The 87,633-nt window shown below is 69.0% G+C and carries 90 protein-coding genes (1 of these 90 cut by a window edge); 65 read left to right on the forward strand and 25 right to left on the reverse strand.

The window, feature by feature from the left end:
• Together ACAG26_RS13470 and ACAG26_RS13475 are read right to left on the reverse strand one after the other, a co-directional pair.
• Positions 1-1,189, reverse strand: the 5' portion of a protein-coding gene (locus ACAG26_RS13470) for a CocE/NonD family hydrolase (RefSeq protein ID WP_370482946.1). Its footprint begins 464 nt before the window's first position; 1,189 of the gene's 1,653 nt are visible here — the first part of the coding sequence; the start codon lies at positions 1,187-1,189; the stop codon falls past the left edge of the window.
• Positions 1,190-1,192: 3 nt separating this feature from the next.
• Complete coding sequence (locus ACAG26_RS13475) at positions 1,193-1,765, reverse strand: DUF3558 domain-containing protein (protein WP_370482949.1); 573 nt, start codon at positions 1,763-1,765, stop codon at positions 1,193-1,195.
• Positions 1,766-1,886: 121 nt separating this feature from the next.
• Between ACAG26_RS13475 and ACAG26_RS13480 the strand changes: the two genes are divergently transcribed.
• The 13 genes from ACAG26_RS13480 (at position 1,887) to ACAG26_RS13540 (ending at position 14,580) form a co-directional block, all read left to right on the forward strand.
• Positions 1,887-2,852 carry a metallophosphoesterase gene (locus tag ACAG26_RS13480; protein WP_370482951.1) on the forward strand — a complete coding sequence of 322 codons (966 nt, stop codon included), beginning with the start codon at positions 1,887-1,889 and terminating at the stop codon, positions 2,850-2,852.
• Positions 2,849-3,604 carry a 4'-phosphopantetheinyl transferase gene (locus ACAG26_RS13485; RefSeq protein WP_370482952.1) on the forward strand — a complete coding sequence of 252 codons (756 nt, stop codon included), beginning with the start codon at positions 2,849-2,851 and terminating at the stop codon, positions 3,602-3,604. The genes ACAG26_RS13480 and ACAG26_RS13485 overlap by 4 nt, the downstream gene beginning before the upstream one ends.
• The gene (gene truB / locus ACAG26_RS13490) at positions 3,601-4,494 is read left to right on the forward strand and encodes a tRNA pseudouridine(55) synthase TruB (protein WP_370482953.1); all 894 of its coding nucleotides are present in this window, start codon (positions 3,601-3,603) and stop codon (positions 4,492-4,494) included. Before ACAG26_RS13485 ends, truB begins: the two co-directional genes overlap by 4 nt.
• 31 nt (positions 4,495-4,525) lie before the next feature.
• Positions 4,526-5,716, forward strand: a complete 1,191-nt coding sequence (locus ACAG26_RS13495; protein ID WP_370482955.1) for a lipid-transfer protein — start codon at positions 4,526-4,528, stop codon at positions 5,714-5,716.
• A 136-nt stretch (positions 5,717-5,852) separates the two neighbouring features.
• The gene (locus tag ACAG26_RS13500; RefSeq protein WP_370482957.1) at positions 5,853-6,434 is read left to right on the forward strand and encodes a TetR/AcrR family transcriptional regulator; all 582 of its coding nucleotides are present in this window, start codon (positions 5,853-5,855) and stop codon (positions 6,432-6,434) included.
• Between the two features lie 144 nt (positions 6,435-6,578).
• Entirely contained in the window at positions 6,579-7,784 is a 1,206-nt protein-coding gene (locus tag ACAG26_RS13505; protein ID WP_370482959.1) for a lipid-transfer protein, read from the forward strand.
• A 23-nt stretch (positions 7,785-7,807) separates the two neighbouring features.
• The gene (locus ACAG26_RS13510; protein ID WP_370482961.1) at positions 7,808-8,248 is read left to right on the forward strand and encodes an SRPBCC family protein; all 441 of its coding nucleotides are present in this window, start codon (positions 7,808-7,810) and stop codon (positions 8,246-8,248) included.
• 2 nt (positions 8,249-8,250) lie between these two features.
• Complete coding sequence (locus tag ACAG26_RS13515) at positions 8,251-9,120, forward strand: MaoC/PaaZ C-terminal domain-containing protein (RefSeq protein ID WP_370482962.1); 870 nt, start codon at positions 8,251-8,253, stop codon at positions 9,118-9,120.
• Positions 9,121-9,142: 22 nt separating this feature from the next.
• The gene (locus ACAG26_RS13520; protein WP_370482964.1) at positions 9,143-10,012 is read left to right on the forward strand and encodes an SDR family oxidoreductase; all 870 of its coding nucleotides are present in this window, start codon (positions 9,143-9,145) and stop codon (positions 10,010-10,012) included.
• 25 nt (positions 10,013-10,037) lie between these two features.
• The gene (locus ACAG26_RS13525; protein WP_370482966.1) at positions 10,038-11,288 is read left to right on the forward strand and encodes an acyl-CoA dehydrogenase family protein; all 1,251 of its coding nucleotides are present in this window, start codon (positions 10,038-10,040) and stop codon (positions 11,286-11,288) included.
• Positions 11,285-12,136 carry an alpha/beta fold hydrolase gene (locus tag ACAG26_RS13530; RefSeq protein WP_370482968.1) on the forward strand — a complete coding sequence of 284 codons (852 nt, stop codon included), beginning with the start codon at positions 11,285-11,287 and terminating at the stop codon, positions 12,134-12,136. Before ACAG26_RS13525 ends, ACAG26_RS13530 begins: the two co-directional genes overlap by 4 nt.
• Positions 12,137-13,702, forward strand: coding sequence for an AMP-binding protein (locus ACAG26_RS13535; RefSeq protein WP_370482969.1), 1,566 nt, complete (start codon positions 12,137-12,139; stop codon positions 13,700-13,702).
• Positions 13,703-13,719: 17 nt separating this feature from the next.
• Complete coding sequence (locus ACAG26_RS13540) at positions 13,720-14,580, forward strand: SDR family NAD(P)-dependent oxidoreductase (RefSeq protein WP_370482971.1); 861 nt, start codon at positions 13,720-13,722, stop codon at positions 14,578-14,580.
• Between the two features lie 29 nt (positions 14,581-14,609).
• On the opposite strand, the gene ACAG26_RS13545 is transcribed toward ACAG26_RS13540, so the two are convergent.
• A complete protein-coding gene (locus ACAG26_RS13545) occupies positions 14,610-15,041 on the reverse strand; it encodes an SRPBCC family protein (protein ID WP_370482973.1) in 432 nt (143 codons plus the stop codon).
• A gap of 4 nt (positions 15,042-15,045) precedes the next feature.
• The gene (gene mntR, locus ACAG26_RS13550) at positions 15,046-15,747 is read right to left on the reverse strand and encodes a manganese-binding transcriptional regulator MntR (protein ID WP_370482975.1); all 702 of its coding nucleotides are present in this window, start codon (positions 15,745-15,747) and stop codon (positions 15,046-15,048) included.
• 88 nt (positions 15,748-15,835) lie between these two features.
• On the opposite strand from mntR, the gene ACAG26_RS13555 reads away from it, so the two are divergent.
• The 6 genes from ACAG26_RS13555 to ACAG26_RS13580 all read left to right on the forward strand — a co-directional run bounded on the left by ACAG26_RS13555 (position 15,836) and on the right by ACAG26_RS13580 (position 22,638).
• Positions 15,836-16,810 (forward strand): bifunctional riboflavin kinase/FAD synthetase, encoded by a 975-nt coding sequence (locus tag ACAG26_RS13555; protein WP_370482977.1) that lies wholly within the window; start codon positions 15,836-15,838, stop codon positions 16,808-16,810.
• Between the two features lie 121 nt (positions 16,811-16,931).
• Positions 16,932-17,201, forward strand: coding sequence for a 30S ribosomal protein S15 (gene rpsO, locus ACAG26_RS13560; protein WP_071028521.1), 270 nt, complete (start codon positions 16,932-16,934; stop codon positions 17,199-17,201).
• Positions 17,202-17,215: 14 nt separating this feature from the next.
• On the forward strand, positions 17,216-17,722 hold the full coding sequence (locus ACAG26_RS13565) for a hypothetical protein (protein ID WP_370482979.1): 507 nt from the start codon (positions 17,216-17,218) through the stop codon (positions 17,720-17,722).
• Positions 17,723-18,073: 351 nt separating this feature from the next.
• Positions 18,074-20,335 carry a polyribonucleotide nucleotidyltransferase gene (locus ACAG26_RS13570; protein WP_370482981.1) on the forward strand — a complete coding sequence of 754 codons (2,262 nt, stop codon included), beginning with the start codon at positions 18,074-18,076 and terminating at the stop codon, positions 20,333-20,335.
• On the forward strand, positions 20,313-21,620 hold the full coding sequence (locus ACAG26_RS13575; RefSeq protein WP_370482982.1) for a M16 family metallopeptidase: 1,308 nt from the start codon (positions 20,313-20,315) through the stop codon (positions 21,618-21,620). The genes ACAG26_RS13570 and ACAG26_RS13575 overlap by 23 nt, the downstream gene beginning before the upstream one ends.
• A gap of 4 nt (positions 21,621-21,624) precedes the next feature.
• Positions 21,625-22,638, forward strand: a complete 1,014-nt coding sequence (locus tag ACAG26_RS13580; RefSeq protein WP_370482983.1) for a nitronate monooxygenase — start codon at positions 21,625-21,627, stop codon at positions 22,636-22,638.
• A gap of 86 nt (positions 22,639-22,724) precedes the next feature.
• Here ACAG26_RS13580 and ald read toward each other — a convergent pair whose 3' ends face one another.
• The gene (gene ald, locus ACAG26_RS13585; RefSeq protein WP_370482985.1) at positions 22,725-23,840 is read right to left on the reverse strand and encodes an alanine dehydrogenase; all 1,116 of its coding nucleotides are present in this window, start codon (positions 23,838-23,840) and stop codon (positions 22,725-22,727) included.
• A gap of 86 nt (positions 23,841-23,926) precedes the next feature.
• On the opposite strand from ald, the gene ACAG26_RS13590 reads away from it, so the two are divergent.
• The 4 genes from ACAG26_RS13590 (at position 23,927) to ACAG26_RS13605 (ending at position 28,308) form a co-directional block, all read left to right on the forward strand.
• A complete protein-coding gene (locus ACAG26_RS13590) occupies positions 23,927-24,403 on the forward strand; it encodes an SRPBCC family protein (RefSeq protein WP_370482986.1) in 477 nt (158 codons plus the stop codon).
• 158 nt (positions 24,404-24,561) lie between these two features.
• Positions 24,562-25,470 (forward strand): metal-dependent hydrolase, encoded by a 909-nt coding sequence (locus ACAG26_RS13595; protein WP_370482987.1) that lies wholly within the window; start codon positions 24,562-24,564, stop codon positions 25,468-25,470.
• A 10-nt stretch (positions 25,471-25,480) separates the two neighbouring features.
• Positions 25,481-27,223 carry an SDR family oxidoreductase gene (locus tag ACAG26_RS13600; protein WP_370482989.1) on the forward strand — a complete coding sequence of 581 codons (1,743 nt, stop codon included), beginning with the start codon at positions 25,481-25,483 and terminating at the stop codon, positions 27,221-27,223.
• An 8-nt stretch (positions 27,224-27,231) separates the two neighbouring features.
• Positions 27,232-28,308 carry a 2Fe-2S iron-sulfur cluster-binding protein gene (locus tag ACAG26_RS13605; RefSeq protein ID WP_370482991.1) on the forward strand — a complete coding sequence of 359 codons (1,077 nt, stop codon included), beginning with the start codon at positions 27,232-27,234 and terminating at the stop codon, positions 28,306-28,308.
• Positions 28,309-28,400: 92 nt separating this feature from the next.
• Here ACAG26_RS13605 and asnB read toward each other — a convergent pair whose 3' ends face one another.
• Both asnB and ACAG26_RS13615 read right to left on the reverse strand, forming a co-directional pair.
• Positions 28,401-30,299, reverse strand: coding sequence for an asparagine synthase (glutamine-hydrolyzing) (gene asnB / locus ACAG26_RS13610; protein ID WP_370482993.1), 1,899 nt, complete (start codon positions 30,297-30,299; stop codon positions 28,401-28,403).
• Between the two features lie 4 nt (positions 30,300-30,303).
• Positions 30,304-31,344, reverse strand: a complete 1,041-nt coding sequence (locus ACAG26_RS13615) for an aspartate carbamoyltransferase (RefSeq protein ID WP_370482994.1) — start codon at positions 31,342-31,344, stop codon at positions 30,304-30,306.
• A 277-nt stretch (positions 31,345-31,621) separates the two neighbouring features.
• Here ACAG26_RS13615 and dapB point away from each other — a divergent pair, with 277 nt between their 5' ends.
• The 3 genes from dapB to ACAG26_RS13630 are packed head-to-tail and all read left to right on the forward strand — an operon-like array spanning position 31,622 to position 33,257.
• Positions 31,622-32,359: a 4-hydroxy-tetrahydrodipicolinate reductase gene (gene dapB, locus ACAG26_RS13620; RefSeq protein ID WP_370482996.1), complete on the forward strand. Its 738-nt coding sequence runs from the start codon at positions 31,622-31,624 to the stop codon at positions 32,357-32,359.
• Entirely contained in the window at positions 32,356-32,805 is a 450-nt protein-coding gene (locus ACAG26_RS13625) for a hypothetical protein (protein ID WP_370482998.1), read from the forward strand. The genes dapB and ACAG26_RS13625 overlap by 4 nt, the downstream gene beginning before the upstream one ends.
• A complete protein-coding gene (locus ACAG26_RS13630; protein ID WP_370482999.1) occupies positions 32,802-33,257 on the forward strand; it encodes a flavodoxin family protein in 456 nt (151 codons plus the stop codon). The genes ACAG26_RS13625 and ACAG26_RS13630 overlap by 4 nt, the downstream gene beginning before the upstream one ends.
• 9 nt (positions 33,258-33,266) lie before the next feature.
• Here ACAG26_RS13630 and ACAG26_RS13635 read toward each other — a convergent pair whose 3' ends face one another.
• From ACAG26_RS13635 to ACAG26_RS13645, 3 genes are all read right to left on the reverse strand, one after another.
• Entirely contained in the window at positions 33,267-33,554 is a 288-nt protein-coding gene (locus tag ACAG26_RS13635; RefSeq protein WP_370483001.1) for a hypothetical protein, read from the reverse strand.
• Between the two features lie 103 nt (positions 33,555-33,657).
• On the reverse strand, positions 33,658-33,978 hold the full coding sequence (locus ACAG26_RS13640; protein ID WP_370483003.1) for a hypothetical protein: 321 nt from the start codon (positions 33,976-33,978) through the stop codon (positions 33,658-33,660).
• 175 nt (positions 33,979-34,153) lie between these two features.
• Positions 34,154-34,831 carry a Crp/Fnr family transcriptional regulator gene (locus tag ACAG26_RS13645; RefSeq protein ID WP_370483005.1) on the reverse strand — a complete coding sequence of 226 codons (678 nt, stop codon included), beginning with the start codon at positions 34,829-34,831 and terminating at the stop codon, positions 34,154-34,156.
• Between the two features lie 326 nt (positions 34,832-35,157).
• On the opposite strand from ACAG26_RS13645, the gene ACAG26_RS13650 reads away from it, so the two are divergent.
• From ACAG26_RS13650 to ACAG26_RS13660, 3 genes are read left to right on the forward strand one after another with little or no spacing between them, the layout of a single operon-like run.
• Positions 35,158-35,601, forward strand: coding sequence for a hypothetical protein (locus tag ACAG26_RS13650; protein ID WP_370483007.1), 444 nt, complete (start codon positions 35,158-35,160; stop codon positions 35,599-35,601).
• Positions 35,602-35,615: 14 nt separating this feature from the next.
• Positions 35,616-37,139 (forward strand): class I adenylate-forming enzyme family protein, encoded by a 1,524-nt coding sequence (locus ACAG26_RS13655; RefSeq protein WP_370483100.1) that lies wholly within the window; start codon positions 35,616-35,618, stop codon positions 37,137-37,139.
• Positions 37,136-40,348 carry a carboxyl transferase domain-containing protein gene (locus tag ACAG26_RS13660; protein ID WP_370483009.1) on the forward strand — a complete coding sequence of 1,071 codons (3,213 nt, stop codon included), beginning with the start codon at positions 37,136-37,138 and terminating at the stop codon, positions 40,346-40,348. Before ACAG26_RS13655 ends, ACAG26_RS13660 begins: the two co-directional genes overlap by 4 nt.
• A 10-nt stretch (positions 40,349-40,358) precedes the next feature.
• On the opposite strand, the gene ACAG26_RS13665 is transcribed toward ACAG26_RS13660, so the two are convergent.
• A complete protein-coding gene (locus ACAG26_RS13665) occupies positions 40,359-41,066 on the reverse strand; it encodes a sensor domain-containing protein (RefSeq protein WP_370483011.1) in 708 nt (235 codons plus the stop codon).
• Between the two features lie 231 nt (positions 41,067-41,297).
• Between ACAG26_RS13665 and ACAG26_RS13670 the strand changes: the two genes are divergently transcribed.
• The 4 genes from ACAG26_RS13670 (at position 41,298) to ACAG26_RS13685 (ending at position 44,967) form a co-directional block, all read left to right on the forward strand.
• Entirely contained in the window at positions 41,298-41,951 is a 654-nt protein-coding gene (locus tag ACAG26_RS13670; RefSeq protein WP_370483013.1) for a TetR/AcrR family transcriptional regulator, read from the forward strand.
• 196 nt (positions 41,952-42,147) lie between these two features.
• Complete coding sequence (locus tag ACAG26_RS13675; RefSeq protein ID WP_370483014.1) at positions 42,148-42,963, forward strand: SDR family oxidoreductase; 816 nt, start codon at positions 42,148-42,150, stop codon at positions 42,961-42,963.
• Between the two features lie 19 nt (positions 42,964-42,982).
• Positions 42,983-44,197 carry an acyl-CoA dehydrogenase family protein gene (locus ACAG26_RS13680; protein WP_370483016.1) on the forward strand — a complete coding sequence of 405 codons (1,215 nt, stop codon included), beginning with the start codon at positions 42,983-42,985 and terminating at the stop codon, positions 44,195-44,197.
• Positions 44,197-44,967: an SDR family oxidoreductase gene (locus ACAG26_RS13685; RefSeq protein ID WP_370483018.1), complete on the forward strand. Its 771-nt coding sequence runs from the start codon at positions 44,197-44,199 to the stop codon at positions 44,965-44,967. Before ACAG26_RS13680 ends, ACAG26_RS13685 begins: the two co-directional genes overlap by 1 nt.
• 10 nt (positions 44,968-44,977) lie before the next feature.
• On the opposite strand, the gene ACAG26_RS13690 is transcribed toward ACAG26_RS13685, so the two are convergent.
• Positions 44,978-45,712, reverse strand: coding sequence for a dienelactone hydrolase family protein (locus ACAG26_RS13690; RefSeq protein WP_370483019.1), 735 nt, complete (start codon positions 45,710-45,712; stop codon positions 44,978-44,980).
• A gap of 98 nt (positions 45,713-45,810) precedes the next feature.
• Here ACAG26_RS13690 and ACAG26_RS13695 point away from each other — a divergent pair, with 98 nt between their 5' ends.
• The 6 genes from ACAG26_RS13695 to ACAG26_RS13720 all read left to right on the forward strand — a co-directional run bounded on the left by ACAG26_RS13695 (position 45,811) and on the right by ACAG26_RS13720 (position 51,187).
• A complete protein-coding gene (locus ACAG26_RS13695) occupies positions 45,811-46,611 on the forward strand; it encodes a thymidylate synthase (protein WP_370483021.1) in 801 nt (266 codons plus the stop codon).
• Positions 46,608-47,090 carry a dihydrofolate reductase gene (locus ACAG26_RS13700; RefSeq protein WP_370483023.1) on the forward strand — a complete coding sequence of 161 codons (483 nt, stop codon included), beginning with the start codon at positions 46,608-46,610 and terminating at the stop codon, positions 47,088-47,090. The genes ACAG26_RS13695 and ACAG26_RS13700 overlap by 4 nt, the downstream gene beginning before the upstream one ends.
• 99 nt (positions 47,091-47,189) lie before the next feature.
• Positions 47,190-47,924 (forward strand): DivIVA domain-containing protein, encoded by a 735-nt coding sequence (locus ACAG26_RS13705; RefSeq protein ID WP_370483024.1) that lies wholly within the window; start codon positions 47,190-47,192, stop codon positions 47,922-47,924.
• Between the two features lie 41 nt (positions 47,925-47,965).
• Positions 47,966-49,183, forward strand: coding sequence for a winged helix-turn-helix domain-containing protein (locus tag ACAG26_RS13710; RefSeq protein ID WP_370483026.1), 1,218 nt, complete (start codon positions 47,966-47,968; stop codon positions 49,181-49,183).
• Positions 49,184-49,511: 328 nt separating this feature from the next.
• Entirely contained in the window at positions 49,512-50,093 is a 582-nt protein-coding gene (locus ACAG26_RS13715; protein ID WP_370483028.1) for a GNAT family N-acetyltransferase, read from the forward strand.
• A 50-nt stretch (positions 50,094-50,143) separates the two neighbouring features.
• Complete coding sequence (locus ACAG26_RS13720; RefSeq protein ID WP_370483030.1) at positions 50,144-51,187, forward strand: GNAT family N-acetyltransferase; 1,044 nt, start codon at positions 50,144-50,146, stop codon at positions 51,185-51,187.
• A gap of 75 nt (positions 51,188-51,262) precedes the next feature.
• Here ACAG26_RS13720 and ACAG26_RS13725 read toward each other — a convergent pair whose 3' ends face one another.
• Both ACAG26_RS13725 and ACAG26_RS13730 read right to left on the reverse strand, forming a co-directional pair.
• Positions 51,263-51,829, reverse strand: a complete 567-nt coding sequence (locus tag ACAG26_RS13725; RefSeq protein ID WP_370483032.1) for a TetR family transcriptional regulator — start codon at positions 51,827-51,829, stop codon at positions 51,263-51,265.
• Positions 51,826-53,304 (reverse strand): FAD-dependent monooxygenase, encoded by a 1,479-nt coding sequence (locus ACAG26_RS13730; protein ID WP_370483034.1) that lies wholly within the window; start codon positions 53,302-53,304, stop codon positions 51,826-51,828. Before ACAG26_RS13730 ends, ACAG26_RS13725 begins: the two co-directional genes overlap by 4 nt.
• A gap of 82 nt (positions 53,305-53,386) precedes the next feature.
• Between ACAG26_RS13730 and thyX the strand changes: the two genes are divergently transcribed.
• The 3 genes from thyX (at position 53,387) to ACAG26_RS13745 (ending at position 56,839) form a co-directional block, all read left to right on the forward strand.
• Entirely contained in the window at positions 53,387-54,139 is a 753-nt protein-coding gene (gene thyX, locus ACAG26_RS13735) for an FAD-dependent thymidylate synthase (RefSeq protein ID WP_370483037.1), read from the forward strand.
• Between the two features lie 114 nt (positions 54,140-54,253).
• Positions 54,254-55,156 carry a 4-hydroxy-tetrahydrodipicolinate synthase gene (gene dapA, locus ACAG26_RS13740; protein WP_370483039.1) on the forward strand — a complete coding sequence of 301 codons (903 nt, stop codon included), beginning with the start codon at positions 54,254-54,256 and terminating at the stop codon, positions 55,154-55,156.
• 6 nt (positions 55,157-55,162) lie between these two features.
• Positions 55,163-56,839 (forward strand): ribonuclease J, encoded by a 1,677-nt coding sequence (locus ACAG26_RS13745; protein WP_370483042.1) that lies wholly within the window; start codon positions 55,163-55,165, stop codon positions 56,837-56,839.
• 102 nt (positions 56,840-56,941) lie between these two features.
• Here the strand turns inward: ACAG26_RS13745 and ACAG26_RS13750 are convergent, their stop codons facing one another.
• Genes ACAG26_RS13750 through ACAG26_RS13760 form a run of 3 tightly spaced genes read right to left on the reverse strand, consistent with a single transcriptional unit; the run spans position 56,942 to position 58,954 of the window.
• Positions 56,942-57,817 carry an SAM-dependent methyltransferase gene (locus ACAG26_RS13750; protein ID WP_370483044.1) on the reverse strand — a complete coding sequence of 292 codons (876 nt, stop codon included), beginning with the start codon at positions 57,815-57,817 and terminating at the stop codon, positions 56,942-56,944.
• A 4-nt stretch (positions 57,818-57,821) separates the two neighbouring features.
• Positions 57,822-58,640 (reverse strand): mycofactocin-coupled SDR family oxidoreductase, encoded by an 819-nt coding sequence (locus ACAG26_RS13755; RefSeq protein ID WP_370483045.1) that lies wholly within the window; start codon positions 58,638-58,640, stop codon positions 57,822-57,824.
• Positions 58,640-58,954 carry a putative quinol monooxygenase gene (locus tag ACAG26_RS13760; RefSeq protein ID WP_370483047.1) on the reverse strand — a complete coding sequence of 105 codons (315 nt, stop codon included), beginning with the start codon at positions 58,952-58,954 and terminating at the stop codon, positions 58,640-58,642. The genes ACAG26_RS13755 and ACAG26_RS13760 overlap by 1 nt, the downstream gene beginning before the upstream one ends.
• A 197-nt stretch (positions 58,955-59,151) precedes the next feature.
• On the opposite strand from ACAG26_RS13760, the gene ACAG26_RS13765 reads away from it, so the two are divergent.
• A complete protein-coding gene (locus ACAG26_RS13765) occupies positions 59,152-61,647 on the forward strand; it encodes a DNA translocase FtsK (protein ID WP_370483048.1) in 2,496 nt (831 codons plus the stop codon).
• An 82-nt stretch (positions 61,648-61,729) separates the two neighbouring features.
• Here ACAG26_RS13765 and ACAG26_RS13770 read toward each other — a convergent pair whose 3' ends face one another.
• Entirely contained in the window at positions 61,730-62,722 is a 993-nt protein-coding gene (locus ACAG26_RS13770; protein ID WP_370483050.1) for a hypothetical protein, read from the reverse strand.
• A 137-nt stretch (positions 62,723-62,859) separates the two neighbouring features.
• Here ACAG26_RS13770 and ACAG26_RS13775 point away from each other — a divergent pair, with 137 nt between their 5' ends.
• From ACAG26_RS13775 to ACAG26_RS13805, 7 genes are all read left to right on the forward strand, one after another.
• Positions 62,860-63,516, forward strand: coding sequence for a hypothetical protein (locus tag ACAG26_RS13775; RefSeq protein ID WP_370483051.1), 657 nt, complete (start codon positions 62,860-62,862; stop codon positions 63,514-63,516).
• Positions 63,513-64,175, forward strand: a complete 663-nt coding sequence (locus ACAG26_RS13780; protein ID WP_370483053.1) for a hypothetical protein — start codon at positions 63,513-63,515, stop codon at positions 64,173-64,175. The genes ACAG26_RS13775 and ACAG26_RS13780 overlap by 4 nt, the downstream gene beginning before the upstream one ends.
• Positions 64,172-64,783, forward strand: coding sequence for a hypothetical protein (locus ACAG26_RS13785; protein ID WP_370483055.1), 612 nt, complete (start codon positions 64,172-64,174; stop codon positions 64,781-64,783). Before ACAG26_RS13780 ends, ACAG26_RS13785 begins: the two co-directional genes overlap by 4 nt.
• Positions 64,771-65,454, forward strand: coding sequence for a hypothetical protein (locus tag ACAG26_RS13790; protein WP_370483056.1), 684 nt, complete (start codon positions 64,771-64,773; stop codon positions 65,452-65,454). The genes ACAG26_RS13785 and ACAG26_RS13790 overlap by 13 nt, the downstream gene beginning before the upstream one ends.
• Before the next feature lie 13 nt (positions 65,455-65,467).
• Positions 65,468-66,103, forward strand: a complete 636-nt coding sequence (locus tag ACAG26_RS13795; RefSeq protein ID WP_370483057.1) for a hypothetical protein — start codon at positions 65,468-65,470, stop codon at positions 66,101-66,103.
• A 119-nt stretch (positions 66,104-66,222) separates the two neighbouring features.
• A complete protein-coding gene (locus tag ACAG26_RS13800; protein WP_370483058.1) occupies positions 66,223-67,215 on the forward strand; it encodes a hypothetical protein in 993 nt (330 codons plus the stop codon).
• Between the two features lie 105 nt (positions 67,216-67,320).
• On the forward strand, positions 67,321-68,307 hold the full coding sequence (locus ACAG26_RS13805; RefSeq protein ID WP_370483059.1) for an NAD(P)H nitroreductase: 987 nt from the start codon (positions 67,321-67,323) through the stop codon (positions 68,305-68,307).
• Here ACAG26_RS13805 and ACAG26_RS13810 read toward each other — a convergent pair.
• Both ACAG26_RS13810 and ACAG26_RS13815 read right to left on the reverse strand, forming a co-directional pair.
• Positions 68,304-70,013 (reverse strand): GAF domain-containing sensor histidine kinase, encoded by a 1,710-nt coding sequence (locus ACAG26_RS13810; RefSeq protein ID WP_370483060.1) that lies wholly within the window; start codon positions 70,011-70,013, stop codon positions 68,304-68,306. The two genes, ACAG26_RS13805 and ACAG26_RS13810, sit on opposite strands and share 4 nt — an antisense overlap.
• A complete protein-coding gene (locus ACAG26_RS13815; protein ID WP_370483061.1) occupies positions 70,006-70,644 on the reverse strand; it encodes a response regulator in 639 nt (212 codons plus the stop codon). Before ACAG26_RS13815 ends, ACAG26_RS13810 begins: the two co-directional genes overlap by 8 nt.
• A gap of 302 nt (positions 70,645-70,946) precedes the next feature.
• On the opposite strand from ACAG26_RS13815, the gene ACAG26_RS13820 reads away from it, so the two are divergent.
• From ACAG26_RS13820 to ACAG26_RS13830, 3 genes are read left to right on the forward strand one after another with little or no spacing between them, the layout of a single operon-like run.
• The gene (locus ACAG26_RS13820; RefSeq protein WP_370483102.1) at positions 70,947-73,214 is read left to right on the forward strand and encodes a nitric-oxide reductase large subunit; all 2,268 of its coding nucleotides are present in this window, start codon (positions 70,947-70,949) and stop codon (positions 73,212-73,214) included.
• A 2-nt stretch (positions 73,215-73,216) separates the two neighbouring features.
• A complete protein-coding gene (locus ACAG26_RS13825) occupies positions 73,217-73,852 on the forward strand; it encodes a hypothetical protein (RefSeq protein WP_370483062.1) in 636 nt (211 codons plus the stop codon).
• A complete protein-coding gene (locus ACAG26_RS13830) occupies positions 73,849-74,613 on the forward strand; it encodes a slipin family protein (protein ID WP_370483063.1) in 765 nt (254 codons plus the stop codon). Before ACAG26_RS13825 ends, ACAG26_RS13830 begins: the two co-directional genes overlap by 4 nt.
• A 118-nt stretch (positions 74,614-74,731) precedes the next feature.
• Here the strand turns inward: ACAG26_RS13830 and ACAG26_RS13835 are convergent, their stop codons facing one another.
• Positions 74,732-75,253 (reverse strand): amino-acid N-acetyltransferase, encoded by a 522-nt coding sequence (locus ACAG26_RS13835; protein WP_370483064.1) that lies wholly within the window; start codon positions 75,251-75,253, stop codon positions 74,732-74,734.
• Between the two features lie 55 nt (positions 75,254-75,308).
• Here ACAG26_RS13835 and pgsA point away from each other — a divergent pair, with 55 nt between their 5' ends.
• The 5 genes from pgsA (at position 75,309) to ACAG26_RS13860 (ending at position 78,531) form a co-directional block, all read left to right on the forward strand.
• Entirely contained in the window at positions 75,309-75,905 is a 597-nt protein-coding gene (pgsA, locus tag ACAG26_RS13840) for a CDP-diacylglycerol--glycerol-3-phosphate 3-phosphatidyltransferase (RefSeq protein ID WP_071021645.1), read from the forward strand.
• Positions 75,883-76,371, forward strand: coding sequence for a CinA family protein (locus ACAG26_RS13845; RefSeq protein ID WP_370483066.1), 489 nt, complete (start codon positions 75,883-75,885; stop codon positions 76,369-76,371). Before pgsA ends, ACAG26_RS13845 begins: the two co-directional genes overlap by 23 nt.
• Positions 76,372-76,446: 75 nt before the next feature.
• Positions 76,447-76,770: a transcriptional regulator ClgR gene (gene clgR / locus ACAG26_RS13850; RefSeq protein ID WP_370483068.1), complete on the forward strand. Its 324-nt coding sequence runs from the start codon at positions 76,447-76,449 to the stop codon at positions 76,768-76,770.
• Between the two features lie 93 nt (positions 76,771-76,863).
• Entirely contained in the window at positions 76,864-77,685 is an 822-nt protein-coding gene (gene pspA, locus ACAG26_RS13855) for a phage shock protein PspA (RefSeq protein ID WP_370483069.1), read from the forward strand.
• Positions 77,686-77,703: 18 nt separating this feature from the next.
• A complete protein-coding gene (locus tag ACAG26_RS13860; RefSeq protein WP_370483070.1) occupies positions 77,704-78,531 on the forward strand; it encodes a hypothetical protein in 828 nt (275 codons plus the stop codon).
• Between the two features lie 6 nt (positions 78,532-78,537).
• On the opposite strand, the gene ACAG26_RS13865 is transcribed toward ACAG26_RS13860, so the two are convergent.
• Both ACAG26_RS13865 and ACAG26_RS13870 read right to left on the reverse strand, forming a co-directional pair.
• Positions 78,538-78,936 carry a DUF5313 domain-containing protein gene (locus ACAG26_RS13865; protein ID WP_370483071.1) on the reverse strand — a complete coding sequence of 133 codons (399 nt, stop codon included), beginning with the start codon at positions 78,934-78,936 and terminating at the stop codon, positions 78,538-78,540.
• Positions 78,937-78,949: 13 nt separating this feature from the next.
• On the reverse strand, positions 78,950-79,387 hold the full coding sequence (locus ACAG26_RS13870; RefSeq protein WP_370483072.1) for a limonene-1,2-epoxide hydrolase family protein: 438 nt from the start codon (positions 79,385-79,387) through the stop codon (positions 78,950-78,952).
• Between the two features lie 42 nt (positions 79,388-79,429).
• Here ACAG26_RS13870 and ACAG26_RS13875 point away from each other — a divergent pair, with 42 nt between their 5' ends.
• From ACAG26_RS13875 to recX, 5 genes are all read left to right on the forward strand, one after another.
• On the forward strand, positions 79,430-80,602 hold the full coding sequence (locus ACAG26_RS13875; protein ID WP_370483074.1) for a glycosyltransferase: 1,173 nt from the start codon (positions 79,430-79,432) through the stop codon (positions 80,600-80,602).
• 9 nt (positions 80,603-80,611) lie between these two features.
• Positions 80,612-80,806, forward strand: coding sequence for a DUF3046 domain-containing protein (locus ACAG26_RS13880; protein ID WP_370483075.1), 195 nt, complete (start codon positions 80,612-80,614; stop codon positions 80,804-80,806).
• An 83-nt stretch (positions 80,807-80,889) separates the two neighbouring features.
• Positions 80,890-81,600, forward strand: a complete 711-nt coding sequence (locus ACAG26_RS13885) for a Clp protease N-terminal domain-containing protein (protein ID WP_370483076.1) — start codon at positions 80,890-80,892, stop codon at positions 81,598-81,600.
• Positions 81,601-81,779: 179 nt separating this feature from the next.
• On the forward strand, positions 81,780-83,936 hold the full coding sequence (recA, locus tag ACAG26_RS13890) for an intein-containing recombinase RecA (protein WP_370483078.1): 2,157 nt from the start codon (positions 81,780-81,782) through the stop codon (positions 83,934-83,936).
• Positions 83,902-84,423, forward strand: a complete 522-nt coding sequence (gene recX / locus ACAG26_RS13895) for a recombination regulator RecX (RefSeq protein WP_370483080.1) — start codon at positions 83,902-83,904, stop codon at positions 84,421-84,423. The genes recA and recX overlap by 35 nt, the downstream gene beginning before the upstream one ends.
• 55 nt (positions 84,424-84,478) lie before the next feature.
• On the opposite strand, the gene ACAG26_RS13900 is transcribed toward recX, so the two are convergent.
• On the reverse strand, positions 84,479-84,946 hold the full coding sequence (locus ACAG26_RS13900) for an OsmC family protein (protein ID WP_370483081.1): 468 nt from the start codon (positions 84,944-84,946) through the stop codon (positions 84,479-84,481).
• 48 nt (positions 84,947-84,994) lie between these two features.
• Entirely contained in the window at positions 84,995-85,231 is a 237-nt protein-coding gene (locus tag ACAG26_RS13905; RefSeq protein WP_370483084.1) for a hypothetical protein, read from the reverse strand.
• A 210-nt stretch (positions 85,232-85,441) separates the two neighbouring features.
• On the opposite strand from ACAG26_RS13905, the gene miaB reads away from it, so the two are divergent.
• Positions 85,442-86,932: a tRNA (N6-isopentenyl adenosine(37)-C2)-methylthiotransferase MiaB gene (miaB, locus tag ACAG26_RS13910; RefSeq protein WP_370483086.1), complete on the forward strand. Its 1,491-nt coding sequence runs from the start codon at positions 85,442-85,444 to the stop codon at positions 86,930-86,932.
• Positions 86,929-87,516 carry a hypothetical protein gene (locus ACAG26_RS13915; RefSeq protein WP_370483088.1) on the forward strand — a complete coding sequence of 196 codons (588 nt, stop codon included), beginning with the start codon at positions 86,929-86,931 and terminating at the stop codon, positions 87,514-87,516. Before miaB ends, ACAG26_RS13915 begins: the two co-directional genes overlap by 4 nt.
• Positions 87,517-87,633: the final 117 nt, after the last annotated feature.

Consider the following 87,633-nt stretch of genomic DNA (forward strand, 5'->3'; position numbering starts at 1 on the left):
TAGTGGGGGTGGGGTCGGCCGGGTCATAGCGGAAGGACGCCGTTGCGGTCCCGTCCGGTGCCGCGCCGGTCAGCCGGCTGGCGGGATGCAGGTACCAGGTGTGCGCCGTGCTGGCCGGCGGCCAGTCCGACAGGTCACGCCAGCCCCGACCGGTCAGGCAGATGCGGACCCGATCGGGCCGGGGTGCACGATCCAGGCCGCCCAGGTGGGTGTCGAGCCAGTTCAGCGATTCCCGGCTGACGGTGCCCAGTCCGGCGGTGAGCATCGAGGTGTGGGTCCAGGGGCCGATGGTCAGCGCCACGTCGACGCCGCGGTCGCGCAGCCGGGCGTACTGGGCCAGCGTTTGCTCCAAAAACAGGTCCTGCCAGCCGCTGAGCAGCAGCACCGGAACGTCCACCCGCTCCAGCGCGGCACCGAGCCGCATCGACTCCCAGAACGGATCGTCGGGGTCGGGGTGCTCGATCCACGACTCGTACCAGCGCGCCCCGTCGCCGAGCAGCGCCCGACCGGCCGCCCCCAACGGCAGACCGGCCGCCGCCCGGCCCACCCGGCGTCGGGCGGTCAGCTGGCGGATGCCGGCCCGCAGCCGCGGGCGGTCCTCCTGGTGGGCCATCATGTCGCTCCAGCCCAAAAAGTCGTTGAGGGTGAATGACCCGGTGCCCCACGACGACGCGCTGAAATCGTGCGGGCCCACGGTGATGACGGCCGCGGCCAGCTCCGGCGGCGGATCGGCCAGCAGCGCCCACTGGGTGAAGCCCAGGTAGGACAGCCCGATGGTGCCGAACGTCCCGGTGAACCACGGCTGGCGGCGCAGCCAGGCCACCGTGTCGGCGCCGTCGGCGACCTCGTTGACCATCGGCACGAATACCCCGCCGGAGCCGAAGGTGCCGCGCACACTCTGCAGGATCACGTGGTAGCCCCGCGCGGCATAGATCCGGGCGAACACCAGCGAAAACGGAAACCCGCGACCGTAGGGGCACCGGACCAGCAAGGTGCCGACGGCGTCGGCGGTCGGCGCGTAGTGATCGGCGACCAGCGAGACCCCGTCACGCATCGGGACGGCAACCCGGTGCACCGTGTAGCCGGTGCTCGGCGCGGGCAGTTGCAGCACCCGCCCCAGGGCGCGGTCGGTGAGCCCGTGCAGCCGGCCCGGGCTGCCCCGGCGGGCGGTGTCGGCGGTGGCGGTCATCGCTCAGTAAATGTAGTGCGGGGACAGTTGCTGGGCGCGCATCATGTTCTCGGCCGGGCAGTCGACGTCGGGCTCGGAGTAGACCGGCGAGTAGTACAGCGACTGCTGGATGACCCCGTAGCTGGTCTTGAACGTCACCATGCAGGAAAACCACCACCGGTTGTTCCAGTCGGTGGGCTTCATCACCCAGTACTGGGCGGCGCGGTGGCCGTTGATCGTGGTTTCGACGGCGTCGGCCGGCAACGACTGTTCGTAGCTGCGCCAGATGATCGGTTCGACGGCCATCTGGTAGTTGCCCGCGTCGAACTCGCAGCGTTTGCCCTCCACCGGTTTGGGTGGCGTGTAGGCCAGACCGAGCCCGGCGATGACGTCGTAGGGGATGTCCTCGCAGGCATCGAACGGACGGGGGTTGGTGGTGTTGACCGGCGGTTTCGTCGGGGTGGTCATCGGTGCGGTGGTGGATCGCAGCTGCACCGTCGCGCCGTCACCGCGGGGGGAGTCGGTGCCCTGAGCGACGACGAGGACCGCCATGACCAGCGCGCCCAGCGTCGCGATCAACCGCACTTTGGTGAGCATGAGACCCCTCGCAGTCGCCGACTTCCTGCCGGGGAGTGTACAAGTCGCGGTCACGCCGCTACAGCCGGAATGAGAACCTGTTTCAGTTCGGCGCGGGGCGCACCGGCTAGGCTGGGCGACTGTGGCAGCCACGGAGTCGACGCGCGAGCACCGCCCGACGCTGTGGGCGATCTCGGATCTGCACACCGGCCACAGCGGCAACAAGCCGGTCACCGAATCGCTGTATCCGTCGTCGCCGGACGACTGGCTGATCGTCGCCGGGGACGTCGCCGAACGCACCGACGAGATCCGCTGGTCGCTGGACCTGCTGCGGCGCCGCTTCGCCAAGGTGATCTGGGTGCCGGGCAACCACGAGCTGTGGACCACCGGCCGGGACCCGGTGCAGATCTTCGGCCGGGCCCGCTACGACTATCTGGTCAACATGTGCGACGAGATGGGGATCCTCACCCCCGAGCACCCGTTCCCGGTGTGGACCGACGAGGGCGGCCCGGCCACCATCGTGCCGATGTTTTTGCTGTACGACTACACCTTTCTGCCGGCGGGGGCGACCAGCAAGGCCGAGGGCCTGGCGATCGCCAAGGACCGCAACGTGGTGGCCACCGACGAGTTCCTGCTCTCACCCGAGCCGTACGCCACCCGCGACGCCTGGTGTCGCGACCGGCTCGCCACCACCCGTACGCGGCTGGAGGAGCTGGACTGGATGACGCCGACGGTGCTGGTCAACCACTTCCCGCTGGTGCGTGACCCCTGCGAGGTGCTGTTTTACCCGGAGTTCTCGCTGTGGTGTGGCACCACCGAAACCGCGGACTGGCACACCCGCTACAACGCGGTCTGCTCGGTGTACGGGCACCTGCACATTCCGCGCACCACCTGGTACGACGGGGTGCGCTTCGAGGAGGTGTCGGTGGGCTACCCGCGGGAATGGCGGCGGCGCAAACCCTACCGCTGGCTGCGTCAGATCCTGCCCGACCCGCAGTACGCGCCGGGCTACCTCAACGACTTCGGCGGCCATTTCGTCATCACCCCGGAGATGCGGGCGGCGAGCGAGCAGTTCCGGGAACGGCTGCGCCAACGGCAGGCCCGATGAGCGCCCTGCTGGACGCGGTGCTGCCACCCGGTGCGGCAGACCTGGCGTTCGCCGAGCGCTACGACGACCCGCCGGATGCGCATCCGCTGCCCGAAGAGGTGCCGCTGATCGCCAAGGCGGTGGCCAAGCGGCGCCATGAGTTCATCACCGTCCGGTACTGCGCCCGGCTGGCGCTGCAGCAGCTGGGGGAGCCGCCGGTGCCGATCCTCAAGGGGGAGAAGGGCGAGCCGCGCTGGCCCGACGGGGTGGTGGGCAGCCTGACCCACACCGCAGGGTTCCGCGGCGCCGTGGTGGGGCGCCAGCCCGCGGTGCGTTCGGTGGGCATCGACGCCGAACCGCACGACGTGCTGCCGCACGGCGTGCTCGACGCGGTGAGCCTGCCGGTCGAACGCACCGAGCTGGCGGCGCTGCCGTCGGACCTGCACTGGGACCGGATCCTGTTCTGCGCCAAGGAGGCCACCTACAAGGCGTGGTTTCCGCTGACCCAGCGCTGGCTGGGTTTCGAGGACGCCCACATCACGTTTTCCCTTTCCCGCGAGGCCTCTTCCCCCGAGGCCTCTTCCCCCGAGCGTGCGTGTCCCCGGCCCGACACGCCGTCCGATGACCCGGACCTGCGCACGCTCGCCGCCGGCGGCGAGTTCGTGTCGCAGATCCTCATCGACCCCGCCGCGCGGTCCGGTCCGCCGCTGACCACGCTGCGCGGCCGCTGGGCGGTGGCCGACGGACTGGTGCTGACGGCGATTGTGCTGTGAGCGGTAGCCCGACCGGGCCCGGCATCGTCATCGTCGACAAACCGGGCGGCATGACCAGCCACGATGTGGTGGCCCGGTGTCGACGGATCTTTGCCACCCGCAAGGTCGGCCACGCCGGAACCCTGGACCCGATGGCCACCGGCGTGCTGGTGATCGGGGTGGACCGCGCCACCAAGATCCTGGGCCTGCTGACCACCGACACCAAGGGGTATGCCGCCACCATCCGGCTGGGGCAGACCACCTCCACCGAGGACGCCGAAGGCGAACTGCTGCATCAAGTTTCGGCTGAGCACTTGACCGAGGCGGCGATCAGCGCGGCGATCGCCGGGCTGCGCGGCGACATCGCGCAGGTGCCCTCGGCGGTCAGCGCGATCAAAGTCGACGGCAAACGCGCCTACCGGCTGGCGCGGGAAGGGCAGCCCGTGGAACTGGCCGCCCGGCCGGTGCGCATCGACCGCTTCGAGCTGCGGGCGCTGCGCCGCCCCGCTGGGCTGGTCGATCTTGACGTCGAGGTGGACTGCTCGGCGGGCACCTACATCCGCGCCCTGGCCCGCGACCTGGGTGCCGCGTTGGGCGTCGGCGGCCACCTGACCGCGCTGCGGCGCACCCGGTCCGGCCAATTCGGCCTGGATCAGGCCCGCACGCTGGACGACCTGGCCGAACACCCACGGCTGAGCTACCCCCTGGATGCGGCCTGCCTGCAAGCCTTCCCGCGGCGCGGCCTGGGGACCGACGAAGCCGAGGCCGCCCGCCACGGCAGGCCGCTGAAACCGGCGGGCATCGACGGCATTTACGCCGCCACCGCGGCCGACGGGACGGTGATCGCCCTGCTGCAGGACGCCGGCAACCGCACCAAGTCGGTGGTGGTGCTGCGACCGGCCACCCTCTAAGGGCGCTGGTGGGCGCCGGTACCCTAATGCGATGACAAACAAGGTCTACGTGGTCGGCGTCGGGATGACGAAGTTCGAGAAACCGGGCCGGCGCGAGGACTGGGACTATCCGGATATGGCCCGCGAGTCCGGCACCAAGGCGCTGGCCGACGCCGGCATCGCCTACTCCCAGGTCGAGCAGGGCTACGTCGGCTATGTCGCGGGCGATTCGACCTCCGGGCAGCGGGCGCTCTACGAGTTGGGCATGACCGGCCTCCCGATCGTCAACGTCAACAACAACTGTTCGACCGGGTCCACGGCGCTGTACCTGGCGGCGCAGGCCATCCGCGGCGGGCTGGCCGACTGCACCATCGCGCTGGGCTTCGAGAAGATGCAGCCCGGCTCGCTGGGGGGCGGCGCCCAGGACCGCGAATCGCCGATGGCCCGCCACGTCAAGGCCATGGCCGAGCTCGACGAGTTCGCGATGCCGGTGGCGCCGTGGATGTTTGGTGCGGCCGGGCGCGAGCACATGCAGCAATACGGGTCCACCGCCGAGCATTTCGCCAAGATCGGCTACAAGAACCACAAGCATTCGGTCAATAACCCGTATGCGCAGTTCCAGGAGTCCTACACCCTCGAGGACATCCTGGCGGCGCGGATGATCTCCGATCCGCTGACCAAACTGCAGTGCTCGCCGACCTCGGACGGATCGGGGGCGGCGATCCTGGCATCGGAGGCCTTCGTGGACCGGCACGGGCTGGCCGGGCAGGCGGTGGAGATCGTCGGTCAGGCGATGACGACCGATTTTTCGTCGACGTTCGACGGCACCGCTAAGGCGTTGATCGGCTATGACATGAATGTGCAAGCCGCCCAGCGGGTTTACGACCAATCTGGCCTGGGCCCGGAGGATTTCCAGGTGATCGAGTTGCACGACTGCTTCTCGGCGAACGAGCTGCTGCTCTACGAGGCGCTCGGGTTGTGCGGTGTCGGCGAGGCGCCCAAGCTGATCGACAACGGCGACACCAGCTACGGCGGGCGGTGGGTGGTCAACCCGTCCGGCGGGTTGATCTCCAAGGGGCATCCGCTCGGGGCGACCGGGTTGGCGCAGTGCGCCGAGCTGACCTGGCAGCTGCGCGGCACCGCCGACAAGCGCCAGGTCGACAACGTCACCGCCGCACTGCAGCACAACATCGGCCTCGGCGGTGCCGCCGTGGTCACCGCCTACCAGCGCGCCGAGCGCTGACTTAGCGCCGCTGGCCACAGCCGCGCAGTAACATACCTGCAGAACTGTTTGTAGTGGAAGGCAGGCGCGATCAGCGGTGGCGACGAGTGTCGGTGGCCGGGCGGGGCGGCGCACCCAAGCCGAGCGCAGCGCCGCCATGCGCACGCGTCTGCTCGACGCGACCATCGAGTGCCTGGTCTCCTACGGCTACTCCGGCGCGACCACACCGCGCATCGCCGAACTGGCCGGGGTTACCCGCGGCGCCCAGATCCACCACTTCCGCTCCAAAGAAGACCTCGTGGTCGCGGCGATCGAGCACCTGGCCCAGCAGCGCGCTCAGGCCGCGATCCGCGAACTAGGCCGGGTGCAATCCAGCCCGGATCCGGTATCGACGGTGCTCGACTTCCTGTGGGAAGCCCACCAGGGGCCGATGTTCGTTGCCACCATGGAACTTTGGGTGGCCGCTCGCACCGACCGGGTGTTGGCGCAGCACATCGAGCGGGTGGAGCCAGTGGTCAACAGCACGTTGATCACGGCGATCGCCCAGATGCTGCCGGAACACCCGGCGCAAAAAGAGATCCGCAACATCGTCTACACCGCGATGGATGCGCTGCGCGGCATCTTGGTCGCCAGCTTCGTCGACAACGATCCCGAACGCGCGCGGCGCCGCTGGGAGCGTGCCTCGGTGCATCTGCGCGCCATCGCGGCCGGGGTATTGCCACCGGCTTTGTCGGATTAGCCGCAACTTTCTCGGACTAACCGCGGCTGTCGCCGCCGCCCGCCATGAGGCCACACCGTCGGCGTCCGGAGCCAGCCCTTGTAAAGATGCAATCAGGTATGTATGTTTCTGACGCGGGGGCTGGACGGTTCGGGAAGGGGCGCGATGGCCAACAAGGTGTACGTGATCGGCGTGGGGATGACGAAGTTTGAGAAGCCGGGGCGGCGGCTCAACGACGACGGCTCGGCGTGGGACTACCCGGATATGGCCCGCGAGTCCGGCACCAAGGCGCTGACCGACGCCGGTATCGCCTACTCCCAGGTCGAGCAGGGCTATGTCGGCTACGTCTACGGCGAGTCGACCTCCGGGCAGCGCGCTCTGTACGAACTGGGATTGACCGGTATCCCGATCGTCAACGTCAACAACAACTGTTCGACCGGGTCCACCGCGCTGTACCTTGCCGCGCAAGCGATCCGCGGCGGGCTGGCCGACTGCACGATCGCGCTGGGTTTCGAGAAGATGAAGCCGGGATCGCTGGCCGCGTCCTACGACGACCGCGCGCAGCCGATGGACAAACACATCCTGGCGATGGCCGAGATCTCCGAGGTGCTGTTCCCGCCGGCGCCGTGGATGTTTGGCGCGGCCGGCCGCGAGCACATGCAGCAATACGGGTCCACCGCCGAGCATTTCGCCAAGATCGGCTACAAAAACCACAAGCATTCGGTGAACAACCCGTACGCGCAGTTCCAGGACGAATACTCGCTGGACGACATCCTGGCGGCGCGGATGATCTACGACCCGCTGACCAAACTGCAGTGCTCACCGACCTCGGATGGCTCCGGCGCTGCGATCCTGGCCAGCGAGTCGTTCGTCGACAAACATGGGTTGGCCGGGCAGGCGGTGCAGATCGTCGGCCAGGCGATGACCACGGACTTCGCATCGACGTTCGACGGCACCTGTAAAAACCTGATCGGCTACGACATGAATGTGCAAGCCGCCCAGCGGGTTTACCAGCAATCCGGTCTGGGCCCGGAGGACTTCCAGGTGATCGAGTTGCACGACTGTTTCTCGGCGAACGAACTGCTGTTGTACGAAGCTCTGGGGCTCTGTGGTGAAGGCGAAGCGCCCAAGTTGATCGACAACGGTGACACCAGCTACGGCGGACGCTGGGTGATCAACCCGTCCGGCGGGCTGATCTCGAAGGGACATCCACTGGGGGCAACCGGGCTGGCGCAGTGCGCCGAGCTGACCTGGCAGCTGCGCGGCACCGCCGACAAACGCCAAGTCGACAACGTCACCGCGGCGCTGCAGCACAACATCGGCCTCGGCGGCGCCGCCGTGGTCACCGCCTACCAGCGCGCCGAGCGCTAAACCATACCGGAGGAGAAAACAGCATGGGACACATTGAAGCCACCAAGAACCTGTCGGTGACCCCGGACGCGTTGTGGACGACGATCAGCGATCTGTCCAGTTGGGACAAGTGGTTCACCATTCACGAGAAGTGGCTGCAGGAGCCACCGGCGACCCTCGCCGAGGGATCGGCGCTGACCGCCAAGATCGTCATGCTCGGGATGGCAAACAAAATCGAATGGACGATCGACAAGGTCGGGGCCCCCACCAGCCTGACGCTGTCGGGGACCGGTATGGCCGGGGTGAAGTGCTGCTTCGAGTTCTCGGTGGCTCCGGATGGTGACGGCTCGCTGTTCAGTGTGTCCGGTGACTTCGAGGGCGCACTGATCAAGGGCGCGTTGGGCAAGGCGGTGGAGAAGGACGGCGCCAAGCAACTGGACAAGACGCTTGCGCAACTCGAAGCCTTGGCGTCGGCGGCGGCCTAGGCATGCCCGACGACGAACTGGCCTTTGACGACAGTGGCTTGAACACGTGGTCCGAGGAGGACCACTTCGAGGTGACGCGGGACCGGATCAGCGCCTACGCCCAGGCGACCAACGACCCGATCCCCGCGCATCGGGCCGGTGAGGTCGCCCCGCCGGTGTTCGCGATCGTGCCGGTGTTCGAGTCGCTGCTCACCCCGGCCGTCGAGGTGGCTCCGGTGGAGTTGATCCCGCGGGTGGTGCACGGCGAGCAGGACTTCCTGTTTCACCGGCCCATTCGGCCGGGGGACACGCTGGTCTCACGCGGCAAGATGATCGGCTACGAGGGGCTGGAGAAGGGGACTCGGGCGGCGATCTACCTGGACTGCCGCACCGAGGACGGCGAGCTGGTCAACGAGCAGTACGTGACCTGCTTTTTCCGTGGCCACAATGCGGGCAAAAAAGTCGGTGAGCTCAGCCCCGAGCACAAATTCGATGCGGCCCTGCAGGATCGGGCGCCGATCGCCAAGGTGGTGCAGCACGTCGATCGCGATCAGACGTTCCGGTACGGGCCCGCCGCAGGGGATCCGATGCCGATCCACCTTGACGAGGAGGTCGCCCGGGATGCCGGCCTGCCCGGCATCATCGCCCACGGGCTGTGCACCATGGCGTTCACCTCATGGGCGGTGCTGACCGAGGTCGGCGGGTCGGATGTGCACCGGCTCAAGCGGTTGGCGGTGCGGTTCTCGAAGATGGTGCTGCCCGGCGACGATCTGGAGACCAGGATCTGGAAAACCAACTCGGTATCCAACGCGACCAGCTACGCCTTCGAAACGACGCGGGTGGGCACCGACGAGCTCGCCATCACCGACGGTCTAGCCGTCATCGCCGATTAGCCGGGATCAAAGGAGCAGACACATGGGAGCTTTAGCGGGACGGGTAGCCGTCATCACCGGCGCCGGCCGGGGCATCGGACGCGAGCACGCACTGCTGTTCGCCAAGGAGGGCGCCAGCGTCGTGGTGAACGACCTGGGCGGCAGCAACGCCGGCGAGGGGGCCGACGCCGGTCCGGCCCAGCAGGTGGTCGATGAGATCGTCGCGGCCGGTGGGCGAGCGGTGGCCAACACCGACAACATCGCCGACTGGGATGCGGCCAACGGCGTGGTGCAGCAGGCCATCGACGAGTTCGGTCGGCTGGACGTGCTGGTGAACAACGCGGGTATCCTGCGGGACTCGTTCATCGCCGGGATGGCGGAGTCGCAATGGGACGCGGTGATCGCCGTTCACCTCAAGGGCCACTTCGCGATGCTGCGGCACGCCGCCGAATACTGGAAGACCCAGTCCAAGGCCGGGGATCAGCCCAACGCCGCGGTCATCAACACCGCATCCGGTTCCGGGGTGACCCTGCCCAACGCCGGGCAAGCCAATTACGGTGCGGCCAAGGCCGGTATCGCCGCGCTGACGTTGATCGCCGCCGAGGAACTGGAACGCTACGGGGTGCGGGTCAACGCCATCGCCCCGATCGCCCGCACCCGGCTCACCCTGGCCACCCCCGGGATGGGCGCCTTGATGAGTGAACCGGCGGACGGCGAGCTGGATCTGTTCAGCCCCGCCAACATCTCCCCGCTGGTCGCCTACCTGGCCACCGAGAAGTGCCCTGTCACCGGTGCGGTCTACGCGGTGCAGGGGGGTGCGATTTCGCGGCTGGCGGGCTGGCATGACACCGACACCATCGAAACCGACGGTGTCTGGCAGATCGACGACATCGCCGCGCGGTTGCCGCAGTAGCCACCCACGACAGCAGGAGAACACCATGTTCGAGTGGTCTGACACCGACATCATCATGCGGGACACGGTGCGGGAGTTCATCGACAAAGAGATCCGCCCCCATCAGGACGCGTTGGAAACCGGCGACCTGTCGCCGTATCCGATCGCGCGCAAACTGTTCAGCGAGTTCGGCCTGGACGTGATGGCCGGCGAGGCGGTCAAAACCATGCTGGACAAACAACGCGCCAAGGTCGAGGCGGGCGCGGCGCAGCCCGACCGGGGCGCCTCGGGCGGGCTGGGGGAGATGGGTGGCCAGCTTTCAGCGGCCGCGGTGCTGGTGTCCGAGCTGTCCGGGGTCAGCATCGGGCTGCTGAGCACGATCGGGGTCAGCCTCGGCCTGGGCGCGGCCACCATCATGAGCCGGGGCACCCTGGCACAGAAGGAGCGCTGGCTGCCGGATCTGATGACGTTGGACAAGATCGCGTGCTGGGCGATCACCGAGCCCGACGCCGGCTCGGATGCCTTCGGCGGCATGAAGACTTACGTCAGGCGCGACGGCGACGACTACCTCCTCAATGGGCAGAAGACGTTCATCACCAACGGCCCAGAAGCCGATGTGCTGATCGTCTACGCCAAGCTGGATGACGGTTCGGCTGTCGACCGGCGCAGCCGGCCGGTGCTGACCTTCGTGCTCGACGCCGGCATGCCGGGGCTCACCCAGGGCAAGCCGTTCAAGAAGATGGGCATGATGTCCTCGCCGACCGGCGAGTTGTTCTTCGACAACGTGCGGCTGACGCCGGATCGACTGCTCGGAGAGACCGAACAGCACACCGGCGGGGACGGCCGGGACAGCGCCCGGGCCAATTTCGTCGCCGAACGGGCCGGGGTGGCGTTGATGGCGTTGGGCATCATCAACGAATGCCACCGGCTGTGCGTGGACTACGCCAAGACCCGCACGCTGTGGGGCCAGAACATCGGCGGATTCCAGTTGATTCAGCTGAAGTTGGCCCAGATGGAGGTGGCCCGAATCAACGTGCAGAACATGGTGTTCCAGACGGTGGAGAAAATCCAGGCCGGGAAGATCCCGTCGCTGGCCGAGGCCTCGGCGATGAAGCTGTACTCCTCGCAAGCCGCCACCGAGGTGGCGATGGATGCCGTGCAATTGTTCGGCGGCAACGGCTATATGGCCGAATACCGGGTGGAACAACTGGCGCGTGACGCCAAATCGCTGATGATCTACGCGGGCAGCAACGAGGTGCAGGTCACCCACATCGCCAAAGGCCTGCTGGGCGGATGATCAGCGAATCCCGTGCCTGCTACGGCGGCGTGGGCACCCGGGTCCTTTCGGTCGCTGGCGACGGGACACCGATCGTTCTGCTGCACGGGTACGCCGACAGCGCCGACACCTGGCGAGGGGTGCTCACCCGGCTGGCGGCGGCGCGGCGACCCGCGTTCGCCGTCGACCTGCCCGGCTTTGGGCAGGCCGGCCCGCGCCGCCCTGGACCGTTGGTGCCGCAGTTCGACGCCTTCGTCGACGCGCTCCTCGCCGATACCGGTCCGGCGGTGTTGGTCGGCAATTCGCTGGGCGCGGCGACCGCGGTGCGCGCCGCCGACCGCCAGGGTTCGGTGAAAGCGCTGATCGCCCTGGATGATCCGCTGAACGCCCACCATTGGCTGGCCCGGCTGGCCCGTAGGCGCCCGGTGTCCGCCCGGCTCTGGTCACGGGTGGGCCGCGCCCCGATCCCACCGCGGGTGCTTCGGGGCGCCACCCGGCGTCTGGTGCCCAAGGTGCTGTACGGACCGGGGGTGGCCGCCGACGCTGAGGTGGTCGCCTACTGGACCGGCATCGCGTCCCGGACCGCCGATGTCGCCGAACTGGGGCGCTACGCGTTCCAGTACGCCTACGAAACCGCTGGTGGACACCGCGATGTGCGGGTCAGTTGCCCGACGGTGATCGTGCACGGCGCGCGGGACCGCATCATCCCGGTGCATTCCAGCGGGCTGCTGCACCAGCAGATCCCCGGCAGCGAGTTGGTGGTGCTTCCGAGGTCGGGGCACTGCCCGCAACTGGACAATCCGTCCGAGGTGGTCCGGATCATCCTGGCGGTGCTGGAGCGCACCGACAACCGCGAGGAGGCTAGCTAGATGCGTGACCGCTTGCGCGCGTTGCGGGTATTGGCCCGGCGCGGCATGGTCGAGCCACTGCGGCCGGACCGCGCGCTGCACGCGCATCTAGCCGTCCGCCGTTACGGAATGGTCGGAGGCCTGATCGGACACGCCGCAGCCCGCTACGGCGCCGCGCCCGCGGTGACCGACGAACGGGGCACAATGAGCTTCGCCGACCTCGAGGCGGCGTCCAACGCGCTGGCCCGCGGACTGGTGGAGCGCGGCCTTGGCCCGGGCTCGGTGCTCGCTCTGATGTACCGCAACCACCGCGGCGTCCTGCTGGCGCTCGGCGCTGCCAACAAAATCGGCGTGCGGGTGGTGCTGATGAACACCGGCTTCGCCGGACCGCAACTGGCCGACGTGTGCATCGGCGAACACGTCGACGCGATGTTGGCCGACGACGAGTTCACCGAACTGCTCACCGCCCTGCCCGCCCCGCTGCCGTGGCTGTCGGCCGATGCACTGTCCGGCGGACAGTCATCCGCGCCGTTACCGGCGCCCGCTAAGCCCGGTGGCATGGTCTTGCTCACCAGCGGAACCACTGGAACACCGAAAGGAGCTCCCCGCAACAAGATCGACCCGCTGCAATCGGCGCAACTGCTCGATCGGATTCCCCGGCCGGCCAACAGTGCCTACATCGTGGCCGCCCCGTTGTTTCACGCAACCGGGCTGGCAACCTGCGCGCTCGGGCTGGCGTTAGGTAACCGGATCGTGCTGGCTCGTCGTTTCGACGCCGGGTCGACGCTGCGGGCCATCGGCGCGCACCGGGCCGGCGCGCTGGTCGTGGTGCCGACCATGCTGCAGCGCATCCTCGACCCGGGTCCCGACGTGGTCGGCAGGTCCGACACGTCGTCGCTGCGGGTAGTTTTCGCGGCGGGGTCGGCGCTGTCCCCGGAGCTGTGCCGGCGCACCGCGGCGACGTTCGGCGACGTGCTGTACAACCTGTACGGGTCCACCGAGGTGGCGGCCGCCGCTATCGCGACCCCGCAGGAGCTGCGCCGCGCGCCGGGTACCGTCGGCCGGCCACCGTTGGGTGTCCGGCTGGCCTGCTACGACGCCGACCGCCGCCGCATCACCCAGCCGGGCCAGGCCGGAACGCTGTTCGTGGCGAGCGGGTTATCGTTTTCCGGCTACACCGACGGCAACCACAAGGAGATCGTCGACGGGCTGTTGTCCACCGGGGACACCGGACATTTCGACGGATCCGGCCTGTGGTTCGTCGACGGCCGCGGGGACGACATGATTGTCTCGGGTGGGGAGAACGTCTTTCCACTCGAAATCGAGAACCTGCTCGCCGGACACCCCGACATCGTGGAAGCGGCAGTCATCGGTGTTGACGACGCCGAGTTCGGCAAACGGCTGCGCGCCGTCGTGGTTCTCCGCGCGGACGCCATCCTGGGCCCCGACGACGTCAAGTCGTTCGTGCGGTCCCACCTGGCGCGGCACAAGGTGCCCCGGGACGTGATGTTCGTCGACGCGCTGCCGCGCAACGAAACCGGCAAGCTGCTGAAGACCGTGCTGGCCGCCGATCCGGCCTGGGACTGACTGGCGAAGGGCAGAGCATGGCGAAAACGCACACCGCAGTTCGAGACAAAGTCGTCGCCATCACCGGCGGCGCCCGCGGTATCGGCCGGGCCACCGGCACAGCGTTCCTGCGCGCCGGCGCGCGGGTCGCGCTCGGCGACATCGACGTTGCACTCGTCGAAAAGACCGCCGCCGAGCTTGCCGAGTCGACCGGCGGCGCGGTGATCGGGCTCGGACTCGATGTCACCGACCGGGCCGGATTCGCAACATTTCTCGATGACACCAGCGTCTGGCTCGGACCGCTAGACGTGCTGGTGAACAACGCCGGCATCATGCCCACCGGCCTGTTCAGCGACGAGGACGACGCGATGACCGACCGGATGCTGGGGGTCAACCTCGTCGGTGTGCTGCACGGCTCGAAGCTGGCCGTGCAGCGGCTTTCCGGTCGCGGCGGCCACATCATCAACATTGCGTCGCTGGCGGGGACGGGCGCGTTTCCCGGGTTGGCAACCTACTGCGCCACCAAGCACGCGGTCGTCGGCTTCTCCGAAACCCTGCACTTGGAACTGGCCGACGCGGGTATTGGTGTCACCGCGGTGCTGCCGGCGATTGTCCGCACCGAGCTGTCCGCCGGGAACAGCACCCCGGATTGGCTGCGGCCGGTCGCCGAGGTCGATGCGGAGGAGGTCGCGGCCGCGGTCGTGGCCGCCGTGGGTGCCCGGCGCGCCACGGTGGTGATCCCAAAGGCTATGGGCGCCATGGTGAAAGCGATGTCGTTGTTGCCCGCCCGGGCCCGGTACCGGATCGCGCATGCAGCTCATCTGGACACGGTGTTCACCACGGTCGATCCGCGGGTCCGCCAGCGCTACCACCACCGGATCACCGAGGCCGGGCGTTGAGGGCCGCTCCGCGCTCGACCTATTGCTGCCTACGCGTACAGTGCCTCGAATTGCTTGATGGAGCGTTCGATATCGCCCTTGACGGCGCGAGCGGCGGTGGCCCCGATCGGGCCGAACAGCGGCCGGCCGCCCATGTCGATCCGCAGCGCGAACTTGCAGCCCGCTGCTGTCGGCTTGACGGTCATCGCCAACGCGTATTTGGTGCCACCCACGCCGTCGCCGGTGATCTCCAGCTGCGCCGGCGGCTCGATTTTGCGGATCGTCCAGGTGACCCGATTGCGCAGGCCTTTGGCGCCGGCCACCCCGACCAACGTCGTTCCCGCCGTGAGTTCGGCAGGCACCTCGCCCCGCCACCCTTGATGCAGCGACAACCAGTCGCCCAGGTCGGCCAGGTTCGACACGTGGGCCCAGGCTTGCTCCGCCGTCATCGGCAGTTCGCGGGAAAGCTCGAGTTTGGCCATCCGGCTACGCCACCACCCAGATCGCCTGGGCGGCCGGGCTGCCCAGGTCGACGGTGCTGGCTGGATCGTCCAAGCCCTCCGTATTCTCGATGGCCACCGAGATGATGCCGGCGAACTCGCGGCGGGTCAGCACCTTCAGCCGCGAGTCCAGGCTGATCCCGACGCTGTCGAAGTAGCGCAGCATCTCCGGATCGGCGTCGGAAATCCGGGCCACCGTGCCGGCCTCGCCGTCGTGGCATTCCCACAGCTGCCGGGCCGGCGGGCTGGGCACCTGACCGTCGGCGGCCGGGATCGGGTCGCCGTGCGGGTCGCGGTGCGGAAACCCCAGTTTGGCGTCGATGCGGGCCACCAACCGGTCGGACACCGCGTGCTCGAGCACCTCCGCCTCGTCGTGCACCTCATCCCAGCTGTAGCCCAGCTCGTTGACCAGGAAGGTCTCCAGCAGCCGGTGCCGGCGCACCATCGCCAGCGCCGCGCGCCGGCCCGCCTCGGTCAACGCCACCGCCCCGTACTTGGCGTGATCCACCAGACCCTGGTCGGCGAGTTTGCGGATGGACTCCGAGGCGGTGCTGGCCGACACCCCGATCCGTTCGGCCAGCATTTTGGTGCTGACCTTGTCCGGCGACCATTCCTGAGCGGTCCAGATGACCTTCAGATAGTCCTGGGCAACCGTGGACAGGTCGGCGGGCTCGTCCTCAGGGCGCACACCTAAAAGCTTAAGCAATCGTCACCGCGTCTGGGGATCTCGCGCCCACTTGCGCCATGGTGCGGTCCGCGCCGATAGGCTTGCCCCTGTGCAGCGGTGGCGGGGGCAAGACGAGATCCCCACGGACTGGGGCAGATGTGTACTGACCATCGGTGTGTTCGACGGGGTGCACCGCGGACACGCCGAACTGATCGCGCAGGCGGTGAAGGCCGGGCGGACCCGCGGCGTGCCGACGGTGCTGATGACGTTCGATCCGCACCCGATGGAAGTCGTCTTTCCCGGTAGCCACCCCGCGCAGCTGACCACGCTGACCCGGCGAGCCGAGCTGGTCGAGGAAGCCGGGATCGACGTGTTCCTGGTGATGCCGTTCACCACCGACTTCATGAAGCTCACCCCGGACCGCTACATCCACGAACTGTTGGTGGAGAACCTGCATGTGGTGGAAGTCGTGGTGGGCGAGAACTTCACGTTCGGCAAAAAGGCCGCCGGCAACGTCGAGCTGCTGCGCCGCGCCGGGGAACGGTTCGGCTTCGCCGTGGAATCCATGTCGCTGGTGGCCGAACACCTCGACTCGGAGACCGTGACGTTCTCCTCGACCTACATCCGGTCCTGCGTGGACGCCGGCGACGTGGTGGCCGCCGCCGAAGCGCTGGGCCGTCCGCACCGGGTCGAAGGGGTGGTGGTGCGCGGCGACGGGCGCGGCAAGTCGCTGGGCTTTCCCACCGCCAACGTGGCGCCGCCGATGTACTCGGCGATCCCAGCCGACGGCGTGTACGCCGCCTGGTTCACCGTGCTCGGGCACGGTCCGGTGACCGGAACCGTCATCCCCGGGGAGCGGTACCAGGCCGCGGTGTCGGTCGGGACCAACCCGACGTTCTCCGGGCGCACCCGCACCGTGGAGGCGTTCATCCTGGACAGCACCGCCGATCTGTATGGACAGCACGTCGCGCTGGACTTCGTCGCGCGCATCCGGGGGCAGCGGAAGTTCGACTCGGTGCGCGACCTGGTGGCCGCGATGGACACCGACACCGGCCGGGCCCGCACCCTGCTGGCCGGCGACTGACGCGGCGATTCGGCGGCGCCGACGCACGCTGCTAGACTCCCCGGCGAAACGACGCGTGCTGCAGTTCGCGGTGGCCGCCCGTTAATTCCCTGATCGCGGACCGATTGATGGAGATAATTTCGTGGCGCTGACAGCCGAGCAGAAAAAAGAGATCCTGGCCGACTACGGCCTGCACGAGACCGACACCGGCTCCCCGGAGGCCCAGGTCGCGTTGCTGACCAAGCGGATCATCGACTTGACCGAGCACCTCAAGGTGCACAAGCACGACCACCACTCGCGGCGGGGGCTGCTGCTGCTGGTGGGTCGGCGCCGCCGGCTGCTCAAGTACGTGGCCCAGGTCGACGTGGCGCGGTACCGCTCGCTCATCGAGCGGCTGGGCCTGCGCCGCTGACCCACCCGCCCGTCATGCGCGCCCTGCCCGCGGCCGTGCTGCTGGCCGCGATCACCGTATTGGGGGGAGTGACCGGCTGTTCGTCACCGGCGAACGCCGCCGACCTGAGGGTGGGGGATTGTCTGCAGCTGGGTGGCACCGCGGACCGGCCGGAGGCCGCCAAGGTGGCCTGCGGCGGCGCGACCTCGAATTTCAAGGTGGTGGCCACCGTCGTCGGCGCCGCCAACCGCGAGCAGTGCCCCACCGATGTCGACTCCTCGTATTCGATGCGCAACACGTTCAGCGACGCCAGCAGCACCGCCTGCCTGGACATCGACTGGGTGATCGGCGGCTGCATGAGTGTCGACCCGGCCAACACCACCGACCCGTTCCGGGTGGACTGCACCGACAGCTCGGTGCCGCACCGGCAGCGGGCCACCCAGATCCTGCGCGGTGTGGCCAGCGTCGACGAATGCACCAGCGGCCTGGGCTACGCCTACGACGAACGCCAGTTCACCGTCTGCGTGGAGGACGTGACCTGATTCCGTCGGCGCCGTGCGCACCCGGGCCGCGTTCGCGCAAGGGTTTGCCTCGCGGCGGCGAAATAGGGCCTCACCGGGCCCGCAGTGTAGAGTGAGGGCGTTCCGGGCCAGGTCGGCCTGGACATCGGTGCGGTGTGCGCGATCCGCGCGTACCGCTCCGGCATGTGACGACGAGACACGGTAAGACAGCCACGGCCTGCATCGGGCGGTCTTCGGTAGTGGCTGCCGGGCACCCAGCGGGTCCGATCCGGCAGCTTCGATCGATGGCCGTAGCCGCATCCAGGTTTGAGTCTCGGGTCCCTGTCACACGCGAAACAGCTGAATAAACCCAGAGAGGCCGTACGGACATCCATGTCTGTAGCTGAAATTGATCAGGGCGTGTTCGAGGCGACCGCCACCATCGACAACGGGAGCTTCGGCACCCGCACCATCCGGTTCGAGACCGGTCGGCTGGCCCAGCAGGCCGCCGGCTCCGCCGTCGCCTACCTCGACGACGAAACCATGCTGCTCTCGGCGACCACCGCCAGCAAGAGCCCCAAGGAACACTTCGACTTCTTCCCGCTGACCGTCGACGTCGAAGAGCGGATGTACGCCGCGGGACGCATCCCCGGCTCGTTCTTCCGGCGCGAGGGCCGGCCGTCCACCGACGCGATCCTGACCTGCCGGCTCATCGACCGGCCGCTGCGCCCGTCGTTCGTCGACGGCCTGCGCAACGAGATCCAGGTCGTGGTGACGGTCATGAGCCTGGACCCCAAAGACCTCTACGACGTGCTGGCGATCAACGCCGCGTCGGCCTCCACCCAGCTGGCCGGCCTGCCGTTCTCCGGCCCGGTCGGCGGGGTGCGGGTGGCCCTGATCGACGGCACCTGGGTGGCGTTCCCGACCGTTGAGCAGCTCGAGCGGGCGGTGTTCGACATGGTGGTGGCCGGCCGGGCCCTCGAGGACGGCGACGTGGCCATCATGATGGTCGAGGCCGAGGCCACCGAGAACGTCATCGAGCTCGTCGACGGCGGCGCGCAGGAGCCGACGGAGGCCGTGGTGGCCGAAGGGTTGGAAGCCGCCAAACCGTTCATCGCGGAGCTGTGCAAGGCGCAGCAGGAACTCGCCGACGCCGCCGCCAAACCGACCGCCGACTACCCGGTGTTCCCCGACTACAACGACGACGTGTACTACTCGGTGTCCTCGGTGGCCACCGACGAGCTGGCCAAGGCGCTGACCATCGCCGGCAAGACCGAGCGCAACGACCGCACCGACGAGATCCGGGCCGAGGTGCTCGAGCGGCTCGCCGACACCTACGCCGGCCGGGAGAAGGAAGTCTCCGCCGCGTTCCGGTCGCTCACCAAAAAGCTGGTGCGCCAGCGGATCCTGACCGACCACTTCCGCATCGACGGCCGCGGCATCACCGACATCCGGGCGCTTTCCGCCGAGGTCGCGGTGGTGCCCCGGGCGCACGGCAGCGCGCTGTTCGAGCGCGGCGAGACCCAGATCCTCGGGGTGACCACGCTGGACATGGTCAAGATGGCCCAGCAGATCGACTCGCTGGGACCGGAAACCTCCAAGCGCTACATGCACCACTACAACTTCCCGCCGTATTCGACCGGGGAGACCGGCCGAGTGGGCTCGCCCAAGCGGCGCGAGATCGGGCACGGTGCGCTGGCCGAGCGGGCGCTGGTGCCGGTGCTGCCCAGCGTTGAGGAGTTCCCGTACGCCATCCGCCAGGTGTCGGAAGCGTTGGGCTCCAACGGTTCCACCTCGATGGGTTCGGTGTGCGCGTCGACGTTGGCGCTGCTCAACGCCGGGGTGCCGCTGAAGGCGCCGGTGGCCGGGATCGCGATGGGCCTGGTGTCCGACGACGTCGAGGTTGATGGTGCGGTGGAGCGCCGCTTCGTCGCGCTGACCGACATCCTGGGCGCCGAGGATGCGTTCGGCGACATGGACTTCAAGGTCGCCGGCACCAAGGACTTCGTCACCGCACTGCAGCTGGACACCAAGCTCGACGGCATCCCGTCCAAGGTGCTGGCGGGTGCGCTGTCGCAGGCCAAGGACGCCCGGCTGACCATCCTGGAGGTGATGGCCGAGGCCATCGACGCCCCCGACGAGATGAGCCCGTACGCGCCGCGGGTCACCACGATCAAGGTGCCGGTCGACAAGATCGGTGAGGTGATCGGGCCCAAGGGCAAGATCATCAACGCGATCACCGAGGAAACCGGGGCGCAGATCTCCATCGAGGACGACGGCACCGTGTTCGTCGGCGCCACCGACGGCCCGTCGGCGCAGGCCGCGATCGACAAGATCAACGCCATTGCCAACCCGCAGCTGCCCAAGATCGGCGAGCGGTTCCTGGGCACCGTGGTCAAGACCACCGACTTCGGGGCGTTCGTGTCGCTGCTGCCGGGCCGCGACGGGCTGGTGCACATCTCCAAGCTCGGCAAGGGCAAGCGGATCGCCAAGGTCGAAGACGTGGTCAAGGTCGGCGACAAGCTGCGCGTGGAGATCGCCGATATCGACAACCGCGGCAAGATCTCGCTGATCCCGGTGGCCGATGCGGACACCGACGGCACTGCCGAGACCGCCGGGGCCGCGTCTGCCGATGCCGCGACCGCCAGCAGCTAACCTGGCGGCGGTGCGCCGCACCACCTTGCCCGGTGGGTTGCGCGTGGTCACCGAACACCTGCCCGCGGTGCGCTCTGCCTCGGTCGGGGTCTGGGTCGGGGTCGGTTCGCGCGACGAGGGTGCCACCGTCGCGGGGGCCGCGCACTTCCTGGAGCATCTGCTGTTCAAGGCCACCCCGTCGCGCACCGCCGTGCAGATCGCCCAGGAGATGGACGCCGTGGGTGGTGAGCTGAACGCGTTCACCACCAAGGAGCACACCTGCTACTACGCGCACGTGCTCGACACCGACCTGGAGTTGGCCGTCGATCTGGTCGCCGACGTGGTGCTCAACGGCTGCTGCGCGGCCGCCGACGTGGAACTCGAACGCGACGTCGTCCTCGAGGAAATCGCCATGCGCGACGACGACCCCGAGGACGCGTTGGGTGACGTGTTCTTGTCGGCGTTGTTCGGTGATCATCCGGTGGGGCGGCCCGTGATCGGCACCGCGGACTCGGTGTCGGCGATGACCCGCGCGCAGCTGCACTCGTTTCACGTGCGCCGCTACACGCCGGACCGGATGGTCGTCGCGGTGGCCGGCAACGTCGACCACGACGCGGCGGTGGCGCTGGTCCGGGAGCGGTTCGGGCCGCGGCTGGTGCGCGGACGCCGCGCGGCCGCGGCGCGCAAGGGCACCGCGCGGGTGCCCGGCCGGCCCGGTCTGACCCTGGTGAACCGGGACGCCGAGCAGACCCATCTGTCGGTCGGTGTGCGGACCCCGGGCCGGAACTGGCCGCATCGCCGGGCACTGGCCGTGCTCAACACCGCGCTCGGCGGCGGGTTGAGTTCCCGGCTGTTCCAGCAGATCCGGGAATCGCGCGGGCTGGCCTACTCGGTGTACTCCACGGTGGACACCTTCGCCGACACCGGGGCGCTGTCGGTGTATGCGGCGTGCCAGCCCGAGCGGTTCGCCGACGTGGTGGCCGTGACCGCCGAGGTGCTGGAATCGGTGGCCCGCGACGGCATCAGCGCGGCGGAGTGCCGCATCGCCAAGGGCTCGTTGCGCGGCTCGCTGGTGCTGGGGTTGGAGGATTCCGGGTCGCGGATGCATCGCCTCGGCCGCAACGAGCTCAACTACGGCGAGCAGCGCAGCATCGCCCGCACCCTGCGGGAGTTGGACGCGGTCACCGTCGAGGAGGTCAACGCGGTGGCCCGCCAGCTGCTGCATAAGCCCTGCGGTGGCGCGGTTCTGGGCCCGTACCGATCGAAAGGGGCGCTTCCGCGGCGCCTGCGGGTGATGGCAGGCTAGTCGCATGGTGTTGGGCTTCTGGGACCTCGAGGCGCCCATCGTGGGGGCGCCGATGGCCGGTGGTCCGGGGACCCCGGCGCTGGCGGCCGCGGTGTCCAATGCCGGCGGGATGGGTTTCGTGCCCGGCGGGTACGTGAGCCCCGAGCGGTTGGCCGACGATATCGCCGCCGCGCGCGCCCTGACCACCGGCCCGATCGGGGCCAACCTGTTCGTGCCCCAGCCCAGCGTCGCCGACTACGCCCAGTTGGATTACTACGCGCAGCGACTCGATCAGGTCGCCGAACACTACGGCGTCGAGTTGGGCGCGCCCCGGTTCGACGACGACGCCTGGCAGCGCAAGCTGGAGGTGCTCGCCGATGTGCGGCCCGAGGTGGTGTCCTTCACCTTCGGCACCCCGCCGCCGGATGTGCTGCGGTGGTTCGGCGCGCTGGGCATGCTGCTGTTCGTCACCGTGACGTCGGCCTATGAGGCCGGGGTGGCCGTCGCCGCCGGTGCGGACGGTCTGGTGGTGCAGGGTCCGGATGCCGGCGGGCACCGGGGCACCTTCGCCCCGGACATGGAGCCCGGCACCGAGTCGCTGGACGAGTTGCTCGACAAGATCCGCGCCACCCATCGGGTTCCGCTCATCGCGGCCGGGGGACTGGGCAGCGCCTACGACGTCGCCGCCGTGCTGCATCGGGGGGCGGTGGCCGCCCAGGTCGGCACGGCGCTGCTGCTGGCGGATGAGGCCGGCACCAACGCCACCCACCGCGGCGCGCTGAACAACCCCGAGTTCGGCACAACGCTTGTTACGCGGGCGTTTTCGGGTCGGTATGCCCGCGGTTTGGCGAACAACTTCACCCGCTTCCTCGACGACGTCGCACCGCTGGGGTATCCCGAGGTCCACCACATGACGTCACCGATCCGCAAGGCCGCCGTGGCCACCGACGACCCGCACGGCACCAGCCTGTGGGCGGGAACGGCGTTCGCGTCCGCGCGCACCGGCTCCGCCGCCCAGATCATCGCCAGCCTGACTTGATCGGCCGTCACGTGAAAGTGCGCTGACGCAGGGGGCCACTCGATTTTCCGCTGCGTGAGCGCACTTTCGCGGGCTCAGCTCGCGCCCTACGCCAGCACGCTGGTCGGGTCGGTGACCGGCAAGTCCAGGTCGGCGGCCACCCGCGGGGACAGCAGCGCGCCGCCGTGGGTGGAAAGCCCGTGGGCCAGCGCGGGATCGCCGCGGCAGGCCGCGAGCCAGCCCCGATCGGCGAGGGTGAGCACGTAGGGCATGGTGGCGTTGGTCAGCGCCACCGTCGACGTCTTGGGCACCGCCGCCGGCATATTGGCCACGCAGTAGAACAGGGTGTCGTGCACGGCGAAGGTCGGGTCGTCGTGGGTGGTGGGCCGGGAATCCTCGAAACAACCGCCCTGGTCGATGGCGATGTCGACCAGCACCGTGCCCGGCTTCATCTGCGCGACAACGGCGTTGTCGATCACCCTGGGCGCCTTGGCGCCGGGCAGCAGCACCGCCCCGATCACCAGATCGGCGCGCTTGACCGCACCCTCGAGCTCGTACGGCGCGGAGTAGCGGGTCCGGATCCGCCCGCCGAACTCGGCGTCCAGCTCCCGTAATCGGTTGATGTTGACGTCGAATACGGTGACGTGTGCGCCCATGCCGCCGGCGATGCGGGCCGCGTTGTAGCCGGCGGTGCCGCCGCCGATGACCACCACATCGGCCGGTCCCACCCCGGGCACCCCACCCATCAGCAGCCCGCGGCCGCCGTGCGTGCGCATCAGGTGGTAGGCGCCGACCTGCGCCGACAACCGGCCGGCGACCTCGCTCATCGGGGCCAGCAGCGGCAGCGCGCCGCCGCCGGTCTGCACCGTCTCGTAGGCGATCGAGGTGGTGCCGGCGGCCAGCAGCGCCTCGGTGCACGGCCGGGAGGCCGCCAGATGCAGGAAGGTGAACAAGGTCTGCCCGCTGCGCAGCAGCCCGTATTCGCTGTCGATCGGCTCCTTGACCTTGAGCAGCAGGTCCGCCTCGCCCCATACCTGCTCGGCGGTGCCGATCAGGCGCGCGCCGGCGGTCTTGAAATCGGCGTCGCTGATCGCCGAACCCTCGCCGGCGCCGGTCTGGATGAGCACCTCGTGGCCGCGGCGGGTCAGTTCGGCGGCCCCGGCCGGGGTGATGGCCACCCGGAACTCGTTGTTCTTGGCTTCCGCCGGAATACCGACCCGCATACCTCCATTGTGAAGAAAGTTCCGGGCATCGCCAGTCACATTCGCCACTGCTGCACCGGCCGACGGGCCTGGCTATGCTCGGCGGCATGAGCGACGTGGCCGGCCCACCCTCCGTGTCCGCCAGCGTGCAGATCAACGCCAGCCCGGCGGCGGTGTACGCGCTGATCACCGACTTGGCGGTGTTGGCCGACCTGGCCGAGGAGGCGGTCGCCATGCGGTGGCGCGACGGGGATGCGGCTCGGCCGGGCGCGGTGTTCACCGGCCAGAACCGCAACGGCGCCCGGGGATGGAGCACCACCTGCACGGTTACCGCCGCCGAACCCGCCCGCGCCTTCGCGTTCGACGTGCGCGCCGCGGTCATCCCGGTCGCGCACTGGCGCTACGAGATCACCGCGCTTGACGACGACGGCTGCCGGGTCACCGAGAGCACCTGGGACCGTCGGCCACGCTGGATCCGCAAGATCACCCCACTGACAACCGGGGTTACCGATCGCACGGCGGCCAACGCCGAGCACATCCGGGTCACCCTGCAACGCCTCAAACGGCGCGCCGAGGCCGGCTGAGCGGCGGCACACCCGACCCCCCGCGCGGCATCGCAAATTCCAGGTACCCGCGGTACCGTGATCTTCCCTGAAGGTCGCGCAGCGGCTATACTTACTGGCTAGTAATGTCAAAATAGGGGACAAATCAGCTGTTTTTGTAAACCCCGCGGGAGGTCATGATGCTCACGGTTGATGATCGGGCGGCCGGCCCACACGATGCCTCCCTCGATCACGAGCGCATCGTGTTGGAGGCGCGCGACGTCAAGTTCGACTGGTCGACCCTGCCGGTGCACTATGTGCCGAACGAGCCGTTCAGCACCCATTTCTGCAATGTGCTGCACCTGCTGTTGCCGGCCGGCGAGGAGTTCTTCGTCGAGCTGTTCAAGCAGGCGTTGCCGCTGATCGCCGATGACCAACTGCGGCTGGACGTGCAGGGCTTCATCGGCCAGGAGGCGACCCACGCCCAGGCCCACACCGGGGTGGTCGACTACTTCGCCGCCAAGGGCATCGATATGTCGCCGTTCACCGACCAGGTGCACTGGTTGTTCGAGAAGCTGCTGGGCGACCGGCCGCATTGGAGCAAACGCCGGCAGCAGAAGTGGTTGCTGGAGCGGGTGGCGCTGGTGGCGGCCATCGAGCATTACACCGCGATCCTGGGGGAGTGGGTGCTGGACACCCCCGAACACGACGCCCTGGGCACCGATCCGGTGATGATGGACATGCTGCGCTGGCACGGCGCCGAAGAGGTCGAACACAAGGCCGTCGCCTTCGACGTGATGAAGCATCTGCGGGCCGGCTACTGGCGGCAGGCCCGCACCCAGCTAATCGTCACCCCGCTGATGCTGTGGCTGTGGGTGCGCGGGCTGCGGTTCATGTATTCGGTGGACCCGGAGCTGCCGCCGGGCACCAAACCCCGCTGGCGGGACTGGTTTGTCGCGGCGCGACGCCGGTTGGTCCCCGCGCCGTTCGAGTTCATCCGGGTGATCGGCGCCTACTACAAGCCGAGTTTCCATCCATCCGAGCTCGGCGGGGTAGAGCGCGCCGTCAACTACCTGGCCATCTCACCGGCCGCCCGCGCCACTCACTGACAGGAATCCATTGAGTACCGTTACCGCCTCGGACGGCGTCACCCTTGCGGTGCACCGCTACACCGACATCGACCCGGCCCGGCCCACCATCTTGGCCATCCACGGCTACCCGGACAACCACCACGTCTGGGACGCGGTAGCCGAACACCTCGGGGCGCGCTATAACTTTGTCGCCTACGACGTGCGTGGGGCCGGTGAGTCCTCGGCGCCGGCGGACCGGTCCGGATACCGGTTTGGCCAACTGGTCGCCGACGTCGGTGCGGTAATCGCGCACCTCGAGGTCGACCAGGTGCACCTGCTGGGACACGACTGGGGGTCGATCCAGGGCTGGGCCGCGGTCACCGACACCACCATGATGCCCCAAATCGGTTCCTACACTTCGATTTCGGGTCCTCATCTGGATTATGCGGGCAAGTTCTTGCGCTCGGCCCGCAGCCCCCGCGCCGTCGCCGACGTCGCCAAACAGGCGCTGGCGTCCGGCTACATCTGGCTCTTTTTGACCCCCCGCCTGCCCGAGGTGCTGTTCGGCTCCGGGTTGGGCGGCAAAGTTGTTGACGCCCTTGACCGCATCGGCCGGTCCAGCACCCGCACCCAACGCCGCACCGTGCCGCGCAGCCCCGGCGACTACCGCAATGGGCTCAACCTGTACCGGGCCAATATGCCGGCGCCGTTGCTGTCGCCGGCGCCGCAGCCACCGCCGACCACGGTGCCGGTGCAAGTGCTGGCGCCGCGTCGGGACATCTTCGTCACCCCCGCCCTGCAGCGGTTCACCGGCGGCATCCCGACCGGCGGCCGCGTCGTCCCCATCGAAGGCGGACACTGGGTGGTCACCGCGCGACCCGACGTGATTGCCCGGCTGACCGCCGAGTGGGTGGATCGGGCGGTGGCCGGCACGGCGGGGGAGACCGACACCGTCGCCACCGATCGCCGCGACGTGCGGGGCAAGCGGGCGCTGATCACCGGCGCGGGCGCCGGAATCGGCCGGGCCACTGCGGTGGAACTGGCTCGTCAGGGCGCCGGCACGGTGATCATCGTCGACCGGGACCGCGACGGTGCCAACGCCACCGCCGCGGCCGTCACCGCGGCCGGCGCCCAGGCCGCCGTGTACCAGGTCGACGTCACCGACGAAGCGGCCGTGAATGACCTTGCCGCACAGGTGAACACCGAGCACGGGGTGGTCGACATCCTGATCAACAATGCCGGGATCGGGATGGCCGGGCGGTTCCTGGAGACCAGCCCCGAGCACTGGGACGCCATCCTGGGCGTCAACCTGCGCGGCGTCATCAACGGCAGCCGGGCGTTCGCCGCGCAGATGGTCGAGCGCGGTCAGGGCGGCACGATCATCAACGTCTCGTCGGCGTCGGCGTATCTGCCGTCGAAATCCATGGTCGCCTACAGCACCACCAAGGCGGCGGTGTTGGCGTTCAGCGAATCGCTGCGCGCCGACCTCGCCGACGAAGGCATCACCGTCACCGCGGTGTGCCCCGGATTCGTCAACACCAATATCGCGAAAAGCACCGTGTACGCGGGGATGACGGCCGAGCAGCAAGAACGCGCCCGTGCCAAGGCCGACGCCGCCTACCGGCGGCGCAACTACACCCCGGAGGCCACCGCGAAAGCGATCGTGAAGGCGATCAAGACCGGACCGCCGGTGCTGCCGATCGCCGCCGAATCCAAGTTCGGCTACGCGATGCGCCGGATCAGCCCCACCGCGCTGCGGTTATTCGCCCGCTACGACATCCGTCAACGCTGAGGCCCACCATGTCCCAACAGATTTGGAAAACCCGGCCCACCGACCTGTACGGTCGTCGCAAACATGACCGGTTCTATGCCGCGTTATTCGGCGCCGTGCAGCTGTTCGGCGGGTTCGCGGCGGTCTCGCGCTGGGACCCGTCGCGGGTGACGCCGGTGCGGCGCACCATCGCCGCGACGGTCACCAAACGCGAAATGCTTACCCCGGATGTGGTGGCGCTGACGTTGGCCGACCCGCAGGGCGGGCTGCTGCCGTCCTGGACGCCCGGCGGGCACATCGACGTCCAGCTGCCGTCGGGCCGGCGCCGCCAGTATTCATTGTGCGGCCCGCCCGGGCGGCGCACCGATTACCGCATCGCGGTGCGCCGGCTGGACGACGGCGGCGGCGGGTCGATCGAGATGCACGACAGCTACGCCGAGGGCGACACCCTGGTATTCGAGGGGCCCCGCAACGCGTTCTATCTCGGCACCGGGGAGCACGACGTGCTGTTCGTGATCGGCGGAATCGGGGTGACACCCATCTTGCCGATGCTGGTCGAGGCACAGGCCCGCGGAATCGACTGGCGCGCCGTGTATGCCGGGCGCAGCCGGGGCGACATGCCGCTGTTGGATGAGGTGCTGGCGGTGGACCCGGACCGGGTCACCGTGTGGGCCGACGACGAGCGCGGCGGGTTCGCCGGCACCGCGGACCTGCTCGCCGACGCCGGACCGAGCACCGCGGTGTACGTGTGCGGGCCGGCCGAGATGTTGGAGGCGGTGCGCATCGCCCGCGACGAGCACGCCAATGCGCCGCTGCACTACGAACGGTTCAGCCCGCCCCCGGTGGTCGACGGGGCACCATTCGAGGTGGAGTTGGCCCACTCGCGGCGGGTGCTGGCGGTGCCGGCCGATCGGTCCGCGCTCGACGTCATGGTCGACGCGGATCCCACCACCCCCTATTCCTGCCGGCAGGGGTTCTGCGGCACCTGCAAGGTCAAGGTGTTGGCCGGCCAGGTGGAGCGGCGCGGCCGCGGCGCCGAGGGCGACGACGAGATGCTGGTCTGTGTCTCGCGGGCCGCCGACGGCCGGATCGTCCTCGACGCCTAGGCTCCGCCTCTCCGCGGCGAGCGTGCGCAGATGTACACGAAACCGCGGGCAACCCCGTACATCTGCGCACGCTCGCGGGGGAGGGCGGTGGCCTACGCGACGAACAGGTCGTGCAGGATGTGCAGCCCCAGCAGGTGGTTGTGGATCTTGTCGTGCTCGTTGGCGGCGGCGTTGTCGGCGGGCACCTCGGCTAAAAACCGGCGGGTGCGGTCCGGCGCGCAGATCCCCGCCGCGGCGATCCGGTCATGGCTCAAGTACCGGTCGGTCAACCGGGACAGCCGTGCCGACTGGGTCACCGAACGATGCGCGGGCGGCGCCATAAACGCGAATTTGCGTTTGCGGTACAAGAAGTCGGGCATCGCGTAGCGCAGCGCTTCGCGCAGCACCCACTTCTCGGTGCCCTCCCGGATCCGCAGGTTCGGCGGCACCCGCACCGCCGTTTCGGCGACCCGATGATCCAGCAGCGCCGGCCGGGTCTCCACGGCATGCGACATGTCCATCCGGTCGCCGCCCCAGCTCAGGATCTGACCGTCCAGCATGGTTTTGATCCAACTGTACTGGGCCTTATCCAGCCGCCCGCGATGCTCGAGTTGCCCCCGGTCGAGGCTTTGGGCCACCGCCTCCAGCGGGTCGTAGCCGCCGAGATCCGCGAGCAGCCCGTCGGCCAGCAGCGGTTTGACCCGATGCCAGGCCGACACCCACGGCTGCACCCAGCCCGGGGTGAAGCCCATCACCGCCTCGAAGCCGGGATGGCGCTGCGGTTGGGCCGCCAGGATCGCCCCGACGAACAGGTCATCGGCCGGGTTCAGCTGCCCGGAGGCATGGTCGAGCGCGAACGCCGGATAGCCGGCGAACAACTCGTCGGCGCCCTCCCCGGAGAGCACCGCGCGGAAGCCCGCGGCATGGGTGGTTTGGCTGAGCAGCATCTTGGCCACGCCGAGCGTGTTGTAGAAGGTCCGCTCGCTGTGCCACACCGCGCGCACGTAGTTGTCGTCGTAGAGCTGGCCCTCCCCGATGCGCCGAATCTGCAGCTGGGCGTCGTTGTGTTCGGCGACCTTGGTGGCGATGTCGGACTCGTCGTAGGCCGGATCCTCGAATCCGATCGTGAACGCCTGCGGCGAGGTTTGCGCCACCGCGGTCGCCATCCCCAAGATGGCGCCGCTGTCCATGCCCCCGGACAGGTATTGGCCCACCGGGACATCGGCCTGAATGCGCAATGCGACCGCGTCGGTAATCGCCGACCGCACCGCCTCGACATGCTGCTGCGGTTCGAGATCATCCCACCCGCCGTCGTGCGGGAAATCCAGGTCCCAGTACCGGTGGGTGCGGACCCGGAACCGGCCGTCGCACCGGTCGACCACCACCATGTGGCCGGGCCGCACCGATTCGATGCCCTCAAACGCCGTGGAGCCGGGCACCATGACCTGGACCAGCTGATTCACCGCGGCCGACCGCGACAGCCGGCGCGGCACCGCCGGATGCTCCAACAGCGCCTTGGCCTCCGACGCCCAGCCCACCATCTCGGTGCCCGGGTGGAAAAACAGCGGCCGCACCCCGAACCGGTCGCGGACCAACACCAGCCGGTCGCGGGCCAAATCCACCAGGGCGATCGCGTATTCGCCGCGCAGATGCTGCACGAAATCCAACCCGTAGCGCCGGTACAGGGCCAGCACCAATTCGCTGTCGGATTTGGAGTGAAAGCTTTCCCCCCGCGCGGTGAGCTCGGCCCGCATCCGCTGAAAGCCGTAGATTTCGCCGGCGACGGTCGCCACGACGTCGCCGGCGGCCGCCGACAGCGGCTGTTTGCCGCCGGGGCTCAGATCGTTGATCGCCAAGCGCACATGCCCCATCGCCAGCCCCGACTCCGGGTGCAGCGCGGTGCCGGGACCGTCCGGGCCGCGATGCCCAAGGGTGTCGGTCATGCGGTCGACGATGTCGGGCGCGTCGGGCCCGAGCCGTTGCAGAGTCCAGAATCCTGTTATGCCACACATACAGTCAGATTTCGTTACCTAACGCGTCGCGCCGACCGCTGATCGCCAGCAGTAAGGCTTGTCGGACAAACACCGCACCCGCGGCCTGGTCGAAATACAGGTTGTGGGGTGTGTCGTCGAGGTCGGTCCCCAGCTCGTCGTGCCGGGCCAGGGGATGCATGACGACCGCACCCGGCTGGAGGGCAGTGCTGGAGTCGACCCGGTATTTCGGCTCCAGTTCGCGATACTTGTGTCCCTCCAAGCCCAGCGAGTTTTGGTAGATGACATCGAATTCCGGTGCGTTTGCGGCGAATTCGTTGGTGCACCGGTATTCGATCCGCTGCTGGTCCAGCAGCGCCGCGACCTCGTCATCCAGCGGCTGCGGATCGTCGGAAATGATGGTGATGTCGCGGATACTCGGGCAGAAGTGCCGTGCGCCCATCAGCAGGAAGCTGCGCAGCGAGCGCATCCGGCGCGGTGCGCCGAGAATGCCCAACGAGAGCCGGTCGCCGTCGGTGCACCGCTCGGCCAACTGCGGACGCCATTTCACCAGCGCGTACCAGTCCGCGAGGGCCTGGGTGGGATGTTCCCGGCGGCCGTTGCCGCCGTTGATCAGCGGTGTCGTCATGCCGTGGGCGCGGATGTCCTCGATCACACTGTCCGCGAAATGGCGCAACACCACGATGTCGGCGTAGGCGTCGAACATGATCCCGGTGTCGGCCAGCGATTCCCCTTTGTCCACGCTGGTGTGTTCGGCGTCGGGGATGCTGATGACCGACGCGCCCAGCCGGTGAGCGGCGGATTCGAAGGAGAGCCGGGTCCTGGTGCTGGGCTCGAAGAACGCGGTGAGCACGATCGTTCCGTGCAGCGCGTCGGTCGCCGTCGCTCCGCTCTGCAGCCGCGCGGCAACCGAGAAGAGGTCGAGAAGCTCCCGTGTGTTTATATCCAGCGCGGAGACCACCGTCCGGCCGGACATCTGATCGAACTCGGCCGAGACGTCTTTGGCCAGCGGTCTCGGGTCGGTCACTCGACGGCCGACGGCGGTCGGCAATTCGGCCAGCGTCATTACAGTCTCCCCACGCGTGGACTCAAACCTGCTTAGCGGTGACTTAAGTGGACAATCCTTCGGTCAATGAGTCGCGGCCCGTAAGCAATACCCGGTGCCGGCGGTTCTCACACCCGAGCGGGTCAAAAACCGGGATGACCAGGCGATATGCCGGGCGGGTCGACTGGTGATCAGGGATGCGGGTACCGCCGTGCCGGGGGTGGCGGCCGCACTGCTGCATCTCCTCCTGTGTACCGGCAATCGGGGACGTTGTCCATGCCCGGCTAGTCTCTAACCCATGCGAGTGGGAGTGTTGGGCGCCAAAGGCAAGGTCGGCGCGACGATGGTGGCGGCCGTGGAAGCCGCCGAGGATCTGACCCTGTCCGCGCAGGTCGACGCCGGTGACCCGATGGGCCTGCTGACCGACAGCGGCACCGAGGTGGTGATCGACTTCACCCATCCCGACGTTGTGATGGACAATCTGAAATTCTTGATTGACAACGGGATTCACGCCGTCGTTGGCACCACCGGGTTCACCGCGCAGCGGCTGGACCAGGTGCGGTCGTGGTTGGACGCCAAACCGGGCGCCGCGGTGCTGATCGCCCCCAATTTCGCGATCGGTGCGGTGCTGTCCATGCATTTCGCCGCCCAGGCCGCACGCTTCTATGAATCGGTAGAGGTCATCGAACTGCATCACCCGCACAAGGCCGACGCCCCGTCGGGCACCGCCGCGCGGACCGCTCAACTGATCGCCGCAGCCCGAAAAGACTTGCCGCCCAACCCCGATGCCACCAGCACCAGCCTGCCGGGTGCCCGCGGCGCCGATGTCGACGGCATCCCCGTGCATTCGGTGCGGTTGGCGGGGCTGGTTGCCCACCAGGAGGTGCTGTTCGGCACCGAGGGCGAGACCCTGACCATCCGGCATGACAGCCTGGACCGCACCTCGTTCGTGCCCGGGGTGCTGCTGGCGGTGCGCGGCATCGCCGCCCGACCCGGCCTCACCATCGGACTAGAACCGCTGCTTGACCTGCGATGATCCGGGGGACCCAGCTGCTGATCGCCTTCATGTGCCTGGCGATGCTGCTGTACCTCGGGCTGCTCGGCCGCATCGCGGTGCTCATGATCACATCCGGGCGGGCCGCGGCCGTCGGGTTGGGGGTGGCGCTGCTGGCCCTACCGGTGATCGGGCTGTGGGCCATGATCGCCACCCTGCGCGCCGGGTTCGCCCACCAGAAGCTGGCCCGGCTCATCGCCGAGGACGGGCTGGAGCTCGACGTCAGCGCGTTACCGCGCCGGCCGTCGGGGCGCATCGAGCGGGACGCCGCCGACGCCCTGTTCGCCGCCGTCCGCGACGAACTGGACAGCGACCCGGAGAACTGGCGGCGCTGGTACCGGGTGGCGCGGGCCTACGACTACGCCGGGGATCGGCGCCGCGCCCGGGCGGCGATGAAAAAAGCCGTCGAGCTGCAGGGACGCCCATGAGCAAGACGCTGCTGATCGTGCACCACACGCCGTCGCCGTACTGCCAGCAGATGTTCGAGGCGGTGCTGTCCGGCGCGACCGACCCCGAGATCGAAGGCGTGCAGGTGGTGCGCCGGCCCGCGCTGAGCGTCTCACCGGCCGACATGCTGGACGCCGACGGCTACCTGCTGGGCAGCCCGGCCAACCTGGGGTATGTCAGCGGCGCCCTCAAGCACGCCTTCGACGTCTGCTATTACCCGATCCTGGATTCCACCCGCGGGCGACCGTTCGGGCTCTATCTGCACGGCAACGAGGGCACCGAAGGAGCCGAACGCGCCGTCGACGCGATCACGACCGGGCTGGGTTGGGCGAAAGCCGCCGAATACGTGCGGGTTTCGGGTAAGCCGACCAAGAACGACCTGGAGGCCTGCTGGGAACTCGGCGCGACCCTGGCCGCCCAGCTGATGGGGTAGAACCTCGGCTTAGGGGTCGATGTGGGTCGGCGGGTCGTAGAACGGGTGGACAATGTGCTCCACGTTCGGTCCCATCAGGTGGCAGTCCGGCTGGGCGTACGGGTCGCCGGGCGGGGCGGAGTAGACCACGCAGCGTCGCCACGAGCCGTCGGGCAGGATGGGGCCGTCGCACTTCGGGGTGCCGGGGAAGAGCAGCAACTGGGCGTCGATGCATCCCGCGCTGGCCGTCGGTGCCGACACGATCAGCCCCGCGCCCATCAGCACGCCAGCCAGTCCGGCGAAGAAGTATCGCTTCACGGTTCCGCCCCTTCCCGCGTGATCGCTGGCGCGCCGTCCAGCACGGCTGGGAAATGAGACTACCTCCGGTGCGCGCGGGGTTCGCCGCGTTCGGCGGTGTTTGCTACCCGCCGATGTGGTACGGCGGCAGGCCGGCACCGAAGTCCGGGTTGGTGTTCAGGTCCACGACCCAGCAGGACTCGCGGGGCGGCAGGAAACGGCCCTTACCGATGTAGAGCGCGCCCACCGCGGTGCATCGGCTGAACGTGTTGTCGGCACGGATCGGGCCATCGCAGACGGTCCCGAGGTCCTGGTTCTCACACCGGGCACCCGGGTCGGCGCGCGGCGCGGGTGCGGTGATCAGGGCAGCGACGGCGGCTCCGGCGGCGATGACGCTCGTCGCTGCGAGGGCGGCGATCCGGTGACGGCAGTATGCGGATGGCATGGTGTCCCTCCCGCCCGATGAGTGGTGGCGGATACGGAACCGGTCACGATGCGGCCTGTTCAGCGTCTCTATCGCTGGTATACGCCCCCTTTTGCGCTACGTCTAGTAGGCGACCTGCGGCGATGACGGGGAAGCTAGGTGCCGGGGGGCGACTTCGGTTGTGGCCCCGCCGAGATCACGATGCCGCGCGGCGGGCGAGTTTGGCCGGTTGGTCGATGAAGATGGTTTTGCCGCTGCGCCGAATCCAGCCGCGCTGGGTGAAGTCAGCCAGCGCCTTGTTGACGGTTTCCCGGGAGGAGCCCACCAGCTGAGCGAGTTCCGTTTGGCTGAGCGCGTGATCGACCCGCAGCGTGTCGCCCTCGCGCGCGCCGAACCGCATCGCCAGGTCCAACAGTTGTTTGGCCACCCGCCCCGGCACATCGGTGAAGATCAGGTCGCACAAGGTGTTGTTGGTGCGCCGCAGCCGACGCGCCAAGACCCGCAGCAACTGCTCAGCGATCTCGGGGCGTTCGGCGATCCAGGCCCGCAAGGCGTGACGGTCCATCGTCACTGCGCGCACCTCGGTGAGGGTGGTCACCGTCGAGGTTCTCGGGCCGGGGTCGAACAGGGCGAGTTCACCGAAGATGTCGGCGGGGCCCATCAGCGTGATCAGCGTTTCCCGGCCGTCCGCGGTCTTGCGGCCGACCTTGATTCTGCCCGCCAGGATGATGTACAGCTCATCGCCGGGCTCGTTCTCGACGAATACCGTGTGGCCGGGCGGGAAGGTGACCTGCTGCAGGTGGCTGGTCAGGGCGGCCGCGGCTTCGGGGGTGACGCCCTGGAGGATGCCGGACCGGGCCAACGCGTCGTTCATCTGGTCCCTTTCCAGGCCATGCGCGCGGTGACGGAGCCTGGACCACTACGCTCAACTCTCCGTGGGGGCATGCTTCCCGCTCGACAGAACGTTACACCAGATGGCTGATTCGTAACGATCCGGCGGGGCGGCGTTGCCGGCCAACACGGCGCTGAGGGTGCGGGCGAGTTTTTCACCGGCGGTACTCCGATCGTCGCGCGGCCACGATGCCACTGTATTGCGGCCCGCTGCCGCGACCTCGGCAACCCGCTTGTCGAAGTAGTTGGTGCACGTCGGACACGGTCGTAATGTGGCGCGAGGACCGAACGGAAGGGGACGACGCGACCATGCCGGGTTTGGCCAGCATTGTCATGGGCACCGCACCCGTCGCCGGCGGGGCGCTGCTCGGTGTGGTGGCGGGAAACTTCAAGGGACCCGATATCCGCGCCATGATCAAACAGGACCTGGACCTGCTCGACCGGATACCGGAGCAGCAAGAGCAGCGGCGCGCCGATCTGCAGCGCACCATCGACGGCCGCATCGATGATCTGGTGGCGACGTTCGACCGCGGCCGGGCATTGCGGGCGATGGCGACGTCACTGCACGGCGATTGGCGCGACATCGTGTTGTTCGTGTGCGCGGTGCTGTTCACGCTGGTGTGGTGGAGCGTGGACCACGAGCGGAGCAACTGGCTGCCGATGTTCGTCGTGATGGTCCTGGCGTCGGCGGTGACGGCCCTCTACGCGCTGCGGGGCACCTGGCGCAGCCTGTCCGGGGCGCTGCGGCGATGACTGCCAGGCGCCCGGTGACCGAGATCCCGCGTCGACACAACCCGCTCCCGACCACCGGGGTGATCCGGGATGAACACGGCATCGCGCACTACGAGCGGCTGCCGGCCACCCTGCTGGACATGCTCGCCGAGCAGGTAGACGGCCGGCCGGAGGCCGAGGCGGTGGTGGAACTCGGTGGCGCTCGCCTGACCTATCGCCAGGTGTGGCAGCGCGCCGCGCGGGTGGCCGGCGGGCTGCGCGCAAACGGGCTGCGCCGCGGTGACCGGGTCGGGGTGCGGTACCCCGCGGGCATCGACTGGGTGCTGGCGTTTTGGGGCACCATCATGGCCGGTGGCGTGCCGGTCGCGGTCAACACCCGCTCGGCGGCGCCGGAGATCGAGTTCGTGTTGTCCGACGCCGGTGCGCGGATCGATCTCGCGCCCGACACCGCGCTGCCCGACGGTGACCCGTACGTGGTCGACGGGCTGAGCCGCACCGACACCGCCGCGCTGTTCTACACCTCGGGCACCACCGGCCACCCCAAGGGGGTGCCCACCAGCCACGAGGCGTTTTTGACCAACGCCGAGAACATGCTGCGCGGGCTGGGACAGCCGCGCGACATCGGTGAGGGGCTGCGCACCCTGATCTCGGTGCCGCTGTTCCACGTGACCGGCTGCAACTCCCAGCTGCTGGCGGCCGCCTACACCGGGGGAGCGGCGGTGATCCTGCCCGCGCTGAGCCTGCCCGACTTGATCGCGGCGCTGCCCGCCGAACGGATCTCGGCGCTGGTGACGGTCCCGGCGATCTACGCGTTGTTGCTGCGGCACAACGCCTTCGCCGGAGCCGACGTGTCGGGGGTGCGCTGGGTGGGCTACGGTGGCGCGCCCATCGCGCCGTCGCTGGTGCGCGCGCTGCGCGACGCATTCGGTGCGGCGACGGTGTTCAACGGCTACGGCATGACCGAGACCGCGTCGCTGATGACGGTCCTGCCGGACACCGAGGCGGTGGAGCACGCCGACTCGGTCGGTTACGCGGTGCCCTCCGGGGACATCGGGGTGCTGCCGCTCGGCGACGATCCCCACACCGGCGAACTGGTGGTGCGCGGCGCCAACGTGATGGGCGGGTACTGGAACCGGCCCGAGGCCACCGCCGCCACCATCGTGGACGGCTGGCTGCACACCGGCGACGTGGTCCGGGTCGACGACGCCGGCCGGGTCCATCTCATCGACCGGCTCAAGGACATCATCAACCGCGGCGGGGAAAACGTGTCCAGCGTCGAGGTGGAGGCGGCGCTGCTGTCGGCGCCCGGGGTCGCCGACGCCTGCGTCCTGGGGGTGCCCGACGACGTGATGGGCGAAAAGGTCGGCGCCGTGCTGGTCGCCGACCGGGAACCGGTTGACCTGGCGGCGGTGCTGGACCACTGCCGTGACCAACTCGCCGATTTCAAAGTCCCGCAATACATCACCGTGGTCACCGAGGAGCTGCCGCGCACCCCCAGCGGCAAGCTGCGCAAGGATCGGCTGCGCGCCCAGGTGCAGTGGGGCCCGGCGCTGCGATGACGCTGCTGATCGCCAACCGCGGTGAGATCGCGCTCCGCATCATCCGCACCGCCACCGAGCTTGGGCTGCGCAGCGTCGCGGTGTACGCCGAGGACGACGCCGACAGCCCGCACGTGCACGCCGCCGACACCGCCGTCGGTCTGCCCGGCGCGGGCCCGGCGGCGTACCTGGATGCGACCGCCGTGCTGGCCGCCGCCGAGCGGGCCGGCGCCGAGGTGATCCATCCCGGCTACGGGTTCCTGTCCGAGAACGCCGCATTCGCCCGCGCCGTCGCCGCCGCCGGTCACACCTTCGTCGGCCCGTCGGTGGAATTGTTGGAGATGTTCGGCGACAAGACCGCGGCCCGTCGCGCCGCCGTCGCGGCCGGGTTGCCGGTGCCGGACGCGACCGACGGTAGAGCCAGTGTCGCCGACGTGCACACGTTTTTCGCCGCCCACCCCGCCGGCATCATGATCAAGTCGCTGGCCGGCGGCGGCGGCCGCGGGCTGCGCACCGTCCGCGCCGCCGATCAGATCGACGATGCCTACCGCCGCTGCGCCGCCGAAGCACAACTCGGCTTCGGCGACCCCGCGGTGTTCGCCGAGGCGCTGGTCGACAACGCCCGCCACATTGAGGTGCAGATCGTCGCCGCGCCGACCGCCGAGGACACCCGCGCGCTTGCCCTCGGGGACCGCGACTGCAGCATCCAGCGGCGCTACCAGAAGCTGGTCGAGATCGCGCCCGCGCAGGGCCTGTCGCCGTCGGTGCGCCACGACCTGCACCGGGCGGCGGCGCGGCTGTGCGCCAGCGTCGGCTACCGCGGGCTGGCCACCGTCGAGTTCTTGGTCAGCGCCGACCGATTCGTCTTCCTGGAAGTCAACCCGCGCATCCAGGTCGAACACACCGTCACCGAGGAAGTTGCCGGGGTCGACCTGGTGGCCGTGCAGCTCGCCATCGCCGGCGGTGCCCGATTTCCCGAGTTGGGCCTGCCGGCCGGGATCGTCGCCGACCGTGCCGCCGCGACCGGGGAGCCGGCGCCCGCGCACGGGGTCGCCGTGCAGACCCGGGTCAACCTGGAAACCGTCGGGGTCGACGGATCGGTGCTGCCCACCGCCGGAACCCTGACCGCCTTCGCGCCGCCCACCGGCCCCGGGGTGCGGGTGGACACCTACGGCCGACCCGGGCTCACCGTCAGCCCGCGCTATGACTCGCTGCTGGCGAAGGTGATCACCCACACCCGCGGCCCGTCGTTTCCGGCGGCGCTGCGCAAGGCGCGGGCGGCGCTGGGCGAGTTCGGCATCGACGGCGTGCACACCAACCTCGCATTCCTGCGCGCGCTGCTGGCCGACCGCGACCTGCAATCCGGGGTGGTGTCGACGAGTTGGCTGCAGGACAAGCTTCCCGAGTTGCTCGGCCCCGCGGCCGGCGGCACCGCGGCGGTTCCCGCACCGGACCTGGGCTCGGCGGAGGAGGCGCTGCACACCCCGATGGCCGGCACCGTCGTCGAGGTCGCGCCCGACGGCGCCGACGTCGGGACCGGCGCCGTCCTCGTGGTGCTGGAGGCGATGAAGATGCAGCACGTGCTGGCCGCACCGGCGCAGGTGCGCACCGTGCGGGCCCTGGTGACCGCGGGACAAACCGTCGGCGCCGGGGACCCGCTGCTGATCTTCACCCGCACCGGGGACCCCGAAGCCGACGTGTCGGTCGCCGAACGCGAATTGGCGGCACCCCGCGCCGACCTCGACGAGATCCGTGAACGGCACCGACGCACCCGGGACGAGGGCCGCCCGGACGCAGTCACCAAGCGGCACAACCAGAATCGGCGCACCGCCCGAGAGAACATCGCCGACCTGGTGGACGCCGGCAGCTTCATCGAATACGGGGCCTTAGCGCTGGCCGCGCAGCGCAGCCGCCGCTCCGAAGCGGATCTGATCGCCAACACCCCGGCCGACGGACTGGTCGCCGGGCTGGCGACCATCGGGGCGGCGCAATTCGGGCGGGCCGCCGCCGAAGCCGCCGTGCTGTCCTACGACTACACCGTGCTGGCCGGCACCCAAGGCATGCGCAACCACGCCAAAACCGACCGGGTTTTCGACTTGGCGGCGCGCAGAAGGCTGCCGGTGGTGCTGTTCGCCGAGGGCGGCGGCGGCCGGCCCGGCGACACCGACGTGGGCGGCATGGCCGGACTCGACGTGCCCACGTTTCGCGCGCTGGCCGCGCTGCGCGGCCGGGTGCCGCTGATCGCGATCGTGTCCGGGCGCTGTTTTGCCGGCAACGCCGCGCTGGCCGGGGTGTGCGATGTGATCATCGCGACCCCGGATGCCAACATCGGGATGGGCGGGCCGGCGATGATCGAGGGCGGCGGCCTGGGCGTGTATCGGCCCGAAGACATCGGGCCGATCGACGTGCAACGCCGCAACGGCGTGGTCGGCGTGGTCGCCCGCGACGAAGCGCACGCGGTGACGCTGGCCCAGCGGTACCTGTCGTATTTCCAGGGCCGGGTCGCCGAGTGGGAGGCCCCGGACCCGCGGCTGGCCCAACACGTGGTGCCGCAAAACCGGTTGCGGGCCTACGACGTGCATCGGGCCATCGAGTCGGTGGTCGACGTCGGCTCCGTTTTGCCGTTGCGCGCCGAATACGGGGTCGGAATCGTCACCGCGCTGGTCCGCGTCGAGGGCGTCGGCTACGGGTTGGTGGCCAATAACAGCTACCACCTCGGCGGGGCCATCGACGCCGAGGCCGCCGACAAATTGGCCGACTTCCTGGAGCTGTGCGAGTCGTTTCGACTGCCGGTGATCTCGCTGTGCGACACGCCCGGCTTCATGGTCGGCCCGGACGTCGAGAAGGAGGCCGCGGTCCGGCGCTTCGGCCGGCTGTTCGTCGTCAGCGCGCGGCTGACCGTGCCGTTCGGGATGATCGTGCTGCGCAAGGGCTATGGGCTGGGCGCGATGGCGATGGCCGGTGGCTCCTTTCACGCCCCGCAGTTCACCGTCGCCTGGCCGACCGGCGAGATCGGCGGGATGGGTCTGGAAGGGGCGGTGCGGCTGGGATATAGCAAGGAGCTGGCCGCCGCCGCGGGCCCGGTTGAGCGGCAACAGCTGTTCGAGAAGCTCGTCGAGGCGGCCTACCAACGCGGCAAGGCGCTGCATTCGGCGACCACATTCGAACTCGACGACGTGATCGACCCCGCGGATTCGCGGGTGTGGATCAGCAGGCTGTCGGGCGGCTGACCGGATCCGGTCACGATATCTTGTCGACGTTGCCCGACATCTGGTAGGCGATCCGGCTGGCATCATCGGTGATGCCGCGGCCACAGACTCCGACGTCGATGACCACATTGGACACCGAGCGCATCGCGCGCTGACACGCCCAGTCCTGAGGTGCATCAATCGTGCTGAACAGGCTGATCTTGGGGAAGACACCGATGAGGTTTTCGAAGGTCACCCGCCGGGACATGCCGTCCGCGTTGGTGACCGTCACGGTTTGCCCAACGCACGACTTCCATTTGGCCAGCGAACTCTGCAGGAACGCGTCGGCTTGGTCGGCGGACGGATAAGCCACGACGCCCTGACGGACCTCGTGGTCGATCGAGGTGCCTGGTTCCGCCGAGTACTGCGAGTAAACCGCGGTCCAGTCGCTGCCCTGATACGCCGGCGCGACGACGGCATGCAGTGCCGACAGGCACTCCGGGCGCGACACCGTATACGTGGGGCTGATCATGTCCCGCTCGGTGGGGTCGGGGTGGAGGTTTGGTGTGCGCATGAGGGTGCCGATTTCGGCCGGGCTCAGGAGAATGGCGTCCAGGCGGTCGGCCGGCACGGGTCGGGTCGTGGTGGTGATGAGGGGTTCTCCGCGACCCGGCGGGGCAGTCTTGGTGGCTGCGGGGGTGGTGCGCCAGATATACAGGCTGCCGAGCGCGGCCACCAGCACCAGGGCGCCGACGCCCAACAGAAACCACGGGTTGCGCAGCGACGCTGGGGGGTGGTTCCTGGCCCCCGAACCCCGCTCGGTGTCGTCACTCAATCGCCGCCTCCTGGAAACCGATCCACGACCCACAATGTCTACCCTGCCGCCGCTCCCGCCGCATCCGCTGTGCGGGGGTGCCAACACCGGACGACGTCCGCGACGGCCATGTCCGCAACGTACGAACCCGACGTCGGATTCAGATATCCTTTCCGGATGGATACGACCGCGTCGGGCGTATCGGACGAGGTGCCGCCGCCGACCCGGCCCGCACCGGCAACCGTGCGCGGTGCCCGTACCCGGGCCGCGCTGATCGCCGCCGCGCGCAAGGTGTTCGAGCGCGACGGCTACCTCGACGCCAAGCTCGCCGACATCACCAAGGCGGCCCGGTGTGCCACCGGCTCCTTCTACACCTACTTCGCCAACAAAGAAGAGATCTTCGCCGCCGTACTCGAGCAGGCCCAGCAGGACATGCTGCATCCGGGCATGGACCGGGTCAGCGATACCGATGACCCGTATGCGGTGCTGGAGGCCAGCAACCGTGCCTACCTGGAGGCGTATCGACGCAACGCCAAACTGATGGCCCTGCTGGAGCAAGTCGCCCAGGTGGATCCGCAGTTCCGCGCGTTTCGGACCCGCCGCGCCGACGCGTTCATTCGGCGCAACGCGGCCGGGATCGCCGACCTGCAGGCCCGCGGCATCGCCGACCCCGACGTCGACCCGGTGCTCGCCTCGCGCGCGCTGTCGAGCATGGTCAGCCGGCTGGCCTACAGCGCCTTCGCGATCGAGGAGATCGAGGATGTCGACTTCGAGGCGCTGGTGGCCACCGTGACCCGGCTGTGGGCCAACGCGCTGCGGTTTCCCCGCTGACCCGCCGAGCAGACGCAAACGCCCCTTTTTCCCAGCCCCGGAAGGGTCTTTTGCGTCTGCTCGCCACTCAGTTGAACCTGAGCCCGGATTCAACTATGGTGAGGTCCACCGGCGAGCAGACACAGAATCGCATTCGGCAGCCCGGATCTGTGCGATTCTGTGTCTGCTCGCGGAGATCGGAGCCGAGGATTTCCCTGTGAAGGTTGCCCAGAAAGTCGCCATCGTCACCGGCGGTGGCGGTGGCATCGGCGGTGCGCTGGCCGCCAAACTCGCACGCGAGGGAGCGCGGGTCGTCGTCGCCGACCTGGACGCGGAGGCCGCTCACGCGGTGGCCGGGCGGGTCAACGCCGAGTCGCCCGGCGCCGCCGTCGGCGCGGGCGCCGACGTCGCCGAGTCCGCCGCCATCGAGCAGCTAATCGATCTCGCCGACCGCGAATTCGGGCCCGTGGACCTGTATTTCGCCAACGCGGGCATCACCGGTGCCGCGGGCCTGGACGTCAGCGACGCCGCCTGGGACCGCAGCATCGACGTCAACCTGCGCGCCCACATCCGCGCCGCGCAACTGCTAGTGCCGCGCTGGGTGAAGCGCGGCGCGGGGTACTTCGTGGCCACCGCCTCGGCGGCCGGGCTGCTCACCCAGCTCGGCTCGGCCACCTATTCGGTCACCAAACACGCCGCCGTCGGTTTCGCCGAATGGCTGAACATCACCTACGGCGACCAGGGGGTGCGGGTCAGCTGTCTGTGCCCGATGGGCGTCAACACCCAACTGCTGTACGCCGGCGAACAGTCCGGTGACCCGCTGGGCGACCTGGCCACCCGGGCGGTCACCGCCGCCGGCGCCGTGCTGGAGCCGGCCGCGGTCGCCGACATCGTGCTGGACGCCATCGCCGAGGAACGTTTTCTGATCCTGCCGCACCCGGAGGTGCTGGAGATGTACCGCCACAAGGCGGCCGACTACGACCGCTGGCTGCACGGCATGCGCCGTTACCAGCGCGGTCTGCTGGGTAATTGATTTCGCCGATAGGAGTCGCATGTCCGTATTCGAAACCACCGAGCGCGCCCAGAAGTATCAGCAGGACCTGCTGGAGTTCATGGATTCGCACGTCTACCCGGCCGAGGCGGTCTACGAGGAGCAGATGCGCGACTCCGGCGACCCGCACTTTCAGCCGCCGATCCTCGAGGAGCTCAAAGAGCAGGCCCGCAGCCGGGGATTGTGGAACCTGTTTCACCCGCACCCGGAATGGGGCCCGGGGCTGACCAATCTGGAATACGCGCCGCTGGCCGAGATCATGGGCCGCAGCCCACATCTGGCGCCCGAGGCGTGTAACTGCAACGCACCCGACACCGGCAACATGGAGGTATTCACCCTCTTCGGGTCCGACGAGCACAAGGAGCGCTACCTCAAACCGCTGCTGGACGGCAAGATCCGCTCGGCGTTCGTGATGACCGAGCCGCAGGTGGCCAGCTCGGATGCCACCAACGTGCAGATGTCGATGGTGCGCGACGGCGACGAGTATGTACTCAACGGCCGGAAGTGGTTTGCCTCCAACGCGTTACACAAGAACTGCACGGTGATGATCGTGATGGGCAAGACCGATCCCAACGCCGCCACGCACCGTCAGCAGTCGATGCTGGTGGTCCCGATGGACACTCCCGGTGTGACCGTGCTGCGGGGGTTGCCGGTGTTCGGCTACCAGGACCGGGAGGGCCACGCCGAGATCGATTTCCACGACGTGCGCGTGCCGGTCAGCGATGTGCTCAAGGGCGAAGGCGAGGGCTTCGCGATCGCCCAGGCGCGGCTCGGTCCCGGCCGCATCCACCATTGCATGCGCGCGATCGGGATGGCCGAGCGAGCCCTGGAGTTGCTGTGCCGCCGCGCGCAGTCCCGCGTCACCTTCGGCAAGCCGGTTGCTGACAACGCCAACATTCGGGACTGGATCGCCGAGGCTCGCATCGACATCGAGATGATTCGGCTGCTCACCCTCAAGGCGGCCCACCTGATGGACACCGTCGGTAACAAGGCTGCCCAAACCGAGATCGCGGCGATCAAGGTCGCCGCACCCAACATCGCGTTGAAGATCGTCGACCGCGCCATCCAGGTGCACGGCGCCGGCGGGGTCACCGACGACTTCCCGCTGGCGATGGCCTACGCCCATCTGCGCACGCTGCGGCTGGCCGACGGCCCCGATGAGGTGCACAAGCGTGCCATCGCGCGCCAGGAACTGCGCAAATACCGGGAGGCGTGATGACCTCACTGGATCTGAGCGGGCGCACCGCGATCGTCACCGGCGCCTCCCGCGGGATCGGCCTGGCCATCGCCCAGCGGTTGGCCGACGCCGGCGCCAACGTGGTGCTCACGTCCCGTAAGCAGGACAGCGCGGATGCCGCCGCCGCCGAGGTCGGCGGCACCGCGATCGGGGTCGCCGCCCACGCGGTCGAGGAGGACCAGGCGCGCCGCTGCATCGAGCTGGCCTTGGAAAAGTTCGGCAGCGTCGACATTCTGGTCAACAACGCCGGCACCAACCCGGCGTTCGGCCCGCTGATCGACCAGGACCACGGCCGGTTCGCCAAGGTCTTCGACGTCAACCTGTGGGCGCCGCTGCTGTGGACCTCGCTGGCGGTCAAGGCGTGGATGGGTGAGCACGGCGGTGCGGTGGTCAACACCGCATCGATCGGCGGCATGGGCTTCGAGGCGAACCTCGGCTTGTACAACGCCACCAAGGCGGCGCTGATTCACGTCACCAAGCAGCTGGCGCTGGAACTTTCGCCGCGGGTGCGGGTCAACGCGATCTGTCCGGGGGTGGTGCGCACTCGGCTCGCCGAGGCGCTGTGGCGCGAGCATGAGCAGGCGGTGGCCGGGGCCACCGCGTTGGGCCGGATCGGGGAACCGGTCGACGTGGCGGGTGCGGTCGCGTTCCTGGTCTCGGATGCCGCCAGCTGGATCACCGGGGACACGATGGTGATCGACGGTGGTCAAATCCTCGGCGATGCAAGGATGTTCCGGGCCGGCGGCTAGCGAGTACCGCTTACAGCGTCGCGCCGAAGAGATCCCGCATCGCCGCCCAGTGCCGCTCGGCGGCCGCAGCGTCATAGGGCGCGTTATCCGGGACCGCGAAGCCGTGCCCGGCCGGATAGGTCTCGATGGTGTGCGGCACCCCGGCAGCCGTCAGTGCCTTGCCCAGCGCCTCGGCCTGCTCGGGGGTGAACGAGGCGTCGTCCTGCGCACCGCCGATGTAGAGCGTGGCGGTGATCTGCTCGGCCAGCAGATGCGGGCTGTCCGGCTGGTCGGTGACCAGCCCGCCGCCGTGAAATGACGCGGCCGCCGCCACCCGCTCCGGGACCCGGCCGGCCACCACCACCGATGTCCGCCCGCCCATGCAGTAGCCGGTGGTGCCGTACCGGTCGCCGCGCACCTCGGGTCGACCGTCGAGGTAGGCGAAGAACGCGCTGGCGTCGCTGGCCATCATGTCGGGGGTGATGCTGCGGATCATCGCGAACAGCCGGTTCCGTTCAGTGGGGTCGCTGAACGCGGTGCCCATATCGAACGGCGCCCACTGGCCGTGCCGGTAGTAGAAGTCGGGCAGCAGCACCGCGTACCCGAAGCCGGCCAGCGTGGCCGCCATGTCGTCGAAGGTGTCGCGGACCCCGCCGGCGTCGGGGTACATGACCACACCGGCCCACGGGCCGGTGCCGTCGGGGGTGAACAGGCCGATGGGGCAGGTGCCGTCGGCGGTGGTGACGGTGTCAGTGATGTGCGGCATGGCTACCGTTCTACTCGCCTGCCTGCGCCGCATATTCATCGCGTCTACCCGCCGCGCCGGGCCGCGCCGCGCTGGCGATCGTCGCTAAGCTGGGCGGCGTGCCGATCGCCACGCCGTATGAGGATCTGCTGCACCTGGTGCTGGAGCGGGGCACCGGCAAGGCCGACCGCACCGGCACCGGCACCCGCAGCCTGTTCGGTCACCAGCTGCGCTACGACCTGTCGGCCGGGTTTCCGTTGATCACCACCAAGAAGGTGCACGTCAAGTCGGTGATCTATGAGCTGCTGTGGTTTTTGCGCGGCGATTCGAACATCGGCTGGCTGCGGGAACATGGCGTCACCATCTGGGATGAGTGGGCGAGCGAAACCGGGGATCTGGGACCGATCTACGGGGTGCAGTGGCGGGCGTGGCCGACGCCGTCCGGCGAGCACGTCGACCAGATCAGCAACGCGCTGCGGCTGCTGCGCACCGACCCCGATTCGCGGCGCATCATCGTGTCGGCGTGGAACGTCGGTGAACTCGACCAGATGGCGCTGGCGCCGTGCCATGCGCTGTTCCAGTTCTACGTCGCCGACGGCAAGCTGAGCTGTCAGCTCTATCAGCGCAGCGCCGACCTGTTTTTGGGCGTGCCGTTCAACATCGCCAGCTACGCGCTGCTGACCCACATGATGGCCGCGCAGGCCGGCCTGCGGGTCGGCGAGTTCGTGTGGACCGGCGGCGACTGCCACATCTACAACAACCACGTCGAGCAGGTCCGCGAGCAACTGAGCCGCGAGCCCCGTCCCTATCCGCAACTTGTGCTGGCGCACCGTGATTCGATCTTCGACTACCGGTACGAGGACATCGACATCCAGAACTACGCTCCGCATCCGGCGATCAAAGCCCCCGTGGCCGTATGACGGCCCTCGGCCTGATCTGGGCGCAGTCCACGTCGGGGGTGATCGGCCGCGGCGGGGACATCCCCTGGCGACTGCCCGAGGACCAAGCCCACTTCAAACAGCTCACCACGGGTCACACCGTGGTGATGGGGCGGCTGACGTGGGAATCGCTGCCGGCCCGGGTGCGCCCACTGCCGGGCCGCCGCAATGTCGTCGTGACCCGGCAGACCGACTACACCGCCGACGGCGCCACCGTGGCGAGCGCGCTGGCCGACGCGCTCACCGATGAGGACACCTGGGTGATCGGCGGCGGCGAGATCTATGCGCTGGCGCTGCCGCTGGCGACACGCTGCGAAGTCACCGAGATCGACATCGACCTGCCGCGCGAGGACGGGGACGTGGTGGCGCCGGTCCTGGACGAGTCGTGGGTTGCCACGACGGGGGAGTGGCTGACCAGTAGCGCGGGTCTGCGCTACCGCTTCCACAGCTACAGTCGGTAGTGAGCGCTCGTGTCCGCGCCAACGGCACGACCGTGACATAGTCGACTGGGGGCCGGGTTCACTGGGTCTACCAGGCGTTTTCGGGAAGGGGAGTTGCACGTGGAAACCGAATCCGCAATGACGTTCTCTCGCGTATTCAGGGGATACGATCCGGCTGCGGTTGATGCCTACATCGAGATGTTGACCGCCAAACAAGAGTTGCTGCTTCGCGACGTCGAGAGCCTGAGGGGCCGGCTGAAGGAATCCGGCGACGAAGTAGCTGAGCTGCGGAAGGAGGTCGCCGTCCTCACGGACACCTCACCCGCGCCCCACGCGGTGCAAAATCGGATGGCGAAGATGCTGCGGTGTGCGCTCGACGAGGTTTCCGAGATGCGGGCCGAGGCGCGGGCCGAAGCAGAGGCGCTGATCGCCGCGGCCGAGGCCGAAGCCGAGGCCGCGCGGCAAGAGCACCAAGCGCAGGTGGCGGACATGACCGCGCAGCGAAACGCCTTAGAAGCGGAGTATGCGGAAACTAAGAAAGAGCTCGACGCCGAGCTAGCCGCGATGCGCGCTGAAACCCGATCGGCGATCGATGAGGCGAACCACGACGCGCTGCAGGAGCGTGAGCAACTCCTCGCCGACGCAAAGCAGGAGGCCGATCACTATCGTGAGCAGTCCCGGCAGGCGGTGGACGAGGCGAGCCAGCAACGAATCAAGGTCCTGGAGCAACTGATGGGCGTATACCGCGACCTGGAGGCGGTTCCGGCCACCCTTGAGTTGGCATACCAGGAACAAAAGAATCCGCTCGACGCCAGCGTCGTGGTGCCGTTGGGCCAGAAGCGGAGCACGGGGTGAGTCCGCGGGCGCCTCGCCCCTGAATCGGTATTCTCGGCGTCGTGTCGCTCCGGAACCGTAGGCTGACCGCCGCGCAAGCCCGTCGGATAGCCGTTGCGGCGCAAGGGTTTAGCGGCCCAGGTTGCGGCGGCAAGTTCACTCGCGCGCACCTGCGGCGGCTGATCTCCCGGATCCAGGTGCTGCAACTCGACTCGGTGTCGGTCGCGGTGCGCGCCCACTACGCGCCGGTGTTCAGCCGGTTGGGGCCCTACGACCGGGAGCTGCTGGACCGTGCGGCGTGGCAGCACAGCGCCCGACAGCCGCGGCTCTTGGTTGAGTACTGGGCGCATGAGGCCGCGCTGATGGCCGTCGAGGACTGGCCGCTGCTGCGGTGGCGGATGCGGCAATACACCCACGGTCGGTGGGGTTCCCAGATCGTGCGGGCCAATCCCAAGTTGGCCGGCGACGTGGTCGCGGCGGTGGCCGAGTTGGGTCCGAGCACCGCCGGACAGATCGAGGCCCACTTGGCCGCGCGGCCGCGCCGCGGCAAGGGTGCCTGGTGGAACCGCAGCGACACCAAGTGGGTCGCCGAGGCACTGTTCGCCGCCGGGGTGCTGACGACGGCCACCCGGGTGGGGTTCGCGCGGCACTACGACCTGACCGAACGGGTGTTGCCGCCGGAGGTGCTGGCTCGCGCGGTCGATGACGACGAGGCGGTGCGCGAGCTGACGCTGCGGGCGGCGACCGCGCTGGGGGTGGGCACCGCGGCCGATATCCGCGACTACTTCCGGCTGTCGGCCGCGCAGACCAAACCGGCGCTCGCCAAACTGGTCGCCGACGGCGAGCTGGAACCGGTGGAGGTGGACGGATGGCCGGATGGCGCCTATCTGCGGGTCGGGCAGGTCGTGCCCCGCGCCGACGCGGGCACCGCGTTGTTGTGCCCGTTCGACCCGTTGATCTTCTTCCGGCCGCGGGTGCAGCGGCTGTTCGGCTTTCACTACCGCATCGAGATCTACACCCCGGCGGCCAAACGCCAATACGGCTACTACGTGTGGCCCTTCCTGCTGGACGGGCGGTTGGTCGCCCGGGTGGACCTGAAAGCCGACCGCGACCGCGACACACTGCACGTGGTGGGCGCGTTCGGTGAACCCGGCCACGCCCCGGCCCGGGTGGCGGCCGCGCTGGCCGGTGAGCTGGCCAGTATGGCGTCCTGGCTGGGATTGGGCGGCGTCACCGTCGGCGACCGTGGTGATCTGGTCGGCGCGCTGCGGGCGACCTGATCATCGCCGTGTTGCGGCGGTGCGGCGTGGCGGCGTCGAAATTGCGCACAGGGTCGCTGGTTCGCGAAATCCACAGCCCTGTACGCAATCTCAATTTTCGGGTAGGCGAGCTACCGCCGGCGGCGGCGGTGGTATCGCCGGGTGACCGGCGATCAGGTGGGTTCCCAGCCCGGATCGGCACCCGACGAGGGTCGACCCGGCCAGCCCCAGCGCCACGACCAGCAGCATCAGGCGGCGCAGCGCGGCGATGTGTATGGCTGCGAGCTAAACACACGCGGCGTCCACGTTGCTGCAGCGGCTGGCAAGACAGGTGCGTCAAGATGTGAATATGCCCGTGACCCCGCTGCCGCCGCCGCCCCAGCTCACCGACGGCCCGGATCTGCTGTTGCGCTGCCCGTTACCCGACGACGTGGACGGCATTGTGGACCAGTGCGTCGATCCGGAGATGCAGCGCTGGATTAGCATCCCGGTTCCGTACACGGCGTCCGATGCGCGGGAATTCGTGGACCGGGCGGCCCAGGCCTGGCAGGCCGGCACGGTCGCGACGTTCGCCATCGTGTACCAGGGGCGGTTTGCCGGCAGCATCGACCTGCGGCTGGACGGTGTGGGCGGTGCCGAGGTCGGGTTCGGGTTGGCCCCGTGGGCGCGCGGCGCCGGGGTGATGAGCCGCGCGCTGCGGCGGGTGTTGGCCTGGGCCTTCGACGAATTGCAGCTGGAGTTGGTGCATTGGAAGGCGCAAGTCGGCAACTGGGCCTCCCGGCGCACCGCCACCCGATGCGGATTCCGGGTCCACGGCACCGTGCCCGGCCTGCTCGAACACCGCGGTCAGCGCTGTGACGGCTGGTTCGCGATGCTGCGCCGCGGTGACCCGCTGACCGGCGAACCCGACGCCGAGCCCGCCGGCGGTTGAGGTGAAAACTGGTGCGTGGAACCCGTGTCGGGGCGTGTGAGGATCGGTAAGTGCAGCTCCCACCCGAACCCGAACTGTCCGACGGCCCGGACCTGCTGTTGCGACGCTACCGCCCAATGGATTTGGGCGGTGTCATGGCGCAGTGCCAGGACCCGGAGTTCCAGCGCTGGACGCTGATTCCGGTGCCCTACACCGAATCCGATGCGGCGGAGTTCTTGTCGGCGGTCGCCGAGGGCTGGCGGGCGGGGACCTGCGCCACCTGGGCGGTGGTGCACCAGGGGCGTTATGCCGGGTGCGTCGACCTGCGGCTCGACGGCGTCGACGGCGCCGAGCTGGGTTTCGGCCTGGGGCCGTGGGCGCGCGGTGCCGGGGTAATGACCCGGGCGCTGCGGCTGGCGCTGGCGTGGGCGTTCGACGAGCTGAACCTGAAGGTGGTGCATTGGCGGGCGACCGTGGGCAACTGGCCCGCCCGTGGCGCGGTGGCCCGCTGCGGGTTCAAGGTGGAGGGCACCGTGCGCGGCTTGATCGCGCAGCGCGGCAAGCGCCGCGACGGCTGGATCGGCTCGGTGCGTCGCGGTGACGTTCTCACCGCTGGGCCGCGCCGGGTGCGGGCGGGCGCCATCAGCGCGATCCGCGCGGAGCGTGCGTCGCACCCGGACCCGCGGGTAGTGACGATCCGGGACGCCGTCGAGGCCGATCTCGACGCGGTTCTCGCGGTCGCCGCCAGCGGCACGGGGGATCACAGCGCCTACCTGCGCGGCGAATTCGGTAACAGCCGGGTGCTGTTGGCCGTCGACGGCTCGACGATCGCCGGATTCCTGGTCTGGAACCGGGGCCTGGTCACGGTGCCGTTCGTCTCGCTGGTCGTGGTGGCGGCCGCCTACCGGCGCCGCGGCGTGGCGTCGCAGCTGTTCGACGCCGTGGAGAAGGACTGTCCCGGACGGCGGCTGTTGACCTCGACCAAACTCAGCAACGAGTGCATGCAACGCTTCCTGGAACACCGCGGCTATCGCCGATCCGGCGAGCTCGCCCTCGACTCCCGCGACCCCGACGTCTTCTACCGGCTGGCGCGCGGCGACGGCGCCGCCGCATAGCGGCGCGAGATCGACGGTGGCGCGGGAAAGTTCGGGTGCTGGGCACGCTGGCGTCGATCTCGGCGTTGGGGCGGCTCAGCCCCCCAGCGCGGCGAACGCCTCATCGACCAGTGCGAGCAGGTCGGCGTCCTCGCTGCGCGCCCAGCGTTCCAGGGCGGCAACGTTGGCGGCCAGCGCCGCGCCGGCCTGCACGGTCAGGGCCAGATCGGGTTCGGCCAACCCGGCCCGGCGCGCCAGGGCGTGGGCAAACAACTCCCGGGTGCTGTCCGCGGCGATCCACAGCCGGGCCCGCAGCGCCGGCGTGCCCATGACCAGCCGGACCCGGGCCAGCAAGGTGTCCTGGTCGGTGGCCAGGATGGTTTCGAAGGTGGCGCGCAGCGCGGCGTGCAACGCGACCCGCACAGGCTCGCCGGCCGGCCGTGCGAGCATCGACTGCTCCAGCAGCGGGTCGTAGTCGTCGTATTCGACGACCGCCTCCTTTTGCGGGAAGTACCGGAAGAACGTCATGTGCGACACCCCGGCCGCCGCGGCGATCTCCTCGACCGTGGTGGCCTCATAACCTTGGGCGGCGAACAGGCGCAGCGCGTGCTCCTGGATCGACCGCCGGGTCGCCGCCTTCTTCTGGGCCCGCCAGTCGCTCACGCGGTGAGCACCCCGGTGCGCGGGCCCAGCGCACCGTCCAGCCAGCCGCGCAGCGCGTGCGGATCGGTGCCGCGCCACGCCAGGTGACCGTCGGGACGCACCAGCAGCGCCTCCCCGTCGCCGCGCAACCCGACCACCTCGCCGAGCCGGGCCCGGGCGATCTCGGCCAACGGCTCCGGCCCCAGCAGCGCCCAGGCCGGTCCAAGCGCGTCGTACAACCGGATCGCGGTGCCGTCGGCGCGCACGCACTCGCGGTTGCGCACCCGATCGCCGGCCCGCCGGCCGACCGGCGGCCACCGGCGCGCGCCCAGCGGCCCGCGCCGGTAGGAGACCTGCAGCTGGGACGCCTTGTCGATGATGAGCCGCTGCAGCCAGCCTTGATTCAGCAGCGGCACCGCCACCCGATCGCGCAGCAGCCGAGCCGCCCGGCCCTGCCCCAGCGCCCCGACCGTCACGGTGCTGGTCGAGGCCACCACGTCCGCGGCGATCGGGCGCCGCTCGGCGCCGTAGCTGTCGAGCAGGGTCGGCTCGGCGCGACCCGACACCACCAGCGCCAGCTTCCAAGCCAGGTTCTCCGCGTCGCCGATGCCGGTGTTCATGCCCTGGCCGCCCAACGGACTGTGGATGTGGGCGGCGTCGCCGGCCAACAGCACCCGGCCGCGCCGGTAGGCCGAGGCCAGCCGGCGCTGGATGCCGAACACCGAGGTCCACTCGGTGGTGTGCACGGTGCCGCCGATCTCGGCGTTCACCAGGGCGGCCAGATAGCCGACAACGTCGTCGGGTTGCAGCTCACCGGGAGCGTCTGGCGGCGCCGGGGACATTAGCCGCCACAGGTCCTCACCGGGCAACGGCATCGCCACCAGCATCTCGGATCCGCGCAGCCACGCCGCGGTGGTGGTGCGCGGCCGGTTCAGGTCGGCGTGCACGTCGGCCAGCAGAAACCGCTCGATCAACGGCACCCCGGCGAAGCCGATCCCGGCCGCCTTGCGGACCGCGCTGTGCGCGCCGTCGGCGCCGACCACCCAGGAGGCCCGCAGCGGCGGCGCGCCGTCCAGCCCGACGGTGACGCCGTCGGCGTCGGCATCGACGCCGGTGACCCGCTGGCCCCATTCGACCGTCCCGCCCAGCGCCGTCAGCCGATCCCGCAACGCGGCCTCGATCACGGCCTGCGACACCAGCAGAATGCCGGGCTCACCGGGCCGCAGCGCCTGACCGATCCGCAGGCTGGCCAATTCCCGGCCGTCGACGAACATCACCAGCCGGTCGATCGGCAGGCCGCGGTCGGGCAAATCGCCCAGGGCACCCAGCCGGTCCAGCACCTCCGCCCCGCGCGGCTGGAGGGCCAGGGCCCGCGATGTCGTCGCCGGTCCGGCCGCGGCGTCGAGTACCCGGACCGCTACACCGGCCGCGGCCAGCCCGCATGCCAGCGCCAGCCCGGTCGGTCCGGCCCCCACCACCAAGACGTCGGTCTCCATGGCGCGCCTCCTGGTGTTAGTTACTAACATGTTAGTCGCTAACAGCGGGCGCCGGCAAGGGGTGCGGCTAAGGTGGGGCGTCGTGGCCGAAACGGCGCCGCTGCGCGTGCAACTGATCGCCAAGACTGAGTTCGTCCCGCCGCCGGATGTGCCCTGGAGCACCGACGCCGACGGCGGTCCGGCGCTGGTCGAGTTCGCCGGCCGGGCCTGCTATCAGAGCTGGTCGAAACCCAATCCGCGGACCGCCACCAACGCCGCCTACGTCCAGCACATCATCGACGTCGGGCATTTTTCGGTGTTGGAGCACGCCAGCGTGACCTTCTACATCACCGGCATCTCCCGGTCGTGCACCCATGAGCTGATCCGGCACCGGCACTTCTCCTACTCCCAGCTCTCGCAGCGCTACGTCCCAGAACCCGACGCCCAGATCGTGGTGCCGCCCGGCCTGGACGACGACCCTGAACTGCAGCAGATCCTGGCCGCGGCCGCCGACGCCAGCCGGTCGGTCTACACCGACCTGCTGACCAAGTTGGAAGCCAAGTTCGCTGATCAGCCCAACGCCGTGCTGCGGCGCAAACAGGCACGTCAGGCCGCCCGCGCGGTGCTGCCCAACGCCACCGAGACCCGCATCGTGGTGACCGGCAACTACCGGGCCTGGCGGCATTTCGTCGCGATGCGGGCCAGCGAGCACGCCGACGTCGAGATCCGCCGATTGGCCATCGCGTGCCTGCGCGAGCTGGTGGGCGTCGCCCCCGCGGTGTTCGGCGATTTCCAGATCGCCACCCTGGCCGACGGCACCGAGGTGGCGACCAGTCCGCTGGCCACCGAAGCCTAAGCGGCCGGTGTCGGCGCGTGAACGTGCGCCGATCCGGGAATTTGCGCGGCGTGTCGACCGCGGACACGCACGCTCGCGGCAGGGGCGGGGGAACGGGCAGGTACCCTTAGGACCGTGAGTACCAGCGGTTTCGACGCCTCCACCAGCTTGGGCACCGTGGTGACTGCCATGGCGACGCCGTTCGGTTCCGACGGCTCGGTAGACACCGAGGCCGCGGTGCGGCTGGCCAACCACCTGGTCGACGCCGGGTGCGACGGTCTGGTGCTGTCCGGCACCACCGGCGAGTCGCCCACCACGGCCGACTACGAGAAGCTCACCCTGCTGCGGGCGGTGGTGGAATCGGTCGGCGACCGGGCCCGCATCATCGCCGGGGCCGGCAGCAACGACACCGAGCACAGCGTCCGGCTGGCCGAGGCCTGCGCGGGCGTCGGCGCGGACGGGTTGCTGGTGGTCACCCCGTACTACTCGCGGCCCTCGCAGGCCGGGTTGCGGGCGCACTTCACCGCCGTTGCCGACGCCAGCACCGTGCCGGTGCTGCTGTACGACATCCCGGCCCGCTCGGTGGTGCCGATCGCCCCGGACACCATTTTCGAGCTGGCCGAGCACCCCAACATCGTCGGGATCAAGGACGCCAAGGGCGATCTGCACGCCGGCGCCCAGATCATCGCCGAAACGGGGCTGGCCTACTACTCCGGCGACGACGCGCTGAACCTGCCCTGGCTGGCGATGGGCGCCACCGGGTTCATCAGCGTGATCTCCCACTTCGCGGCCAGCCAACTGCGGGAAATGCTGTCGGCGTTCCAGTCCGGGGATGTGGCCACCGCCCGCAAGATCAACCTCTCGATCGCGCCGCTGTGCAACGCGATGGGACGCACCGGCGGGGTGACCATGGTCAAAGCCGGGCTGCGGCTGCAGGGCATGGACATCGGGGACCCGCGGCTGCCCCAGGTTGCCGCCACAGCCCAGCAGGTCGATGAATTGGCCGCCGACATGCGTGCGGCCAACGTGCTTGGGTGATTGCCGGTGAATGAGGAGCTCACCCCGCCGGGTCCGCTGACCTCGGGCGGTCTGCGGGTCACCGCGCTGGGCGGCATCAACGAAATCGGCCGCAATATGACGGTTTTCGAGCACCTGGGCCGGCTGCTGATCGTCGACTGCGGGGTGCTGTTTCCCACCCACGACGAGCCCGGGGTCGACCTGATCCTGCCGGATCTGCGGCACATCGAAAACCGGCTCGACGACGTCGAAGCGCTGGTGTTGACCCACGCCCACGAGGACCACATCGGGGCCATCCCGTTTCTGCTCAAGCTGCGGCCCGACATTCCGGTCGTCGGGTCGAAGTTCACCCTGGCGCTGGTGGCCGCCAAATGCCGGGAACACCGCATCAAACCGGTGTTTGTCCAGGTCGCCGAGGGCCAGCGCAGCACCCACGGGGTGTTCGAATGCGAGTACTTCGCCGTCAACCACTCGGTGCCCGACGCGCTGGCCATCGCCGTGCACACCGGTGCGGGCACCGTCTTGCACACCGGGGACATCAAGCTCGATCAGTTGCCGCTGGACGGCCGGCCCACCGACCTGCCCGGCATGTCGCGGCTCGGCGACGCCGGGGTGGATCTGTTCCTGTGCGACTCCACCAACGCCGAGATCCCCGGGGTCGGGCCCAGCGAAAGTGAGGTCGGCCCGACGCTGCACCGGCTGATCCGCGGCGCCGAGGGACGCGTCATCGTGGCGTGCTTTGCCTCCAACGTGGACCGGGTGCAGCAGATCATCGACTCCGCGGTGGCGTTGGGCCGGCGGGTGTCGTTCGTCGGCCGGTCGATGGTGCGCAACATGGGCATCGCCCGCGAACTGGGTTTTCTGCGGGTGGCCGACTCCGACCTGATCGACATCGGGGCCGCCGAGATGATGCGCCCCGAACAGGTGGTGCTGATCACCACCGGCACCCAGGGCGAACCGTTGTCGGCGCTGTCCCGGATGTCGCGCGGTGAGCACCGCAGCATCACGTTGACCGCCGGCGACCTGATCATCTTGTCGTCGTCGCTGATCCCGGGCAACGAGGAAGCCGTCTACGGGGTGATCGACGCGCTGTCCAAGATCGGCGCCCGGGTGGTCACCAACGCGCAAGCCCGGGTGCATGTTTCCGGGCACGGCTACGCGGGGGAACTGCTGTTCCTCTACAACGGGGTGCGGCCGCGCCAGGTGATGCCGGTGCACGGCACCTGGCGGATGCTGCGCGCCAACGCCGCGCTGGCGGCCCGCACCGGGGTGCCGCAGGAATCCATCCTGTTGGCCGAGAACGGGGTCAGCGTCGACCTGGTCGCCGGGGTGGCCCGCATCGCCGGCGCGGTGCCGGTCGGCAAGATGTTCGTCGACGGGTTGATCACCGGCGACGTCGGCGACGCCACGCTGGGGGAGCGGTTGATCCTGTCGGCGGGTTTCGTCGCGGTGACGGTGGTGGTGCATCGGGGCACCGGCAAGCCGGCCGCGCCGCCGCACCTGCATTCGCGCGGCTTCTCCGAAGACCCCAAGGCGCTGGAACCCGCGGCCCGCAAGGTCGAGGCCGAACTGGAGGCGCTGGCCGCCGACAATGTCACCGACCCGGTGCGGATCGCGCAGGGGGTGCGCCGCACGGTCGGCAAGTGGGTGGGGGAGACCTACCGCCGCCAGCCGATGATCGTGCCCTCGGTCATCGAGGTCTAGACCTCCGGGCGCCGCGCGGTTGAGATTGCGGTGAGGGCAGTGGATTTCGCCCGATCGCGACCCTGGACGCAATTTCGGCGCCGCAGCGGGCGCGGCCGGAGCTCACTCTTTTTCGGCGTAGACCGACCATTCCAGGTCGCTGGCGGTCAGGTCGCGCCCGGTCGGTTCGATGTAGCGCTGCAGCAACTGCTCGGCCCCGGCCTGCTCCTGCAGCCGCCACCCGTAAGGGGCCAGAAACTCCTGGACCTCCTCGGGCTGCAGGCCGAAATGCCACAACTGCCGGCGCTGGCGCACGTTGCGGTACAGCGTCGGCGAATCGTAGAGGTTGGCGCCGTCGATGAAGTCGCGCCGCACGTAGGTGAACACCAATCGGCTGCCCGACGCCGCGGCCCGCAGCCCGGCCAGGGTCCGGCGCACCGCGTCCTCGGACAGGTACTGGGTCACGCCCTCGCAGATGAAGAACGCGCGAAACTCGGTGCGGTACCCGTGTTCGGCCAGCGCGGTCAGCAAATCGTCGCGTTCGAAGTCCAACGCCACCAACCGCACCGACAACGGCAACGAGCCCAGCACCCGGCGCACGGTCGCCGCCTTGCGGGCGATGTTGACCGGAAGGTCCACCTCGAAGACCGGGATCCGGGCCCGCCGGGTCACCTGGTAGGCGCGGGTATCCAGTCCCGAACCGAGGATCACCACCGCGTCGATCCCAGCCTCGAGCGCCTCGTCGAGTTTGTCGCCGATGAAGCGTTTCCGGCAGGCCAGGTTGGCCCACAGCCCCGGCCCGGTGCGTTGCGACGCGGCGATCAGCAGCCGACGCGGCAACGACCACCGCGTCGCGCGGACCAGCCAGCGCATCCGGGTGGGCAAAAACAGCTCCGCCAGATCGTCGTCCACCAGCCGTCGCGCCGGCGGCTCATGCTGCTCGACCGCGGCCAGCACCATCGGCCCGAACGCGGTCTGCGCCGCGGGGTTTTGCACCATCGGCTTACCTCTTGTTCACGAACCCGGCATCGACCGGCAAGGTGATGCCGGTGACGTAGCGGGCTTGCTCGGACACCAGCCACGCGACGGCGTTGGCGATGTCCTCGGCCTGCAACACCTGGACCGGCAGCGCGTTGCCCATATCCGGCGGCGCGCCGGTCTGCGCGGCCAGCTCGGCCAGCCACTGCCGGGTGTGCTCATTGTTGATCATCGGCGTGTCCACCCCGGCCGGGTGCACGGAGTTCACCCGAATACTGTGCGGGGCAAGAAGGTTGGCGTACACCCGCATCAGCCCGACCAGACCGTGTTTGGCGGCCGTGTACCCGATGGCACCGGCGTCGTGACTGCCGATACCGGCCAGGCCGGCGGCCGAACTGATCAGCACGATCGAACCGCCGTCGCCCCGGTCGATCATGGTCGGAATCGCGGCCTCGATGGTGTGGTAGACGCCGGTGAGGTTGACGTCGATGACGTCGCGCCAGCCGTCGGCGGACTGCATCGGCGCGATCCCCGCATTGGCCACCACGATGTCGAGCCGGCCGAACCGGTCCAGGCCGGTCCGCAGCGCGTCGCCCAGCGAGGCCGCATCGCGGACGTCGCCGCGGGCCGCCACGATCCGCGCGCCGGTGTCCTCGACCAGCTTGACGGTGGCGGCCAGATCCTCGGCGGTCGCCAGCGGGTAGGGGACGCTGGCGATCGGCGCGCACAGGTCGACGGCGATGATGTCGGCGCCGTCGGACGCCAACCGCACCGCGTGGGCCCGGCCCTGGCCGCGGGCGGCACCGGTGATCAGCGCGACCTTGCCGGTCAGGGGCCGCGTCATTACGGCCGCAACTGGCCCTTGGCCGGGTCGCCCGCGACGACCGGGGTGAGCATCTTGATGTCCGGGGCGCCGGCCAGGTGGTCGGCGGCGTCGGTGAACATCGTCGTCACCGCGGGGGCGGTGCTGTGCGCCTTGAGCGCGTCGGCGTCGGCCCACTGCTCGACGAACACGAAGGTGCCGTCGGTCTCGTGCAGCGAGTACAGCTGGCAGCCCGGCTCGTCGTGCACGTCGTTGACCGCGCGGGTCAAGATGTCGCGGACGGTGTCGACCGACTCCGGTTTGGCGGTCAAGCTGGCAACGACGACGACGGGCATGCGGTGGACTCCTTGATGGGGGGCGTGACGTTAGTCACCCTACCTAGGGCGCCGAGATCGACGTTAGGCAGAGGAAGTGCGAGTGGCGATCTGCCTAACGTCGATCTCGAGGCCCTGGTGGGCGGCCCGCACCGCATTCCGTCGTGACCAGTGTGGCGGATGGTGCACACGGGGCTATTGCGACTAGGCTTGCCCCTATGCCTAGCAAGACCGTCGCCCGCTCCGGGACCCGAACGAGCAGGTCAAAGGCCACTTCGCGGGGATCGCGGCCGGCGCGCAAACCCGCCCCGCGGCGTCGCCCGCCCGCCCGGCGGGGCGGCTCGCGGATGGCGGCCGCCGGATTGGCCTGCGGCCGCGCGGCCCGAGCGACCTGGCTGATGGTCGCCAAGGGCGCCGGCAGCACCGCGCGGTCGGTGGGCCGCGCCCGCGACATCGACCCCGGTCACCGCCGCGACGGCATCGCCCTGGCGTTGCTGGGGGTCGCGGTCGTCATCGCCGCGAGTTCCTGGTTCGACGCCGCCCGCCCGGTCGGCGCCTGGATCGACGTCGGGCTGCGGACGGTCGTCGGCGCCGCGGTGGTGCTGCTGCCGGTGGCGGCCGTCGTCATCGCGGTGATCCTGATGCGCACCGAGCCCGATCCGGACGCCCGACCCCGGCTGGTGCTCGGCGCGGCCATGATCGCCCTGCCGATGCTGGGGCTGTGGCATCTGTGGGCCGGGTCGCCGAGCACGCCCGAGGGGCGGCAACACGGGGCGGGCTTCCTGGGCTTCGCGATCGGCGGGCCGCTGTCCGACGGGCTGACCGCCTGGATCGCCGCGCCGCTGCTGGTGATGGCGGCGCTGTTCGGGGTGCTGCTGCTGACCGGGACGACGGTCCGCGAGGTGCCCGAGGCGTTGCGGGCCATGTTCAGCGTGCACGGTTACGACGACTACGACTACGACGACGAGGACCACGTCGAGGAGGACCCCGACACCGACGAGCCACCGACCGAAGACTTCTCCGACGGCTACTACGACGACGCCTCGGCCGGTGACGAGTCGAAGCCCTGGCCGGGCGGCACCCCCTACGACAACTATCCGCTGGATGAGGCCGACGCGCCGACCGTGCCCGAGCCGGCGGTCAAGGCCAAGCGCCGTAAAGCCGAGAAGCCCAAGCAGGACACCCTGGTGATGGACCGGGTGGTCGAGGGCCCCTACACGTTGCCGTCGCTGTCCCTGCTGACCGCCGGGGACCCGCCCAAGCGGCGCACCGCCGCCAACGACCAGATGGCCGACGCGATCACGTCGGTGTTGACCCAGTTCAAGGTCGACGCCGCGGTCACCGGGTGCACCCGCGGCCCCACCGTCACCCGCTACGAGGTGGAGCTGGGGCCCGGCGTCAAGGTCGAGAAGATCACCCAGTTGCAGAAGAACATCGCCTACGCGGTCGCCACCGAAAGCGTCCGGATGCTCGCCCCGATCCCCGGCAAGTCGGCGGTGGGTATCGAGGTGCCCAACACCGACCGGGAGATGGTGCGGTTGGCCGACGTGCTGACCGCGCCCACCACCCGCCGCGACCACCACCCGCTGGTGATCGGGTTGGGCAAGGACATCGAGGGCGACTTCATCTCGGCCAACCTGGCCAAGATGCCGCACCTGCTGGTGGCCGGCTCCACCGGCTCGGGGAAGTCCAGTTTCGTCAACTCGATGCTGATCTCGCTGTTGGCCCGGGCCACCCCGGAGGAGGTCAGGATGATTCTGATCGACCCGAAGATGGTGGAACTCACGCCGTACGAAGGCATTCCGCACCTGATCACCCCGATCATCACCCAGCCGAAGAAGGCGGCGGCCGCGCTGGCGTGGCTGGTCGAGGAGATGGAACAGCGCTACCAGGACATGCAGGCCTCCCGGGTGCGCCACATCGACGATTTCAACGCCAAGGTGAGATCCGGGGAGATCACCGCCCCGCTGGGCAGCCAGCGCGAATACCGGCCCTACCCGTATGTGGTGGCGATCGTCGACGAGCTGGCCGATTTGATGATGACCGCGCCCCGCGACGTCGAGGACGCCATCGTGCGGATCACCCAGAAGGCCCGCGCCGCCGGCATTCACCTGGTGCTGGCCACCCAGCGGCCGTCGGTGGACGTGGTCACCGGGCTGATCAAAACCAACGTGCCGTCCCGGTTGGCGTTCGCGACCTCGTCGCTGACCGATTCCCGGGTGATCCTGGACCAGGCCGGCGCGGAGAAGCTGATCGGTATGGGCGACGGCCTGTTCCTGCCGATGGGCGCCGGCAAGCCGACCCGGTTGCAGGGCGCGTTCATCACCGACGCGGAGATCCACGCCGTCGTCACCGCCTGCAAGGAGCAGGCCGAACCCGAATACACCGAGGGGGTGACCAACGCCAAGCCCAGCGGCGAACGCAAGGACGTCGACCCCGACATCGGCGACGACATGGACGTGTTCCTGCAGGCCGTGGAGCTGGTGGTGTCGTCCCAGTTCGGGTCCACCTCGATGCTGCAGCGCAAGCTGCGGGTCGGTTTCGCCAAGGCCGGCCGGTTGATGGATCTGATGGAGACCCGCGGCATCGTCGGGCCCTCGGAGGGCTCCAAGGCCCGTGACGTGTTGGTCAAACCCGACGAGCTGGCCGCGACGCTGAACGCGATTCGGGGCGGCGGCGACGACAGCGCGGACGACGACGGGGACGACGAGTAGGCGCCTCAACGCCGCACCGAGTGGCACTCTCCCGACGCCCCGCCGGTGTGTCGCGTCGGGAGAGTGCCACTCGGCGGACGGGTCAGCAGGTTTCGTATTGGCGGGACAGTTCGATCTCCAGCGGCAATCGCTTGTGTTCGGGTTGATGCCGGTAGCAGCCGCCGACGACGATTTCGATCGGTCCGTCGAATCCCCAGACGAGCAGGGCGGCGGGGTGGCCGAACCGGGGCAGCAACCCGGCTACCGCCGGGACGATGCGCTGGGTTGCCACGTCATTGCCGCGGCCCTTACCGATACGGATCTCGATCTCGGTGTCGGCCTGGCTCCATTTGCCGTGCGGCCGGGTGACGCCCTTGGCGTCGTAGTACTTGCCGATCGCCGCGCTGATGTCTGACCACAGTGCCCGGTCGGCGTCGCTGGGCGGCGTGGGCGTCGACACGTAGTTGCGGGTGTCGCCGTACTCGTTGTACACCAGCTTGATCTCCCAGGAGGCGTCGGCGAGCGCGGGGTCGCTGCGCTGCAGCGCGGTGGCGGTCGCCGCGGTCGCATCGGGGGTGAGCGTGACGTCGATGCTGCGGCTCGCGGCGTCATCCCGCTCGGCCGGCTGGGTGAGACCAACCAGCTCGGCCACCGGGGAGTGCGCGGCGCGCAGCCAGATCGCCACACCGTCGGCGACCTCGTCGGCGCTCGGATCGGGTTTGCCGTCGGATGGGCCGAAATCGAAGAGGGCGACCGAATGGTCAGCGGTCATCGGATTGCGTGGCAGCGTTCCGCGGGCCGGGTAGTACAGCATGAGGTCGCCGTTGTAATCGCCGAGGCCTCGACGGCGCCGCTGCTCGGTGAAGGTGCGCCCGACGTCGGCGGCCTGCGACACGGTGATCGCGGGGTCCAGCGTTACCGTCAGGCTGAACTGTTTACCGGAGGTGCTGTAGCTGGCGTAGGTCAGGTCGGCCATGCTGACGCCGGGCATCGTGGTGATCTGCTGGCGGATCTGCTCGGCCTCGCGCCGATGATCGAACAAGGAACACCCCGAGATTGGCCACAGCAGCGCCACCGTCACCAACACCAGCGTCATCTTCCGCACGGTTCCCCCTAACCTGCGCCGAGTGCGACTCTGGTGCGCGATTTTCCGACGATCATCGCACCAAATTCATGCGCGGTCGCGCGGTATCGGCCCGGTATTCTGACCTGACCTGGAAGGGGGTGCATGCGGTGGTGTCTTGGCCTGCGCCGCCCCCGGTGCGGCAGCCCCCGTCGGTGTGGACGGTGGTCGCCGCGGCACTGGGCGCGGCGGCATTGGCCCTGGCGATTGTCCCGTTCTATGGCCAGGTGCCGGTGGTTGTCGCGGGGGAGGCGGCGCTGGTCGGTGGCCTGGGTGTGGCGGCCGCGATCGCGGGGCTGGCGCACGCGCGTCGCAGCGGCCGGTCGGTGTCGGCCCCCACCGTTGCCGGGTCGGTCGCGGCCACGCTGGCCGTGGTGCTGGGTGTGATCGCGGTGACCGCCCAGCTGATATCCGTGCGGGACCAGCAGCGACGACCGACCTTGGACACCGCATCGGTGCTCCGCAGGGAACTTGCGGTAACGATCGGGGCTTTCGACTACGCCGGCAGCGATTCGGTGAGCCTCAGCGGTGGACTGACGGTGACCGTGCGTAACAAGCTCAACACGACCCGATCATTCCGCATCGCCGTCGCCGCGTTCGACCGCGACCGCCACCAGGTGATGAGCGCCTCGTCCGCCGCAACGCTGGCCGCTCACGCCACCGAATCCGGCGAGATGTTCACCTATCTGCCCGATGAGAAAACCGCCGAGCGGTTGAAAGCCGCAACGTTTCGGCTGATCGACGCGACCAGCAAGCCGGTGACATGACCTGGCCTACCGCCGGCATGCCGACCGCGGCGCCAGTGTGGCCGGCGGTGTCGCTGGCGGTGGGCAGCGTGGGTCTGGTCCTGGCGTTCGTTCCGCACCAGGTGGGGCTTATCGGTGCCGCGGCAGGAGGATTCGGCGTCGCCGCCGGAACGGCCGGGGTCTTGCTTCGTGGACATCGCCGCCCGGCTTCGGCGGTGTCGGGGATTACGGTGTCGGTGCTGGCGGTTGTGAGTGCTGCCATCATGACGTTCGTGTACGCCGATCTGGGCGGGCGGGCCGCACGGTCGACCACCGACACCACCAGCACCCAGACGGTGCTGCACCACGAACTCGGTGTTCAGATCGGGACTTTCAGCTACCAACCCAGCCCCAAGGGCAACATCGTCGCGGCCACCACCTCGGTGCCGGGCGGAAAGCTGATGGTTACGTTGACCAATAAACTTGCCGTGCCGCGAACGTTCTACGTCACCATCGCGGGGTTTGCTAGCAAGGGTGTCCAGATCAATTCCTTCACCGTTGACGCGACCCTGGACGGGGGTGCGACGCGCCAGGTCAATGCGGCCGATCGGATGACGGCTTCGGAAAAGACGGCCGAGCGGCTGACGACCGCGACGTTCACCGTCCTCGCGGCGTCCAGCACCGGCGTGGAGAAGCCATGATCCCCGATGGCGCAGGGCGCGCGACCGAGGCGCCGGGCCCGCTCTGGCCGGTGGTGGCCCCGGTGGTCGGGGTGTGCGGCCTGGTGTCGGCGGCGGTGCCCTATCCGGGTGTGCTGGCCGGGATCTCGGCCGGTGTGGTGGGGATCGGCGCCGGTGTGGTCGGGGTCATTGCGGCCCGTCGGAGGGCCGCCCGCTGGGCGGCGATGTCGGGAATCGTCGTGTCGGTGCTGGCGATTGCGGCCGGCGTTGCGCTGGTGTTCGTCCACCCGGGCCCCGCCGGGCACCCCGCAGACCGGGGTACCGCCGAGGTGTTGCGCGACGAACTCGACGTGGTCATCGGACATTTCGCACCGGGCGGCTCGGACAGCAAGCGGGGACGCGTACCGGTGACGCTCACCAACCGAACAACAGAAACAGGTGAATTCGCGGTCGCCGTTGCGGCTTTCGGTGCCGACGGTCACCAGATCGACTGCGACACCGCCCGCGCTACGCTGGCCGCCCGATCCAGCGAGGACCAGGACATGTTCACGTTCAGCCCCGCGGATCGGATACAAGCGGCGACATTTCGGGTCATCGCCGCCCACAAAGTCACCGGGTGGGCCAGGTGATCCACGACTACCCGTACTGCGACGATGAGTTCGCCGAGCCACCTCCCCGGCGGCCGAGGTCCTGGCGCCGGGGATGGACCGCACTATCGCTGCTCGGCGGGCTGGGCGGGGCGGCACTGGTATTACTGCCCGTCGGCCCGGTCGGTGCCGTGGTCGGCGGCGCCGGGATCGCCACCGGCGTGCTGGCGCTACTGCGCGGCGGTCGGGTCTTCGCCGTCACCGGCGCGGTGATCTCGTCCCTGGCTGTCGCGGTGACGTTGTTGATGACCGTCGCCCAGGTGCCGGGGCGCCCTAACCCCACCCGCGCACCGGCGGCGTCGGTCGACACGAATGTCGAGAAGGTGCTGGCCGACGAACTGGAGGTGCAGTTCGGAGGATTCAGGTCCAACGCGCTGTGGCCCGAGGTGACGGTGCTCTTGACGAACAAACTTGACGTGGTGCGCCAATGCCAGATCGAGATCGGTGCGTTCGATGGGCCCCGCGCACAGCTCAACTCGGCACGGGTCAAGCAGGAATCCTCGTCGTATGAGGGGGTAGTGTTGGATGCTCGCGCCACGGCGGAGGCCAGCGCCGAATTCATGGTCGATTACGACGACAGTGCGGCTCAGCCCTACCAGTCCGCGGCCTTGCGTGTCATCTCCGTCGCCTGCGGTCCCTTCGACTACGCGTGAGTGAGCCAGGCACATGGTGATCCATCCCGTCCGTCCCGGCCCAGCGCCGGCCGTCGGCGCCCACTGGCCGATCGTGGCGTGTGTCGCCGGCCTGCTCGCACTGGCGGCGGCGTTTCTGCCGTTCGGTATCGGGCTGATCGCCGTCGCGTTCGCTGGTGTCGGCGGTGCGGCGGGAATCGCCGCACGAGTGCACGGTGCGCCGCGCCGCGGCCTGGCCGTTGCCGGGGTGAGCACGTCGGCGCTGGCGATCGTGATCGCCGGCGTGACGGTGGCGGTCTATCACCCCGGCACCGACCCGGCCGCTAGCCACGACAGCGAATCCAGCTGGATCGGCTCTACCAGCAACACCGATGAGATTCTGCGCGACTACCTTCGGGTGAGCTTCGGGGCGATCGACCCCGCCGGGTCGTCGCTGTTGCCGGTGACGCTGACCAGCACGCTGGATCGGGCGGCGAGCGCGCACGTGGTGGTCGCCGGGTTTATCGGCGGCCGGGAGATCGCCAGGGACACCGACTTCGTCACCTTAGCCGGCAAGGCCACCCAGCGGGTCGGGATGTTCTACCGCTATCTCAACGAGGACCGCATCCCGCAGCTGCGGAAAGCGCAGTTCCGGGTGGTGGAGGCCACCCTCTATTGGCACACCGGCTGACGGCCCGACGAGCAGCGCCGAACGTGCGTTGGTGGCGGGGATTTCGCCGAAATCCCGCCACCAACGCACGCTCGACGAAACGGTGCCCGCCCGGCCCGCCGCGGCCTAGGATTTTCGTCGTGAAGAGGTCGGCGCTGCTGGTCGTCGTCATGCTCGGTTGGCTCGGCGGCGCATGCATGTCCAGCCGGCAAAACGCGGCCGAGTCCCTGGAGCGCCAGATCCGTGCCATGGCGGGGGTCAGCGACACCCAGATGGAGTACAAATCCAGTGTCGGGCTGGGCAGTTCGCTGAAACTCGCGGTGACCCTCGACCCGTCGGTGACCGACGCACAGGCCGGCGATGTGGGCCGGGTGTTCGCCGACGAACTGCACCGGCAGGGGTTCGACGGTCACGTCGTCGATTTCGCCGTCTCCTATCCCGCCGTGTCCGACTCGACGGCGACCTTCCACTTCTACGAAACCCGCGACGCCGCCAACCCCGCCACCGCCAAGATCGCCGACGGGCTGGAGGTGTGGTTGCGGGTCGCGCGTTCCCCGATCGCCACCCAGGCGACGCTGCGTCAACCGGAGTCGGGTAGCAACGACGTGCACCAGGACTTCACCGTCGCGCTGCGGCCGCAGACCACCGCCGCCCAAGCTGAAGCGCTGCAGCGCGACGAACCCGCGCTGGCGGCCGCCACCTGGTGCATCGATGCCCGCCAGAACGCTGCGCGGCACGGGTATTGCTCGACGCCGGCGCCGCCCAGCGATCACGACAAGAATCTGTGGGACAAGATCAGCGCCGCCGCCGGCCCGGACAACTCGGCCGACGGGCGCACCGCTCCGCGCAGCGGTGTGGTCCAAGCCGACACCGACATCGGTATCACCATCGAGTCGCCGACGAACACCGACGCGGTCACCGATCAGGTCGCCCGCTCGGTGGCCGCGCTCCTACCGCAGTTTGGCCACCCCACCGCGCTGGTCGTCGACACCAAGACCTACTACCGCAACGATCAGTCCATGCGCAGCAACACCGCGCTGGAGATCGTGGTCGGCGGCTGCTACCGGCATCAGCCCTACCACGAGCGAACGCCGCTGGAACTCGAGTTGTCCGCGATGTACGAGAAGTGCTGATGCAGGGCCCAAAGTCCCTGCCGGTCGGGACATCGGGCCCTGTCCCGGGCTGGGCTGATGCGGAACGCTGGCAGTGTCACCGATGCAGGAAGGCGGTGTCTCGCGATGACTCGTCACGCCCTGGACCCCGACACACTCCAGACGGTCCTCACGCTGGCTACCCGCGCGCCGTCGATCCACAACTCCCAACCGTGGCGCTGGCGGGTCGCCGCACACGACGAGCTGCGGCTCTACCGCGACCCCGCGCTGCAGTTGCTCCGCACCGACCCCGACGGCCGGGACTTGTTGGTGAGCTGTGGTGCGACGCTGCATCATTGCGTGGTGGCGCTGGCGGCGCTGGGGTGGCGCGCGACGGTGCAGCGGCTGCCCGATCCCGCCGACCCGGATCTGTTGGCGACCCTGCGGGTAGGACCCGGGCAACGGCCGCCCGCCGACACCGACAGCACGTTGGCCGCCGCGATCGCGCGGCGGCGCACCGACCGCCGGCACTACAGTTCTCGACCGGTTCCGGCCGCCGATATCGCCCTGATGGGTGCGCGCGCCGCGCGGCTGGGGGTGATGCTGCGCAGATTCGACACCCTGGACGCCTTGACCGTCGTCGTGGCGCACGCGGTCACCCGGCACCTCGTCGATCACGACTACCTCGCCGAACTCGCCACCTGGAGCGGGCGCTACGGGTCGCTGGCCGGGGTCCCCGCCCGCAGCACGCCGGCCGCCGATTCCGCCGCGACACTGCCGGGTCGGTTATTCGCCGGGCCCGCGCTGGCTCAGCCACCGCATGCATCGGCGGGGGCGGACCACGGCGTGTTCGTGGCGCTGGGCACCGCCGCCGACGACCGGTTGGCCCGACTGCGCGCCGGGGAAGCCACCAGCGTGGTGCTGCTGACCGCGACCGCCCTCGGATTGGCCAGCTGCCCGGTCACCGAACCGCTGGAGATCGACGACACCCGGGCGGCGGTGCGCGCCGACGTGTTCGGCACCAGCGGCTACCCGCAGATGATGCTTCGGATCGGTTGGGCGCCAACCGATGCCGACCCGCTGCCGGCAACACCGCGCCGTCAGCTCGCTGACGTGGTCGCCTGGACGAGTTAGTCCGCGGCCAGCGGCGCTGACCAGCGCAGCACCGTGCCACCGCCGGGCGGGGCCTCGACCGTGAACGCGCCGTCGGTTTGTTCGGCGCGTCGACGCAGATTCGTCAAGCCGCTGCCGGTCACCTGCGCGGGGATGCCGCAGCCGTTATCGGTGACCTCGATGCACAGGTCGTCTTCCACCTTGATCTGCACCGTCAACGCGCTGGCGTGGGCGTGCCGGACGGCGTTGCTGACCGCTTCGCGGACCACCGCCTCGGCGTGATCGGCCAGCCCCGCGTCGACCACCGAGAGCGGTCCCACGAACTGCACGGTGGTCCGCAGCCCCGAACCGCCGAATTGGGCGATCACGTCGTCGATCCGCTGCCGCAGCCGGGTAATGCCCGAGGACGCGCCGTGCAGGTCGAAGATGGTGGTGCGAATCTCGCCGATGACGGCTTGCAGATCGTCCACCGCATCGGAGAGCCGTTGCTGCACCTGCGGATAGCGGGCCCGGCCGATGGTGCCCTGCAGCGACAGACCGACGGCGAACAGTCGCTGGATCACATGGTCGTGCAGGTCACGGGCGATCCGGTCCCGGTCGGTCAGCACATCGAGTTCCCGCATCCGGCGCTGCGAGGTGGCCAACTGCCAGGCCAGCGCGGCCTGGTCGGCGAAGGCGGCCATCATCTCCAGTTGCTCGTCGCCGAACGGGACCGCACCGCCGTCGCGCAACACCACCAGCACCCCGGCGACGGTGTCGGTGGCGCGCAGCGGCAGCACCAGCGCCGGGCCGGTGTCGCGTATCCCGTCCACCGCGATCGCGTCGACGCGCCGCGGTGCGCGCTGTGTGAACACCGCGCCGACGGCGGTGCCCGCCACCGGGATGGTGATGCCATTCGCGGAAGCCGCTGCGGCGCCGACGGTTTCGATCACCAACAATTCGGTCACCTCGGCGGCCGGCAGGTCTTCGTCGACCGGCACGGCCACCAGTGTCGCGGCGGCGCCGGTGAGCTTGCGGGCTTCGTCGGCGACCAGCCGGAACACCGTCGCCGGTTCGGCGCCGGACAGCAACTCGGTGGCGATATCGCGGGTGGACTCAATCCAGGATTGGCGCGCCTTGGCCTGTTCGTACAGGCGTGCGTTGGCGATGGCGATGCCGGCCGCCACCGCCAAGGCCTGAACCAGCACCTCGTCGTCTTCGGTGAACGGTCGCCCGCCGGCCTTCTCGGCTAGATAGAGGTTGCCGAAGACCTCATCGCGGATACCGACCGGCACACCGAGAAAGGTCCGCATGATCGGGTGCCCCGGCGGGAAGCCGACCGAGCAGGGGTGATCGGTGACGTTGTCCAGCCGCAGCGGTGTGGGGTCATCGATGAGCAGGCCGACCACACCGCGGCCTTCGGGCAGCGCGCCGATGCGCCGATAGGTGTCGTCGTCGATGCCCTCGTAGACGAACTCCAGCATCCGGCCGGTCTGGTCGTGCACCTCCAGCGCGCCGTATTGGGCGTCCACCAACTGGGTGGCGGTGTGCACGATCGACCGCAGGGTGGCCCCCAACTCCAACCCGGAGGTCACCAGCAGCATCGCTTCCAGCAGCCCGTCGAGGCGGTCGCGGCCTTCGACGATCTGCTCGACCCGGTCCTGGACCCCGACCAGCAACTCCCGCAACCGCAGCTGCGACAGCGTGTCGCGCAGCGACCGCAGCTCGTCGGCGGGGTTGCTAGCCATGGGGCCGTTGCAGTTTGGTCGCGAACACCGCGGCCTGGGTGCGCCGCTCCATGCCGAGTTTGGCCAGTAGCCGCGACACGTAGTTCTTCACCGTCTTTTCGGCCAGAAACATCCGGTCGGCGATCTGTTTGTTGGTCAGGCCCTCGGCAAGCAGACCCAGCAAGGTGCGTTCCTGGTCGGTGAGACCCGACAGCGGATCCGGCTTTTCGGCCGCGCCGCGCAGCTTGGACATCAGCGCGGCCGCGGCCCGATTGTCCAGCAGCGACCGCCCGGCACCGACATCCTTGACCGCGCGGGCCAACTCCATGCCCTTGATGTCCTTGACGACGTAGCCGCTGGCACCGGCCAGGATCGCGTCGAGCATCGCCTCATCGGAGGTAAACGACGTCAGCATCAGGCAGTGCAAGCCGGGCATGGCCGCCAGCAAATCACGGCACAATTCGATGCCGTTGCCGTCCGGCAACCGGACGTCGAGCACCGCCACATCCGGGCGCACCGCGGGGATGCGGACCATGGCTTCGGCCACCGTGCCGGCCTCGCCGACCACGTCGAGGTCGGGGTCGGCGCCGAGCAGGTCGATCAGACCACGGCGCACCACCTCGTGATCGTCGACCAAAAAGACCGTCACCACAATCGCAGCCTATAAGCGATTCCGCGGACCGTCACGGGGCTTTGGTCACCGCTCAAGGGCCGTTGGTCCTCAAACGATGCCCATTTGTGCCCTTGGGCGGCGGTGCCCCCGGTGGCATAACTAGATGCTGGCGCGACGCCAGGTAAATCCGGCGCCGAGCGATTTCGGTTGCGCCGCGATCGCGTAATTTGCTGTGGCGGAACCCGCCGAAATGTAAGACTCCGAAAATCGGTCCATGCGAGAGAAGGGTCATCGGTATGACAACCGAGGCAACACCTCCCGATCAGAAAACCGCACCGGCGATGGTCAGCAGGGGCTGGGTGCAGGGCGTGGCCCTCGTCATGATCTTCGGTTTCACCGTGATGGGAATCCTGGCCTATCGCACCTACCACGCGTCGATGCCGATGCCGCAGAAAGTGGTTAGCCAATCCGGCCAGGTGCTGTTCACCGGCGACGACATCACCCGCGGTCAAGAACTCTTCCAGGCCCGCGGCCTGATGCAGTACGGGTCGGTGCTGGGTCACGGCGCCTACCTGGGACCCGATTACACCGCGGACTATTTGCGGATGGCCACCGATAACGTCGGCGATCAGCTGCGCGGGCAGGGGGTCGCCGACGTGCACGACGCGGTGGTCAAACAGTTCCGGACCAATCGGTATGACCCGCTCGCCAAGACGCTGACGTTCACCGATCAGCAGGCCAAAGCATTCGACGACATTCAAAAACATTACGCGGCCTATTTCGGCGAGAACTCCACCAAATACGGGCTGCTGCCCAAGATGATCACCGACCCGGCGCAGATCCACGACCTGACCGCGTTCTTCGCCTGGACGGCGTGGGCGGGCGCCGCCGAACGGCCCGGCCACAGCTACAGCTACACCAACAACTGGCCGTCGGAGCAGCGGGTCGACAACGGGCCGACCGCGCAGCTGGTGGTGTGGTCGGTGCTGTCGCTGGTGGTGCTGCTCGGCGGTACCGGGGTGATGTTCGCCATCTACGGCCGCTGGAGCCAGAAGGTGGGCTGGCACGGCAGCGAAACCACGGCGCTGTCGTTCCGCCAACCCGGCGAGGTGGCGCTGACCCGGGCGCAACGCGGCGCGATCTGGATGTTCGCGGTGGTGTCGCTGCTGTTTTTGGTGCAGACCCTGATGGGCGGGGCCGTTGAGCACTACCGCGCCGACCTGTCGGCGTTCTACGGCATCGATTTGGCTCGGGTGCTGCCCTACAACCTGGCCCGCACCTGGCACCTGCAGCTGTCGCTGTTGTGGACCGCCGCCGCGTTCTTAGCCGGCGGCATCTTCCTGGTGCCGTTCATCACCCGACGCGAACCGCGGCGGCAGCATTGGCTGGTCTACGCCCTGCTGGGGGCGCTCGTGGTGGTGGTGGCCGGGTCGCTGCTGTCCGAGGCGCTGTCCATCTACGGCGTGATCGATAAGGGCAGCCTGTTCTCCCAGCAGTGGGAGTACCTGGACCTGCCCCGGCTGTGGCAGATCCTGCTGGTCGTCGGGCTGTTCTTGTGGATCGCGATCATCTGGCGGGGGATGCGCGGCACGCTGCGCACCGAATCGAAGATGAACCTGCCGTGGCTGTTCTTCTTCACCGGCCTGGCCATCCCGGCGTTTTACGCCGTCGGCCTGCTCGCCGGCAGCGACACCCACTTCTCGGTCGCCGACTTCTGGCGGTTCTGGGTGGTGCACCTGTGGGTCGAAGACTTCCTGGAGCTGTTCACCACCGTCATGGTGGCCTACATCTTCGTGCTGCTGGGGGTGGTACGCCCCAAGGTGGCGCTCGGGGTGATCTTCCTCGACGTCATCTTGTATTCGGCCGGCGGTGTCATCGGCACCATGCACCACCTGTACTTCTCCGGAACCCCGGTGGAACACATGGCGCTGGGCGCGTTCTTCTCGGCGGCCGAGGTCATCCCGTTGACCTTCTTGACCGTGGAGGCGTGGGCGTTTTTGCAGCTGGGTTCGCGGCAACAAAGCCACGACAAGCCGTTCCCGCACCGCTGGGCGGTGATGTTTTTGGTCGCGGTCGGGTTCTGGAACTTCCTGGGCGCCGGGATCTTCGGGTTCCTGATCAACCTGCCGGTGGTGTCCTACTACCAGATCGGCACCGCGTTGACGGCCAACCACGCGCACGGCGCGATGATGGGGGTCTACGGGATGCTGGCGGTCGGGCTGGCGATGTTCGCGTTCCGCTACGCCATCCCGGCCGACAAGTGGCCGGAGAAGTGGGCCCGGGTGTCGTTCTGGTGCATGAACCTGGGGCTGGCCTGGATGGTGTTCGCCACCCTGCTGCCGCTGGGGGTGCTGCAGCTGTACCACTCGGTCAACGACGGCTATTACGAGGCGCGGTCGCTGGGTTATCTGACCCGCCCGGGTAACTCGGTGCTGGAGTGGATGCGACTGCCGGGCGACCTGCTGTTGATCATCGGCGGGGTGCTGCCGTTCGTCTGGATCGCGTGGACGGCGATCCGCAACCTGCGCGCGCGGCCGGCCGCCGACGAGCTGCCGGAAAACCCCCTGTACACCGAAGTGGCGCCGCAACCGGCCACCTCGCAGGAGTGACGATGACCGCACCCGCCGCGTCGGTATGGCTAGCCGCCGGCTACGCCCTGGTCCTGGTCGCAATCGCCTGGGGCTTCGACGTGATGGCCCGGCGGGTGTCGGCGCGCGCCGCGCGGTGGCGCACCGGCGAATTCGTCTACCACGCCGACCACGACGCCTGGGTTTGCCCGCAGGACCAGTGGTTGTGGCCCACGTCGTTCGACCCCGCGCATCGGGTGATGCGGTACCGGGCGTCGCCGACGGTGTGCAACAGCTGCCCGGTCAAGTCGACCTGCACCAGCTCCGAGCACGGGCGTGAGATCAGCCGCGAGGTGGACCCGTGGCCGCATTCCGAAGCGGGCCGGTTTCACCGCGGCATCGCCTGTTTCGTGGCCGCGCTCGGGGTGGTGATGCCGCTGGCGATGCTTTTCGGCAGCCACTCGGTGGCCGACGTGTTGGTGTTGGGCGGGGCGGCCGCGGTGGTGGTGCTGGCCGGGCTGCCGCTGGCCCGGCACCTGTGGAACACTCCGTCCAACGCGCCCGAGCACCTGCCGCACCGCACCGGGTTGGAGGATCAGGTGGCCGCCGCGATCGATCGGTACTCGACGCGGTGGGGCTGGGCGGACAAGGACGCCAAGGCAGGGGAGAAGACACGGTGACCTCGGTGGTGGTCTGGGTGCTGGTGGCGATCGCAGCCCTGGCGGTGTTGGCGTTCTTTTCCCTGACGGTGCTGCGCGAATACGAGCGGGGTGTGGTGTTCCGGATGGGCCATGCCCGCCCGCTGTACCGGCCGGGGATGCGTGTTCTGATCCCGTTGGTGGACAAGATGATCCGGGTGGATCAGCGGGTGGTGACGTTGACCATTCCGCCGCAGGAGGTGATCACCCGGGACAACGTGCCGGCCCGGGTCAACGCGGTGGTGATGTTTCAGGTGATGGATCCGCTGAAAGCGATTCTGGCGGTGGAGAACTACGCGGTGGCGACCTCGCAGATCGCCCAGACCACGCTGCGGTCACTGCTGGGCCGCGCCGACCTGGATACCCTGCTGGCGCATCGCGAAGACCTCAACAGCGACCTGCGCACCATCATCGAAAAGCAGACCGAGCCGTGGGGGGTGCAGGTCCGGGTGGTGGAGATCAAGGACGTCGAGATCCCCGAGTCGATGCAACGGGCGATGGCACGGGAAGCCGAGGCCGAACGGGAACGCCGGGCCAAGGTGATCAACGCCCGCGGTGAACTGCAGGCCTCCGAGGAACTGACCCAGGCCGCCGAGACGCTGTCCAAAAACCCCGCGTCGCTGCAGTTGCGCTATTTGCAGACGCTGCTGGAGTTGGGCGCCGACCAGAACTCGACGGTGGTGTTTCCGCTGCCGGTGGACATCCTCACGCCGTTTCTGTCCTCGCTGCCGTCGCGACCGTGAGACACCTGGCAGCGCCGAACGTGCACTGGCGGCGGATATTGCCGGGAAATCTCGCCACCAGCGCACGTTCGGCGGTGTGGCCGGTTCCCGGCTGACCGCGGCCGTCTCTGTGCCGACGCTAGAGCCGGAGCAGCATGCGGGTGTTGCCCAAGGTGTTGGGTTTGACGTAACTGAGGTCCAGGAATTCGGCGACCCCGAGGTCATAGGAGCGGCGCATCTCCTCGAACACCTCCGGGCTGACCGGGGTGCCGTCGATCTCGGTGAACCCGTGCCGGGCGAAGAACTCGGTTTCGAACGTCAACACGAACAGCCGCTGCAGCTGCAGGTCGCGGGCCACCGCCAGCAGCCGGTGCACGATCGCGTGGCCGACCCCGCGGCCCGTCATCCCCGGCTCGACCGCGATGGTGCGCACCTCGCCCAGATCCGACCACAGCACGTGCAACGCGCCGCAGCCGACCACCTGGCCGTCGTGTTCGGCCACCCAGAACTCCTGAACCGCCTCATACAGCGTCACCAGGTTTTTTTCCAGCAAAATCTTCCCGGCGTAGGTATCCACCAGCCGCTTGATCGCCGGGACATCGGAGGTTCGTGCGCGCCGCACCAGCGGCGGAGAGGCGGGTGGACCGCCCGCTGCGTTCACGGGTGCAGAGTATCGGTTACCGAGGTCGGACTGAACAACCGATATTCTGTTTGCCGTGCCAGGGCAGCCGCAAACCGATCCGGTGGTGACGCGTGTCCGCGTGGCGAATCTGGCCAACCTGCTGACCGGTCTGCGGCTGGTGCTGGTCCCGGTTTTCCTGCTGGTCTTGTTTGCCGGGGACGGCCACGAAACGGCGAGCCGGATCGGCGCGTTCGTGATCTTCGCTGTCGCGGTCATCACCGACCGATTCGACGGGGCGCTGGCCCGCAACTACGGCATGGTGACCGAGTTCGGGGCGCTGGCCGATCCGATCGCCGACAAGACCCTGATCGGCGCGGCGCTGATCGGGCTGTCGATGCTGGGCGATCTGCCCTGGTGGGTGACGGTGCTGATCCTGGCCCGCGAGGTGGGGATCACCGTGCTGCGGTTCGCGGTATTGCGTCGCGGCGTCATCCCGGCCAGCCGGGGCGGCAAACTCAAGACCCTGGTGCAGGCGGTCGCGATCGGGCTGTTCGTGCTGCCGCTATCGGGTTCGTGGCTGACCATGGCCTGGGTGGTGATGGCCGCCGCGATCGTGTTGACCGTGGTCACCGGCGTGGACTACGTCCTGTCCGCGGTGAGGGATGTGCGTGGACGACCCGCTGATCACTGAGGAGGCCCGCGCCCTGGTCGCGGACCTGACGATTCGTCGGCAAACCGTGGCCACCGCGGAGTCGCTGACCGCGGGGCTGCTGTCGGCGACGCTGGCCGGGGTGGCCGGCGCCAGCGCGGTGCTGCGCGGCGGGCTGGTCACCTACACCGAAGACACCAAGGTCAGCCTGGCCGGGGTCGCGCCCCAGGTGCTCGACGCGGTCGGCCCGGTCGCCGCTCCCACCGCCCGTGCGCTGGCCGTCGGCGCGCGGCAACGCTGCGCGGCCACCTGGGGGGTGGGGCTGACCGGGGTGGCCGGCCCCGAACCGCACGGCGGGCACCCGGTGGGCACCGTGTTCCTGGGGCTGGCCGGGCCGGTCGACGCCGAGGTGGTGGAGTGCGCGTTCGGCGGCACCCGCTGGGACATCCGCGTCGCGGCGGTGCGCGAGTCGATCAACCGGCTGCACGCGCTCGTCGCGCGGACGTGACGGCGACGCGCCCGGGAACCCGCCGGACGCCGCCCGCGTTGCACAGCTAGGGACCGCGACTTGAGGGAGAGCATGATGACGGCATTGCTGCGCGAGGTGATCGGCGACGTGCTGCGCCGGAACCGGACATCGCAGGGCCGCACACTGCGTGAAGTGTCGGATTCGGCGCGGGTGAGCCTGGGTTACCTGTCCGAGGTCGAGCGGGGCCGCAAAGAGGCCTCCAGTGAGCTGCTGAGCGCGATCTGCACCGCCCTGGAGGTGCCGTTGTCGACGGTGCTCACCGACGCCAGCGCCGCGCTGGCGCGCACCGAACCGGCAGCCAGTGCGGCCGGCACCGCCAACATCGATGTCAGCACCAAGGTCGTCATTCCGCCCGCGGCGGCGCTGGCGCTGGCCTGATCGCACCCGCCGGGGCGACAAGGCTGCGGTCTGTCCCCGGTAACCGATAAATTGGGCAGCAGGCAAGCAACCAAACGAAGGCGGAGCTCACTCATGGCCAACCCGTTCGTCAAGGCGTGGAAATACGTGATGGCGCTGTTCAACGCGAAGATCGACGAGCACGCCGACCCGAAGATTCAGATTCAGCAGGCCATTGAGGAAGCGCAGCGTCAGCATCAGGCGCTGACCCAGCAGGCGGCCCAGGTGATCGGCAATCAGCGCCAACTCGAGATGCGGCTCAACCGGCAGCTGGCCGACGTGGAGAAGCTGCAAGTCAATGTGCGTCAGGCGCTGACGCTGGCGGACCAGGCGACCGCCGCCGGGGACGCCGCCAAAGCCACCGAATACAACAACGCCGCCGAGGCGTTCGCCGCCCAGCTGGTGACCGCCGAGCAGAGCGTGGAGGACCTCAAAGCCCTGCACGACCAGGCGCTGGCCGCCGCCGGTCAGGCCAAAAAGGCCGTCGAGCAGAACGCGATGGTGTTGCAGCAGAAGATCGCCGAACGCACCAAGCTGCTCAGCCAGCTTGAGCAGGCCAAGATGCAGGAACAGGTCAGCGCGTCGCTGCGGTCGATGAGTGAGCTCGCCGCGCCGGGCACCACCCCCAGCCTCGACGAGGTCCGCGACAAGATTGAGCGCCGCTACGCCAACGCGATCGGCGCCACCGAACTCGCGCAGGGCTCGGTGCAGGGCCGGATGATCGAGGTGCAGCAGGCCAGCGTGCAGATGGCCGGTCACTCGCGGCTGGAGCAGATCCGCGCGTCGATGCGCGGTGAGGCGCTGCCCGCCGGCGACGCGGCCGCCCCGGCCGCCCCGGTCACCCCGGCCGCCCCGCAGGCCGGGGCCGCACCCGAGACGCCGCTCGGCCAGCAGTAGCGACGGCGGGGTCCGGAGATGGCGGCGAGTCAGCGCGTGGCGCACATCAGTCAGTGGCGCGCCGTGCTGCAGCGCGGTTGGGATTCGGCCTACCGGTTATCCGATGTGCTGGTGCAGCGGATCAGCGCCGCCATCGACCCGCGGGCGCGCCGGCTGCGGCAACGCCGCCGCGCGCTGCGCTGGGGGTTGGTCTGCGGGGCCGGCTGCCTGTTCTGGATCTTGGTGACCGCGGTGCTGGCGTCGTGGAGCACGCCGGCGTGGGTGCTGTTGATCACCGGCTTGGTCGCGGCGGGTGCGGCGATCCCGGCGACGCTGCTGTTGCTGCGGTACCGGTGGCTGCGGTCGCTGCCGCTGCCGGCGCAGCGGCCCGCCACCATCCGTCGGCTCCCGCCGCCCGGTTCGGCGGCGCGGCCGGTCATGTCGGCGCTGGGCGCCTCCGAACGGGGCATGTTTTCGCTGCTGGGCGTGATGGAGCGGGGGAACATGTTGCCCGCCGAGGAGATTCGGGATCTGAGCGCGGCGGCCAACCGGACGGCGGCCACCATGGCGGCCACCGCCGCCGAGGTGGTGTCGATGGAGCAGACGGTGAGCTGCACCGCCGATTCCCGGGCGTATCTGGTGCCCACCATCAACGCGTTCACCGCGCAGCTCAGCGCCGGCGTGCGTCAGTACAACGAAATGGTGACCGCCGCAGCACAGTTGGTGGCGTCGGCCAACGGGGGAGGGGCGGCTTCCCCGGCGCACTCGCCGATGGCCCGGCAGCACTACCGCGAGGAGCTGGTCGGCGCGACCGACCGCCTGCTCGGCTGGGCGCAAGCCTTCGACGAACTCCGTCCCCTGCGCTAAGCGCGGTTAATCCCCGGGTCGGGGGCCGTAGCGTTCGATATACGCCCGGTGTAGGTGGGCGTCGCGTTCGCGGGTCCGTTCATCGACCAGGTCGGGGTCGAAACCGTGCACGCGCAGCATGTGCCGACGCCACACCTTGTTGAGGGCGTGCGAGAAATACACCAGCGCGATGAAAATCGGCGCGCTGATTTCCAGGTGCACGTAAAACGGGCCCGGCAGCAGCCACAGCGGGGCCAGCACCAACAGGGTCGGGACCGCGGCGCGCAGCATCATTCGGGCGGTGGCGCCCTTGCCGGTCAGATCGTTGCGGACCCAGTCCCGCATCGAATCGGGCAGCTGCCGCCCGTAGCAGTACCGGATGTACTGCAGCGGATTGGGTTTGGTGCGCACCCTGTCGGTGCCCATCGTGTGCGGCCCCTTAGAACGTGGGCCGCAGCGACGGGAACACGGTGGCCGCCACCGCCCGCGCCGTCGCCTTGAACATGTCGTAGAAATCGAAATAGTCCCGCCACAGCGTGATGCGGCCGTCGTGGACCTCGAACACGCCGCACACCCAGAACTGCAACCGCAGTGGCCCGATCAGCAGCGCATCGGTGCGTTCGGTGAGGACGGCGTCGCCGTCGGCGGCGATGCGGTGGATTTTCACCTCGAACCCGGCGCGGCCCTCCATCCGACGGAACAGCCGCATCGTGGTGCTGCGGCCGCGGATGGTCGGCAACCCGACGTTCTGGTACACCAGGTCGTCGGCCAAGGTGGCGTCTGCCGTAACGAAGTCCTCGTCCTGCAGCGCGTTCAGGAAGGTCTCGACGGTGCGGATGTTGTCAACGGACGTCAGCTCAGCGGTTGGTTCGGTCATACCTGTCAGCCTAGAACCGTTGGGCTATGGCACGGTAGGGCGATGCGTGTCGTCGTGATCGCCGGACCCGACCCCGGGCACTCGTTTCCCGCGATCGCACTGTGCCAACGCTTCCAGGCCGCCGGCGACACCGCGACCCTGCTCACCGGGGTCGAATGGCTGGCCATCGCCGCCGCGGCCGGGATCGACGCCACCGAGCTGGCCGGGCTGGATCCCACCGCCGCCGACGACGATGCCGACGCCGGCGCCAAAATTCACCAGCGGGCCGCCCGGATGGCGGTGGAAAACCTCGACCGGCTTCGGGCGTTGGCACCGGACCTGGTGGTCTCCGACGTGATCACCGCCTGCGGCGGCATGGCCGCCGAACTGCTGGGCATCCCGTGGGTCGAACTCAACCCGCATCCGCTGTACCTGCCGTCGAAGGGGCTCCCCCCGATCGGCAGTGGGTTGGCCCCGGGCACCGGGCTGCGCGGCCGACTGCGCGACGCGGTCATGCGAGCGCTGACGGCGCGGTCGTGGCGGGCCGGGCTGCGGCAGCGGGCGGCGGTGCGCGCCGAGATCGGGCTACCGGCCCGCGACCCCGGTCCGCTGCGCCGGCTGATCGCCACGCTGCCCGCGCTGGAGGTGCCCCGCCCGGACTGGCCGGCCGAGGCCGTCGTGGTCGGCCCACTGCATTTCGAACCGACCGAGCAGGTGCTGCCGGTTCCGCCGGGCGATGGGCCGGTGGTGATGGTCGCGCCGTCCACCGCGTTGACCGGCACCCGCGGCATGGCCCAGGTGGCGTTGGACTGCCTGGCGCCCGGGGTCGGGCTGCCGGACGGTGCGCGGGTGGTGGTGTCCCGGCTCAACGGCCCCGACCTGACGGTGCCGCCGTGGGCGACGGTCGGGCTGGGCCGCCAAGACGACCTGCTGAGACGCGCCGATGTGGTGGTGTGCGGCGGCGGGCACGGCATGGTGACCAAAACGCTGTTGGCCGGGGTGCCGCTGGTGGTGGTTCCCGGCGGCGGGGACCAGTGGGAGTTGGCCAACCGCGTGGTGCGCCAGGGCAGCGGGCGGCTGGTGCGGCCGCTGACCGCCGACGCGCTGGTGGCCGCGGTGAACGCAGTGCTGTCGTTGCCGCGCTACGGCGAGGCGGCGCGCCGGGCCGCCGCTAGCGCCGACGCGGTGGCCGACCCGGTCCGGGTGTGTCACGAGGCGCTGGTGGGCGCTGGGTAGGTTGGTTGGGTGCGTCTGACGGAATTCCACGAACGGGTAACGCTACGGTTCGGCGCCGCCTACGGCGCCTCGGTGCTGGCCGATCACGTGCTGAACGGCTTCGATGGACGCACCGCCGCACAGGCGATTGAGGAGGGCGTGGAGCCCCGCGACGTGTGGTGGGCGCTGTGCTCCGACTTCGACGTCCCCCGCGAGCAGTGGTGAGGTTGGCGACGCTCCGCTGCGACGAGTCAACCAGCACGGCGGATCCAGCCCGATAGCGGTCACCGCTCGCGCATGATGGGAGCGTGTTCGAGCGATTCACCGACGCGGCGCGCCGCGCGGTGGTGCTGTCCAACGAAGTGGTTGGTGAACTGAGGCACGACCACCTCGGAACGGAGCACTTCCTGATGGGACTGCTCGCCATCCCCGACCAGCCGGCTAGCCGGGCGTTGGCCACGCTCGGCGTCACCGCGGACGCGGTGCGGCGGGAGATCATCGACCGGGTCGGCACCGGCGAGAAGCCGATCGGCGGCCACATCCCGTTCACGCCGCACGCCAAGAGCGCGTTGCAGCGCAGCCTGACCGAGTCCTTCGAGGTGGGACACTCCTACATCGGCACCGAGCACATGTTGCTGGGGCTGCTGGGCGAACCTGACGGCCTGGGCGCGCAGATCCTCGCTGCCCGGGTGGGGGACCTGTCGAGGGTGCGCGCGGCCGTGCTCGACCTGGCCGCGGTTACACCGCCGGCTGGGGGTTTGCAGGGATCCGCTGAGGCGGGGCGTCATCGCATGCACATCCGTGTCGCCGACGACCGGGTCACCGTTGTGGTCCAGGACCCCGGCATGGTCGAGGTGGCGCGCGCCGCGGTCATTGCGCTCGGCGATCTGGTCGACGAGCCGGGCACGATTTCCGGTGGGCTTCCGGCCGCTGCCAGCCTCGCTGTGGTGTGGCAGGCGCTGCGTACCAGCCTCGACGACATCCGGCGCCGCGCCACGCCTCCGACGCCTGGCGCCTGAACAAAGCTGCCCGCCGACACGCGGCGTGTCTGACTTGAATCGAACACCCGTTCGCCTAATGTGGGGTGTGTTCGACGGGCGCGATGCCGCGACAGGACGACTTGTCAGACCCTGTCGCTAGCGTCGCGGCCAAGCGACCGAATCCGGTCAACCGAACACCGAACTACAGGAGAAATACCATGCCGCAAGCCCCGGATCGCGAGAAAGCTCTCGAACTGGCGATGGCCCAGATCGAGAAGAGTCACGGCAAAGGCTCGGTGATGCGCCTTGGCGACGAGGTGCGTCAGCCAATCTCGGTCATCCCGACCGGGTCGATCGCCCTGGACGTGGCGCTGGGCATCGGCGGCCTGCCGCGCGGCCGCATCGTGGAGATCTACGGCCCGGAGTCCTCGGGTAAGACCACCGTCGCGCTGCATGCGGTGGCTAACGCCCAGGCCGCCGGCGGGATCGCGGCGTTCATCGACGCCGAGCACGCCCTGGATCCCGACTACGCCAAGAAGCTCGGGGTGGACACCGACGCGCTGCTGGTGTCCCAGCCCGATACCGGGGAACAGGCGCTGGAGATCGCCGACACGCTGATCCGCTCCGGCGCGCTGGACATCCTGGTCATCGACTCGGTGGCCGCGCTGGTGCCACGCGCGGAGATCGAAGGCGAGATGGGGGACAGCCACGTCGGTCTACAGGCCCGGCTGATGAGCCAAGCCCTGCGGAAAATGACTGGTGCGCTGAATAATTCGGGCACCACGGCGATCTTCATCAACCAGCTGCGGGAAAAAATCGGCGTCATGTTCGGGTGTGGGTCCTGGTACACCAATGTCACTCTGGCCGACGGGTCTACTGAGAAGCTCGGCAAGATCGTGAATCAGAAGATGGACGTCGAAGTCCTGTCCTACGACTTCGAGTCCGGTCGCATCGTTCCACGCAAAGTGATTAATTGGTTCAACAACGGAAAGGCCGAAGAGTTCCTGCATTTCAAGGTCGATCGACCTGGGAGCGGGACGGGACGCGGTCACGCTAGTTTGGCTATGACGCGGAATCACCTCATCCGGACGCCGGGCGGCTGGCGTGAAGCCGAAGACATCAATGTTGGTGATCGTGTGATGTTGGCGCAACCGAGCCTGCTCAGCGACCAGCAGTGGGAGGTTGTGCTGGGATCGCTAATGGGCGATGGTTGCCTGTCCCTGCCAGTTCGGCATGATTCCGAGAGTGCACGGCTCCGCATGGGACACGGGGCGAAGCAGTCGGAATACCTGGACTGGAAGGTAGCCCTGTTGGCGAACATTCCGCACTGCCGTACCGCCAATGACAAGGGCGCAGTATTTGCGGACTTCACCCCGCTAGCGGAACTGCACGAATTGCGAAGCGCCGTTTATCTCGGCGATGGCAAGAAGTTCCTTTCCGAGGAGTACCTCAAAGCACTCACCCCGCTGGCGCTGGCCATCTGGTACATGGACGACGGCGGCTTCACGTTGCGCTCCAAGGGGCTACAGCAGCGGACTGAGGGCGGCAGCGGGCGGATCGAGATCTGCGTTGAAGCCATGACCGAAGGAACACAAGAGCGGCTATGTAACTATTTGCATGACACTCATGGATTGGATGTGAGATTGCGGCATCCAGGAAAGGCCGGCAAGGCAGTACTGCAGTTCTCCACTGCGGCATCTGCAAAGTTCCAGGAGCTGGTGGCGCCGTATATGGCTCCGTCGATGGAGTACAAGCTGCTGCCACGTTTCCGTGGCCGGGGTGCGGTGACACCGCAGTTCGTAGAACCAACGATGCAGCTGATGCCGGCGCGTGTCACCGAGATCGAGTCGAAGACGGACTATCAGAAGATGGACCGCTTCGACATCGAGGTCGAAGGATCACACAACTACTTTGCCGACGGGGTGATGGTGCACAACTCGCCTGAAACCACCACGGGCGGAAAGGCGTTGAAGTTCTACGCTTCGGTTCGGCTGGACGTGCGCCGCATCGAGACGCTCAAGGACGGCACCGACGCGGTCGGTAACCGCACGCGTTGCAAGGTGGTGAAGAACAAGGTCAGCCCACCGTTCAAACAAGCCGAGTTCGACATCCTCTACGGCAAGGGCATCAGCCGCGAGGGGTCGTTGATCGACATGGGGGTGGATCAGGGCTTTATCCGCAAGTCCGGCTCCTGGTACACCTACGAGGGCGAGCAGCTGGGGCAGGGCAAGGAGAATGCCCGCAACTTCTTGTTGGAGAACGTTGATGTGGCCAACGAGATCGAGAAGAAGATCAAAGAAAAGCTCGGCATCGGCGCCGTGGTGACCGATGATCTGACCGATGACAGCGCCCTGCCCGCCCCCGTCGACTTCTGAGCCGAAGCGTGAGGAGCAGGCGCGGGCGTTGTGCCTGCGTCTGCTCACCGCGCGGGCGCGGACCCGAGCCGAGCTCGCCGGTCAGCTGACCAAACGCGGCTACCCCGACGAGGTCAGCGTCCGGGTGCTGGATCGGTTGGCCGCGGTGGGATTGATCGACGACGCCGATTTCGCCGAGCAGTGGGTACGGTCCCGCCGAGAGCGCGCCGGAAAGGGCAAGCGCGCGTTGGCCGCCGAGTTGCGCACCAAGGGTGTCGACGACGAGGTGATCGCTGCGGCGCTCAACGACCTCGACGCCGGTGCCGAGCGGGACCGGGCCGAGCAACTGGTTCGGGCCAAGCTGCGGCGGGAGAAACTCGACGGGGACGAGACGAAGGTGGCCCGTCGTCTGGTGGCGATGCTGGCCCGCCGCGGTTACCACCAGTCGATGGCCTACGGCGTGGTCAGCACCGAGCTGGCGCTGGAGTTGGAGCGGCGGCGCACCTAGCCGTCGCCGACCGGGGTGAAGGTCGCGCCCATCGGCATGGGTCAGTCGGCGAAGCTCAGGGGCTCGCGTACTCCACCTGGGGACGAACCTCGATTTGCGTGCGCAGCGAGTTGGCGATGTAGCACTGGCGGTGGGCCACCTGCACCAGGTGGCGGATTTGGTCGACGGTGGGGCCCGGCGCCACCACGATGCGCGGCCGCAGCGTGATCCGGGTGAGCCGGACCGGGTGATCGTCCTCGGGCATGACGCCCACCGCGTCGTCGTCGTAGCTCAGCACGTCAACTCGTGCCCGCGCCGCCACCGCGAGGAAGGTCAGCAACTGACAGGAGGCGGCGGCCATCACCACCAGCTGCTCCGGGTTGAGGTGATCGGCCCGACCCAGGAACGCTTGGTCGGCGGATAGGGTCAGCGAGTCCTGCGCCGGGGCGGCGCTGGCCGCGTGTTCACGCTGATAGTGCTGGTATCCCGGCCCGGTCGAACCCGTCCACCGACAGCGGGCGCGGTAGGTGTGTTCGGCGCTCACCCGCTGGGGCCTCCGTTGCCGCTCGCGACGACGGCTGCGCCGACCGGTCTAGTCCTCGGCGTCTTCGAGCTCGGCGTCGTCGCCGTTGCCGGTGAAGGCTTCCCTGACGCGGTCGACCGCATAGGTGCCGATGGAGATGGAGTCCGAGACGATGGCGCTGGTCCCCTCGCCGACGTCGCCTTTAATGATGTGGCTGGCATCTTCGACGATGTCCGAGGCCTTTTGGACGGCGTGCGTCGCGATGTCTCGGGCCACGGCGACCGCGTCCTTTGCGTTGAAGGCCATGAGACTCTCCTGTCCGCTGCAATCTGATCCGTTGCAATCTGATCTGACTCTAGACCCACCCGGCCCGCTACCGCCGAGGTCGACGGTGGCGAGGTTCGTTCTCGACGTTTTCCGCGCTGCCGTCAATCTGGGCGCACCGATGGGCGGGCGCACCGATGGGCGCACTAATCCGGCCAGCACCGCCCTACCACGCCGCCGTACCATGGGCGCGTGACATCGACGACGGACGTGGCGGTGCGCACCTATCAGGTGCGCACCTACGGCTGTCAGATGAACGTCCACGATTCCGAACGGCTTGCGGGTCTGTTGGAGGCCGCCGGCTACCGGCGCGCAGCCGCGGACACCGACGCGGATGTGGTGGTGTTCAACACCTGTGCGGTGCGGGAAAACGCCGACAACAAGCTGTACGGCAACCTCAGCCACCTGGCGCCGCGCAAACGCGACAACCCGGACATGCAGATCGCGGTGGGCGGCTGCCTGGCCCAAAAAGACCGGGACGCGGTGCTGCGCAAGGCGCCGTGGGTCGACGTCGTCTTCGGCACCCACAACATCGGGTCGCTGCCCACCCTGCTGGAGCGGGCCAAGCACAACCAGACCGCCCAGGTGGAAATCCTCGACGCGCTGCAGGAGTTCCCTTCGGCGCTGCCCGCGGCCCGCGAATCCGCTTACGCCGCCTGGGTTTCCATCTCGGTGGGCTGCAACAACACCTGCACTTTCTGCATCGTCCCGGCGCTGCGCGGCAAAGAGGTCGACCGCAGTCCGGCCGACATCCTCGCCGAGGCGCAGGCCCTGGCGGACACCGGTGTGCTGGAAATCACCCTGCTGGGCCAAAACGTCAACGCCTACGGCGTCTCGTTCGCCGACCCGGCCCAGCCCCGCGACCGCGGCGCCTTCGCCGATCTGCTGCGCGCCTGTGGACGCATCGACGGGCTGGAGCGGGTCCGGTTCACCTCACCGCATCCGGCCGAGTTCACCGACGACGTCATCGACGCGATGGCGGAGACGGCGAACGTGTGCCCGGCGCTGCATATGCCGCTGCAGTCCGGCTCGGATCGCGTGCTGCGGGCCATGCGGCGCTCCTACCGTGCCGAGCGCTACCTGGGCATCATCGACCGGGTCCGTGCGGCCATCCCGCACGCCGCGATCACCACCGATTTGATCGTCGGTTTTCCCGGCGAGACCGAGGAGGACTTCGCGGCCACCCTCGACGTCGTCCGGCGGGCCCGGTTCTCGGCGGCGTTCACCTTCCAGTACTCCAAACGCCCCGGCACCCCGGCCGCCGACCTCGATGGCCAGGTGCCCAAAGCTGTGGTGCAGGAGCGCTACGACCGGCTGATCGAACTGCAGGAGCAGATCTCCCTGGAGGAAAACCGGGCGCAGGTCGGGCGGACGGTGGAACTGCTGGTCGCCGTGGGGGAGGGCCGCAAGGACGAGGCCACCGCGCGGATGAGCGGCCGGGCCCGCGACGGCAGACTGGTGCACTTCAGCCCGGGTGGCCAGCAGGTGCGTCCGGGCGACATCGTCACCACCGTGGTCACCGACGCCGCCCCGCACCATCTGCTCGCCGACGGGCCGCTGCTGAGCCACCGTCGCACCCGGGCCGGGGACGCGCACGGGTCGGGGCCGCGCGGCGTCGGGCTGGGCATGCCCGCGGTGGGACGGCCGGCCCCGAGCGCCGAACCGTTGGGGTGCAGCCAATGACCGGCGACGCATTCGACGCGTACAAAGCCGACATCGAGGCCGCGGAACGCCGCGTCGCCCGTGAAATCGACCCCGGCGCAAGGGCGTTGGTGGTCGCCATCCTGGTGTTCGTGCTGCTGGGTTCGTTCGTCTTGCCGCACACCGGTCACGTCCGCGGCTGGGATCTGTTGTTCGGCAGCGACGACGCCAGCGCGGCCGCGGTGGCGCTGCCGTCGCGGCTGTTCAGCTGGCTGGCGCTGGTGTTCGGCGTCGGATTCTCGATGCTGGCGTTGCTGACCCGGCGCTGGGCGGTGGCTTGGGTCGCGCTGGCCGGTTCGGCGGTGGCCAGCGCGCTGGGGCTGTTGGCGGTGTGGTCGCGGCAGACGGTCGCCGAGGGTCAGCCGGGGCCCGGGGTGGGCCTGGTCGTGGCGTGGATCACGGTCGTGGTGTTGACGTTCCACTGGGCTCGGGTGGTGTGGTCGCGCACCGTGGTGCAGTTGGCCGCCGAGGAGGAGCGGCGCCGCGCCGCGGCCCAACACCAGTCCCAAACCCTGCTAGACGGCCTGAACAAGCCCGACGACGGCGAGGCCACACCCCGCGACTAGCCCGCGCGAGCGTGCGCAAATCCGGCCGCGCGCTCGGTGTGTCGACCGGGGACACCTTCGTAAGGGGTTTTTGTCAAGGGGTTGGGGGGCTGTGCCCCGGTCCTCGTCTCTACGTAG

This window comes from Mycobacterium sp. pUA109 (genome assembly GCF_041287095.1).
Taxonomy (GTDB): Bacteria; Actinomycetota; Actinomycetes; order Mycobacteriales; family Mycobacteriaceae; genus Mycobacterium.

What these genes read in the sequence shown, in the direction of transcription:
- ACAG26_RS13475 (WP_370482949.1), bottom strand. Translation starts at nt 1,765, where the DNA reads ATGCTCACCAAAGTGCGGTTGATCGCGACGCTGGGCGCGCTGGTCATG.
- ACAG26_RS13485 (WP_370482952.1), top strand. Translation starts at nt 2,849, where the DNA reads ATGAGCGCCCTGCTGGACGCGGTGCTGCCACCCGGTGCGGCAGACCTG.
- ACAG26_RS13495 (WP_370482955.1), top strand. Translation starts at nt 4,526, where the DNA reads ATGACAAACAAGGTCTACGTGGTCGGCGTCGGGATGACGAAGTTCGAG.
- ACAG26_RS13500 (WP_370482957.1), top strand. Translation starts at nt 5,853, where the DNA reads ATGCGCACGCGTCTGCTCGACGCGACCATCGAGTGCCTGGTCTCCTAC.
- ACAG26_RS13505 (WP_370482959.1), top strand. Translation starts at nt 6,579, where the DNA reads ATGGCCAACAAGGTGTACGTGATCGGCGTGGGGATGACGAAGTTTGAG.
- ACAG26_RS13510 (WP_370482961.1), top strand. Translation starts at nt 7,808, where the DNA reads ATGGGACACATTGAAGCCACCAAGAACCTGTCGGTGACCCCGGACGCG.
- ACAG26_RS13515 (WP_370482962.1), top strand. Translation starts at nt 8,251, where the DNA reads ATGCCCGACGACGAACTGGCCTTTGACGACAGTGGCTTGAACACGTGG.
- ACAG26_RS13520 (WP_370482964.1), top strand. Translation starts at nt 9,143, where the DNA reads ATGGGAGCTTTAGCGGGACGGGTAGCCGTCATCACCGGCGCCGGCCGG.
- ACAG26_RS13525 (WP_370482966.1), top strand. Translation starts at nt 10,038, where the DNA reads ATGTTCGAGTGGTCTGACACCGACATCATCATGCGGGACACGGTGCGG.
- ACAG26_RS13530 (WP_370482968.1), top strand. Translation starts at nt 11,285, where the DNA reads ATGATCAGCGAATCCCGTGCCTGCTACGGCGGCGTGGGCACCCGGGTC.
- ACAG26_RS13535 (WP_370482969.1), top strand. Translation starts at nt 12,137, where the DNA reads ATGCGTGACCGCTTGCGCGCGTTGCGGGTATTGGCCCGGCGCGGCATG.
- ACAG26_RS13540 (WP_370482971.1), top strand. Translation starts at nt 13,720, where the DNA reads ATGGCGAAAACGCACACCGCAGTTCGAGACAAAGTCGTCGCCATCACC.
- ACAG26_RS13545 (WP_370482973.1), bottom strand. Translation starts at nt 15,041, where the DNA reads ATGGCCAAACTCGAGCTTTCCCGCGAACTGCCGATGACGGCGGAGCAA.
- ACAG26_RS13565 (WP_370482979.1), top strand. Translation starts at nt 17,216, where the DNA reads ATGCGCGCCCTGCCCGCGGCCGTGCTGCTGGCCGCGATCACCGTATTG.
- ACAG26_RS13570 (WP_370482981.1), top strand. Translation starts at nt 18,074, where the DNA reads ATGTCTGTAGCTGAAATTGATCAGGGCGTGTTCGAGGCGACCGCCACC.
- ACAG26_RS13575 (WP_370482982.1), top strand. Translation starts at nt 20,313, where the DNA reads ATGCCGCGACCGCCAGCAGCTAACCTGGCGGCGGTGCGCCGCACCACC.
- ACAG26_RS13580 (WP_370482983.1), top strand. Translation starts at nt 21,625, where the DNA reads ATGGTGTTGGGCTTCTGGGACCTCGAGGCGCCCATCGTGGGGGCGCCG.
- ald (WP_370482985.1), bottom strand. Translation starts at nt 23,840, where the DNA reads ATGCGGGTCGGTATTCCGGCGGAAGCCAAGAACAACGAGTTCCGGGTG.
- ACAG26_RS13590 (WP_370482986.1), top strand. Translation starts at nt 23,927, where the DNA reads ATGAGCGACGTGGCCGGCCCACCCTCCGTGTCCGCCAGCGTGCAGATC.
- ACAG26_RS13595 (WP_370482987.1), top strand. Translation starts at nt 24,562, where the DNA reads ATGCTCACGGTTGATGATCGGGCGGCCGGCCCACACGATGCCTCCCTC.
- ACAG26_RS13605 (WP_370482991.1), top strand. Translation starts at nt 27,232, where the DNA reads ATGTCCCAACAGATTTGGAAAACCCGGCCCACCGACCTGTACGGTCGT.
- asnB (WP_370482993.1), bottom strand. Translation starts at nt 30,299, where the DNA reads ATGTGTGGCATAACAGGATTCTGGACTCTGCAACGGCTCGGGCCCGAC.
- ACAG26_RS13615 (WP_370482994.1), bottom strand. Translation starts at nt 31,344, where the DNA reads ATGACGCTGGCCGAATTGCCGACCGCCGTCGGCCGTCGAGTGACCGAC.
- dapB (WP_370482996.1), top strand. Translation starts at nt 31,622, where the DNA reads ATGCGAGTGGGAGTGTTGGGCGCCAAAGGCAAGGTCGGCGCGACGATG.
- ACAG26_RS13625 (WP_370482998.1), top strand. Translation starts at nt 32,356, where the DNA reads ATGATCCGGGGGACCCAGCTGCTGATCGCCTTCATGTGCCTGGCGATG.
- ACAG26_RS13630 (WP_370482999.1), top strand. Translation starts at nt 32,802, where the DNA reads ATGAGCAAGACGCTGCTGATCGTGCACCACACGCCGTCGCCGTACTGC.
- ACAG26_RS13640 (WP_370483003.1), bottom strand. Translation starts at nt 33,978, where the DNA reads ATGCCATCCGCATACTGCCGTCACCGGATCGCCGCCCTCGCAGCGACG.
- ACAG26_RS13645 (WP_370483005.1), bottom strand. Translation starts at nt 34,831, where the DNA reads ATGAACGACGCGTTGGCCCGGTCCGGCATCCTCCAGGGCGTCACCCCC.
- ACAG26_RS13650 (WP_370483007.1), top strand. Translation starts at nt 35,158, where the DNA reads ATGCCGGGTTTGGCCAGCATTGTCATGGGCACCGCACCCGTCGCCGGC.
- ACAG26_RS13660 (WP_370483009.1), top strand. Translation starts at nt 37,136, where the DNA reads ATGACGCTGCTGATCGCCAACCGCGGTGAGATCGCGCTCCGCATCATC.
- ACAG26_RS13670 (WP_370483013.1), top strand. Translation starts at nt 41,298, where the DNA reads ATGGATACGACCGCGTCGGGCGTATCGGACGAGGTGCCGCCGCCGACC.
- ACAG26_RS13680 (WP_370483016.1), top strand. Translation starts at nt 42,983, where the DNA reads ATGTCCGTATTCGAAACCACCGAGCGCGCCCAGAAGTATCAGCAGGAC.
- ACAG26_RS13685 (WP_370483018.1), top strand. Translation starts at nt 44,197, where the DNA reads ATGACCTCACTGGATCTGAGCGGGCGCACCGCGATCGTCACCGGCGCC.
- ACAG26_RS13690 (WP_370483019.1), bottom strand. Translation starts at nt 45,712, where the DNA reads ATGCCGCACATCACTGACACCGTCACCACCGCCGACGGCACCTGCCCC.
- ACAG26_RS13700 (WP_370483023.1), top strand. Translation starts at nt 46,608, where the DNA reads ATGACGGCCCTCGGCCTGATCTGGGCGCAGTCCACGTCGGGGGTGATC.
- ACAG26_RS13715 (WP_370483028.1), top strand. Translation starts at nt 49,512, where the DNA reads ATGCCCGTGACCCCGCTGCCGCCGCCGCCCCAGCTCACCGACGGCCCG.
- ACAG26_RS13730 (WP_370483034.1), bottom strand. Translation starts at nt 53,304, where the DNA reads ATGGAGACCGACGTCTTGGTGGTGGGGGCCGGACCGACCGGGCTGGCG.
- ACAG26_RS13750 (WP_370483044.1), bottom strand. Translation starts at nt 57,817, where the DNA reads ATGGTGCAAAACCCCGCGGCGCAGACCGCGTTCGGGCCGATGGTGCTG.
- ACAG26_RS13755 (WP_370483045.1), bottom strand. Translation starts at nt 58,640, where the DNA reads ATGACGCGGCCCCTGACCGGCAAGGTCGCGCTGATCACCGGTGCCGCC.
- ACAG26_RS13760 (WP_370483047.1), bottom strand. Translation starts at nt 58,954, where the DNA reads ATGCCCGTCGTCGTCGTTGCCAGCTTGACCGCCAAACCGGAGTCGGTC.
- ACAG26_RS13765 (WP_370483048.1), top strand. Translation starts at nt 59,152, where the DNA reads ATGCCTAGCAAGACCGTCGCCCGCTCCGGGACCCGAACGAGCAGGTCA.
- ACAG26_RS13770 (WP_370483050.1), bottom strand. Translation starts at nt 62,722, where the DNA reads ATGACGCTGGTGTTGGTGACGGTGGCGCTGCTGTGGCCAATCTCGGGG.
- ACAG26_RS13780 (WP_370483053.1), top strand. Translation starts at nt 63,513, where the DNA reads ATGACCTGGCCTACCGCCGGCATGCCGACCGCGGCGCCAGTGTGGCCG.
- ACAG26_RS13785 (WP_370483055.1), top strand. Translation starts at nt 64,172, where the DNA reads ATGATCCCCGATGGCGCAGGGCGCGCGACCGAGGCGCCGGGCCCGCTC.
- ACAG26_RS13795 (WP_370483057.1), top strand. Translation starts at nt 65,468, where the DNA reads ATGGTGATCCATCCCGTCCGTCCCGGCCCAGCGCCGGCCGTCGGCGCC.
- ACAG26_RS13805 (WP_370483059.1), top strand. Translation starts at nt 67,321, where the DNA reads ATGACTCGTCACGCCCTGGACCCCGACACACTCCAGACGGTCCTCACG.
- ACAG26_RS13810 (WP_370483060.1), bottom strand. Translation starts at nt 70,013, where the DNA reads ATGGCTAGCAACCCCGCCGACGAGCTGCGGTCGCTGCGCGACACGCTG.
- ACAG26_RS13820 (WP_370483102.1), top strand. Translation starts at nt 70,947, where the DNA reads ATGGTCAGCAGGGGCTGGGTGCAGGGCGTGGCCCTCGTCATGATCTTC.
- ACAG26_RS13825 (WP_370483062.1), top strand. Translation starts at nt 73,217, where the DNA reads ATGACCGCACCCGCCGCGTCGGTATGGCTAGCCGCCGGCTACGCCCTG.
- clgR (WP_370483068.1), top strand. Translation starts at nt 76,447, where the DNA reads ATGACGGCATTGCTGCGCGAGGTGATCGGCGACGTGCTGCGCCGGAAC.
- pspA (WP_370483069.1), top strand. Translation starts at nt 76,864, where the DNA reads ATGGCCAACCCGTTCGTCAAGGCGTGGAAATACGTGATGGCGCTGTTC.
- ACAG26_RS13860 (WP_370483070.1), top strand. Translation starts at nt 77,704, where the DNA reads ATGGCGGCGAGTCAGCGCGTGGCGCACATCAGTCAGTGGCGCGCCGTG.
- ACAG26_RS13865 (WP_370483071.1), bottom strand. Translation starts at nt 78,936, where the DNA reads ATGGGCACCGACAGGGTGCGCACCAAACCCAATCCGCTGCAGTACATC.
- ACAG26_RS13870 (WP_370483072.1), bottom strand. Translation starts at nt 79,387, where the DNA reads ATGACCGAACCAACCGCTGAGCTGACGTCCGTTGACAACATCCGCACC.
- ACAG26_RS13875 (WP_370483074.1), top strand. Translation starts at nt 79,430, where the DNA reads ATGCGTGTCGTCGTGATCGCCGGACCCGACCCCGGGCACTCGTTTCCC.
- recA (WP_370483078.1), top strand. Translation starts at nt 81,780, where the DNA reads ATGCCGCAAGCCCCGGATCGCGAGAAAGCTCTCGAACTGGCGATGGCC.
- recX (WP_370483080.1), top strand. Translation starts at nt 83,902, where the DNA reads ATGACAGCGCCCTGCCCGCCCCCGTCGACTTCTGAGCCGAAGCGTGAG.
- ACAG26_RS13905 (WP_370483084.1), bottom strand. Translation starts at nt 85,231, where the DNA reads ATGGCCTTCAACGCAAAGGACGCGGTCGCCGTGGCCCGAGACATCGCG.
- ACAG26_RS13915 (WP_370483088.1), top strand. Translation starts at nt 86,929, where the DNA reads ATGACCGGCGACGCATTCGACGCGTACAAAGCCGACATCGAGGCCGCG.